The 112547-nt window shown below is 68.7% G+C and carries 109 protein-coding genes, 1 tRNA gene and 1 pseudogene (2 of these 111 only partly in view); 60 read left to right on the top strand and 51 right to left on the bottom strand.

All coding sequences use genetic code 11. The features are described from left to right. Positions 1 to 508: the 3' portion of a DUF1850 domain-containing protein gene (locus ACIBO2_RS26615; protein WP_358555702.1), read on the top strand. It extends 5 nt beyond the left edge of the window; only the last 508 of its 513 coding nucleotides appear in the window; the start codon falls outside the window, past its left edge; it ends in the stop codon at positions 506 to 508. Here ACIBO2_RS26615 and ACIBO2_RS26610 read toward each other — a convergent pair. The 4 genes from ACIBO2_RS26610 to ACIBO2_RS26595 form a co-directional block, all read right to left on the bottom strand. Continuing rightward, on the bottom strand, positions 418 to 1401 hold the full coding sequence (locus tag ACIBO2_RS26610) for a magnesium transporter CorA family protein (protein ID WP_358555699.1): 984 nt from the start codon (positions 1399 to 1401) through the stop codon (positions 418 to 420). The genes ACIBO2_RS26615 and ACIBO2_RS26610 overlap by 91 nt on opposite strands. Next, complete coding sequence (locus ACIBO2_RS26605; protein ID WP_358555696.1) at positions 1401 to 2114, bottom strand: DUF72 domain-containing protein; 714 nt, start codon at positions 2112 to 2114, stop codon at positions 1401 to 1403. The genes ACIBO2_RS26610 and ACIBO2_RS26605 overlap by 1 nt, the downstream gene beginning before the upstream one ends. Before the next feature lie 107 nt (positions 2115 to 2221). Continuing rightward, positions 2222 to 3082: an NAD(+)/NADH kinase gene (locus ACIBO2_RS26600; protein WP_358555693.1), complete on the bottom strand. Its 861-nt coding sequence runs from the start codon at positions 3080 to 3082 to the stop codon at positions 2222 to 2224. Between the two features lie 66 nt (positions 3083 to 3148). Further along, positions 3149 to 4312: an FAD-binding oxidoreductase gene (locus ACIBO2_RS26595; protein ID WP_358555690.1), complete on the bottom strand. Its 1164-nt coding sequence runs from the start codon at positions 4310 to 4312 to the stop codon at positions 3149 to 3151. A 193-nt stretch (positions 4313 to 4505) separates the two neighbouring features. Between ACIBO2_RS26595 and ACIBO2_RS26590 the strand changes: the two genes are divergently transcribed. Both ACIBO2_RS26590 and ACIBO2_RS26585 read left to right on the top strand, forming a co-directional pair. Then, positions 4506 to 5414: an NAD(P)-dependent oxidoreductase gene (locus ACIBO2_RS26590; protein WP_358555687.1), complete on the top strand. Its 909-nt coding sequence runs from the start codon at positions 4506 to 4508 to the stop codon at positions 5412 to 5414. Between the two features lie 67 nt (positions 5415 to 5481). Next, entirely contained in the window at positions 5482 to 6345 is an 864-nt protein-coding gene (locus ACIBO2_RS26585; protein ID WP_358555684.1) for an SDR family oxidoreductase, read from the top strand. A 57-nt stretch (positions 6346 to 6402) separates the two neighbouring features. Here the strand turns inward: ACIBO2_RS26585 and ACIBO2_RS26580 are convergent, their stop codons facing one another. Then, positions 6403 to 6897, bottom strand: coding sequence for a hypothetical protein (locus tag ACIBO2_RS26580; RefSeq protein ID WP_358555681.1), 495 nt, complete (start codon positions 6895 to 6897; stop codon positions 6403 to 6405). A gap of 291 nt (positions 6898 to 7188) precedes the next feature. After that, complete coding sequence (gene tnpA, locus ACIBO2_RS26575) at positions 7189 to 7605, bottom strand: IS200/IS605 family transposase (RefSeq protein ID WP_397300154.1); 417 nt, start codon at positions 7603 to 7605, stop codon at positions 7189 to 7191. 23 nt (positions 7606 to 7628) lie between these two features. Here tnpA and ACIBO2_RS26570 point away from each other — a divergent pair, with 23 nt between their 5' ends. The 3 genes from ACIBO2_RS26570 (at position 7629) to ACIBO2_RS26560 (ending at position 11535) form a co-directional block, all read left to right on the top strand. Then, complete coding sequence (locus ACIBO2_RS26570) at positions 7629 to 8888, top strand: RNA-guided endonuclease InsQ/TnpB family protein (protein WP_397300151.1); 1260 nt, start codon at positions 7629 to 7631, stop codon at positions 8886 to 8888. A gap of 179 nt (positions 8889 to 9067) precedes the next feature. Beyond that, positions 9068 to 10228: a YncE family protein gene (locus ACIBO2_RS26565; protein ID WP_358556637.1), complete on the top strand. Its 1161-nt coding sequence runs from the start codon at positions 9068 to 9070 to the stop codon at positions 10226 to 10228. Positions 10229 to 10308: 80 nt separating this feature from the next. Further along, positions 10309 to 11535, top strand: a complete 1227-nt coding sequence (locus tag ACIBO2_RS26560; protein WP_358556640.1) for an MFS transporter — start codon at positions 10309 to 10311, stop codon at positions 11533 to 11535. A gap of 4 nt (positions 11536 to 11539) precedes the next feature. Here ACIBO2_RS26560 and ACIBO2_RS26555 read toward each other — a convergent pair whose 3' ends face one another. Then, positions 11540 to 12787 carry an MFS transporter gene (locus ACIBO2_RS26555; protein WP_358556643.1) on the bottom strand — a complete coding sequence of 416 codons (1248 nt, stop codon included), beginning with the start codon at positions 12785 to 12787 and terminating at the stop codon, positions 11540 to 11542. Positions 12788 to 12902: 115 nt separating this feature from the next. Further along, positions 12903 to 13727 (bottom strand): SAM-dependent methyltransferase, encoded by an 825-nt coding sequence (locus ACIBO2_RS26550; protein ID WP_358556645.1) that lies wholly within the window; start codon positions 13725 to 13727, stop codon positions 12903 to 12905. Positions 13728 to 14014: 287 nt separating this feature from the next. Here ACIBO2_RS26550 and ACIBO2_RS26545 point away from each other — a divergent pair, with 287 nt between their 5' ends. Continuing rightward, positions 14015 to 14920: a helix-turn-helix transcriptional regulator gene (locus ACIBO2_RS26545; RefSeq protein ID WP_358556648.1), complete on the top strand. Its 906-nt coding sequence runs from the start codon at positions 14015 to 14017 to the stop codon at positions 14918 to 14920. Between the two features lie 292 nt (positions 14921 to 15212). Next, positions 15213 to 16232, top strand: a complete 1020-nt coding sequence (locus ACIBO2_RS26540) for a LacI family DNA-binding transcriptional regulator (protein ID WP_397300146.1) — start codon at positions 15213 to 15215, stop codon at positions 16230 to 16232. Here ACIBO2_RS26540 and ACIBO2_RS26535 read toward each other — a convergent pair whose 3' ends face one another. Further along, positions 16233 to 17876 carry a glycoside hydrolase family 43 protein gene (locus ACIBO2_RS26535; RefSeq protein WP_358556654.1) on the bottom strand — a complete coding sequence of 548 codons (1644 nt, stop codon included), beginning with the start codon at positions 17874 to 17876 and terminating at the stop codon, positions 16233 to 16235. A gap of 136 nt (positions 17877 to 18012) precedes the next feature. On the opposite strand from ACIBO2_RS26535, the gene ACIBO2_RS26530 reads away from it, so the two are divergent. The 6 genes from ACIBO2_RS26530 to ACIBO2_RS26505 all read left to right on the top strand — a co-directional run bounded on the left by ACIBO2_RS26530 (position 18013) and on the right by ACIBO2_RS26505 (position 26157). Then, complete coding sequence (locus tag ACIBO2_RS26530; RefSeq protein ID WP_358556657.1) at positions 18013 to 19362, top strand: extracellular solute-binding protein; 1350 nt, start codon at positions 18013 to 18015, stop codon at positions 19360 to 19362. 51 nt (positions 19363 to 19413) lie between these two features. Continuing rightward, positions 19414 to 20346: a sugar ABC transporter permease gene (locus ACIBO2_RS26525; RefSeq protein ID WP_358556660.1), complete on the top strand. Its 933-nt coding sequence runs from the start codon at positions 19414 to 19416 to the stop codon at positions 20344 to 20346. Then, positions 20343 to 21236 (top strand): carbohydrate ABC transporter permease, encoded by an 894-nt coding sequence (locus tag ACIBO2_RS26520; RefSeq protein ID WP_358556667.1) that lies wholly within the window; start codon positions 20343 to 20345, stop codon positions 21234 to 21236. The genes ACIBO2_RS26525 and ACIBO2_RS26520 overlap by 4 nt, the downstream gene beginning before the upstream one ends. Positions 21237 to 21243: 7 nt before the next feature. Then, entirely contained in the window at positions 21244 to 23475 is a 2232-nt protein-coding gene (gene yicI, locus ACIBO2_RS26515; RefSeq protein ID WP_358556670.1) for an alpha-xylosidase, read from the top strand. A gap of 25 nt (positions 23476 to 23500) precedes the next feature. After that, positions 23501 to 24943: a GH1 family beta-glucosidase gene (locus ACIBO2_RS26510; protein WP_397300139.1), complete on the top strand. Its 1443-nt coding sequence runs from the start codon at positions 23501 to 23503 to the stop codon at positions 24941 to 24943. A gap of 191 nt (positions 24944 to 25134) precedes the next feature. Then, positions 25135 to 26157, top strand: coding sequence for a zinc-dependent alcohol dehydrogenase family protein (locus ACIBO2_RS26505; RefSeq protein WP_358556675.1), 1023 nt, complete (start codon positions 25135 to 25137; stop codon positions 26155 to 26157). 62 nt (positions 26158 to 26219) lie between these two features. On the opposite strand, the gene ACIBO2_RS26500 is transcribed toward ACIBO2_RS26505, so the two are convergent. Further along, the gene (locus tag ACIBO2_RS26500; RefSeq protein WP_358556678.1) at positions 26220 to 27017 is read right to left on the bottom strand and encodes an alpha/beta fold hydrolase; all 798 of its coding nucleotides are present in this window, start codon (positions 27015 to 27017) and stop codon (positions 26220 to 26222) included. 293 nt (positions 27018 to 27310) lie between these two features. Then, positions 27311 to 27544: a cation transporter gene (locus ACIBO2_RS26495; protein WP_358556681.1), complete on the bottom strand. Its 234-nt coding sequence runs from the start codon at positions 27542 to 27544 to the stop codon at positions 27311 to 27313. A gap of 239 nt (positions 27545 to 27783) precedes the next feature. On the opposite strand from ACIBO2_RS26495, the gene ACIBO2_RS26490 reads away from it, so the two are divergent. Continuing rightward, positions 27784 to 28710, top strand: a complete 927-nt coding sequence (locus ACIBO2_RS26490) for a helix-turn-helix transcriptional regulator (RefSeq protein WP_358556684.1) — start codon at positions 27784 to 27786, stop codon at positions 28708 to 28710. Between the two features lie 67 nt (positions 28711 to 28777). On the opposite strand, the gene ACIBO2_RS26485 is transcribed toward ACIBO2_RS26490, so the two are convergent. Both ACIBO2_RS26485 and ACIBO2_RS26480 read right to left on the bottom strand, forming a co-directional pair. Next, positions 28778 to 29554: a hypothetical protein gene (locus tag ACIBO2_RS26485; protein ID WP_358556687.1), complete on the bottom strand. Its 777-nt coding sequence runs from the start codon at positions 29552 to 29554 to the stop codon at positions 28778 to 28780. A gap of 518 nt (positions 29555 to 30072) precedes the next feature. Next, a complete protein-coding gene (locus ACIBO2_RS26480) occupies positions 30073 to 30675 on the bottom strand; it encodes a CGNR zinc finger domain-containing protein (protein ID WP_358556690.1) in 603 nt (200 codons plus the stop codon). 110 nt (positions 30676 to 30785) lie between these two features. Between ACIBO2_RS26480 and ACIBO2_RS26475 the strand changes: the two genes are divergently transcribed. From ACIBO2_RS26475 to ACIBO2_RS26465, 3 genes are all read left to right on the top strand, one after another. After that, the gene (locus ACIBO2_RS26475; protein WP_358556693.1) at positions 30786 to 31238 is read left to right on the top strand and encodes a VOC family protein; all 453 of its coding nucleotides are present in this window, start codon (positions 30786 to 30788) and stop codon (positions 31236 to 31238) included. Between the two features lie 103 nt (positions 31239 to 31341). Next, the gene (locus ACIBO2_RS26470) at positions 31342 to 32154 is read left to right on the top strand and encodes a pyridoxamine 5'-phosphate oxidase family protein (protein ID WP_397300134.1); all 813 of its coding nucleotides are present in this window, start codon (positions 31342 to 31344) and stop codon (positions 32152 to 32154) included. 135 nt (positions 32155 to 32289) lie between these two features. Then, on the top strand, positions 32290 to 32745 hold the full coding sequence (locus ACIBO2_RS26465; RefSeq protein WP_358556699.1) for a nuclear transport factor 2 family protein: 456 nt from the start codon (positions 32290 to 32292) through the stop codon (positions 32743 to 32745). 32 nt (positions 32746 to 32777) lie between these two features. Here the strand turns inward: ACIBO2_RS26465 and ACIBO2_RS26460 are convergent, their stop codons facing one another. Together ACIBO2_RS26460 and ACIBO2_RS26455 are read right to left on the bottom strand one after the other, a co-directional pair. Further along, complete coding sequence (locus ACIBO2_RS26460; RefSeq protein ID WP_397300131.1) at positions 32778 to 35489, bottom strand: LuxR C-terminal-related transcriptional regulator; 2712 nt, start codon at positions 35487 to 35489, stop codon at positions 32778 to 32780. A gap of 81 nt (positions 35490 to 35570) precedes the next feature. Continuing rightward, positions 35571 to 36098: a carboxymuconolactone decarboxylase family protein gene (locus ACIBO2_RS26455; RefSeq protein WP_397300128.1), complete on the bottom strand. Its 528-nt coding sequence runs from the start codon at positions 36096 to 36098 to the stop codon at positions 35571 to 35573. 58 nt (positions 36099 to 36156) lie between these two features. Here ACIBO2_RS26455 and ACIBO2_RS26450 point away from each other — a divergent pair, with 58 nt between their 5' ends. The 3 genes from ACIBO2_RS26450 to ACIBO2_RS26440 are packed head-to-tail and all read left to right on the top strand — an operon-like array spanning position 36157 to position 38196. Continuing rightward, on the top strand, positions 36157 to 36831 hold the full coding sequence (locus ACIBO2_RS26450) for a GNAT family N-acetyltransferase (RefSeq protein ID WP_397300125.1): 675 nt from the start codon (positions 36157 to 36159) through the stop codon (positions 36829 to 36831). A gap of 43 nt (positions 36832 to 36874) precedes the next feature. Then, a complete protein-coding gene (locus ACIBO2_RS26445; protein WP_357945898.1) occupies positions 36875 to 37249 on the top strand; it encodes a BlaI/MecI/CopY family transcriptional regulator in 375 nt (124 codons plus the stop codon). Next, complete coding sequence (locus tag ACIBO2_RS26440) at positions 37246 to 38196, top strand: M56 family metallopeptidase (protein ID WP_397300121.1); 951 nt, start codon at positions 37246 to 37248, stop codon at positions 38194 to 38196. Before ACIBO2_RS26445 ends, ACIBO2_RS26440 begins: the two co-directional genes overlap by 4 nt. Before the next feature lie 160 nt (positions 38197 to 38356). Here ACIBO2_RS26440 and ACIBO2_RS26435 read toward each other — a convergent pair whose 3' ends face one another. Continuing rightward, positions 38357 to 39751 carry an MFS transporter gene (locus ACIBO2_RS26435; RefSeq protein ID WP_397300118.1) on the bottom strand — a complete coding sequence of 465 codons (1395 nt, stop codon included), beginning with the start codon at positions 39749 to 39751 and terminating at the stop codon, positions 38357 to 38359. Between the two features lie 78 nt (positions 39752 to 39829). On the opposite strand from ACIBO2_RS26435, the gene ACIBO2_RS26430 reads away from it, so the two are divergent. After that, entirely contained in the window at positions 39830 to 40411 is a 582-nt protein-coding gene (locus tag ACIBO2_RS26430; RefSeq protein ID WP_358556720.1) for a TetR/AcrR family transcriptional regulator, read from the top strand. Positions 40412 to 40517: 106 nt separating this feature from the next. Here the strand turns inward: ACIBO2_RS26430 and ACIBO2_RS26425 are convergent, their stop codons facing one another. The 3 genes from ACIBO2_RS26425 to ACIBO2_RS26415 all read right to left on the bottom strand — a co-directional run bounded on the left by ACIBO2_RS26425 (position 40518) and on the right by ACIBO2_RS26415 (position 42462). Further along, entirely contained in the window at positions 40518 to 41105 is a 588-nt protein-coding gene (locus ACIBO2_RS26425) for a DUF305 domain-containing protein (RefSeq protein ID WP_397300114.1), read from the bottom strand. A gap of 182 nt (positions 41106 to 41287) precedes the next feature. After that, positions 41288 to 41938, bottom strand: coding sequence for a DUF305 domain-containing protein (locus ACIBO2_RS26420; protein WP_358556726.1), 651 nt, complete (start codon positions 41936 to 41938; stop codon positions 41288 to 41290). An 83-nt stretch (positions 41939 to 42021) separates the two neighbouring features. Further along, positions 42022 to 42462 carry a hypothetical protein gene (locus tag ACIBO2_RS26415; protein ID WP_358556729.1) on the bottom strand — a complete coding sequence of 147 codons (441 nt, stop codon included), beginning with the start codon at positions 42460 to 42462 and terminating at the stop codon, positions 42022 to 42024. 176 nt (positions 42463 to 42638) lie between these two features. On the opposite strand from ACIBO2_RS26415, the gene ACIBO2_RS26410 reads away from it, so the two are divergent. Together ACIBO2_RS26410 and ACIBO2_RS26405 are read left to right on the top strand one after the other, a co-directional pair. Continuing rightward, complete coding sequence (locus tag ACIBO2_RS26410) at positions 42639 to 43277, top strand: MFS transporter (protein WP_397300110.1); 639 nt, start codon at positions 42639 to 42641, stop codon at positions 43275 to 43277. Between the two features lie 239 nt (positions 43278 to 43516). Next, complete coding sequence (locus tag ACIBO2_RS26405) at positions 43517 to 44491, top strand: NlpC/P60 family protein (RefSeq protein ID WP_358556734.1); 975 nt, start codon at positions 43517 to 43519, stop codon at positions 44489 to 44491. Positions 44492 to 44520: 29 nt separating this feature from the next. Here ACIBO2_RS26405 and ACIBO2_RS26400 read toward each other — a convergent pair whose 3' ends face one another. Next, positions 44521 to 45147: a TetR/AcrR family transcriptional regulator gene (locus tag ACIBO2_RS26400; RefSeq protein ID WP_397300107.1), complete on the bottom strand. Its 627-nt coding sequence runs from the start codon at positions 45145 to 45147 to the stop codon at positions 44521 to 44523. Between the two features lie 101 nt (positions 45148 to 45248). Here ACIBO2_RS26400 and ACIBO2_RS26395 point away from each other — a divergent pair, with 101 nt between their 5' ends. Together ACIBO2_RS26395 and mca are read left to right on the top strand one after the other, a co-directional pair. After that, positions 45249 to 46118 (top strand): alpha/beta hydrolase fold domain-containing protein, encoded by an 870-nt coding sequence (locus ACIBO2_RS26395; RefSeq protein WP_358556740.1) that lies wholly within the window; start codon positions 45249 to 45251, stop codon positions 46116 to 46118. After that, positions 46115 to 47011, top strand: coding sequence for a mycothiol conjugate amidase Mca (gene mca / locus ACIBO2_RS26390; RefSeq protein ID WP_397300103.1), 897 nt, complete (start codon positions 46115 to 46117; stop codon positions 47009 to 47011). The genes ACIBO2_RS26395 and mca overlap by 4 nt, the downstream gene beginning before the upstream one ends. A 104-nt stretch (positions 47012 to 47115) precedes the next feature. Here the strand turns inward: mca and ACIBO2_RS26385 are convergent, their stop codons facing one another. Beyond that, entirely contained in the window at positions 47116 to 47820 is a 705-nt protein-coding gene (locus ACIBO2_RS26385; protein WP_358556745.1) for a universal stress protein, read from the bottom strand. Positions 47821 to 47927: 107 nt separating this feature from the next. On the opposite strand from ACIBO2_RS26385, the gene ACIBO2_RS26380 reads away from it, so the two are divergent. The 3 genes from ACIBO2_RS26380 (at position 47928) to ACIBO2_RS26370 (ending at position 52175) form a co-directional block, all read left to right on the top strand. Then, positions 47928 to 50519: a GNAT family N-acetyltransferase gene (locus tag ACIBO2_RS26380; protein WP_397300099.1), complete on the top strand. Its 2592-nt coding sequence runs from the start codon at positions 47928 to 47930 to the stop codon at positions 50517 to 50519. Between the two features lie 201 nt (positions 50520 to 50720). After that, positions 50721 to 50999: a DUF4342 domain-containing protein gene (locus tag ACIBO2_RS26375; RefSeq protein WP_358556751.1), complete on the top strand. Its 279-nt coding sequence runs from the start codon at positions 50721 to 50723 to the stop codon at positions 50997 to 50999. Positions 51000 to 51215: 216 nt separating this feature from the next. Next, positions 51216 to 52175, top strand: coding sequence for a sodium:calcium antiporter (locus ACIBO2_RS26370; RefSeq protein WP_397300096.1), 960 nt, complete (start codon positions 51216 to 51218; stop codon positions 52173 to 52175). 341 nt (positions 52176 to 52516) lie between these two features. On the opposite strand, the gene ACIBO2_RS26365 is transcribed toward ACIBO2_RS26370, so the two are convergent. Beyond that, a complete protein-coding gene (locus tag ACIBO2_RS26365) occupies positions 52517 to 52666 on the bottom strand; it encodes a hypothetical protein (RefSeq protein WP_397300093.1) in 150 nt (49 codons plus the stop codon). Between the two features lie 346 nt (positions 52667 to 53012). Here ACIBO2_RS26365 and ACIBO2_RS26360 point away from each other — a divergent pair, with 346 nt between their 5' ends. Further along, complete coding sequence (locus ACIBO2_RS26360) at positions 53013 to 54683, top strand: hypothetical protein (protein ID WP_358556759.1); 1671 nt, start codon at positions 53013 to 53015, stop codon at positions 54681 to 54683. Positions 54684 to 55193: 510 nt separating this feature from the next. Further along, positions 55194 to 56417 (top strand): FAD-dependent oxidoreductase, encoded by a 1224-nt coding sequence (locus ACIBO2_RS26355; RefSeq protein WP_397300090.1) that lies wholly within the window; start codon positions 55194 to 55196, stop codon positions 56415 to 56417. 212 nt (positions 56418 to 56629) lie between these two features. On the opposite strand, the gene ACIBO2_RS26350 is transcribed toward ACIBO2_RS26355, so the two are convergent. Beyond that, positions 56630 to 57463, bottom strand: coding sequence for a lysostaphin resistance A-like protein (locus ACIBO2_RS26350; RefSeq protein ID WP_397300087.1), 834 nt, complete (start codon positions 57461 to 57463; stop codon positions 56630 to 56632). A 168-nt stretch (positions 57464 to 57631) separates the two neighbouring features. Here ACIBO2_RS26350 and ACIBO2_RS26345 point away from each other — a divergent pair, with 168 nt between their 5' ends. Then, positions 57632 to 57862: a hypothetical protein gene (locus ACIBO2_RS26345; RefSeq protein ID WP_358556768.1), complete on the top strand. Its 231-nt coding sequence runs from the start codon at positions 57632 to 57634 to the stop codon at positions 57860 to 57862. Between the two features lie 126 nt (positions 57863 to 57988). After that, positions 57989 to 58168 (top strand): pentapeptide repeat-containing protein, encoded by a 180-nt coding sequence (locus tag ACIBO2_RS26340; RefSeq protein WP_358556771.1) that lies wholly within the window; start codon positions 57989 to 57991, stop codon positions 58166 to 58168. Between the two features lie 226 nt (positions 58169 to 58394). On the opposite strand, the gene ACIBO2_RS26335 is transcribed toward ACIBO2_RS26340, so the two are convergent. The 3 genes and pseudogenes from ACIBO2_RS26335 to ACIBO2_RS26325 form a co-directional block, all read right to left on the bottom strand. Next, positions 58395 to 59285 carry a TIGR03619 family F420-dependent LLM class oxidoreductase gene (locus tag ACIBO2_RS26335; protein WP_358556774.1) on the bottom strand — a complete coding sequence of 297 codons (891 nt, stop codon included), beginning with the start codon at positions 59283 to 59285 and terminating at the stop codon, positions 58395 to 58397. Between the two features lie 38 nt (positions 59286 to 59323). Continuing rightward, positions 59324 to 59947: an NAD(P)-binding domain-containing protein gene (locus ACIBO2_RS26330; RefSeq protein ID WP_358556777.1), complete on the bottom strand. Its 624-nt coding sequence runs from the start codon at positions 59945 to 59947 to the stop codon at positions 59324 to 59326. A gap of 33 nt (positions 59948 to 59980) precedes the next feature. Further along, positions 59981 to 60663 (bottom strand): annotated as a pseudogene (locus tag ACIBO2_RS26325) (SDR family oxidoreductase). A gap of 194 nt (positions 60664 to 60857) precedes the next feature. On the opposite strand from ACIBO2_RS26325, the gene ACIBO2_RS26320 reads away from it, so the two are divergent. Continuing rightward, positions 60858 to 61469: a TetR family transcriptional regulator gene (locus tag ACIBO2_RS26320; RefSeq protein WP_358556783.1), complete on the top strand. Its 612-nt coding sequence runs from the start codon at positions 60858 to 60860 to the stop codon at positions 61467 to 61469. A gap of 388 nt (positions 61470 to 61857) precedes the next feature. Here the strand turns inward: ACIBO2_RS26320 and ACIBO2_RS26315 are convergent, their stop codons facing one another. From ACIBO2_RS26315 to ACIBO2_RS26305, 3 genes are all read right to left on the bottom strand, one after another. Continuing rightward, entirely contained in the window at positions 61858 to 62064 is a 207-nt protein-coding gene (locus tag ACIBO2_RS26315; RefSeq protein WP_358556786.1) for a hypothetical protein, read from the bottom strand. A gap of 818 nt (positions 62065 to 62882) precedes the next feature. Next, complete coding sequence (locus tag ACIBO2_RS26310; RefSeq protein WP_358556789.1) at positions 62883 to 63425, bottom strand: hypothetical protein; 543 nt, start codon at positions 63423 to 63425, stop codon at positions 62883 to 62885. A gap of 101 nt (positions 63426 to 63526) precedes the next feature. Further along, a complete protein-coding gene (locus ACIBO2_RS26305; protein WP_397300082.1) occupies positions 63527 to 64009 on the bottom strand; it encodes a transposase in 483 nt (160 codons plus the stop codon). On the opposite strand from ACIBO2_RS26305, the gene ACIBO2_RS26300 reads away from it, so the two are divergent. Next, positions 63942 to 64574, top strand: a complete 633-nt coding sequence (locus tag ACIBO2_RS26300; RefSeq protein WP_397300079.1) for a Mu transposase domain-containing protein — start codon at positions 63942 to 63944, stop codon at positions 64572 to 64574. The two genes, ACIBO2_RS26305 and ACIBO2_RS26300, sit on opposite strands and share 68 nt — an antisense overlap. Continuing rightward, entirely contained in the window at positions 64571 to 65347 is a 777-nt protein-coding gene (istB, locus tag ACIBO2_RS26295) for an IS21-like element helper ATPase IstB (RefSeq protein ID WP_358556794.1), read from the top strand. Before ACIBO2_RS26300 ends, istB begins: the two co-directional genes overlap by 4 nt. Before the next feature lie 103 nt (positions 65348 to 65450). Here the strand turns inward: istB and ACIBO2_RS26290 are convergent, their stop codons facing one another. Continuing rightward, entirely contained in the window at positions 65451 to 67109 is a 1659-nt protein-coding gene (locus ACIBO2_RS26290) for an ISL3 family transposase (RefSeq protein WP_397300075.1), read from the bottom strand. A gap of 348 nt (positions 67110 to 67457) precedes the next feature. After that, positions 67458 to 67895 carry a UTRA domain-containing protein gene (locus ACIBO2_RS26285; RefSeq protein WP_397300072.1) on the bottom strand — a complete coding sequence of 146 codons (438 nt, stop codon included), beginning with the start codon at positions 67893 to 67895 and terminating at the stop codon, positions 67458 to 67460. Between the two features lie 52 nt (positions 67896 to 67947). Between ACIBO2_RS26285 and ACIBO2_RS26280 the strand changes: the two genes are divergently transcribed. From ACIBO2_RS26280 to ACIBO2_RS26260, 5 genes are all read left to right on the top strand, one after another. Continuing rightward, positions 67948 to 68121 carry a hypothetical protein gene (locus ACIBO2_RS26280; protein ID WP_358556809.1) on the top strand — a complete coding sequence of 58 codons (174 nt, stop codon included), beginning with the start codon at positions 67948 to 67950 and terminating at the stop codon, positions 68119 to 68121. 100 nt (positions 68122 to 68221) lie between these two features. After that, entirely contained in the window at positions 68222 to 68983 is a 762-nt protein-coding gene (locus tag ACIBO2_RS26275; protein WP_358556800.1) for a hypothetical protein, read from the top strand. Positions 68984 to 69479: 496 nt separating this feature from the next. Beyond that, a complete protein-coding gene (locus ACIBO2_RS26270; protein ID WP_358556803.1) occupies positions 69480 to 69698 on the top strand; it encodes a hypothetical protein in 219 nt (72 codons plus the stop codon). A 296-nt stretch (positions 69699 to 69994) separates the two neighbouring features. Continuing rightward, on the top strand, positions 69995 to 70891 hold the full coding sequence (locus tag ACIBO2_RS26265) for a DUF1963 domain-containing protein (RefSeq protein WP_397300068.1): 897 nt from the start codon (positions 69995 to 69997) through the stop codon (positions 70889 to 70891). 348 nt (positions 70892 to 71239) lie between these two features. Beyond that, positions 71240 to 71389, top strand: coding sequence for a hypothetical protein (locus ACIBO2_RS26260; RefSeq protein WP_397300065.1), 150 nt, complete (start codon positions 71240 to 71242; stop codon positions 71387 to 71389). 165 nt (positions 71390 to 71554) lie between these two features. Here the strand turns inward: ACIBO2_RS26260 and ACIBO2_RS26255 are convergent, their stop codons facing one another. Next, positions 71555 to 71821 (bottom strand): hypothetical protein, encoded by a 267-nt coding sequence (locus ACIBO2_RS26255; RefSeq protein ID WP_397300062.1) that lies wholly within the window; start codon positions 71819 to 71821, stop codon positions 71555 to 71557. Between the two features lie 167 nt (positions 71822 to 71988). Here ACIBO2_RS26255 and ACIBO2_RS26250 point away from each other — a divergent pair, with 167 nt between their 5' ends. The 4 genes from ACIBO2_RS26250 to ACIBO2_RS26235 are packed head-to-tail and all read left to right on the top strand — an operon-like array spanning position 71989 to position 73605. After that, entirely contained in the window at positions 71989 to 72585 is a 597-nt protein-coding gene (locus ACIBO2_RS26250; protein ID WP_397300060.1) for a DUF6907 domain-containing protein, read from the top strand. Continuing rightward, entirely contained in the window at positions 72582 to 72941 is a 360-nt protein-coding gene (locus tag ACIBO2_RS26245; RefSeq protein WP_397300057.1) for a hypothetical protein, read from the top strand. Before ACIBO2_RS26250 ends, ACIBO2_RS26245 begins: the two co-directional genes overlap by 4 nt. After that, positions 72938 to 73294, top strand: a complete 357-nt coding sequence (locus ACIBO2_RS26240; protein WP_397300054.1) for a hypothetical protein — start codon at positions 72938 to 72940, stop codon at positions 73292 to 73294. Before ACIBO2_RS26245 ends, ACIBO2_RS26240 begins: the two co-directional genes overlap by 4 nt. Continuing rightward, complete coding sequence (locus ACIBO2_RS26235) at positions 73291 to 73605, top strand: hypothetical protein (protein WP_397300051.1); 315 nt, start codon at positions 73291 to 73293, stop codon at positions 73603 to 73605. The genes ACIBO2_RS26240 and ACIBO2_RS26235 overlap by 4 nt, the downstream gene beginning before the upstream one ends. Before the next feature lie 1703 nt (positions 73606 to 75308). Here the strand turns inward: ACIBO2_RS26235 and ACIBO2_RS26230 are convergent. Then, positions 75309 to 75539 (bottom strand): winged helix-turn-helix domain-containing protein, encoded by a 231-nt coding sequence (locus ACIBO2_RS26230; protein WP_397300049.1) that lies wholly within the window; start codon positions 75537 to 75539, stop codon positions 75309 to 75311. 223 nt (positions 75540 to 75762) lie between these two features. Here ACIBO2_RS26230 and ACIBO2_RS26225 point away from each other — a divergent pair, with 223 nt between their 5' ends. Further along, positions 75763 to 76020 carry a hypothetical protein gene (locus ACIBO2_RS26225; RefSeq protein WP_397300046.1) on the top strand — a complete coding sequence of 86 codons (258 nt, stop codon included), beginning with the start codon at positions 75763 to 75765 and terminating at the stop codon, positions 76018 to 76020. Continuing rightward, positions 76017 to 76241: a hypothetical protein gene (locus ACIBO2_RS26220; RefSeq protein ID WP_397300043.1), complete on the top strand. Its 225-nt coding sequence runs from the start codon at positions 76017 to 76019 to the stop codon at positions 76239 to 76241. Before ACIBO2_RS26225 ends, ACIBO2_RS26220 begins: the two co-directional genes overlap by 4 nt. Before the next feature lie 127 nt (positions 76242 to 76368). On the opposite strand, the gene ACIBO2_RS26215 is transcribed toward ACIBO2_RS26220, so the two are convergent. The 11 genes from ACIBO2_RS26215 to ACIBO2_RS26165 form a co-directional block, all read right to left on the bottom strand. Next, entirely contained in the window at positions 76369 to 79248 is a 2880-nt protein-coding gene (locus tag ACIBO2_RS26215; RefSeq protein WP_397300041.1) for a hypothetical protein, read from the bottom strand. 664 nt (positions 79249 to 79912) lie between these two features. Next, a complete protein-coding gene (locus ACIBO2_RS26210) occupies positions 79913 to 80188 on the bottom strand; it encodes a hypothetical protein (RefSeq protein ID WP_397300038.1) in 276 nt (91 codons plus the stop codon). Positions 80189 to 80347: 159 nt separating this feature from the next. Next, complete coding sequence (locus ACIBO2_RS26205) at positions 80348 to 80974, bottom strand: hypothetical protein (protein ID WP_397300036.1); 627 nt, start codon at positions 80972 to 80974, stop codon at positions 80348 to 80350. Beyond that, entirely contained in the window at positions 80971 to 81450 is a 480-nt protein-coding gene (locus ACIBO2_RS26200; protein WP_397300033.1) for a hypothetical protein, read from the bottom strand. The genes ACIBO2_RS26205 and ACIBO2_RS26200 overlap by 4 nt, the downstream gene beginning before the upstream one ends. Then, on the bottom strand, positions 81395 to 81826 hold the full coding sequence (locus ACIBO2_RS26195; protein WP_397300030.1) for a hypothetical protein: 432 nt from the start codon (positions 81824 to 81826) through the stop codon (positions 81395 to 81397). Before ACIBO2_RS26195 ends, ACIBO2_RS26200 begins: the two co-directional genes overlap by 56 nt. Further along, complete coding sequence (locus ACIBO2_RS26190; protein WP_397300027.1) at positions 81823 to 82116, bottom strand: hypothetical protein; 294 nt, start codon at positions 82114 to 82116, stop codon at positions 81823 to 81825. The genes ACIBO2_RS26195 and ACIBO2_RS26190 overlap by 4 nt, the downstream gene beginning before the upstream one ends. Further along, a complete protein-coding gene (locus ACIBO2_RS26185) occupies positions 82113 to 82607 on the bottom strand; it encodes a hypothetical protein (RefSeq protein WP_397300024.1) in 495 nt (164 codons plus the stop codon). Before ACIBO2_RS26185 ends, ACIBO2_RS26190 begins: the two co-directional genes overlap by 4 nt. Before the next feature lie 431 nt (positions 82608 to 83038). After that, positions 83039 to 84658 carry a phage/plasmid primase, P4 family gene (locus ACIBO2_RS26180; protein ID WP_397300021.1) on the bottom strand — a complete coding sequence of 540 codons (1620 nt, stop codon included), beginning with the start codon at positions 84656 to 84658 and terminating at the stop codon, positions 83039 to 83041. Then, positions 84655 to 84858: a hypothetical protein gene (locus ACIBO2_RS26175; protein WP_397300018.1), complete on the bottom strand. Its 204-nt coding sequence runs from the start codon at positions 84856 to 84858 to the stop codon at positions 84655 to 84657. The genes ACIBO2_RS26180 and ACIBO2_RS26175 overlap by 4 nt, the downstream gene beginning before the upstream one ends. Continuing rightward, positions 84858 to 85202, bottom strand: a complete 345-nt coding sequence (locus ACIBO2_RS26170) for a hypothetical protein (RefSeq protein ID WP_397300015.1) — start codon at positions 85200 to 85202, stop codon at positions 84858 to 84860. Before ACIBO2_RS26170 ends, ACIBO2_RS26175 begins: the two co-directional genes overlap by 1 nt. Next, positions 85189 to 85422: a DNA-binding protein gene (locus ACIBO2_RS26165; RefSeq protein WP_397300012.1), complete on the bottom strand. Its 234-nt coding sequence runs from the start codon at positions 85420 to 85422 to the stop codon at positions 85189 to 85191. The genes ACIBO2_RS26170 and ACIBO2_RS26165 overlap by 14 nt, the downstream gene beginning before the upstream one ends. A 141-nt stretch (positions 85423 to 85563) precedes the next feature. On the opposite strand from ACIBO2_RS26165, the gene ACIBO2_RS26160 reads away from it, so the two are divergent. Both ACIBO2_RS26160 and ACIBO2_RS26155 read left to right on the top strand, forming a co-directional pair. After that, entirely contained in the window at positions 85564 to 86109 is a 546-nt protein-coding gene (locus tag ACIBO2_RS26160; RefSeq protein WP_397300009.1) for a hypothetical protein, read from the top strand. After that, positions 86109 to 87296 (top strand): tyrosine-type recombinase/integrase, encoded by a 1188-nt coding sequence (locus tag ACIBO2_RS26155; protein ID WP_397300006.1) that lies wholly within the window; start codon positions 86109 to 86111, stop codon positions 87294 to 87296. The genes ACIBO2_RS26160 and ACIBO2_RS26155 overlap by 1 nt, the downstream gene beginning before the upstream one ends. Positions 87297 to 87413: 117 nt before the next feature. Here the strand turns inward: ACIBO2_RS26155 and ACIBO2_RS26150 are convergent. Next, positions 87414 to 87487, bottom strand: a tRNA-Pro gene (locus ACIBO2_RS26150). An 85-nt stretch (positions 87488 to 87572) separates the two neighbouring features. Here ACIBO2_RS26150 and ACIBO2_RS26145 point away from each other — a divergent pair. The 4 genes from ACIBO2_RS26145 (at position 87573) to ACIBO2_RS26130 (ending at position 89644) form a co-directional block, all read left to right on the top strand. Further along, positions 87573 to 87998, top strand: coding sequence for a hypothetical protein (locus tag ACIBO2_RS26145; RefSeq protein ID WP_358555510.1), 426 nt, complete (start codon positions 87573 to 87575; stop codon positions 87996 to 87998). Between the two features lie 69 nt (positions 87999 to 88067). Then, entirely contained in the window at positions 88068 to 88613 is a 546-nt protein-coding gene (locus ACIBO2_RS26140) for a hypothetical protein (RefSeq protein ID WP_358555513.1), read from the top strand. 5 nt (positions 88614 to 88618) lie between these two features. Further along, positions 88619 to 89443, top strand: coding sequence for a hypothetical protein (locus tag ACIBO2_RS26135; protein ID WP_358555516.1), 825 nt, complete (start codon positions 88619 to 88621; stop codon positions 89441 to 89443). Between the two features lie 6 nt (positions 89444 to 89449). Then, positions 89450 to 89644, top strand: coding sequence for a hypothetical protein (locus ACIBO2_RS26130; protein WP_397300001.1), 195 nt, complete (start codon positions 89450 to 89452; stop codon positions 89642 to 89644). Between the two features lie 105 nt (positions 89645 to 89749). On the opposite strand, the gene ACIBO2_RS26125 is transcribed toward ACIBO2_RS26130, so the two are convergent. Further along, the gene (locus ACIBO2_RS26125) at positions 89750 to 90163 is read right to left on the bottom strand and encodes an ATP-binding protein (RefSeq protein ID WP_357945833.1); all 414 of its coding nucleotides are present in this window, start codon (positions 90161 to 90163) and stop codon (positions 89750 to 89752) included. A 16-nt stretch (positions 90164 to 90179) separates the two neighbouring features. Then, positions 90180 to 90950, bottom strand: a complete 771-nt coding sequence (locus ACIBO2_RS26120) for a SigB/SigF/SigG family RNA polymerase sigma factor (RefSeq protein ID WP_358555519.1) — start codon at positions 90948 to 90950, stop codon at positions 90180 to 90182. Between the two features lie 176 nt (positions 90951 to 91126). Here ACIBO2_RS26120 and ACIBO2_RS26115 point away from each other — a divergent pair, with 176 nt between their 5' ends. Then, positions 91127 to 91483, top strand: a complete 357-nt coding sequence (locus ACIBO2_RS26115; RefSeq protein ID WP_357946367.1) for an STAS domain-containing protein — start codon at positions 91127 to 91129, stop codon at positions 91481 to 91483. Positions 91484 to 91502: 19 nt separating this feature from the next. On the opposite strand, the gene ACIBO2_RS26110 is transcribed toward ACIBO2_RS26115, so the two are convergent. Continuing rightward, positions 91503 to 92159 (bottom strand): GAF and ANTAR domain-containing protein, encoded by a 657-nt coding sequence (locus tag ACIBO2_RS26110; protein ID WP_358555522.1) that lies wholly within the window; start codon positions 92157 to 92159, stop codon positions 91503 to 91505. 118 nt (positions 92160 to 92277) lie between these two features. On the opposite strand from ACIBO2_RS26110, the gene ACIBO2_RS26105 reads away from it, so the two are divergent. The 3 genes from ACIBO2_RS26105 to ACIBO2_RS26095 all read left to right on the top strand — a co-directional run bounded on the left by ACIBO2_RS26105 (position 92278) and on the right by ACIBO2_RS26095 (position 95946). Then, complete coding sequence (locus tag ACIBO2_RS26105; RefSeq protein WP_358555525.1) at positions 92278 to 94110, top strand: SpoIIE family protein phosphatase; 1833 nt, start codon at positions 92278 to 92280, stop codon at positions 94108 to 94110. 131 nt (positions 94111 to 94241) lie between these two features. Next, positions 94242 to 95345 (top strand): glycosyltransferase, encoded by a 1104-nt coding sequence (locus ACIBO2_RS26100; RefSeq protein WP_358555528.1) that lies wholly within the window; start codon positions 94242 to 94244, stop codon positions 95343 to 95345. Positions 95346 to 95355: 10 nt separating this feature from the next. Beyond that, positions 95356 to 95946 carry an FMN-binding negative transcriptional regulator gene (locus tag ACIBO2_RS26095; RefSeq protein ID WP_358555531.1) on the top strand — a complete coding sequence of 197 codons (591 nt, stop codon included), beginning with the start codon at positions 95356 to 95358 and terminating at the stop codon, positions 95944 to 95946. A 37-nt stretch (positions 95947 to 95983) separates the two neighbouring features. On the opposite strand, the gene ACIBO2_RS26090 is transcribed toward ACIBO2_RS26095, so the two are convergent. Beyond that, positions 95984 to 97042 (bottom strand): helix-turn-helix domain-containing protein, encoded by a 1059-nt coding sequence (locus tag ACIBO2_RS26090; RefSeq protein WP_358555534.1) that lies wholly within the window; start codon positions 97040 to 97042, stop codon positions 95984 to 95986. A gap of 76 nt (positions 97043 to 97118) precedes the next feature. Here ACIBO2_RS26090 and ACIBO2_RS26085 point away from each other — a divergent pair, with 76 nt between their 5' ends. The 3 genes from ACIBO2_RS26085 (at position 97119) to ACIBO2_RS26075 (ending at position 101943) form a co-directional block, all read left to right on the top strand. Further along, the gene (locus ACIBO2_RS26085) at positions 97119 to 98036 is read left to right on the top strand and encodes a proline dehydrogenase family protein (RefSeq protein WP_358555536.1); all 918 of its coding nucleotides are present in this window, start codon (positions 97119 to 97121) and stop codon (positions 98034 to 98036) included. Continuing rightward, positions 98037 to 99710 carry an L-glutamate gamma-semialdehyde dehydrogenase gene (gene pruA / locus ACIBO2_RS26080; protein WP_358555539.1) on the top strand — a complete coding sequence of 558 codons (1674 nt, stop codon included), beginning with the start codon at positions 98037 to 98039 and terminating at the stop codon, positions 99708 to 99710. 262 nt (positions 99711 to 99972) lie between these two features. Further along, positions 99973 to 101943 (top strand): BTAD domain-containing putative transcriptional regulator, encoded by a 1971-nt coding sequence (locus ACIBO2_RS26075; protein WP_397299993.1) that lies wholly within the window; start codon positions 99973 to 99975, stop codon positions 101941 to 101943. 215 nt (positions 101944 to 102158) lie between these two features. On the opposite strand, the gene ACIBO2_RS26070 is transcribed toward ACIBO2_RS26075, so the two are convergent. Together ACIBO2_RS26070 and ACIBO2_RS26065 are read right to left on the bottom strand one after the other, a co-directional pair. Beyond that, a complete protein-coding gene (locus ACIBO2_RS26070; RefSeq protein WP_397299990.1) occupies positions 102159 to 109112 on the bottom strand; it encodes a polymorphic toxin-type HINT domain-containing protein in 6954 nt (2317 codons plus the stop codon). Between the two features lie 14 nt (positions 109113 to 109126). Next, positions 109127 to 112547, bottom strand: the 3' portion of a protein-coding gene (locus ACIBO2_RS26065) for a LamG-like jellyroll fold domain-containing protein (protein ID WP_397299987.1). 779 nt of this gene lie beyond the right edge of the window; the window shows 3421 of its 4200 coding nt (coding positions 780-4200); its start codon lies beyond the right edge, outside the window — the gene reads right to left on this strand; its stop codon occupies positions 109127 to 109129.

Genomic DNA, 112547 nt, shown 5'->3' with positions numbered 1-112547 from the left:
CTTGCTGGCGGCCGGCGCCTCCGGCGCGGGGCGCCCGGCCGTGGACGGGCTGCTCCTGCCGCCGTCCGGCGTGTTCGCGATCGGCTACATCCATTCGATCTACCATGCCCCGTCGGCGGAGGTGTTCACCGTCCAAGGGCGCCGTTTCACCATGCGGGCCGTGGTCTCGACCAGCGGCGGCGTGCTCGACTACTACGCGCTGGACGGCGAACGCGGCCATGCGGCGGGCCTCTGGACGCTCCGCCTGGCCGTCCCCGCGACCTACGACGAGCTGCCGCTGATCGCCACCCCGATCGGGCGCCGGACGCTGATCGCGGGCGGCCGCTGCCTGCCCCTCTACCCCGCCTCGGGAGCCGCGCAGGTACGGCTGACGGTGCGGCTCGCGCTCGACGGCCGGGGCGGCCCCTGCCCCCGCGCCTACAGCCAGTCCTTCTTCTTGAAGATCGCGTACAGCGTTACCGAGGCCACGGCCACCATCGCCGACGCCACCCAGACGCCCCAAGGGTGACCCGCGCCCGGGTAGGGCACGTTCATGCCGTAGAAGCCGGTGATCGCGGTCGGCACCGCGATGATCGCCGCCCAGCTGGTGACCCGCTTCATGATCTCGTTCAGCCGGAAACCCTGCTGGGCCAGGCGCGTCTCACGCATGTTGGCCAGCAGATCGCGCAGCGACTCGGTCCACTCCGCCACGCGCACCACGTGGTCGTAGACGTCCTCGTAGTAGGGGGCCATGACGGGGTCGGCGACCACTTCCTGGTCGCGGCGGAGCAGGGTGCCGACGACCTCGCGCATCGGCATGGTGATCTTGCGGAAGCGGGCCATGTTCTTCCGCAGGTCGTACATGGTCCGCTGCAGTTGCCTGCCGTCGATCGGCTCCTCCTCGAACAGCAGTTCCTCCAGGTTCTCCACCCTGGCGTCGAACTCCTGGACGAGGTCGAAGTGCCCGTCGACCACGTAGTCGAGCAGGCCGTGCAGCAGGAACGCCACCCCGTGGTCGGCCAGCCGCTTGGCGGCGTCCCAGCGCTTGACCACCTCGCCGATGTCGAAGTGGTCACTCTGGCGGACGGTGACCAGCGCGTTCTTCGTCACGAAGGCGTTGACCTCGACCGGATCGAGACGCCCGTCGTCGAAGTGCACCCCGTAGACGGTGATGAACAGGTGATTTTGGTAAATGTCCACCTTGGGGCGTTGATGGTCGGACAACACGTCCTCGACGGCGAGCTCGTGCAGCCCGAGCTCCTCGCCGACCACGGCAAGGTCCTCCGCTGTCGGCGAGCACAGGTCGAACCAGACGGTATTGGCCTCATTTTCGTTGACCTCGTCGGCCACATAGTCCGAGACTTCCTCGACCGGGAAGCCCTCTTTCTCCAGGACACCGTTTCGATAAAGGCGGGTATGCACTAGACGAGTCTGGCAAAGCGGGTCGCGTTCCGCACGGCCGCTCCCCCCGGATCGTTGTTGAAGTAGACGTAGGCGTCGGGCCAGCCGGCTTCCTCGACCCGCCCGGCCCAGGTCTTCAGCGCCGTGTCCCCGTACAACGGCCAGGGGTTGGCCCGCCCTTCGTGCAGCCGCACGTATCCCCAGCCGGCGGTGCGCCACAACGGGCTCACCGGCCTGCCGAGCCGGTCGGCCCAGCACAGGGCGGCGTCGCGGGCCGCGAGGATCTCGCGGACCTCGTCCGTCCACCACGACGGGTGCCTGGGCTCGACCGCGACGCGCACGTGCTTCGGGAAGCAGTTCAGGCAGCGGGCGAGCCGGTCCGGATCGGCCTTCAGGGTCGGCGGGAGCTGCAGGAGGATCGGGCCGAGCTTGTCCTTGAGCTCCGAGGCGGCGTTCATCAGCCGCTCCACCGGCTCCTCCGGATCGGCCAGCCGCTTGATGTGGGTGAGGAACCTGCTGGCCTTGACGGCCATCACGAACCCGTCGGGTGTGCGGTCCCGCCAGCCGGCGAAGGACTCGGGTGAGGGCAGGCGGTAGAAGGCGTTGTTGCTCTCGACTGTGGGGAACGTCTCGGCGTAGGTCTCCAGCCAGAGACGCTGCGGGACCTCCTGTGGATAGAGGATGCCGCGCCAGTCTTTGTACTGCCACCCGGACGTGCCCACCAGCGTCGCCATACCTCGCCGCCTACCCGGCGGAAGGCACCCTATCCACGCTGAGTCGACCTCGGGCCAGGCGCCGTGTCCATGCTCAGTCGACCTCGGGCCAGGCGCCGTGTCCATGCTCAGTCGACCTCGGCGCTGCCGTCCACCCGCAGCTTGCGCCGGGCCCGCTCGTAGAAGGTCGTCCCCATCCGCACCACGTTGGCCGCGGCCGGCATGGCGGCCACCGTGACACGGTCACCGGGGCACAGATGCCCCAGCACCGCCCCGTCCACCTCCACCGCCAGCCGCCCGCTCGTGGGCAGCAGCTCCAGCGTCACCTCCTCGTCGGCGGGCAGGACCAGCGCCCGGTTGAACGACGAGTGGGCGGCGGCGGGCACGACCAGCAGCGCCGCCACCCGAGGCGACACGATCGGCCCGCCGGCGGCGAAGCTGTAAGCGGTGGACCCGGTGGTCGTGGCCACGATCACGGCGTCGGCGGCGTAGCGGACGAACGGATCGTCACCCGGCATGACCGAGACGGCGGCCATGCCGTCGCCAGGGATGCGCACCAGGGCGATGTCGTTGAACGCGATCAGCTCCTCGGCCCCGTCGAGCTTGGTCCGCACGGCCATGCGCGGCTCGATCGTGTAGCGGTGCCCGTCGATGGCCGACAGCGTGGCGGGCAACTCCGCGATGTCGATCTCGGCCAGGAACCCCAGCCGCCCCAGGTTCACCCCCAGCACCGGCGTCTTCCGCCCGGCGATGAGCCGCATGGTGCGCAGCATCGTCCCGTCACCGCCGAGGCTCACCAGCAGGTCGGCCCGCTCGATCAGCAGGTCGACGTCGACCGGCACGGCGCTGCAGTCGATGCGGCCGACCTCCTCCGGGAGCCCCATGACGGTGACGCCTCTGGTGGCGGCCCAGCTCAGGATGGTGTCGATCGCCTCTTTGGAGTCGCGCCGTGGATGCAGCACCAGCCCGACCGTCCCGACCATACCCATGTGGCCAGCTTAGGGCCCGGTCACAGGGCCCGACGTCCGCCGCCCGCCCGTACGGTGTGCCGGCGTTCAGACGATGTTGAGCTCCGGTCTGGCCCCGGCCAGGGCGAAGCGACTCGCGTCGAAGCCGCTGACGTCGACGAACGGCGTCCGGTCCAGGTAGAGGTCGCGGACCACCTCGCCGACGGCCGGGCTCATCAGGAAGCCGTGGCCGGAGAAACCGGTGGCGTAGATGAACCTGTCGACGTCCGGGGCGGTCCCGATGAGCGCGTTGTGGTCCGGCGTCACCTCGTACAGGCCGGCCCATCCGGTGGCGATGCCGGTCTCCAGCAGGGCCGGGGCGCGGCGGCCCATGGCCTCGCCCAGCCTCGGCAGCCAGGCGTCGGACCGGTCGAACTTGAACCCCGGCGTCTCGTCCGGATCGGACATGCCCAGCAGCAGGCCGGGACCTTCGCGGTGGAAGTAGAACGTGGTGCCGAAGTCGATGGTGAACGTCGTGGGCGGCAGATCGGGGATCGGCTCGGTGATCAGGATCTGCCTGCGCAGCGGGCTCACCGGCAGGTCGACGCCCACCCAGTCGCCTATGGGACGTGACCAGGCGCCGGCCGCGCAGATCACGGTGTCGGTCTCGATGCGGCCGCCCTCGGTCTGGACGGCGACGATGCGCCCGTCCACGGTCTCGATGCCGGTCGCGGCGCAGTTGGGCAGCAGCCGCGCGCCGAGCCGGCGGGCCGCGCCCGCATAGCCGAGCACCACGGACTCGGGCGTGCAGTGGCCGTCGGTGGGCGAGTAGGCGGCGGCGAGCAGGCCGTCGGTGTCGATCAGCGGCGACAGCCGCGCGGCCTCGCGCACCGAGATCATCCTGCTGGGCACGCCGAGGTCGTTCTGGATCGCGACGTTCTTCTCGAACTCCGCCACGGACTCGGGCGAGTCGAGCAGGAACAGGTAGCCCACCTTGTGCAGGTCGATCTCCTGCCCGAAGCGGGCGGCGAAGGTGTCGAAGGTCTCCAGGCTGCGTACGGCGAGCTGAACGTTGACCCGGTCGGAGAACTGCGCCCGCACTCCCCCGGCGGCCTTCGAGGTCGAACCGGAGCCCAGCGGCCCCTTGTCGATCAGGACCACGTCGGTGACTCCGGCCGCGGCCAGCGCGTAGGCCGAGCTGACGCCCATGGCGCCACCCCCGATGACGACCGCTGAGGCCCGCGCGGGCAGCCGGCGTCCGGTTTCGCTCACGGCCACCTCCTTCCCTGCTCACTCATGTTCGCGCAGACATCATCGCTCACGCCTCTCGGCGGTCGCCGTCCACGGGTCCAGGATCGCCGAACGCCCGGATCCGGAGGAAGCGGTCGAGCACGGTCATCTGTGGGCGTAGCCGAAGAGGTTCTTACGCATGTTGATTCGTGAGCGAGGCGGACAGGAATTCCGCATGCGCGATTCGCGACTGCCGAAGATCGGATTCATCGGTGTGGGCCGGATGGGTCTGCCCATGTGCGCCAATCTGGCCCGCGCGGGACACCGCGTACACGCGAGTGATCTGCGGCCAGAACGCGCGCGAGACGTGATCGAGTCCGGAGCGCTCTGGGCGGCGTCGCCGTCCGAGGCCGCCGCGGAGGCGGAGGTGCTCGTCACGATGCTGCCCGGTCCGGCAGAGGTACGCGCGGCGATGCTGCAGCCCGGAGACGCCCTGGAGGCGCTGGCGGCCGGGGCGACCTGGATCGACATGTCCAGCAACTCCCCGGCCCTGGTGGCGCCGGTTCGCGAGCAGGCTCATCGGCGTGGAGTGCGGGTGCTGGAGGCACCGGTCGGCGGTGGCGTCCCGGCCGCGCGGGCGGGGACGCTGCACCTGTTCGTGGGCGGGCCCGCGGAGCTGCTGGAGCGGCACCGGCCGCTGCTGAGTGTTCTGGGCGATCCTGAACGGATCATCCACCTCGGCGGGCACGGCACCGGATACACCGCCAAGCTGCTGGCCAACCTGCTGTGGTTCGGGCAGGCGATCGCCACCGCCGAAGCCCTCCTGCTCGGCCGGCGGGCCGGCATCGACCTGGCCGTACTCCGCGAGGCGCTCGGTTCCAGCGCGGCTTCCAGCGCCTTCGTCCGTCGCGACCTGGACGCCCTGTTCGCCGGCGACTACCTGAAGTCCTTCGGCCTCGACCGGTGCTGCGAGGAGCTCGAGACGGTGACCGCCATGGCGGATGAGCGCGGGGTGCCCTTCGAGCTCTCTCACCTCGTCGAACGCACCTACCAGCGCGCACTGGACCGCTTTGGGGCGGTCGACGGCGAACTCCTCGCCGTCGCCCTCCTGGAGGAGCAGGCCGGCCTGCGGCTGCGCCCATGAGGGAGGTAGGGCGGAAATATACGACCCACAGACGTTATCCGTACCCGAGCTCGGGCATTCGGGGGCCATGCCCGAGCAACCAGACAGCACGCCACCTGCCCAGAACCAGCCCTATCCCGGACGTACCGGGGAGATGGCCCCCGAGCCGCGTGATGAGATGCGCGACTACACCGGCACTGAACTGCTGAAAGGCAAGCGCGCGCTGATCACCGGTGGCGACTCGGGCATCGGCCGCGCGGTGGCCGTCGCCTTCGCGAAGGAGGGGGCCGACGTCGCCATCGCCTACCTGAGTGAGCACGAGGACGCCGCCCACACCAGGAAGCTGGTCGAGGAGACGGGGCAGCGCTGCGTCCTGATCCCCGGCAACCTGGCCGAGCGGGAACACTGCGCGTCCGTCGTCGCGCAGACGGTGACCGAGCTGGGCGGGCTGGACATCGTGGTCAACAACGTGGCCTACCAGGCGCCGGTCGACTCGCTGGAGGAGCTGACCGAGGAGCAGTGGGAACACACCTTCGCGGTCAACATCCACAGCTACTACCACGTCACCAAGGCGGCGCTGCCCCACCTCCGCAGCGGCTCCGCGATCATCAACACCTCGTCGATCAACGGTCTGCGCGGCAACAAGTCGCTCATCGACTACGCCACGACCAAGGGCGCGATCAACGCCTTCACCTACTCGATGGCGCAGAGCCTCGTCGATCGGGGCATCCGGATCAATGCCGTGGCGCCGGGCCCCGTCTGGACTCCACTGATCCCCGCGACGATGCCGAAGGAGAAGGTCGAGCAGTTCGGCAAGCAGGTGCCGATGAAGCGGGCCGCCGATCCGGACGAGATCGCGCCCTCGTACGTTTTCTTCGCGGCCGAACGGCTGTCGTCGTACTACACCGGCGAGATCCTGGCCCCGATCGGCGGCGAGACGCTACCCGGTTGAGACAGGCGACCCTCGGTCAGGTGGCCGCCTCCTTGATGCCTCAGGCGCCGCGCCCGGTCAGGCCCGGTCGAGCCGCTGGAACAGGCCGTACACGAAGCGGGCCCGGTAGTCCGTGCCCTCGTGGGCGAAGTCGACCACCCAATGCTGCGGCGCCGAGCCCTCGCCCTGGACGGCCCCCGGGAAACTCGTCACGACATCACCGACGACGCACCCCCACGGGACCAGGTCCACGAAGGCGAGCGCCTTGTCGCCGTGGGGACGGATGAACCACTGGTTCCATATCGCCCCGTCAGGCCCGATCAGCGCCTCGAACTCCAGGTCCGGCCAGGACGGCAGCGCCCACCGAGCCACCCGGCAGGTCAGGCTCCCGACCGGGGTCGTGCCCTCGTACGACGGCGGACCGAGCATCGTCCGCAACGCGCCCAGGCCCTTCCGGCTACGGACGGAGTGGGCCATCCTCGTCCATTGCGTGTGCGCGGCGCGAAGCTCGGCCCGGGACGCGCCCATGTCCATGAGCGCGTCCTCCACCCGTTCGGCGTTGAGATCACGCATCCGATGCAGCAAAGTCAGCTCGAACTGACGAACCCCGAATCCCATGGCCGCCAGCCTGCCAGGCTCGGCGGCCGAGGGCGGGGCTCATTTCCCGATGTCCTCATCCCACCTCCACACCGTGCCGGACGAGCCATTCGTGCTGGCCCATGAAGGTCCGGCACTCCCCTACGACGAGCCGCGGGATGCTGCACTGGCGGATCAGCTCCTTCATGCCGGGCGTGAAGCCGACTGGCCCGTGTAGCGGGGCAGGAACAGCCGTTTCGCCGGCAGGCGGACCGGTGTCCCTTCGGTTCAGATTGGTCGGTTCTGCTGCTCGATGTACTGGCGCATGATCGACAAGGGTGCACCGTCGGCGGAGCCGGCGAAGTAGGAGCCCGACCACAGCTTGGTGGCCCGGTAGTAGTGGGCGGACAGGTCGGGGAACTCTTGCCGCATCCGCCGGGAGGAGACGCCCTTGAGGCTGTTGACCAGCTTGGACAGGGCGATCTTGGGTGGGAAGGTGACCAGGAGATGGACGTGGTCGTGGCCGCCGTTGAACTCTCGGAGTTCGGTTGCGAAGTCGGCGCACACGTCCCTCATGATCTCTTCCATGCGGGTCAGGTGGGTGTCGGTGAACACCTTATGCCGCAATTTCGTGACGAAAACCAAATGGGCGTGGAGCAGGAAAACACAATGCCTGCCTGCCCGGATATCACTGTGCTCGGCCATAACCCAACCGTAGAATCAAGGCCGTGCAGCTGCGTTACTCCTTCCGCCTGGACCCCACCCCCGGCCAGTGCATCGCGCTGGCGCGGGCGTTCGGGTGTGCGCGGGTGGTGTACAACGACGCGATCGCACTGCGCCGCCACACCCACGCCGAAGGGCTGCCGTTCATCACCGATGGCGAGCTGTCCAAGCAGGTCATCACCCAGGCCAAACAACATCCCGATCGGGCATGGCTGGGCGAGGTGTCGGCGGTGGTGCTCCAGCAGGCCCTGGCCGACGCCTGCGTGGCCTACCGCAACTTCTTCGCCAGTGTGAGCGACACGCGCAAGGGGCCGAAGATGGCGCCGCCTCGGTTCCGCTCTCGACGGGACAGCCGGCAGGCGATCCGGTTCACCAGGAACGCCCGGTTCACGATCACGGCAGACGGGAAACTGTCCCTGCCGAAAATCGGCGACCTCACGGTGCGCTGGTCACGCCGTCTGCCGTCCGATCCGTCCAGCGTGACGGTGATCAAGGATGCGGCGGGCCGGTACTTCGCCTCGTTCGTGGTCGTCGTCGCCGAACGGCCATTGCCCCGCATCGAGGCTGAGACCGGTATCGATCTGGGCTTGTCGCATTTCGCGGTGCTGGCCGATGGCCGGAAGATCGACTCGCCCCGGTTTCTGCGCCGGGCGGAGAAGAAACTCAAGCGCCTTCAAAAGGTGCTGTCGCGTAAGGAGAACGGGTCGGCGAACCGGGTCAAGGCCCGGATCAAGGTCGCCAAGCAGCATGCGAAGGTCGCCGATGCGCGCCGGGAGTTCCACCATCAGACCTCTATGCGGATAGTTCGCGAGAACCAAGCGATCTATGTGGAGGACCTGGCGGTCAACGGGCTGGCTCGCACGCGGCTGGCCAAGAGCGTGCACAATGCGGGCTGGTCGGCGTTCGTGGGCATGCTGGAGTACAAGGCGAAACTCTACGGTCGTACCTTCGCCCGGATTGACCGGTTCCATCCTTCCTCCAAGCTCTGCTCGGCGTGCGGAACCCTGGCGCAGGTGATGCCGCTGAGCGTGCGGGAGTGGGTGTGCGCCTGTGGCGTGATGCATGACCGGGATGTGAATGCCGCGATCAACATTCTGGCCGCCGGGAGGCGGCAGGTCGCCGCTGGACGGAAACCCGAACCTGAGATGGGCGGGAAGCGGAGACCCCAAACGCCTGTGGAGGCAGGTAAGACCCCACACTCAGCGCGCGAGCGCCGGGCACGGGGCACGGCCGAAGAAGCAGGAAGCCACCGAAATGCCGCATGACGTCATGCGGCACAGACGGAATCCCTGGGACGCATCCCGAGGAGCGCGTCAATTCCAGCATGTTCCGACTACTACTACTATCCGTCCCCGCAGGCGGTTAATGGTCACCGTAATTTCCTGACGCAACCCTGACCCGGACGTCGACAGGCGCTGCCGAACGCGTTCCTAGGCTGTGGCGCATGCGACTGCCGAGGATGACGATCATGCTGGGAGCGGTCGCCGTCGCCGCCGCTTCCTGCGGTTCGCCCCCCGCTCCCATGGTTGCGGACCACGCCGCCGCGCCACCGCCGAAGCCGCCATCGCTGAAGCGGCGGCCGCACCGGCACACGCCGGTAGCCGCACGCGTGACCGACGTCTACGCCCACGACCGGCCGGGGATGCTGAGCCCGCGGGTGGAGAAGATGACCCCGCGCGTGTATGTCCCCAACAGCGAGTCGGACACGGTGGACGTCATCGATCCGCGGACCTACCGGGTCGTGCGCCGCTTCCGGGTCGGCGCCCTGCCACAGCACGTCGTGCCCTCCTGGGACCTGAAGACGTTGTGGATCAACGAGAACCAGGGCAACCGGCTCGTCCCCATCAACCCGGTCACGGGCCGCCCCGGTAAGCCGGTGCCCGTGGACGATCCGTACAACCTGTACTTCACCCCCGACGGCTCGTACGCGCTGGTCATGGCCGAACGCAACAACCGCCTCGACTTCCGCGACCCGCACACGATGCGCCTGATCCGTTCCCTCGACATGCCCTGCAGGGGGATCAACCACGGCGACTTCACCGCCGACGGATCGGTCTTCCTGGCCAGCTGCGAGTTCTCCGGCCAGATCGTGGCCATCGACTGGGAGCGTCCCCGCGTGAAGAAGGTGATCGGTGTGGGGTCGGGGAACATGCCGCAGGACGTCAAGCTCTCCTCCGACGGCCGGCTCTTCTACGTCGCCGACATGATGGCGGGCGGCGTGTGGATCATCAACGCCACCACGTTCCGGCGGGTGGGCTTCCTGCGCACCGGCGCGGGGGCGCACGGCCTGTACGTCAGCAGGGACTCGCGGCGGCTCTACGTCTCCAACAGGGGCGAGGGAACGGTCTCCGTCATCTCGTTCGCCACCCGCGAGGTGGTCGAACGGTGGCGGATCCCAGGCGGCGGCTCGCCCGACATGGGCGGGGTGTCGGCGGACGGCAAGCAGCTCTGGCTGTCTGGAAGGTACGACGGCGTCGTCTACGTCCTGTCCACCAGGACCGGAAAGCTGCTCCACAAGATCAAGGTCGGCCGGGGCCCGCACGGGCTGTGCGTCTACCCCCAGCCCGGACGCCACTCCCTCGGCCACACCGGCGTGTTCCGATGATCGGCCCCCAGAGACACGGCGCAGGAAGATCTATAGGGCGTTGCCGCGCGTCCGCACAGCCGCCCGCGCGATGATGCCGCATGACGAACAAGCAGGTCAGGACCTCTTTTCTGGTCGAAGTAGGGCGCAACGGGCGGCTCGTCATGGCCGCCCGAGCGCTGCGGACCTTCGGGTACGGATGCACCAGTGTGCTCCTGGCCGAACTGCTCGCCCAGGACGGCGCCGAACCCTGGCAGACCGGCCTGCTCCTGGCCGTGGCCGCCGCCGGCTCGGTGCTCGCCAGCCTGGTGCTCGGCCTGTTCGCCGACCGCTGGGGGCGTCGGCGCACGCTGATCGCCTGCGGCTGCCTGATGGCCGTCGCCGGCCTGGCGTTCGCGGTCAGTGAGTCGTATCCCGTCCTGCTCGCCGCCGCCTTCATCGGCACGATCTCGCCGTCCACCAACGACAACACCCCGTTCTCCGGGGTGGAGCAGTCCATCCTCGCCCAGACCTGCGCCCCGGTCCGGCACACGCTCGTCTTCACCTGCTACAACGTCACCGCCATGGCGGCCGGCGCCCTGGGCGGGCTGGCCGCCGCCGCGCTGTCGTTCCAGCCGTGGGTGTCGGCCGCCGACGCCGCCTTCGCGGTGTACGCGCTGCTCGCGGCCGGCACCGTACTGCTGTTCTGGCACCTCACACCGGACGCCGAGGCCGCGTCCATCGAGAAGTGCCAGACCGGGCCCCGGGTACGGGTGCCCGGACCGGTTCGCCGCCTGGCCGCGCTGTTCGCCCTCGACGCCTTCTCCGGCGGGATGGCCGTCCAGGCCGTCCTGGCCTGGTGGTTCGCCCACCGCTACGGGGCCACCACCGCCCAGCTCGGCCTGGTGTGCTTCGCCGCCAACCTGCTCCCGGCACTCGCCCAGCTCACCGCGCCCCTGCTGGCCGCCCGGCGCGGGCTGCTGGCCGCCATGCTGCTCCCCCACCTGGCCGCCAACCTGCTGCTGGCCGGCATCCCGTTCGCCCCGACCCTGGGTGGCGCGGTCGCGCTGCTGCTGCTCCGGCAGACGGTCTCCAAGATCGACGTACCGGCCAGGCAGGCATTCACCGCCGCCGTCGTACCCCCTGCCTACCGGACGACCGCGGCCAGCATGACCAGCCTGGCACGGAGCATCGCCGTGTCCGTCAGCCCGCTCGCCGCCACGGCCCTGCTCACGGGCACCCTGGTGGCGCTGGGCGCGCCCCTCATCGTCGGCGCCGTGCTGGGCATCGGCTATGACATCACGCTCTGGTGCGCGTACCGGACCGATCCCGCGACGGAGGCCCTCTGAGCGCTCATCCGTCCTTCGTCGGCGTACGGGTGCCGCGCAGTTCGGGCATCCCCCGGACGAGGAGCAGGCAGGGCGGTATCACCAGCACCAGCGCCGCGGCGCCCAAGAGGACGACGTGCTCGCCCATGAGGTTCGTCAGTGGCCCGGTCAGCGCCTGGCCGAAGGGCATGAGGCCGAACGTGCTGAGCCAGGCCAGCGAGGTGATCCGCCCGATCAGATGGTCGGGCACCTCCCGGTACATCGCGACGTCCCAGGCGAGGGCGTACGTCTCGACACCGAAGCCGGCCACGAGGTAGCAGCAGAAGAGCACCCAGACAGAGGGGGCGAACAGGAGCGCCAGCGGGACCAGCGCGTACAGGGACATCGACCACATGGCCACCACGCCCGGCCGCCGCGGCTGCCAGGCCATCATCGTGATGCTGCTAATCAGACCGCCGGCGCCGTAGAACGCGAGCGCCGTGCCGTACGCCGCGTACGACCCGAACGTCTCCCGGCTCATCAGCGGCAGAAGCACCTGGCTCGGGGCGATCACGAACATCAGGCTGACGGGCGAGAACAGCAGCAGGGCCGACAACCACGGCCGGCGCCCCGCCTCGGCGAACCCCAGCAGCGCCTCACCCAGCAGCGAGCGGCGTGGCACCGGCGACCACGGTGGTTCCGGCACCCGGCGGAACACGGCCGCGCCGCCCGCGAAGACGATCCCGGCCAGCACGAACGGGAGCACCTCGCCACCGCTCGCCAGTTGGGTGCCGACCACGGGCCCGGCGATGACGCCCAGGCGCGTACAGATGTTGACGAGGGCCCGGCCGGACACGCGCTGGTCTTCCGTCAGCGTGCCCGCGAGCATCGCGTTGAAGGCGGGCCGGATGAACGACTCCGCCGCGCCGACGGCGAAGAGAACGGCGGCCAATAGCCAGGCGGAAGGACGCTGTCCGAGGACGAAGACCGGGACGAGCGCCGCGACGGCGTCCACGGCGAGCATGATCATCAGGATCCGCCGCCGGGGAAGGCGATCGGACCAGACGCCGCCCACCAGGAGCAGGCACAATGACGCGATGCCCTTGGCGGCGAGCACGGAACCGACCGCGGACGCGTCGCCCCCGGCATTGAGCACCGAGACGGTGACGGCGATCGCCAGAACCTGCTCGCCCAGCACGAAGCCGAGCTGCGCCGAGGCGAGCAGCCGGAAGGCGGGATTCCGAAGGACCGCCAGGTTGATGTTCGGCCGACGGGGGGCTTGAGCGGGCGTCATAGGTGGGCTTGACGAGGGTCTGGTGCGGGCGTCATCGGCGGGCTCAGGCGAGGGTCTCGTGCGGGCGTCATCAGCGGGCTCAGGCGAGGGTCTCGTGCGGGCGTCATCGGCGGGCCTATCGCTTGCGCGCCACCCCGCACAACGCGTCCACCCGCTCCGTGGAGTCCTGGAACGGGTCGGGGTCGGGACGCCACTGCGGCAACGACACCACGCCGGGCGCCACGAGGTCCATACCGTCGAAGAAGGCGGTGATCTGTCCCTCGTCGCGCAGGTTGTAGGGCACGCCGCCGCCCTCGTTGTAGTTCTCCTGGGCCTGGTCCAACGCCTGGCCGGTGACGAGATTGACGCCGTCCCACAACGCCAGGTAGCTGCCGGGGGCCAGGCGCTCCATCAGCCTCGTCACGATCTCCGTCGGTCCTTCGTCGTCACGCACATAACCCATGATGCCCATCAACATGAGCGCTACCGGCCGGCTGAAGTCCAGGGTCTTGGAGGCACCAGCCAAGATCGCGTCCGGGTCGCGTAAGTCCGCTTCGATGTAGTCGGTGGCGCCTTCGCGGGTGCCCACGAGCAGGGCCTGGGCGTGCACCAGCACGAGCGGATCGTTGTCCACATAAACCACTCGGCTGGTCGGGTCGGCCTGCTGCGCGAGTTCGTGGGTGTTATCCACGGTGGGCAGCCCGGTGCCGATATCGAGAAACTGACGTATCCCCTGCTCCCGGACCAGATAGCGGACGATGCGGGCCAGCAGATGCCGAGACAGTTGAGCGATCCTCACGATTTCCGGGAACTCTCTGCTGAACTCGTCACCGGCCTGGCGGTCGACCGGATAGTGGTCCTTGCCACCGAGCCAATAGTTCCACATCCGCGCAGCGTGCGGGACAGATGTGTCGATATGCCGGTGAATCGGCGAGCCCTCTACAGGCGATTCGTCCGCCACGAAACCCTCCTCTAATGTCGCCTCCGTGGTTACTGAAACCTAGTGGCCGCGCTTTACCCGCGCCATACCGCGAAGGACGATAAAGTTGGATATTTCCGCATGAAGTGGCGGGGCAGTTCCCCAAGTCCGGGCGAGATCGGCCGCCCTCAGCGATGATGAAACCGAACAAGTGCACGGTGAAGAAGGAGCGGCCGGATGGGACTGACAGGAAATATGGTGTCTCAGCTGCCTCATGTGACAAGATGGTGACGATCGCGGCGTGGCGATTTGCCGAATTGGGAGCATAAATGCCGACTCCTCGGGGCAGTGGCGACTCGACGGAAATCTCCGGCGCCGCAGGGCATCGTTCCGGGCCGACGGCCTTGCGGATGCTGGTCGGCGTACGTCTGCGTCGGCTGCGCGAGTCCCACGGAATCACCCGCGGTGAGGCGGCGGCCGCCATCGGCTGCTCAGCGTCCAAGATCACCAACTTGGAAGGCGGCCGGATCGGCCTCCCGCTCGGCGATGTGGCCGACCTGCTCAGCCTGTACGGCGTCGACGAGGACGAACGTCAGATCGTGCTGGCGCTGGCCGTCCAGGCCAATGCTCCTGGCCGGTGGCAGGACTACCGAGACGTGATCCCCGACGAGTTCGAGGCGTTTCTCGGGCTGGAGCAGGACGCCACGGTCATCCGCACCTACGAGGATCAGCACGTCCCGGCCCTGCTCCAGACCAAGGACTATGCCCGAGCCGTCATCGCGCAGAGCCACGAAGGCGGCGACGCCGAGCTGATCGAACGCCGGGTCGCCCTGCGGATGCACCGCCAGCGACTTCTGCTGCCACCCACGCCCCGTACGTTATGGGTGGTCATGGATGAGTCGGTGCTGCGCCGTCAGGTGGGCGACAGCGCGACGATGCGCGCCCAGATGGAGCATCTCCACGAGATGGTCAAGCTGCCGCACGTCACCCTCCAGGTGCTGCCCTTCGTGCACGGCAAGGGCGTGGACCCCTTCACCGTCCTGCGCTTCGCCGAGGCGGACCTGCCTGACGTGGTCCATCTGGAACAGACCGCCGACGCCCAGTACCTCACCAGGGACGCCGACGTCCGGCCGTACCGCCATCTGCTGAACCAGCTGAGCGTCTACGCGCAGCCGGCCGGGGCGACTCAGGAGATCCTCCAGCAGATCATCGGCACGCTGTGGTCGGCGCCGTAGCCCCGGGGAGCTTCAGCAGGCTGTGGTCGGCGCCGTAGCCGCGCGCGGCGGTCAGGACTGACGCGGTCTACGCGCCTTGATACGGCGGGCCGGGGACGAAGCGTAGAGCCCGGCTTCGCGTGGCCGCCGTTCCTTCTCCGGCCGGAGCACGCGGCGGGTGTGACACCATCGACCTTCGCGTGCGCGTTCGCCCGGCCGGAGTACGCGGCGGGTGTGACACGATCGACCTGACACCGGGCAGGCCAGGGCGTCGTGGTGGAAGTTATCGCGGTAGAAGCTGTCAGTGAGGGACATGAACCGGGCACCAGGCATGGTGGATGTGGCACGCGAAGCCGGCGTGTCGCACGTCACCGTGTCCCGCGTCCTGAACGATCACCCCTCGGTCCGGCCGGAGACCCGGGCCCGGGTCGAGGCCGCCATCGAGAAGCTCGGCTATCGCCGTAACAGCGTGGCCCGCGCGCTCAAGAGTCGCCGGTCCTCGACGATCGGCGTGGTCCTCGCCGGGGCCGAGCTGTACGAGCTGCCCCGCGTCCTGCGCGGCGTACAGAGCGCGGCGCAGCGGGCCGGATACTGGCTCAACCTGGCAGCCTGGCAGGGCGGCACCACCAAGGACCTGACCGAGACGCTGCAGCGGCTCACCGACCAGGCGGTGGAGGCCATCGCGGTCATCGCCGACCGGCCCATGGTGATGGACGCCCTGGCCGACATCGTCACCGGCGTGCCCATGTCGGTGATCATGTCCGGCAACGTGCCCAATCCGGATGTCGGCTTCGTCGAGCTCGACCAGGAGCTCGGCGCGCGGCTCGCCGTGCGGCACCTGCTGGAGCTCGGGCATCGCCACATCGTTCACCTGACCGGCGCGCTGCGCACCTTCGACGCCCGCGAACGCGTCGAGGGCTGGCGGGCCGCGCTGGCCGAGACGCCGGACGCCCACGGCGAGCTGTTCGAGGGCGACTTCACCGGCAACAGCGGCTACCGGCTGGCCCACTACCTCGTCACCCGCCGGACGGGCGAGCTACCGACGGCGATCTTCGCCGGCAACGACCAGGTGGCCATGGGGGTGCTGGCCGCCTTCGCCGAACTCGGCGTCAAGGTGCCCGACGACATCTCGCTCGTCGGGTTCGACGACATCGCCGGAGCGGCCTACCTGGTGCCCGCGCTCACCACGGTCCGTCAGGACTTCGTGGGTCTCGGCGAGCGGTCCATCCAGCAGGTCCTGCGCATGATGAAGGGCGAGCCGGCCTCCTCCGAGCGGATCCCCCCCGAGCTGGTGGTCCGGCGCAGCACAGCGGCGCCCCGACCGCCGCGCTGACTAACCCGCTGTCCGGGGCATGCTGGTCTGCTCGGCGTGGGGCCGGTAGTCGAACCAGTGGGCGTACGCCCGCCCGTCGGTGGAGCGGCCGTTGCTGGTCGCGTACAGGCCGAGGTAGACCCCCACGAACCCGCCCGCCCGCTCGGTGCTCAAGCAGGACCGCTCGACGTCACCCAGGCTGACCCATTGGCCGCTGTCAGGCTCCTTGAGGCGAAAGGCGTAGCGGGCCTCGTCTCCCTCGACCGCCAGCACCACCTCGCCCGTCGCCACCGGTACGGAGGCCAGGCGGGTGCTCGTACCGGCCTGGCGTACGGTCAGCACCACCTGAGACCGCCCGTCGTCGTCCACGGTGAGGGCGAGGGTGGCGTGGTGGTCCTGGTTCTGGAAGACGGCGAGCCCGGCCTCTTCCGCCGGATGCGCCGCGGAGAAGCTGATGTGCGTCCGCGCGTCGAAGCGGACATGCTGCTGGCGCCGCCCGAGGAAGGTGGGCACGCCGGTGGAGCCGAGCGACTCGGCGGCAAGAACGAGGCCGAGGCCGCCCCCGTCGGCCGAGGGGCTGACGCGGTCGTCGACGGGGCCTCGGAGGCTGTTCCACTCCAGGCCCGGCACCGGCGCATCGAAACGCACCCGACCCGCCAGCCCGGCGGCCCCATCGCCCAGCCCGACAGAGGCATCATCGCCCGACCCCGCGAACGTGCCATCCCCCCGCCCTGCGGTGGCGATCGACGGCAGCCGTTCCGACAACCGCACGCCGCCCGCCTCCGGGGCGAAGACCGGCCCATGAGCACCCCAGGCGACGGGCACCAGGAACACCTCGCGACCCAGCGTGTGCGTCCCCTCGATCGGCCGGACCCCGAGCGCCACGGCCCAGGTCTCGCCGTCGGGGGTGTCCACCAGGTCGACGTGGCCGACGTTCTGGACGGGCTCGGCCGAGCCGCGGTGCCGGTGGGTCAGCAGCGGGCTGCGCGGATCGGTGACGTACGGGCCGGCGACGGCACTTGAACGGGCCGCGGTGACGCTGTGGTTGCTCTCGGTCCCGCCTTCGGCGGCGATCAGGTAGTACACGCCGTCACGCTTGTACAGATGGGGCGCCTCCACCCACGCCCCGCGTACGGCGCCGTGCCACAGCACGTGGGTCGGGCCGACGAGCTTGAGCCGGTCGAGGTCGAGCTCGCGCATCCACAGCTCGCCGGGGCCGCCGCCGGTCGGCTGACGGGCGTCCCGGCAGGCGGTGAACCAGCATCGGCCGTCGTCGTCGAAGAACAGCGACGGATCGATGCCCTCGGCCTCCAGCGGCACCGGGTCCGACCACGGCCCGGCCGGGTCGTCGGCGGTGACGACGAAGGTGACGCTGCCCTGCCGGTTTCTGGCCAGGGTGGAGACCACGTAGAACCTGCCGTCGTGGTGGCGGATGGTCGGCGCCCAGATCCCGTCGGAGACGTCCAGTCCCTCCAGCGACAGCGGGCTCGGCCGGTCGAGTACGTGCGTGAGCTGCCGCCAGCTCACCAGGTCCCGGCTGTGAAACAGGGGGATGCCCGGGAAGTAGGCGAACGATGAGGTGACCAGATAGAAGTCCTCACCGGCCCGGCAGATCGACGGGTCCGGATAGCAGCCGGGCAGAACCGGGTTGCGGAAGGTGGGCACGGGGGTGGACTCCGAAGCTGTGTCGGCTCTGTTACGAGCAGGGGGCTTGACAGGATGACAACGTTAACATCAGGTTAGTTCCCAACGCACGACCCGGCATTCCGCCGTGGTGCACCACCCGTCCGAGGAGCCCGTGATGACCCCACCGACCCCCCGACCGCGCCGTCGCTGGACGATGGCCGCCGCGCTCGCGGTCGCCCTGACCGCGACCGTGGCCGCCTGCTCGTCCGCCGACACGCCCTCCTCGGGCGCCTCGGGCACCGAGGCCGCCAAGGGCCCGGTCACGCTCCAGGTCTGGACGTGGAACCTCAAGGGCAACGATCCGCGGGCCAAGGCGATCATCGACAAGTACCACCAGGAGAACCCGAACGTCACCGTCAAGCTGTCGGAGGTCGGTGGAACCGCCGACACCGCCTCCAAGCTGCTGGCCGCCGACCAGGCCGGCGACACCCCCGACGTGGTGCAGGTGGAGTATCGCGGCCTGCCCGCCCTGGTGGTGGCCGGAGCCGTCAAGGACGTCACCGCCGACGTGGCCGGCGTCAAGTCCGGCATCGAGCCCAACATCTGGGCCCTGACCACCTTCAACAACCAGGTCTACGGCGTGCCCCAGGACATCGGGCCGATGATGTTCACCTACCGCAAGGACCTGTTCGACAAGTACGGCGCCAAGGTCCCCACCACCTGGGCCGAGTACGCCAAGGCTGCCGAGCAGATCCACAAGAAGAACCCCGAGGCCTACATCGCCAGCTTCTCCGCCGCCCAGCTCGAGTTCTTCGCCGCGCAGGCCGCCCAGGCCGGCGCCCAATGGTGGAGCAACGACGGCAAGGCCTGGAAGGTCGGCATCGACAGCGAGCCGTCGCTGAAGACCGCCGACTTCTGGGAGGACCTCGTGAAGCGGGACCTGGTCAAGGTCGAGCCGCTGCTCACGCCGGAATGGAACGCTCAGGTCAACGACGGCAAGCTCCTGAGCTGGGCCGCCGCCGCCTGGGCCCCCAACGTGATCCACTCGGTGGCGCCCGACACCGCCGGCAAGTGGGAGTCGGCGCCGCTGCCGCAGTGGACGGCCGGCGACCCCGCCGTCCCGTTCCTGGGCGGCTCCGCCTTCCTGGTGCCGGCCAAGTCCAAGCACGCCAAGGAGGCCGCGGCCTTCGCCGCCTGGCTCGGCGCCTCCGACGAGGGCTCCAAGCTGCAGCTCTCCCTCGACATCTACCCCGGCGGCAACGCCGGCCGCCAGGCGACCCTGAGCCACGAGCCGCCCAAGCTGATGCCGCAGCAGAAGGACTTCTACCAGGTCGCCGACCAGGTGATCAAGAACACCACCATCCCGGTGACCTGGGGACCCAACGTGAACGTGTCGCAGACCGCCTTCGGAGACGCGCTCAACAAGGCCGCGCTCAACAAGAGCTCCTTCCGCGAGGTATACAAGGCCACGCAGCAGGCAGTCGTCGCTGACCTGGAGAAGTCCGGCTACACCGTCACCAAGTAAGACGCCGAGGGCCCGTCGGGGCCCTCGGTCCGACCCCATCCTGGATGTCTCATGCCCGCCAACCCCGCTGGCCGGCGCTCGCGCCTCCGCTTCCGCGGCGCCGCCACCCCGTGGCTGTTCGCCACGCCCGCGATCGTGTTGTTCACCCTGTTTCTGATCATCCCGATCGGTTACGCGATCTACCTGAGCTTCCGCGGCTTCCGCATCGACGGCGGCGGCGCGTTCGGGCGGCGGGTGCAGACTTTCGTCGGCTTCGACAACTATCTCGCCGCGCTCACCGATCCCGAATACGTCGCCGGGCTCGGCCGGGTGCTGCTCTACGGCCTCATCTCGATTCCCAGCGTGCTGGGCCTGGCGCTGCTGTTCGCGTTGCTGCTGGACACTCCCAGGGTGCGGGCGCGCGGCTTCACGCGTACTGCGATCTTCCTGCCGTACGCGGTGCCCGGCGTCATCGCCAGTCTCCTGTGGGGGTTCCTCTACCTGCCCAGCACCAGCCCGCTCAACTACCTCGCCAAGCAGTTGCACGCCGGGCCGCTGGACTTCTTCAGCTTTCCCACCCTGTACTTCTCGCTGGCCAACATCGCGCTGTGGTCCGGCGTCGGCTTCAACATGATCATCATCTTCACGTCGCTGCGCGCCATCCCCACCTCCATCTACGAGGCGGCCCGCATCGACGGGGCCGGCGAGCTGCAGATCGCCTGGCGCATCAAGATCCCCTTGGTGGCGCCCGCGCTCGTGCTCACCGGCCTGTTCTCCGTGATCGGCACCCTGCAGCTGTACAGCGAGCCGGCCACACTGCGGCCGATGTCGACCACCATCAGCTTCACCTGGGTGCCGCTGATGAAGATCTATCAAGAGGCGTTCATGAACGACAATCTCGGCGGGGCTGCCGCCGCCTCCGTCGTCCTGGCCCTGGGCATCCTGGTCCTGTCCATGTTGCTGCTGCGCTTCTTCCAGCGCCGTACCTTCGGGGACAACGCATGACCGCCGCCCTCCAGAGCCGCACCGGCGATCGCCAGTTCCGCAGCCGTCGCCGCGCGGGCGCGGCGCGGCGGCCGCGGCTGGCGCTGATCGTGCTGCTGCTCGGCGCGCTCTACTGTCTGGCCCCCGTGGTCTGGGTGGTCGCCGCCGCCTCGAAGACCTCGCGCGAGTTGTTCACCACCTTCTCCTTCGTGCCCGGCAGCGGGTTCTTCGACAACCTCGCCAACCTGAGCGCGTACGGCGACGGCCAGTTCTGGCAGTGGGGGCTCAACTCCCTGCTGTACGCCGGGCTCGGCGCGGTCCTGTCCACGCTGGTGTCGGCCATGGCCGGTTATGCCCTGGCCAAGTTCCGCTTCCGGGGCAGCCAGGTCCTGTTCTCGGTGATCCTCGCCGGTGTGCTGGTGCCCGGCATCGTGCTGGCTGTCCCGCAGTATCTGCTCATGGCCGCCGTCGGCCTGGCCGGGACCTACTGGTCCGTACTCCTGCCGGTGATCATCAACCCGTTCGGCATCTTCCTGTGCCGGGTCTTCGCCAACGCCGCGGTCCCCCAGAGCACCCTGGAAGCGGCCCGCCTGGACGGCGCCGGTGAATTCCGCATCTTCGGCGGCATCGTGCTGCCCATGATGACGCAGGGGCTGGTGACGGTGTTCCTGCTGCAGTTCGTCGGCATCTGGAACAACTTCCTGCTGCCCTTCATCATGCTCTCCGACCAGGACAAATACCCCATCACCCTCGGCCTGTACACGTTCATGGGCAAGGGCGCGGGCGACGGCGACCTGTACTCGCTGGTCATCATGGGCTCGGCCGTGTCCGTCATCCCGCTGATCATTCTGGTCCTGGTCCTGCAGCGCTTCTGGCGCGCCGACCTGCTGGCCGGCGGATTGAAGGGATGATCCACCAATGAAGTTCACCGACGGTCTCTGGCAGTTGCGTCCCGGCGTCACCGCGCTGTACGCCGCCGAGGCCCACGACATCTGGGCGGAGGACGGGACGGTCACCGTGACCGCGCCCACCACCGTCATCCACCGCCGGGGCGACACGCTCAACCGGCCGGTGCTCTCGCTGACCCTGTCGTCACCGCTGCCGGACGTGATCCGCGTACGCGTCGACCACCACGTGGGAGGCGGCGAGGAACGCGGCTTCGACCTGCCCGGCGCCGAGGACGGCCACGGCGTCGTCAAAGCGGACGACACGAACGGGACGACGCTCACCAGCGGCGCGCTGAGCGCGACCATCGCGCCCGGAGCCCCGTGGAACCTGTCCTTCCACGGCGACGGACGCCCGCTGACCGCCAGCGGGCACAAGTCCATCGGCTACTTCCGGCTCACCGAGGACGCGCACGTCGATTCGGCGCCGGTCGGCGCCGCCCGCTCGTCCGTCCACCTCGCCCAGCAGCTCTCGCTCGGCGTGGGCGAGGTGGTCTACGGGCTTGGCGAACGCTTCGGGCCGCTGGTCAAGAACGGCCAGACCGTGGAGATCTGGAACGCCGACGGCGGGACCTCCTCCGAGCAGGCGTACAAGAACGTGCCGTTCTACCTGACCAGCCGCGGATACGGCGTCTTCGTCAACCATCCGGGGCATGTCTCGTACGAGATCGGGTCGGAGGCGGTGCAGCGCGCGCAGTTCTCGGTCGCGGGAGAGAGCCTCGAGTACTTCGTGATCTACGGGCCGACGCCCAAGCGGATCCTCGAACGCTACACCGCGCTCACCGGCCGTCCCGCCCGCCTGCCCGCGTGGTCCTACGGCCTGTGGCTGTCGACCTCGTTCACCACCGACTACGACGAGCGGACGGTGACGTCCTTCATCGACGGCATGGCCGAGCGCGACCTGCCGCTGTCGGTCTTCCACTTCGACTGCTTCTGGATGCGCGAGTTCAACTGGTGCGACTTCGCGTGGGACCCGCGCGTCTTCCCCGACCCCGAGGGCATGCTCGCCCGCCTGCGCGCGAAGGACCTGCGCGTCTGCGTGTGGATCAACCCCTACATCGCCCAGCGCTCGCCGCTGTTCGCCGAGGCGGCCGAGCGGGGCTTCCTGCTGAAGCGTCCCGACGGATCGGTCTGGCAGTGGGATCTGTGGCAGCCCGGCATGGGGCTGGTCGACTTCACCAACCCCGAGGCGACCCGGTGGTTCCAGTCCAAGCTGCGCGCGCTTCAGAATCAGGGAGTCGACGCTTTCAAAACCGACTTCGGGGAGCGCATCCCGCTCGACGTCGCCTATTTCGACGGGTCCACGCCCGAGCGGATGCACAACCTCTACACCCACCTCTACAACACGGCCGTGTTCGAGGTGCTGGAGGAACAGCGCGGCCGGGGCGAGGCGGTGCTGTTCGCGCGGTCGGCGACCGCGGGCGGCCAGCGGCTGCCGGTTCACTGGGGCGGCGACACGGGGTCGAGTTATGAGTCCATGGCGGAGACCCTGCGCGGCGGCCTGTCGCTCGCCTTCTCCGGCTTCTCCTTCTGGAGCCACGACATCGGCGGCTTCGAGGGCACCCCGGATCCCGGCGTCTTCAAGCGCTGGGTAGCCTTCGGACTCATGTCCTCCCACTCGCGGCTCCACGGCTCCTCGTCCTACCGTGTGCCCTGGGCCTTCGACGAGGAGGCGGTCGAGGTGACCCGGCTGTTCACGAAACTCAAGCTCCGCCTGATGCCGTACCTGTTCCAGGTGGGCCTCCAGGCCCACGAGAGCGGGACGCCCGTCATGCGGCCGATGGCGATGGAGTTTCCCGAGGATCGCAACGTCGCCCACCTCGACACCCAGTACATGCTGGGCCCCGACCTGCTCATCGCGCCGGTCTTCAGCCCAGACGGTACGGTCGAGGTCTACCTACCGGACGGCACGTGGACGAACCATCTGACAGGCGAGCGCGTCGAGGGCGGACGCTGGCGCACCGAGACGCACGGCTTCACCTCGATGCCGATCTACGTACGCGAGGGCGCCGTCCTGCCCATCGGGGCCAGGGCCGACCGGCCGGACTACGACTACCTCGACGGCCTGACCCTCCGCGTCTACCCGGGCCCGGACGGCGAGACCACTCTCACGGTCACCGACCAGGTGTTCACCATCACCCGCTCCGGTGGCCAGGCTTCCATCTCTTCTTCCCTCGCCTCCGGCTGGACCTACGAACTCGCCTGACGGCGCCACGAAACGAGGACCCTTCATGACGCCCAACGGCGACGACTACCGCGAATCCGGCCTGACCTTCCCCGCCGGTTTCCTCTTCGGCTCCGCCACCGCCGCGTACCAGATCGAAGGCGCGGCCACCGAGGACGGGCGCGGGCCGTCCATCTGGGACACCTTCTCGCGCACACCCGGCAAGGTGTGGAACGGCGACACGGGAGACGTGGCCGACGACCACTACCACCGTCTCGAAGAGGATCTCGACCTCATGAGCGAGCTCGGGCTGGAGGCCTACCGCTTCTCGATCGCCTGGCCGCGCATCCAGCCCACCGGTCGCGGCCCGGCCAACCCGAAGGGGCTGGACTTCTACAGCCGCCTCGTCGACGGCCTCCTCGCCCGCGGGATCACCCCTGTCGCCACCCTCTACCACTGGGACCTGCCCCAGGCGCTCGAGGACGAGGGCGGCTGGACCGACCGCCGGACGGCGTACGCCTTCGCCGACTACGCCCGCATCGTCGGCGAGGCGCTGGGCGACCGCGTCGCCGTGTGGACGACCCTCAACGAGCCCTGGTGCTCGGCCTACCTCGGCTACGGCTCGGGCGCGCACGCCCCCGGCCGTACCGACGGCGCCGCGGCTCTCGCGGCCGTGCACCACCTCAACCTGGCGCACGGCCTGGCCGTCCAGGAGCTGCGGCAGGTGGTCACCAACGCGCCCCAATACGCGATCACCCTCAATTTCCACGTCCTGCGGGGCGAGGGTGACGGCGGCGAGGAGGCCGTGCGCCGCATCGACGCCCTGGCAAACCGCGCCTTCACCGGGCCGCTGCTGCGCGGTGAATACCCGGCCGACCTGCTCAAGGACACCGCCGGCGTCACCGACTGGTCCTTCGTCCACGAGGGTGACCTCGCGGTCATCCACCAGCCGCTCGACCTGCTCGGCGTCAACTACTACTCGACCACGACCGTACGTCTCTGGGACGGCGCGAGCCCGCGGCAGAGCAACGACGGCCACAAGGACATGGGCGGCTCGCCCTGGCCGGGGGCCGACCAGGTGGAGTTCGTCGCGCAAGCCGGACCGTACACCGACATGGGCTGGAACATCGATCCGGGCGGCCTGGAGGAGCTTCTTCTCCACCTGCACGCCGAATTCCCCGGCCAGCCCCTCATCATCACGGAGAACGGCGCCGCCTTCCCGGACGAGCTCACCGTCGAGGCCGACGGGACGCGGGCCGTGCACGACGCTCTGCGTACCGACTACCTCCGGCGCCACTTCGTGGCCGCCCACCGCGCGCTCCAGGGCGGCGTCGACCTGCGCGGGTACTTCGTGTGGTCCCTCATGGACAACTTCGAGTGGGGGTACGGCTACTCCAAGCGGTTCGGCATCGTGCACGTCGACTACGACACGCTGCGGCGTACCCCGAAGGACAGCGCGCACTGGTACCGCGCTCTCATCACCGACCGCACCATCCCGGCGCTGCCCTGACATCGCGGCCGTCCCCCCCTCTCGACCGGTTCAATCGGTCGAGAGGGCTCGTGGGCGGGAATCCGTACGCTGCCTCCCCGCAACGACATCGCCATCTTCTATGCCGATGACGGTCAAACGGCCCCGTGACCCGGCTTGATCCGCCTGGACCGCATCGACACTGGTCTCCAGATCATCAGCAAGGAGACCCGATGCGTGGCGCCGTACTGCACGCTCCCCGTGACGTCCGGGTGGAAGAGCGCGAGGACCCGAAGATCCTCACCCCCACCGACGCGATCATCCGCCTGCCCGCGACCTGTGTCTGCGGGTCGGACCTGTGGCCGTATCGCGGGATCGACGCCGTCCAGGAACCGTCCCCGATGGGTCACGAGTACGTCGGCATCGTCGAGGAGGTCGGCAGCCAGGTCACGACGATCCGGCCGGGCCAGTTCGTGATCGGGTCCTTCTTCGCCTCCGACAACACCTGCGAGATCTGCCGGGCCGGCTATCAGAGCTCCTGCGTTCACCGGGAGCTGATGGGCGCGCTCGGCGCCCAGGCGGAGCTGCTGCGTGTACCGCTCGCCGACGGCACGCTCGTCGCCACCCCGGAGATCCCCTCACCGGATCTCATTCCCAGCTTCCTGGCCGCGTCCGACGTGCTGGGCACCGGCTGGTTCGGCGCGATCGCCGCGCAGGCCGCCCCCGGCAAGACGGTCGTGGTCGTCGGGGACGGCGCGGTCGGCCTGCTCGCGGTGCTGGCCGCCAAGCAGCTCGGCGCGGAGCGGATCATCGCGATGAGCCGCCACGAGTCCCGGCAGCGGCTCGCCCGCGACTTCGGCGCGACGGACATCGTCACCGAACGCGGCGACGAGGGGGTAGCGATGATCAAGGAACTCACCGGCGGCCTCGGCGCCCACTCGGTCATCGAGGCCGTCGGCACCCAGGAGTCGATGATGCAGGCCATCCGCTCCACCCGCCCCGGCGGCTACGTCGGCTACGTGGGCGTCGCCCACGACGTCGCGCTGCCCGGAGAGGAGCTGTTCTTCTCCCATGTGCACCTGCACGGCGGGCCGGCCCCGGTCCGTCAGTATCTGCCCCAGTTCGTCGACCTGATCTTGGATCGCCAGATCGACCCCGGCAAGGTCTTCGACCTCGAACTACCGCTGGAGCAGGCCGCCGAGGGCTACCGGGCCATGGACGAACGCCGCGCCATCAAGGTCCTCCTGCGCCCATAGAATCCCGCCCACGCGGCGGCGGCCCCCGATGACATGGGGACCCTTTTGAGCCGCCGCTTGCTTTACTGCGCGACGTGGGCGAGGGTACGCATGAGCTCCGTGGCGAAGGCGGGGACGTCGGTGACGAATCCGATGTGCCCACCGGGTAGCTCGACCACGTCTCTGCCCAGGTGCCGGCCCAGCTCCACGGTCGCCTCGTAGCACGGGCGTCCCTGTGATCGGCGGCCGGCCGCGGGGATGACGCGGTCGGCGTGCGGGGCGAGCGCGGCGAGATTCACGGGGGCGGGCGGGTACTGGCGCAGCTCGTGCTCGAACCAGTAGGCGGCGTTGGCGTCGTTCCTGGGAGCTCGGGCCATGTGCTGCTGATCCGATGGCGCGAACGTCCGTTCTCTGAACGCCCGCATCGCGGGCTCGATCCCTTCTCGCAGGTACAGGGCGTACACCTCGGAGAAGACCTCCGCCCACTTGTCGCCGTCAGGGAGCAGCCGCAGGGCGGGCGGCTCGTACGGGATGAGCGCGCGCACCACGGACGGGCGGCGGGCCAGGAGTTCCAGGGCGACGGTCGCCCCGGAGCTGGCGCCGAAGACGATCGCCGGGTCGGCACTCAGATGCTCGATCAGGCGCCGTACGTCGTCGGCGTCGGTTTCCAGGCGGCGGTCGTAGTCCTGCGGACCGTCGAGATGACTCCGGGAGAAGCCGCGGCGGTCGTAGACGACGACGGTGTGCCGCGCGGCCAGCTGCGGGATGAGCGCCCGGTAGACGTCGGCCACTCCGGGCGCTCCCGTGATCAGGACCATCACGGAGCCGCTGCCATGGGTCTCGTAGTAGAGGCGGGCCCCTGGGACTTCGAGAGTGCTCATGCGATGTGGACTCCTCGTGGGCTCTGCGGTTTTGCGATACAAAGTGTATATACCAGATTCACCTTGTCCACTTGGAGAGACAGAGCAGTCGCCCACCAGGATCCGATCTCGAAAGGACGGCCATCCAAAGCGCCGAAGCTCACCTCACGCTCGGCCTCACCCTGGCCGCCGTCCTGGCCGTGGCGCCGCACGCGAGCCTGGCGGCCGGCGTGTTCGTACCGTCGGGCAAGAGACACACCGTCGTAGGGCGGCGATCCGCCACACGTCTGCGTGGTGACGATCCACGCGGCACATCACGTCTCCACGACGTCGCAACCGGCCGCTTCCATGGCGGCCCGCACCTCCAGCTCGTTCACGGGGCCGTCGGTCAGGATGCTCACCCGAGATTGCGCCGGATCGACGTCCACCCCCACAACTCCCGGCACCTGGATGAGCTCCGCCTTCACGGCGCCAAGGCAGTGGGCGCACGTCTCCGGCGACAGGGCGGCGACACGATAGGCGACAAGGCTGTACGCAACGGTGATCACTGGGATTCCTCCTCGTTCGCGGCGATGATGTTTCGCCTCACTCCCCGATCGTGCTGCAGGCCAGGGTGCTTGTGGAGGGTGCGAGAGATTCCGAAGTAGGACATGGCGGAAATCAGAACTCTTTGCCGACAAAGGGGCTTATATGCCAATGTGCAGGGTTGATCCAACATGAAGGGAGTCGGGTGGACAGCGGGGCATTTTCCGGGGACGACGGTGTTGCGCGCTCTCTGTACGTCCGCATGCGCCAGGGAGGCGAGTCGCTTTCCGAAGCCGCGGCGAAGCTGAGCCTGACAGCGGCGGACATCGACCGGGCCCGCGACGAGCTCACCCGGCTCCACCTGCTGAACCCGGAGACACAGGCCGCCGCCGACCTGACCGCCGCGCTCAATCGCAGCCTGCAAGGCAGCCATCGCATGCTCGACGACCTCGTCGAGCAGCACGTCAAGATCGCCAAACTGGCCAAGCACTACCTCGGCCTGCCCGAGCGGACGGACAACCACGCCGACATTGAGTATTTCCCCTGGCCCGGCCACCGCCGGCAACTCCACGATCGGCTCAGCGAGCTGTCCGAACTGGCCGAACACGAGGTGCTCGGCATGCACCCGATCGCGGTCTGGACGCGTGAATCTCTCGACGCGGGCTTGGCGCGCAGCGAGGCGAACATCCGCAACGGCGTACGGTTGCGGAGTCTGCACGCCCAGATCGCCATGTCGAACCCGCTGATCCGCGAGTACATGGTGCGGTGGCGGGAGCTGGGCATGGAGGTACGGGTCACCCCGGTGATCCCCGCACGCATGGTCATCTACGACCGTACGACCGCCGTCGTCCAGACCGACCCTGACAACCTGGAGGCCGGCACTGTCCTGATCCGAGGCGCCGGCGTGGTGAAATCCCTCGCGGCGATCTACGACTACTGCTGGACGACCGCCTCCGAGCCCGAGGACGTGCCCCGCTCCGCCGACGGCTCCTCACTCACCGAACAGCAGCGCGCGGTGCTGCGCATGCTGGCCGCCGGCATGAAGGACTCCGCCATCGCCCGCGGCATGGGCGTCTCCACCCGTACCGTCACCCGCGTGGTGGGCGAGCTGACGGTGCTGCTGGGAGCGGGCAGCCGCTTCCAAGCAGGCGTCCGGGCGGCCCGGCTCGGCTGGCTCGACACCGACTGACCGCGCGCCGACGACCTGCGCCACGTACGGGAGCGGCGAGGCACCGTCCTGGCCGCTCCTCACTCCGTCAGTCGCCCAGAATCTGGGCCGTGGGCTGGGGCTGCTGCCACATGTCACGGCCGTTGCTCCACAGCTCGGTGGCATGGTAGGCGAACCGGTCGAACAGGCCGTCGTCCTGGCACCGCCTCAGGTGCAACATGGGCGAGTCGTGCCCGACCAGCTTGGCCAGATGAGGCGTGACAAGCATGTCCGAGTCGAACTGGAACACACTCATGGCGATGTGCGCGTCCCCGTACCGCGCCTCGATCCCGGGAACGTCGCGCAGCTGCTTGATCTCCGACAGCGTGATCCGGATACGCGTGGAGACGGTCAACGGGACGTTCTCCACTGCCTCACGGCTGCGCGTGACATCGCTCTCCGGGTCGCCGACGAGAAACCGGATCTTGCAGCCCTGCTGAGCCTTCCGTTTGAGGACCTTTGCCAGGTTCGGGTGTTCCAGCCATAGGAAGTAGTTCGTGTAACCGGCGAACACGATCTCATTTCGCGCGGAGTTGATGAGGTTGCGCCAAATTGATGTCGGGCATGCCGAACGATACGGATAAGTGGTCAAGACTTCCTTGTCCGGCCCCATTTTCACCGCATTGCGAATTGCGTCTGGCCATAGCACGGCTGTCTCAACTCCTAGTGCCTCTGCGGCGGCCCACTGGTGCCGCAGGTGCGGGACACGAGTCTCGTCCTGCAGCCAGCGTTCCACCGTCTTGACGTCCACGCCACACCGGTCGGCCAAATCCTGGTTCGTGACCTGGGCGTTCAGCATGGCACTGCGTAGGGCGACGTTAGCCACGGGACACCTTGGGGTGGAGGACGCCAGGGACGTTTTGAGCGTAACGCCATAACGTCCTGGACGTCTAAATAACGCGGTTGGTTCGTCGCTCTTCAGTAAGCAGGCTGACCACATGTTCACGCCGGTAATTCTCGAAGACCTCCAGGAGACTTTTCCTGGTTGGCGCATTTGGCGCAGTTCCGCAGGACGCCTGTGGGCAACTCGAAACGGCCGACACCTATCGCCGCACGAGGTGGATCACGGTCTCTGCCAGACGGTCGACGCCGATGACATCGCCCAGCTCGCCGAGCAGTTGAGACAGCAGGACGCCGTAGAACGAGCACTGTGAACACTCTCTACGTCGAACACTCTCTACGTCGAACACTCTCTACGTCGAACACCCTCTACGTCGAACACCCTCTACGTCACGAGCGCCTCAACGGCGCGGCCCAGCGGCGTCCGCGACCGTACCCGCCAGGAATCGGACGAGTAGTCCCCGATGAGGCCCACCACTCCGTCCGCCCCCAGGGCCATGACCATCAACCCTCGGCCCCCTGCCGCACCTTGGCGTAGTGACGGGCAGCTCGCGCCCGGTTGCCGCAACCGGGTGAGCACCACTCGCGCCGTGCGGTGTCGCGGACGAAGTACAGCACGCAGCCCGGGCCATGGCAGGCGGACAACTGCTCACGTAGTGGCCCGGCGAACAGGTCGATGGCGTCTTCGGCCAGTGCGGCGAGGGCGGCGGCTACCGGGCGGCCCGCGGCGCGCACCGTCGTGTGCGGCTCAGGGGTGGTGCGCAACTCGCGCCAGCGCGGGGTCTGCCCCGCGTGACGATTGAGGGTCGCGACCACGTCCGCATCGGGTTCGCGGTCGTTGACGGCCGCGGCGGCGAGGGCTCGGACAGCGTCTCGGAGCTCCCTGGCCAGGCGCAGGTCACCGTCGGTCACGCCCTCGATGTCGGCATCGGTGAGTGCGACCGCGAGGCGTGGGCGCATGTCGCGCAGCCAGGCCGCCAGGTACTCGACGCTCCGCAAGCCATCCCTGCGGCGGCCCCTTACCGCGTACGTGGTGTTGCCGAGTTCGATGGACGGCGGTCCACCGAGGAACGGAGCGCCGCCATCCGCGAGGTGTGCCACTTCCACTCTTCTAACGCTATCTCCAGCTTGACACCGTTACAAACCACACGACATATTCTAATGGTCCACCGAGCGGTGAACCGTGAGAAATGACGCCTTCACACTGGAGATCCCGTATGAGCACACCGGCCCTGCAGACCGGGCACGTCGGCCTGAACGTGACCGATTTGCCGCGTTCCATTGCCTTCTACCGCCAGGTCTTCGACTTCGAGGTCATGAGCGAGCGGACCGACGGCGACCGCAGATACGCCTTGCTCGGCCGCGACGGCACCCTGCTGGTCACGTTGTGGCAGCAGAGCGGCGGTACGTTCGCCACCGACCAGCCCGGCCTGCACCACCTGTCGTTCCAGGCGCCCGACATCGAGGCGGTTCGTCGCGCCGAGGCCACCTTGCGGGAGCTCGGCGTACAGCCGGCCTATGACGGGATCGTCCCGCACGGCGAGGGCTCGTCGTCCGGAGGTGTCTTCTTCGCCGACCCGGACGGCATCCGCCTGGAGATCTATGCGCTGAGCGGCGCCGACACCGCGCCCGCGCCCACGCCGGGCGCACCGACCTGCGGCTTCTTCTAACAGAGGCGCCCGCGCCGGAAAGGGATCCCTCATGCTTCACCAAGGCGAACACGCAGTACAGCGCCGCGCCGGTCTGAGCACCGACGGCTTGGGATCAGCCGGCGTGCGGGCGACCATCCCGCCAGTGGCGGCGGAGTTCCTCAGCCGGCAGCGCCTGATGGTGCTCGCGGCCGCCGACGACACCGGCGCGGCCTGGGCCGGCGTGCTCACCGGCCCGCCCGGCTTCGCCACCGCCCCCGACGACCGTACCGTCATCGCCGACCGGCTTCCCGGCACCGGTGATCCGCTCGCGGACCTCTTCGACACCGAGCGGCCGGTGGGCATGCTCATGATCGAGCCGGCCACCCGGAGACGGATGCGGGTCAACGGCCGCGCCCGCCGTCACGGAGATCAGCTCCTGGTACGCACCGAACAGGTGTACTCCAACTGCCCGAAATACCTTCAAACTCGCGCCTACATCGACGACTCGCCCGCTGCGCGCAGGACCGCACTCGTCACCGGCGAACTCACCACCGGTCAACAGCAGTGGATCGCCGCGGCCGACACGTTCTTCATCGGCACCTATGCGGCTGGGCTCGGGGCCGACGCCTCACACCGCGGCGGCAACCCCGGCTTCGTCACAGTGCCCGGCAGCCGCCGGCTGACCTGGCCCGACTACGTGGGCAACTCGATGTACATGACGCTGGGCAACCTTGAGCTCGAGCCGCGCTGCGGGCTGCTGTTCCTGGACTGGGAGAACGGTCACACCCTGCACCTGACCGGCCGCGCCCGCGTCGACTGGGACCAGGACCGGGCGGCCGCGGTGCCCGGCGCGCAACGGCTGATCGACTTCGACGTCGAAAGAGTCATCCAGATCGCCGGTGGCCTCCCCCAGCGATGGTCCTTCGACAAGTACTCCAGGTTCAACCCCGCCTGAACACCCCGCAGCTGGGAGGCGGCCCGCGCCTGCCCCGTACAGGCCATCTACCTGGACGGGGACTGACCCAGGTGGCTGATCCGGGTAGAGCACTGGTACACCCACCTACCGTCACCTGCTGACCAAGGAGCACAAATGACCCGTCCACCTGTCCCGCCCTTCACCGCCGAGACCGCGCACGCCAAGGTGCAGGCCGCTGAGGACGCCTGGAACACCCGCGATCCGGAGCGCGTGGCACTCGCCTACACGCCGGACTCGATCTGGCGCAATCGCGACGAGTTCGTCACCGGCCGAGCGGAGATCATCGCGTTCCTGACCCGCAAGTGGGCCAAGGAACTCGATTACGCGCTCCGCAAGGACCTCTGGGCGTTCACCGGCGACCGGATCGCCGTCCGTTTCCAGTACGAATGCCACGACGCCGACGGACGATGGTGGCGCAGCTACGGCAACGAGCTCTGGGAGTTCGACGCCGATGGGCTGATGCGACGGCGCGAGGCGAGCATCAACGACCTCCAGATCACCGCCGAGGAGCGCCGCATCTTCGGCCCACGCCAGGCCGGCGATCAAGGCATGTCCATTCCGCTGGCATAGGCCCAGAACTGCCACAACGAGCCGACCCGGCGTCACTCGGCCGTGTGCAGAACTACCAGTCGCGCCAGATCCGTACGGGAGCCGATGCCCAGCTTCGGATAGATCTTGTACAGGTGATATTCGACCGTGCGCGGGCTCAGGAAGAGCTGGGCGGCGATCTGCTTGCTCGACAACCCGTCGGCGACCAGGCCCGCGATACGCAGCTCCTGCGGGGTCAGCGCGTCGAGCACGGCCGCGGGCGGGGCCTGCCCGCTCTCCCCCGCCGCCCGCAACTCCTCCTGCGCGCGCCGCGCCCACGGCCGGGCGCCCGCCCGTTCGAAGGTCTCCCACGCCGTCCGCAGACGCGTCCGTGCCTCACCCGGCCGCTGTGCCCTGCGCAGGCGCTCACCCAGCAGCAGGGCCGTCCTGGCCGCCTCGAACGGGTTGGTGTGCAGCCGCAGCGCCTCGCCGAAGGCGTCCTCGGACGACTCGACCAGGCCCCGGCAACGGGCCAACAGGGCGTGCGACTCGGCCGTAGCGGCGTGCGTCGACCACTGCTCGTACGCGGCCAGCACCGCCCGGGCGCCCGCCTCGTCGCCCGCGCCCACGGCGGCCTCGACGCGGTCCGGGGCCGTACGCCACACCACGGTCGGATGCCCGGCGCCCGGCCCTGCCGCGGTGATGGCCGTGAAACGGTCGTGCGCCGCCGCGAACCGGCCCAGGCACAGGTCGAGCAGCGCCAGCGCGTACGACGCGACGCCCGCGCGCAACCCGACCCGGTGCGGGACAGCGATGGCCAGCGCCTCGCGGGCCTGCCGCTCGCAGGGCTCCTCCTCGCCCCGCAGCGCCGCCACCACCGCCAGGTTGGCCAGGTGCGCGGCCACCGTGTTCTCATACCCGGCCTCACGAGCCAGCTCCAGGCCCTCCTCGGAGACGGCCTGGCTGCGCGCCAGCCGCCCCGCGATGCGCTCGGCCGTCGCCACGAACTCCAGCACGACCGGCAACTGGCCGCTCATCCCCGACACCCTGGCCACCTGCCCGGCCCGATCGGCCATCTCGGCGGCCAGGTCTCCCTCGCCCAAGTAACTGGCCGCGGCCGCCGCCCACAGGTACTCCGCCGCGTCCTCCAGCTCACCGACCCGGGCCAGCGCCCGCCGCAGCAGGCCCGGCCCGGCGGCGTCGCCGTCCAGCGTCAGCCCGATCCCGGCCACCGTGTCCCGCAGGAAGCCCTCAGGATGCGCTGCGGCCCGCCGGCCGAGCTCGGCGATGGCCGCCGTGTCGCCGACGTACGAGGCCGCCTCCACGGCATCGGCCAGCATGTCCAGGCTCTCACCCGCCGCCAGGATCCGTACGGCTTCGGCGGCGTTGCCCGAGTTCAGCTCGAATCGGCCCCGGAGCTGGGCGATCTCCATGGCCAGCATGGCGTCCCCGCCGGCCCGTTCGCGCGCCTCGGCCAGCAGCGACTCCGCCTGTCCCGGGCGGCCGCCGAGCCAGGCCGCGACGGCGGCGTCCTTCAGGCGGACGGCACGGGCGCGCGGCTCGGGGGTCAACTCGGCGGCCCTGGCCAGGGCGGTGGCGGCGGCGCCGTACCCGCCACGGTCTCGCGCCCGCTCGGCGGCGGCCACCAGCGCGGCGGCGACCTGCTCGTCCTGGCCCAGGGCCGCTTCGGCCAGGTGCCAGGCGCGGCGGTCATCCGAGGCCAGCTCCGCGAGGACGGCGTGCACGCGGCGGACGTCGGCGGGGGCGGCCGCCTCGTGCACCGCGGATCGGATGAGCGGATGACGGAAACGCACGCTCGTGCCCGACACCCCGGCCAACCCGGACTCCTCCAGCTCAGCCAGCGCCACCCGCGTGCTCGTACCGGGCCGAACCGCTTGCTCGGCCAAGGCCGTCCGCGTGCTCGTACCGGGCTGAACCGTTTGCTCGGCGAACAGCCGGTCGGTGGCGCGCAGGATCAGGTCGAGGTCGGCCTCGACGGCGGCGGCCAGGGCGACCAGCCGAGCAGGGGCGGACAGCGCGGCCACCTGATCACCGAAGAGCCGGGCACCACCGGGCAGCGGGTCGGGCAGCGGTTCGCGCCCGGCGAGCTGCGCGCGCGTCAGGCGAGCGGCGACCTCGCCCAGGGCGAGCGGGTTCGCGCGGGTCAACGTGACAAGCTCGCGTGCCACCTGGGCGGGCAGCACACCGCAGCGGGACTCCAGCAACTCGGCCGCGGCGGACTCGGACAGGCCGCGCACGTCCATCGTCAGCGGCACACCCTTGACAGCGGCGTCCCCGCGCACGGCGAACAACATCGCGATCCGTTCCGTCCCCAACCGCCTGGCGGCGAACAGCAGCGCGTCGGCCGAAGCCCGGTCCACCCACTGGAAGTCGTCGACCACGCAGATCAGCCCGTCCGGCGCGGCGGCCTCGGCCAGCAGCGAGAGCACGCCGGCCCCCACCAGGAACCGATCGCCCACACTGCCCGCGGCAAGCCCCAAGGCCGCGCTCACAGCCACGCGCTGCGGCTCGGGCAGCGCGTCGAGCGAGCCGGTCACCGGCCACAGCACCTGGTGCAGCGCCGCGAACGCGAGGTCGGACTCCGACTCGACGCCCGTGGTCCGCAACACCCGCATCCCGCCACCGCGCGCGGCCGCCGCGTCAAGCAGGGCGGTCTTGCCCGTCCCCGCCTTGCCCCGCAACACCACCGCACTCCCGAGGCCATCACGGGCCCGCGTGATCACCTCGTCGAGTGCGCTGATCTCCACAGATCTTCCATAAAGCACAAACACCCACTGTAGGAGGCCTCGGATGATCGCCCCGCCGACCGCAGGCCCGGCCTCACCCGTTAGGCCGGTATCTGCGACCTACACGGTCTCTTCTGCCGGCTCCAAGCCCACCAGTAGGTTGAAAGCGCCGGTCAGGAGATTGAGGGCGACGACGCCCACGATCTCCGCCACGATCCGGTCGCTCCAGCCATGCGCCCGCACCTCCGCGACGTCCTCATCCGTGATCGCCGACGGCTCGGCCAGCACGCGTACGGCCAGGGCGATGAGCGCCGCCTCCCTGGCGTCGGTGGACGTGCCCTGCCGGGCCAGCGCGATGTCACTCTCGCTGAGCCCCGCCGCGCGCCCGCCCTCGGCATGCGCCTGAAGGCAGTGGCCGCAGCCGATCCATTCCTGCACGGCGAGCGAGATCTTCTCGCTGAGCGCGCGGGGCAGCTTGACGCGCTTCATGGCGCGCGAGAGGTCCAGGTATCCCTGGAGCAGCGCGGGTGAGTGGGCCATGGTGGCGACCATGTCGCCCACGCCACCCCTCCTGCCGATGATGTCGTTCAGCAGCTCTCTGGATTTCTCCGGCGCCGCAGCGGGATCGAGGGGGGCCAACCGTCGCATATGTCCTCCTAAGGTTTCTCGGATACCCTACCCCCCTAATGTATGAAGGAGGAAGGCGATGGAGCGACGGCTCATGGAGCACCTGTCCTGCTGGCTTGGCGGCCGGCCTGCCACGAGCGGGCTGGACATCATCGGCACCCCCAAGCGCACCAGCCCAGGATGGGACGGCAAGATCCACCCGGCCCTGGGAGTCGCAAGCCCGGAGGGCGGCGTGTTGTCGGTCCCTGCCGAGCACGCCGCGACCGTGGCGGAGCAGTACGCCAAGGACGGCAAGGACCTCACCGCGTTGGGACCACGGATTCCCGGCCTGGTCGGCTTTCCCGAGCGCGGCTGGTTCACCGCCGTCTATCGGTGGACCACACACCCACCGCCTTTCCCTGACGCAGGCGTCTGGGTACCCGCCGATTCCCCGGAGACCCCCGAGTGGCTGCGACCTTTCGGCGGGGACGTCCTGATCGCCACGGATCCGGCGACTGGCGAACACCTGGCGGGAGTGGGGATCAAACGACACGACGCCCACGGGCACGAACTCGCCGTCGTGACCGCCCCCCAAGCACGCGGCCGTGGCCTGGCACGGAGGCTCGTCGCCCAGGCGGCCCGGCGGGTGCTGGACGAGGGCGCGATCCCCATCTACATGCACGATCCCGCGAACCTCGCCTCCGCCGCGGTCGCCGAAGCGGCGGGCTTCAGCGACCTGGGGTGGCTCGCCTTCGGCGCGACCGAGGCTCGCTAGCGCCAGCGAGCGGTATGACTACGATCGCCGGTAGGATCAGTGCATGATACGAGGCCTGGGTGAGCTCGAATCCACGATCATGGATTGGTTGTGGGCGCGGCGCCGACCGGCTTCCGTACGCGACGTGCTGGAGGGTCTGCGTCAGGAGCGGGTGATCGCGTACACCACGGTGATGACCGTGATGGACAACCTGCACACCAAGGGCCTGCTCAAGCGCCGGCCCGTCGGCCGGGCCTACGTCTACGAGACGGTCGCGTCGAAGGAGGCCTATACCGCCGGCCTGATGCGCAGCGCGCTGGCGGGCAGCGGCAACCAGGCCGCCACGCTCGTGCACTTCCTGGAGCAGCTCACTCCAGAAGAGGCCGCGGCGCTGGAGGCGGCGTTGCAGGTGTTCCCGCCCCGCGGAAGGCCGGCATGATCGCCGCCATCGTCCTGGCGCTCTACACGATCGTCGCCGCCATCTGGCTGCCCGAGCTGGGCCGGCGGGCGGCGCGCTGGGCCGAGCGGGCGCCGCGGCTGGCGATCGTGTTGTGGCAGGCGGCCGGCGTGTCGGTGGTCGCCTCGGCGGTGCTGGCCGCGCTGGCCTTCGCCGTGCCCGCGGACGTCGTTGGGCACGGCTTGGCCGAACTGTTCGCGATCTGCGCCGACATGCTGAGCGACGGTTCCGGCCTGACGTGGACGAGTGCCGTGGCACTGTCGGCGGCTGCCCTGCTCCTGGCCAGGGCCGCCTACTGTGGCGCGGCGGTGCTGCTCAGAGCCCATGTCGAACGTCGCGAGCACGCGGCCATGCTCGACCTCCTGGGCCGGCATGACAACGACCTGGGCGCGGTCGTGATCGACTACGCCGAACGACTGGCCTACTGCGTGCCCGGCAGGCGCGCCAAGATGGTCATCACCACGGGTGCGCTGCACACCCTGGCGCCCGAGCAGGTCACCGCGGTCCTGGAGCACGAGCGTGCGCACCTCCGCGGCCGCCATCACCTCGCGCTGGCCGCCGCCGAAGCCCTGGCCAGGGCGTTTCCCGGCGTCCCGCTGTTCGAGCGGGCCAGGACGGAGATCACCCGGCTGATCGAACTGTTGGCCGACGACGTCGCCGCCCGCCGCCACCCCCGCGCGCAGATCGCCGCCGCGCTGGTCCGCCTGGCCACCGGCCGAGCGCCCGCCTTCACCCTCGGCGCGGGCGGCGAGACGGCGCTCACCCGGGTACGCCGCATGCTCAACCCTGAGGCGCCGCTCCGCCGCCGAGAACGCCTGGCCGGGCTGGCGGCGGTCGCCGTACTACTGGGCGGGCCCGCGATGGTCGCGCTGGTGCCCGGCGTCAGCTCCTTCCTCGCCCATCACTGCCATTCGCTCTTCATGCTTTGATCTACCATCTGCCCTAGTAGACCAACCTCCCCACAGTGGTGCTGGCCGTGGCGTTGGCCTTCGTGTTGACGACGCCGGTGAACAAATGGCTGATCGGCCGGGGCAAGGGCCATGCGGTGATGCACCAGTACCACCACGGCCACTGAACGCTTGGCCCCTTTCATGCCGCTGGACCCTTTCTGCCGGGGATGAAGGTGATCGCGAGGGCGGCACACAGCGCCATCAGGACGGCGGACAAGACGAAGGCGAGGCCGTACCCGTCGGTGAGCGCCGCGCTCAGCGGCGTCCCCGCCTGGAGCCGATCATCGGTACGGGCGGCGGCCGAGGTCGCCAGGACCGCCAGCCCGAGCGCGCCACCGAGCTGGGCACTGACGTTGAGCACCGCGGCGGCCACACCGCTCTCGGACGACGGCACGCGGGACAGCGCGGCATCGGTGAGCGGCACGACCATGATCCCGTGTCCGACACCCACGACCACCATGGGCACGATCAGGCTCACGAGCAGCCCGGCGTCCGGCGAGATCCAGGCCAGCGGCAGCAGGCCGGCGGCGGCGACCAGCGCGCCGAACGCCAGGACCGGCCGCGCGCCCAGGCGGCCGACCAGCAACGGGCCGAGCCACGAGGCGCCGACCATGACGACGGTCATCGGCACGTACGCCAGACCCGTCACCAGCGCCGAAAAGCCGAGTACCTCCTGCATGAACAAGGTGGCCAGGTAGAACAGGCCGAACAACGCACTGGCCCGTACCACTTGGATCAGGTTGGCCCCCGCCACGGAGCGGATGCGGAACAGCCTGAAATCGACGACCGGCCGCCGCGCGACGGCGTTCTCGTGGACGGCGAAGTAGCCCAGCAACGCCGCCCCGACGAGCAGGAGCCCCCATTCCGCGCGCAGTACCGCGTAGATCAGTAGCCCGACCCCCAGCGTGACGGTCGCCGCCCCCACGACATCGAACCCCCGGCCCGATCGGGGCTCGCCACGCGCGGGCAGAACACGGCCGGCGGCCACCAGCAGCACGCCGATCGGCACGTTGATGAAGAAGATCCACCGCCAGCCCGGCCCGTCGGCGAGCAGCCCGCCCGCGACCAGTCCCAGCGCGCTGCTCACCGCCGTAGCCGTCCCCCACACGGCCAGCGCGCGGCTGCGCGGCCGCCCCTCGGGGAAGATCAAGGTGATCATGGCCAGGGTCATCGGCGCGACCAGCGCGGCCGCCAGCCCCTGCACGCCCCGAGCGCCGACCAGCGCACCGGCGCTCGGCGCCAGCCCCGCCACCAGCGACGCCCCGGTGAACAGCGCGATGCCGCCCATCAGGACCCGCCGATGGCCGAGCAGATCGCCCAGCCTCCCGCCGAGCAGCAGAAAACCCCCAAAAGGCACCATGTACGCGTTCACCACCCAGGACAGATCAGCCGCCGAGAAGGCCAGCTCGTCCTTGATCGCGGGTAACGCCACGTTCACCACCGTGCTGTCGACGGCGTCCAGCACTTGCGCCAGGCACAACGCGACCAAGGCCACCACATGCCCCCGCGTCCACACGAACTCCCGTGTCTTCATATCCCTCCTCGGAATGAACGCTCGCTCATACAGTATGAGCGAGCGTTCATTCTGGCAAGGCCGGTAAACTCCGGAGCCATGTCACCGCGCGGCGTCACCATCCCCGAAGTACGGCAGCAGCTCTTCGACGCCGCTGAGCAGGTCCTGCTGCGCGAGGGACCCTCCGGGCTGACCAGCCGGGCGATCACCCTGGAGGCCGGGGTCGCCGCCGGACTGCTCCACAACCACTTCGGCGACCTGGACAGCTTCCTGGCCGCGCTCTTCGTCGACCGGGCGCGGGCGGCGAACGGACGCCTCCGAGAGCTGGCCGCCCACGCCGGATCGGGGACCGTGGTGGACAACGTGATGGCGACCGTCGAGCCGCTGCTCGCCGGCAACCTGCTCGCGCTGGGCGGGCTCGCCCTGGCCAGGCCGTCCATGGTGAGCAAGCTGGGCACGCACGGCGAGGGGGCGCTGGAGCTGGATGCGAACGAGTGCGTGATCGCCGACTACCTGGAGGCCGAGCAACGGCTCGGCCGCATCCCCGCCGACGCCGACACCGCCTCAATCGCGCTCGCCCTGGTCGGGGCGGCGCATCAACTCCTGCTGACGCGCGGCCCGGACGCGCCGGACCTACGCGAGCGCATACGCCGCGTGGCGGACGCACTCCTCACCCGCTGACGCCCACGCGTGACAGACGCACTCCTCACCCGACGAAGCCCAGCGGCCCGTCGCGCTATCGGAGTCTCACGCTCCTCGCCCTGCTGCGACCCAGTGGCCCGTGGCGCTATTGGAGCCGCGCGAGGATCTTCTGCATCTGTTCCACTTCGGCCTGCTGCCCGGTCTCGATCGTGTCGGCGAGCCGCTTCGCCTCGTGGTTCTTCCCGCGTTCCCGCTCGGTGCGGGCCATGGTGATCGCGCCCTTGTGGTGAGCGATCATCATCTGGAGGAATGCCTTGTCGAAGGCGGAGCCCTTGGCGTCTTCCAGCTTCTTCATGTCCTCCGCGGACATCATCCCGGGCATGCCATGCCCCATACCCTGGTCCATGCCGCCGGACGGCAGCGGCTTGCCCCAGTCGGTGAGCCAGCCCTTCATGGTCTGGATCTCCGGGTCCTGAGCCGCCTTGATCTTCGCCGACAGCTCCTTGACCTCCTTGTCGGAGGCCCGCGTCTCGGCCAGCTCGGCCATCTCCACCGCCTGCTGGTGGTGCGGGATCATCATCTGCGCGAACAGCACGTCCGCGTCGTTGAATCCGGCTCCCGGCTGTGCGCTCGTCGTCGGTGTCGCGGCCGCCGGCACGACGTTGGGAAGGGCGGACGTGCTCCGGCCCGCCGTCATGCCGCCGCAGGCAGCGAGCAGGAGCGCTCCCGTCACCAAGGAAACGCCATTCGTGACCGCTGGTTTGGTGATCATCCCCGCTGAACCCCCCGATCGCAGGACATCAACCTGTGAGGAGGGGCTCCTACCCTGCCTAGAGGGGGCTCTCACCAGCGCGTTTCGCCCCGGCGACGAGCCTGGCCGGCTGCCCGGCGACCGGGCAGCCGGCACTGGCCGCCCTAGAGCCGGTCGAGGATCTTCTTCATCTGTTCCACTTCGGCCTGCTGGCCGGTCTCGATGGCCTTGGCCAGCTCCTTCGCCTGAGGGTTGGAACCCTGGGACTGCTCGGTGCGGGCCATGTCGATCGCGCCGTTGTGGTGGGCGATCATCAGCTCGGCGAACCGCTTGTCGAAGGCGGAGCCCTTGGCGTCTTCCAGCTTCTTCATGTCCTCCGCGGACATCATCCCGGGCATGCCATGCCCCATACCCTGGTCCATGCCGCCGGACGGCAGCGGCTTGCCCCAGTCGGTGAGCCAGCCCTTCATGGTCTGGATCTCCGGGTCCTGAGCCGCCTTGATCTTCGCCGACAGCTCCTTGACCTCCTTGTCGGAGGCCCGCGTCTCGGCCAGCTCGGCCATCTCGACCGCCTGCTGGTGGTGCGGGATCATCATCTGCGCGAACATCACGTCCGCGTCGTTGAACGTCGCCGCCGCCTGAGCAGTCTCCTGAGCACTCGCTTGAGCGCTCGCCGACGTGGCGGCCGGAGCGCTGGACATGGTGGACATGTCCTTTCCGTCCATCGAGGCGCTGTCCGTACCACCGCACGCGGCCAGCAGGATCAGCGCGGCACCCGAGGTGGCGACGACGGCGGAGAATTTCCCGATATTCATGAATATGGTGGTCTCTCTGAAGATTGACGTACATGGCTGATACCTCCCGGACGACCCTGGGGATCGTCCGCAGATGGATCGGCCTATGTACGCATCACCGAGAGCCCGGCGAGGGTAGGGGCCAGGCGACGTGGCGGCGACCTGGCCACTCCGCCCACCCATGGCTTCCTGGCGGCCATCGCTCCTGACCACGGCCGCATGCCGGCCCAGATCGCCGCGATCAACAACGCGACGATCAAGGGCAGCACGGCCAGGCACACATCGGTCGGATCCAGCCAGACCGAGCTCCCGGAGCCCAGCAAGGGCCCGCTGAGCACACCGACGAGCTCGGTCCCGCTCTCCGGCATCGCCTTCTCAGAAGTCTCCGTATGAGCCGGAGCGTACGAGCTGAAGGGCGAGGAGGTCTCACCGTGATGCGAGGCCAGATGCCCGATCGTGTGCATGCCCCAGACGCCCAGTACGAGCATCACCGGCAACAGCCATCGCGGGCAGAGAAGCAACGACCAGCGGGCCGATCCGCCCATGCGCCCCTCCTCCCCCGCACGCTGCTCAGTACTTGAGACCCGAGCGTGCGATCACACGCCGACTCGCTTCAACTATCACTCATAGTACTGCGCTCCCGGGCAGCGGAAGGCATATGCCTTGTTGTTCAGGCCGACAGCGCACCGCTCTTCACGTCGCCACCGCGGCTATGCGGGCTATGCGGCTATGGCAGCACTCTTTCCAGGAAAGCCTCGGCTTCTCCCAGGAGAGCCTGTCCTGGGTCTTCAACGCCTACGTCGTCGCCGGCATCGCCCCGGAGGAGTGGGTCGAGCTGACCGGCCGCCCCGTCCAGGGAATCGGCGCGGCATTGATCGCCCCCTCCGCGCTCACCCTGCTCATGATGCTCTTCGGCCACGACCCCAAGGAGCTCACCAAGGCCCTGGCTCTGTACAGCGCCGCGGCCCCGGCGGGCGGCACCGCGGGAGTGTTCCTCGGCGGCCTCATCACCGAATATCTGAGCTGGCCCTGGGTCTTCTACATCAACATCCCCATCGCGCTCGTCGCACTGCTGGCCGCCGGCCCACTGATGCCCGCCGCCCAAGCCCAGCGCGGCTCCATCGACGTGACCGGCGCGCTCACCGTCACCGCCGGTCTCGGCGCCGCGGTCTACGCCATCGTCCGGGCGCCCGAGATCGGCTGGGGTTCCGCGCAGACCTGGCTCGTGCCGGCCGGCGCCGTGGCTCTGCTGGCCGCCTCCGTCGCCATCCAGGCCCGCCGCCGCGAACCGCTCATGCGGCTGTCGATCTTCCGCACCCCTACCGCCGTACACGCCGAGCCCGCCACCACCCGCCGGTGACCTACCGCGGGCAAAGGAGAGTGACACCCAACACCGCGCCCGCCTCCTATGCTCTGGGAGCCGGGCGCGCCTTCTTGTCCCTGGACGGCACGCTTATCTCCCTATGAGATGACATCCGCTAGGCCAGATAGTATGTTCCGCCGACGAGAGCAATCACTGCGAACAGGCCAACCGGCCCTCCACCTTCTGTACTATTGCGCCCCAGGTTTGGAGTTTTACGAGGAGGCATCGTAGTGGCCGTGCCGACAAGGCTTGGGCAGACAGCTATGGCGGCGGCACTGGCCTCGGCCGTATTGCTCTCCAACCCCGGCGGTGCCGCCGCCGCGCCTCCGTCGCCCGCCAAGGCCAGGGCCAAGCTGGTGAAGCTGAACGAGCGGGCGGACGACCTGGTCGAGCGGCACAACCAGGCCACGGAGGCGTACAAGTCGGCCAAGAAGAAGTACGACGCTCTCAACGCCGAGATCGGCCGCAAGGATGATCGAGTCGCCACACTGCGCAGAGACCTCGTCACGGCGGCCGTCGGCGACTACCAGACCGGCCCGTTGACCTGGCAACGATTCGCTTTCCAGAACAGCCCGGAAACGACTCTGAGCAGCATGGCCTCTCTGGACCAGATCGCGCAGGACAGGGCCGCGAAGGTCCTCGCCTTCGAGGCGACCACCAAGGACCTGCGCGACAGCCGCGCCGCGGCCAAACGCGTCCTGGCGGATGCCGACACGGCGCGCGACAAAGTACGCGGCGAGAAGGAGCAGGTGGAAAAGCTCGTCAAGGAGCAGACCAAGCTGCTGCGCCGACTGGGCGCCTTCAAGACCGGCGACCCCAACAGCACGGGCATCCCGTACACCGGACCAGCCTCCGGCAACGCCCGCCTGGCGCTCCAGTTCGCCTTCGCCCAGATCGGCAAGCCCTACCAGTACGGCGCCGTAGGGCCGGGCTCCTACGACTGCTCCAGCCTCACCCAGGCCGCCTGGCGTAGCGCGGGAGTCGAGATCCCGCGCACCACGTACACCCAATGGAGCTGGGGCGCCAGCCGCCACGTCCCCCTCGACGCGTTGCAGCCCGGCGACTTGCTCTTCAGCAAGGGACTGGGGCACATGGGCATGTACGCGGGTAACGGGAAGATGGTCCACGCACCTCAGACGGGCGACGTCGTCAAGGTGGTCGATCTCGACGACTACTGGCGCAACCGCCTGCTCGGCGCCGTTCGCCCCTGACGGAGCTCAGCCCACGGGCTTGCGTGGCCTCAGCGCGTCGCGTAGTCGGCCAGGGAGGTTTCCAGCAGTCCGAACACCTGGTGGGCTGAGCGGGTCACTGTGGAGGCGACCTGGCGGTTGCTCCGCCCCTGCCTCGTGAGATCCATGATGTGCTCGAACAGGGTCCGGTGGGCGGCACCGAGCAGGGCTGCCGCCGCGCGGGCCGTGAGGTCGCCGGGGGCGGACGCGGTATCGGTGGCGAGGACTTGGGCAAGGGCGTCTTCGCGCTGGTCGTGCAGGTCACGCAGCCGGGCGGTAAGGGTGGGGCTGTCGCTGATCATGCGGGCGAAGCCCTGACTGGAGAAGCCGATGACGGCATCGTGCCGCTCCACCCCGGCAAGGAACTCGCGACGCAGGGCGGCCAGCGCGGACTCGCCCGCCGACCGGTCGGCGACGGTGCGGGCCAGACCGGCGGCGAACGTCTCGTGATAGTCGAGGGCCAGGTCTTCCTTGCGGGGGAAGTAGTTGGTGACGGTCATCTTGGCCACCTGGGCGGCGGCCGCGATCTCGGTGATGGTCACCGCCTCGAAGCCGCGCTCGATGAACAGTCTCGTCGCGGCATTGGAGATCACCTGCCGCGTCTGCTGCTTCTTGAGCTCGCGAAGTCCCGTGGCCATGACACCACATCCTCTCATAGGCCGATCATAAATCGATGCTTGACACATTTTTATGTCGATCCTAAGTTTATGTCTCACCCAAGCAACACGGGAGAGAATCCTTGAACATCCCCGCAGGTTCCGACGAGACCGCAGCGGTCATGGCGCAGATGCGCGCGCTGGCAGCAGGGACGCCGGAGCCGCCCATGGACGCCGATTTCACTGCGGCGCTTCCGCGCATGCAGGAGGCCGCCGGGCAGTGGGTGAACACCTCTGGGCGTTCGGCGGCGGAGGCCGGTATCACGCTGTACATCCACGGCGGCGGCTTCGCGCACACCGAACCCCTGATGGAACGGCTCATGGCCGGCCACCTGTCCAAGGCGACAGGCCGGCCGGTCTTCGCGGTGGACTACCGGCTCGCCCCTGCCCACCCCTACCCGGCGGCGCTCGACGACGTGACGGCCGTCTACAGCAGGCTGCTCGATCAGGGCGTACCGGAGTCCCGGATCGTCCTGTTCGGTGAGTCGGCAGGCGGCACCCTCGCCCTGTCGGCGCTGCTGGCACTCAAGGAGAGCGCAGCCCCGATGCCGGCCGCGGTGATCGCGGTGTCCCCCTTGACCGATCTGACCCTGTCCAGCCCGTCGCTGGACACCAACGACGAACGAGACATGATCAATCGGGCGGTACTGAAGGGCGTCACCACCCAATACCTGGCAGGAGCGCGACCGGATCTGGCGCCTCAATCCCCCCTGTACGGCTACCTTCGTGGCCTGCCGGCCCTTCTGCTGATAGCCGGTTCCGCGGAGGTGCTGCTCGACGATGCCCGGCGCTTCGCGGCAGCCGCCTCGGCAGCGGGAACAGCGGTCACCCTCGATGTCTACGAGGGCATGCCCCATGTCTTCCACCTGGCGATGTTGCCGGGCGTACCCCTTCCCACCACGACCACGTTCCTCCGCCGCCTGGCGGAGTGGACCGAAGAAAGGCAGCGATGAGCCCAGAAGAGCCTCTTCGCCTGATGAGCGTGCACGCCCACCCTGACGACGAGTCGAGCAAGGGCGCGGCGACACTCGCCAAGTACGCCGCGGAGGGTGTGGACGTCCTGGTGGTCACCTGTACGGGCGGGGAGCGCGGCGACGTGCTGAACCCCGCGATGGACCGACCCGGCGTACGGGAGAACCTGACCGAGATCCGGCGGGCCGAGATGGCGGCGGCCAGGGAGATCCTGGGCGTCCGGCAGCACTTCCTGGGCTTCATCGATTCGGGCCTGCCCGCGGCCGGTGAGCCGCTGCCGGACGGCTGCTTCGCCCTCCAGCCGCTGGAGGAGGCGGCCGGGCGGCTGGTGGCGTTGATCCGCGAATTCCGCCCGCACGTGATCGTGACCTACGACGAGACCGGCGGATACCCACACCCCGACCACATCAAGACGCACCAGGTGACCGTGGCGGCCTTCGACGCTGGTCGCCACTCGGGAACGGGCGAACACTGGCAGCCGCTCAAGCTCTACTATCTGGGCACCCTGTCGCGAGCCTGGTTCCAAGCCATGCACGATGCCCTGACAGCGCGCGGGATCGACTCGGGAATGGAGGCCGTGCTGGCAGAGCTCCCGGACGACGCCCCCGCCCTGGAGATCACTACCCGCATTGCCTGCGCGGAGTACTTCGAGGCCCGGGACCGGGCGTTGCTCGCCCACGCCACGCAGATCGACCCCGCTGGCGGATTCATGCTCCACGATCGAGATGTGGAGCGGGAGGTATGGCCTGTCGAGGACTATCACCTCGCTCGGTCCCACGTCGACGGCACGCTTCCCGAAGACGACCTGTTCGCCGGCCTGCGGCCGGTCACGAGTGACACTCTGCTCGACCACATTCGATCCGGCCCGCGGTGACGACCACGTCCCGAACGCGGGCCCCTCCGGGCCGCGGCGTCTTCAGGCCCGAGACGAATTCCTCCAGCCTGGCCGGTCTGCCAGGCCCGCTTCAACAGGACGGTTCAGGCTTGGCCCACCACCGCCACCGGGCAAGGCGCGTGCTGGAGGAGGTAGCCGGCGGCTCCGTGACGCATGGCTCCTGTGCGTCCGATGACCACCAGCGTGGCGTGGCCGGCGGCGTCGTACGGCTGAACGCGCACGCCGGGATGGCGCGCCGCCCACTGGGAGAGGTCGCCCGGGGAGGCGATCGGGAGCCGGCGCAGCGCGGCTTCGCCGAAGGCGAAGTCCAGCACGGCCGCCTCCGGATCCTTGCTGGTCACGACGACCGGGCCGGGCCGGGCCGACGCGGGCAGCGGACCCGGGCCGCGTACGACGATGACCGGACAGTCGGCGTGGGCGGCGACGTACCCGGCGACCGAACCGACCACCGCCCGGGGCAACGCGCTCAGGCCGCGGGAGCCGACCACGATGAGGGCGGCGGCGTCGGAGAGCTCGACGAGGCGCTGCGCGGCGGCCCCTTCGTGCAGATCGGTGTCGACGCGCACGCCCGAGCTGGTGGAGCGGGCGCACTCGGCACCGTGCCACAGAACGTGCTCGGCGGCCTTGCGCAGGTGGGCCTTGGCGTCCTCGTCCGCCTCACCGTAGGGCCACTGCCAGGCATGGGCGACGGTCAGCGGCAGCCGCCTGAGCTCTGCCTCGTCCAGCGCCCAGTCCAGGGCCTGCATGGAGAAGTCCGAGCCGTCGTAGCCGAGCACGATCTCGTTCATACCGCCAGCCTGACGCGTGCGCGGGCCGGCGGGTAGGGACCTTGGTCCCGCGGGCGGAGGCCGTACGGCACTGCCTGCCGCGCCGATCGCCCGACAGCCTCGAAGGTATGACCGACGGATATGACGTCTTGCTGCGCGACGGCGGGATCGCCCACGTGCGACCGCTGCGGACCGACGATCGCCAGGCGCTGCACGAGCTGGTGGACCGCTCGTCCGAACGCTCGGCCTACCTGCGCTTCTTCACCGGCGGCCGGAACACCGCGCACTCCTACATGGAGCGCCTCACCAGCGACAAGTACGACGGCCACGCCCTGGTGGCCGCCTTCCGGGGCCGGCTCGTGGCGGTCGCCGAGTACATCCCCATCCGCGACGGCAGCGCCGACCTGGCCATCCTCATCGACGACGCCGTGCACGGCCATGGGCTCGGCACGCTGCTGCTGGAGCACGTGGCCCTGGACGCCGCCACGCACGGCGTGCGCGAGCTGATCGCGGACGTCTTGGCCGAGAACCAGCCGATGATCAAGGTGTTGCGGGACCTCGGCCTGGACCTGACACAGCGCTTCGACGGCGGCATGCTGCACCTGGCCATCGCCGCCGAGCCGACCGCGCGGCTGCGCGCGGGCATCGAGGCCCGCGACCACGAGGCGGAACGCGCCTCCCTGGCCCGGGTGCTGGCCCCCCGCTCCGTGGCGGTGATCGGCGCCGGCCGAGATGAGCGGGCCGTCGGTCACAAGGTGCTGCGCAACCTCATCGACGCGGGCTTCGAGGGCCCGATCCACCCGGTCAATCCGAACGCGACCGAGGTGGCCGGGCTGACCTGCCACGCCACGGTGCCCGACGGTGTGGACCTGGCGGTCGTGGCGGTGCCCGCCCGGCACGTGCTTCAGGTGGCCCGCGACTGCGCGAACGCCGGTGTGGCCGGACTGGTGGTGCTCACGTCGGGGTTCGCCGAGGCCGGGCAGCGCGAACTGGAGTCGCAGCTGGTGCGCGTCTGCCGTACAGCCGGGATGCGGCTGATCGGCCCGAACTGCCTGGGCGTGATCAACACCGCGGCCCACCTGAACGCCAGCTTCCTGCCGCACCATCCGACCCCGGGCCGGGTCGCGCTGGTCTCGCAATCCGGCGCGGTCGGGGCCGCGCTGCTGGAACGGCTGAACGTCTCCTCGTTCGTCTCGGTCGGCAACAAGGCCGACGTCAGCGGCAACGACCTGCTCGAATCCTGGGAGGACGACGACGGCACCGACGTGATCGCGCTGTATCTGGAGTCGTTCGGCAACCCGCGCAAGTTCGCCCGCATCGCCCGCCGAGTAGGCGCGCGCAAGCCGGTGTTGCTGGTCAAGAGCGGTCGCGGCGGCGCGGGAGATCGGGCGGTGCGCTCGCACACCGCCGCCGCGGCCACCCCCGACGTCGCCGTGGACGCCCTGGTCCGCGCCTCGGGGGTGATCCGGCTCGACAGCGTCCATGAGCTGATCGACACCGCCAAACTGCTGTCCGCCCAGCCCCTCCCCCAAGGCCGCCGGGTGGCGATCGTCGGCAACTCGGGCGGTCCTCAGGCGATGGCCGCCGACGCCTGCGAGCAGCAGGGTCTGGTCGTTCCCGAACTGCCGCCCGGCCTGCTGCGGGCCCGTGCCGCCGCCGCGCTGGGCAACCCGGTGGACCTGACCGCGGACGCAAGCGCCGAGGAGATCGGCGCCGCCGTCGCGGCGCTGGCCGCCTCGCCGGAGGTGGACGTGGTCTTGGCCGTGTACACCCCACCGTTCGGCTCAGGGCTCGAGCAGACTCGGCAGGCTCTCTCCATCGCCGCGAAGGGGGCGGGCAAGACCGTGCTGGCCTGCGTCGTCGGCCATGACACTCTGATCGACGGCCACCTGCCCAGCTACGCCTTCCCCGAGCAGGCCGTGCAAGCGCTCGCGCACGCCGTACGCTACGCCGAGTGGCGCGAGCGTCCCGCCGAGCCGGCACCCGCTTCCTTCCGCGTGCACGAGCGGACGGCGCGGCAGCTCGTACAACAGGAGCTGTCAGCCCATCCGGACGGCAGGTGGCTGTCCCCCGTGACCACCGCCCGGCTGCTCGACTGCTACGGCATCACGATGGTGGAATCGATCGAGGTGGACGGCCCCGAGGCCGCCGCGGCGGCGAGCGAGCGCGTCGGGCCGCCCGTCGTCCTCAAGGCCGTCGGCCCGGTGCACAAGAGCGACATCGGCGGCGTCCGCCTCGGCCTCCGAACCGCGGAGGAGGTGCGGCAGGCGTACCACGAAATGTCCGCGCACATCGGCCCGCAGATGACCGGCGCGACCGTCCAGCGCATGCTGCCGGGCGGTGTCGAAATCATCATCGGCGGCGTCAACTACCCGGCCTTCGGCCCGCTGGCCATGGTCGGCATGGGCGGCGTCATGGCCGACCTGCTGGCCGATCGCGCGTTCCGGGTGCCGCCGGTCACCGACCCCCTCGGCATGATCGCCGAGCTGAGCTGCGCCCCGCTGCTGCACGGCTACCGTGGCTCGCCTCCGGTGGACGTGGACGCCCTGGCCGACCAGCTCGTACGAGTGGGCAGGCTGCTGGAAGACCTGCCCCAGATCGCCGAGCTCGACCTCAACCCCGTCATCGTCGGCTCCGACGGCGCCACCACGGTCGACGCCCGCATCAGGGTGGCACCCTGCGAGCCACCGCCATCACTGCTCCTGCGGCGCCTGCGCTGACCGAACGACCGCCCTCAGCCGGGACTTCCGGCCCTACCCGCCGCGACCGCTACCACCCCCGTTTCCGTCACCCCGAAGGCCGGCCGGAAGGCCGAAGGCGGCACCCCCGCCGAGGCGCATACCGGCGGGCATGACGGGCCCTTCGCCTCCTGCCCGCACACATCCTGAAAGCGAAGCCGATCAGAAGGGAGAACAGCAGAGATGACCGTCACAAAGGAAGAGGTCAAGGTCCGCAGCACGGAGCTCGCCGACAAGATCAAGACGGTGATCCACGAAGGCAACGTCCGCCGGATCATCCTCAAGGACTCTTACGGCCACACCGTGATGGAGATCCCCGTGACCGTCGGCGTCGCGGCGCTCATCGTCGCCCCCGTCGTCTCGGCCGTCGCCGCGCTGACCGCCTTAGCTGCCGAATGGACCATCCAGATCCACCGCGATCCCGACCACGTACAGGACGAGCCGCCGCTTCCACCGGTGTGAACGCTGACAGGGAGGGCCGGGAAAGCGCGACGAGATCGCCCAGCATGGGCGAGTCCGGCCGGCTCGGCCACGGACTCCATGACTACCGGGACAGCACACCGTCACCCTGGCTGGGATGGTTCTGGCGGGGCGCGCACAACGCTGTTACCGTCGAAGACGGAGCGCCGGGAAGTCTGGTCGGCAACGTCATAACGGACCGGCTTCATGGAGGCGCCCATGCTCGGCATACCTGCCGTTCTGATCGTCGGGATTCTCAGCGTGACCGGGCTCGTGATGCTCGCCATCGCCGCCGATCACCTGGTGCTGGGCTCAGGGCGGCTGGCCGAGCGGCTCGGCATCCCCCCGGTCATCGTCGGCGTCGTCGTCATCGGATTCGGCACCAGCGCGCCTGAACTGGTGGTGGCCGGTACGGCGACCGCACAAGGGCATGCCGAGCTGGCGGCGGCGAGCCTGGTCGGCTCCAACATCATCAACCTTACGGTGATCCTCGGCGCGGGGGCGCTCACCGCAGGTCTTGCCGTACGTTCCTCGGTGCTGCGGCGCGAGGCGCCACTGTCGCTGGCCGCGGTCACGGTGTTCGCCATCGCCCTGCTGTACGGGCTGGGCCCGCCGGCAGGTCTCGCCTTGACCGTGGCACTGATCGGCGCGGCAATCTTGCTGGTTCGGTTCGGCCGCTCCGCCTCCCGCGACATCCTGGCCGCCGAAACCGACAACTACCTCGAAGCAACCGTGCGCCCCCGCCTCTTACCGGAGACGGTCCGGACGATACTCGGACTGGGCGGAACGCTCCTGGGCGCGCAGTTACTTGTGGCCAACGCCTCGGAGCTGGCCATCCGGATGGGCCTCTCGGCGCAGATCGTGGGATTCACCCTGGTCGCGCTCGGCACCTCGCTGCCGGAGTTGGTCACCTCCATCCAAGCCCAGCGCCGGGGCGACAGCGACCTGCTGGTGGGGAATCTGCTCGGCAGCAATCTGATCAACAGCCTCGCCGGCGGGGCGATCATCGGCCTTACCATGGGCGGCCAGGCATTGACGATGGCAGCGCCCCTTGTCGCCGCGATGGTGGGCGTCAGCGGCATCGCCTGGGCACTGCTGGCCCGCGGCAAACGGCTTGATCGAGCCGAGGCGTACCTGTTGCTGGTCGTGTATCTCGCGCTGCTCCCGCTGATCTCATAGCGGAGGGGTACGTCGGCCTCGGTGCGCCGGCAGGTCGTGCAATCGCACCGGCGGCAGCCCGCTCGCACACACCAGCTTGTGGAAGCCACCTCCCCACGCCGCAGCCCGCGCAGGGCCACCAGCCACCACAGCACGAACAGCGAATCCTCCCGCGCGAAGCGCAGAAAGGCAGCCATCAGCAGCGCAGGCGGGCGATGTAGCCGGGGCCTGCCGGGTCGCGTTCCAGAGCTTCCAGGGTCCACGCCGACTCGGCGACGGCGGCTGCGAGTTCGTCCGGCGTCGCGAGCCAGTACTCGAACCACGGCGTCGTCGTCGCGCCGTCTCATACCCAGGATACGCAACTATCCGCGAGCCCGCCCGCAGCGAAGGTTCCAGGTGTGGTAGTCGGCCTGGTCGGCGCCGCCGTCGCCGGGGTCCATGTCCCAGCCGATCAGCTGTGGCCCGGGCAGGCCACCGCAGCACGGCGCCGCCAGGACCTCCGGCGCCGGCACCAAGCCGCCCAGCAGGCCAAAGTAGGCACGTAAGGAATGTTGGCTGGCCTGCAGACATATGCTCCGGAGGCGACATCGCGCCGACGATAACGATGGACCTCGGATGGCACCCGATCCCTGCCGAGAGGGGCAACTCGTTAGATGGGTGGCCGAGAAGACGATGGATGCACCTCTCACGGCGCACCCACACCGTGCCCATCGCGGTCAGGACCTTGTCGGCGACGCCCCGTACGAGGTCCGCCTGAGGCGGCGGGCGATGGGACCACCTTCTCCGAGGCCGCTCTGGACGACGATGATCCAATATGCGAACATACGTTCGACAAGCATCCTTAAGAATGGAGTGCATGTGCGCCTCTCAAGCTCTGGCCGTGCTCCTCTTTCCCACCGATTAGTCGCCCTGGCTGGGTCCCTGTTCCTGGCAGCGGTCCTGCTCGTCGCTCAGACACCCGCCGCCTCGGCCGCCGACACCGTCACCGACCTCGGCGTCGCCGCCGACAGGGGCGGCGACGTGGTGGCGCAGAGCGGCAAAATCTTCGTCGCCGCCGACGATCGGATCGTGGTCACCAAAAGCGACGGCGCGCTCATCGACACGATCAGCGGCCTGTCCGGTGCCGTGGCCCTGTCCGTGGCGGACAACGGCAGGAAGGTGTACGCGGCTCTGCGCGATTCGCATGAAGTGATCGAGATCGACATCGCAACGCTCGCCATCACCAAGCGGATCGACCTCACCGCCTACCCGTGCCCGTCCACGCTGGCCCAGTCGTACGAGCGGCTGTGGGTCGGATATGGGTGCGGCCAAGCGGGGGAAGGAGGCGTCGTCGCCCTCGAGCTGTGGAGGCCGACACCCACCCTCGTCCCGGTCGGGCCAGGCACGACGCAGCCTCCGCTGGTCGCCGTCGCCGGAAGCACTCTGGTGGCGGGAGAGCCGGGAGCCGACCCCGCCTCGATCAGGGTGTATGACGTCAGCATCACCCCGGCCACCCCGCGCGGCGAGATCCGCGCTGACACGTCCCTGCGGGACCTCGCCCTCGCCGACTACGGGTCAGCGGCGCTGTCGGCGCTGGCCGACACCCACCGGTTCGACGCCTGGGACACGACAACCAACGCCAAGGCACGCGCCTACGACAGCGGCGAGCTGAGCGAGCACGGCCTCCCCACCGCCGTCGCGGCCAGCCCGAACGGCGCCTACGTCGTGGGCGGCTGGAACTCCTCCGCAGGCGACGCGGCGGAGCTCGTGGTGTACGACCCGGCCACGGCGGAGGTGATCTACTCAGCCGACCACCAGGGCAAGGCGCTGGTGGCGGGCAGCATCGCCTTCTACGGCGTACTCACCTATGCGGTGCTGAAGGAGCCTGACACCGGGCGGATGCACCTCTGGCGGCTGCCGCATTCGCCTTACCACGCCTCCACCCTGACCATGACGGCTCCCTCCGAGGCGACCGCGCTCAAGCAGCTGACCTTCAGCGGGCGGCTCACGCTGAGTACCGGCGCGCTGCCCGGCGTGCAGACGCTTGAGCTGTACCGCTGGCTCCCCGACGGCACCTCCCGGCCCTTCCAGGAAGTCACCACGGAGGCGGACGGCACGTACCAGTTCACCGATACCGCACCGAAGTGGGGGTCGTACGAATATCGGTTGTACTGGCCGGGCAACTCATGGTTCAGGGGCAGCGGCGCCTCGGCCATCGTCGAGGTGGGCCTGTACCAGCCGGTGCTCACGGTGACCGGCCCGGCCACCGGCGTCGTCGGCGAGCGACTCGAATTCAACGGAACGTTCGCCGCCGACGGCATCACCTTCCCGCTCACCATTGTCACGGTCGTACGCAACGTCTCCAACCCCGATGGCACTACCTCGAAAGCCCTGGCCAAGATGACTGCCGCTGCCGACGGATCGTTCAGCTTCGCTGACACGCCGACGACGGCCGGCAAGCACACGTACGTCATCCAGCTGGTGGGGAACTCGACAATCGAGCCGGCGAAGACCACCCACGTGGTCGTCGTCTCCCAGCCCCCCGCGTAACCTTCCGGCGAGGTGACGGCGATCCGAATCGCCGTCACCCATGTCGTTGGGCACGCCGAACCACGGAACTCAGCCCGCTTGCCTGGGTCTTCCTGCCACGACGTGCACTTCGTAGTAGTCGCCGGGCGCGCGCTCCGGTCGGATGGTCAGTTCCCGGGGCTCGGACACCGGGGCGGATTCGGTGTGTTCGCGGGGTTGCGGGGCCTCGGCCTTGCCCCAGATGTTCTCACAAACATTTCCCAGAATCCTTCACCCCCCCGTGCTGACGCTGATCGTCGCTCTGGCCTGGCGCCGACGGCAGGGCGTGCTCGCAGCGCCGGTTCGTGGTGGCAGGTCAGGTGCCGGTGACGATCAGGCCGACCATAGGGAAGCCGCCGCCGCCCATCGTGGTGAGTCGCAGCGGGAGCGGCTCCGACTGCCGCGAGGCGGATGCCGAGCTATAATCACCAGGTCGCGAAAAACGATGTTCCGCGGGTCCTTCCGCAGGATATCGCTCGTACATCGATGCAGATGGTTCTGATCGGTGAGCGTCTCCTTGCCGATGCCGGGCATCCCGCCCGCTCCCGGCACTGCACATCGCCGGCGCGTGTCGGCGCAACAGAGGAGCGCAGCATGCAGAAGACCATCGCCATTGTCGGAGCAGGCATGGGCGGGCTGACGCTCGCCCGGGTGCTTCAGGCTCACGGCGTCGCCACGACGATCTACGAGGGTGAGGCTTCGGCGACGACCCGCGCGCAGGGCGGTCTGCTCGACATTCAGGTAGAGACCGGACAGGTCGCGCTTCGCGCAGCCGGTCTCTACGACGAGTTCCTCACTCTGGTCCGCCCGGGTGAGGACGCCAAGTGTGTGGTCGACTGCCACGGCACGATCCTGTTCGACATGCCTGCGGACCCCGGTTCTGCCCGCCCTGAGGTGGATCGTGGCGAACTCAGGCGCCTGCTCATCGACTCGCTGGCTCCCGGGACGATCAGGTGGGGTCACAAGCTCGCCTCGATCCGGCACCGCGTGGAGGGTGGCTACGACCTCGCTTTCGCGGAAGGTTCCGACACGCGCGCCGACATCGTCATCGGCGCGGACGGTGCCTGGTCGAAGGTGCGTCCGCTGCTCACCCCCGCCAAGCCTCTCTACAGCGGAACCTGCTTCATCGAGATCGCCCTCGCCTCGGGCGGCCAGGACTGTCGGACGAGCGTGGCCGCGATCGGCAGCGGCACGCTGATGGCGGTCGCGCCGGGCAAAGGCATCATCGCCCATCGCTACGCCGACGGGCACGTGCGCGGATACGTGGCGCTGAACAAGCCCGAGGAGTGGATGAGGTCGATCGACTTCGGCGACCCGTCCGCTGGCCTCCGTCAACTTGCCGACGAGTTCGATGGCTGGTCGCCGCTGCTCACCGCCTTCGTGACACAGAGCGACGCGGAACCGTGGCTCCGAGCCATCTATGCCCTGCCCGTCGGGCTTAGGTGGGACAGGGTGCCCGGCGTGACGCTCGTCGGCGACGCCGCGCATCTGATGTCGCCCTTCGCCGGCGAGGGTGCGAACCTCGCCATGTACGACGGCGCTGACCTGGCGAGCAAGCTGGTCGAGCAACCCGACATCGAGGTCGCGCTCACCGGCTACGAAGAGCGGCTGTTCCTACGTGGTAGCGACGCCGCCGGCCGCTCGGCGAAGAATCTGGAGATCTTCTTCGGCCCGGAAGCACCGCAGAGCGTAGTCACTCTGTTCGATCACTCCTGATACCTCAGTCCGGTTTCGCGATCTTGTCGCGGACCCGGCGGGGGCCGGGTACGGCCATCGCTGATCATCGGGGGTTGCGCGGACTCCTGAAGATCGTGCGGTGGCCGCAGGGCATAGCCCAGACCCTGCCCGTTGGTGGGCGGTGCGCGAGCGGCACTCCCGGACCGTGACGTCGATCTGCCGTCACCGGTCCAGGACCCGCCGGAATTCGATCACCTGGCGAGCCTAGCGGCCACGCCCGCCCGGGCCGAGCGACGGACGGGGACCACGTGACCACGCCGGTGTGCCAGCCACATGAACACGACGGTGGCCACCACGCCGAACACCACGGCGTACACACTGCCCTCCGGTCCGAAGTCGCCGCCCGTGACCAGCGCTGGACCCGACATCGTCGCGTCCAGCAGGCCCTGCGGGGTGTTGCTGCCGGACACCTTGGTGCTGAAGATGGCGCTCGCGGCAATGTTCCAGCCGAAGTGCAGACCGATCGGCACCCACAGCTTGCGGGTGGCGATGTACGCGGCGGTCAGCATCCCGCCTGCCTCGATGGCGATAGCGATGGCGCCCCACAGGGTGGCGTTCGCGTTGAGCAGGTGGATCAGGCCGAACAGCGAGCCGGTCAGCACGAGCGCGATCCAGGTTCCGGTCCAGTGCTCGACGTTCCGGAACAGGACACCGCGGAAGACCAGCTCCTCGGTCACGGCGGCACCCGCCATGATGCCGAGCAGGCCGACGGCACTCGCCGGCGTGCCCAGGCCGTTGATCGTGTAGTCGCCTAAGAAGGCGATGTTCGCGATGACTGCCCCGAACAGCGCGATGCCGAGCAGCGTGCCCCAGCTGATCCCCGCGCCTGCTCCCTTCAGCGACACCTCGACGGGGGCCCGGTGCTCGGTGCGCCGCACCACCCAGCCGTAGACCAGGACCGCGACGACGGCCGTCAGCAGGCCGGCGACGAGCGCCAGCCAGGGGTTGTCCTTCACCGCCGCGGTGCCCAGATTGCCGAGGATCCAGACCGCCACAACCGCCAAGAGCTGCCATATCAGACGCACGATGACTCCTTCGTGAGAATCCGCGGCGGGAGCGCCGCGGGCTACTAGCAGGGTGCGCTCAGCCGGGGAGGTCGACGCCGAGGGCGACGTCGAAGGTCCCCGCGCCGTTGCGGGCCAGGCCCATCAACAGCGGCCCGACCCCTTCCAGCCAGCGGGCACCTGGGCCGGATGCAAAATCGCGGCCTGGTGTCCCGCGAGCGGTGCCTCGCCGACCAACGGGGGGCGGTAGTCGCCATCACTCCCCGGGGCAGCGACCTGATCAAGATCGCGGCTCCGCAGCACGTGGCCGACGTCCGCGATGTGCTCATCGAGCATCTCACCGCGACAGAAACGGCGATGCTCATCACCATCGGCGACAAAGTAGCCGAACGGCTGGCGGCGCTGGAACACAAGCACTGATACCCGATCCCGGACCTCATCGCTCACGAACTGCGTGCGTGTCAGAATCCCGCTGGCGCCAGCACAACTGTTTGCTATGCACGACCCACAGCTACGACCCGCTCAACGCCTGACTTGATCAGCGACATGCCCTTGGAAGGCGCGGCTCACGGGTGCGGGGCGGCGCTGAAGGATGCTGACTTGCGGGGTGCGAACCTGAGCGGGGCGCAGCTGTATCACGACAGCGCCCGGGCCACCGCCCGGCTGGTCCTCAAAGCGGCTCGCAAGACCGCACGCAAGGTCAACAACGCCTGCCCCGGCGTGTGACTCACATGTGTCTCACCGTGACTCACGATGAGACGACTTGACTACAGAATCGGGAAAACCGCAGGTGGAGGTTGTAGGGCGCCCGGGGCTCGAACCCGGAACCACGGATCCTGAAAGGTGAATCTTTCCTTAGCCAAGCCGCCTCGGCCCGCACTGCGGTGTACCAGCTGGGATCATCCCCGCGCGGGGATGGTCCCTATTTGAAGGTTGTCCGGCTCTTGGGTGGTCACAACCGGCCGGTGCGCGCGATCACCTGGCTGGCGAAGTCAAGCATCTGGTCAAGGCTGGGGAACAGTGCGAAGGCGTCCACGAACGCCTCGTCCGCACCGGATTCGGCCAAGCGCTTGAGCTTGTCGGCCAGCGAATCAACGGACGTGCCCGGTTCGAGGTTGATACGTATGGCCTTCTTCAGCGCGTCGGGATCGCGGCCGGCCTCCTGCGCCGCCTGGCGCGCGAGCGACCACAATCGGTCGGCGACCTCGTCCGGCAGAAACTCGATCCCGAGCCAGCCGGTGGCGCTGCGGCCGACCCGGCGCATCGCGGCCTCGCTCGCGCCGCCGATCCAGATGGGCGGCCCGCCCGCTTGCACCGGGCGCAGGTCGGCGTGTACTGGCGGCAGCGAGAAGAACTCGCTGTCCCAGGACACCGGGTTGGTCGTCCACCACTCGTGCAGGAACGCCAGCAAGTCATCGAGCATCCGCCCGCGCCGGTGCCAGTCCGCGCTGCGGGAGATATCGTGCTCGTCCTTCATCCACCCGAGTCCCACGCCGACCTCGAGACGGCCGTCGCTGAGCACGTCGAGCGTGGTCAGCATCCGGGCCAGGTGCGGCGGCTCGTAGTAGAAGGTGCTGAGCGTGCTGGCATTCAGCCGCACCCGGCTGGTCGCCGTCGCGGCGACGGTCCACAGCAGCACCGGGTCGAGGTAACGCTTCATCTGCGGCGGGTACGGCTGCTCTTTGCCCGGATAGATGCTATGCATGTCGACCGGCTGGACCAGGCGATCGCCGACCCACAGCGTGTCGTAGCCAAGGTCCTCGATCCCGCGGCAGAACGCGCTCAGGCCGGCGGCGCTGCTGATAGCGGGCCCGATTATGGGAAGTGTGAAACCAAGCTTCATTGGGGGGGTCCTTTCGGTGATCCGCCTCCCGGAGCGGCTCAGACGGGAAGTTCGGTGATGCTGAGGGCGAAGTCCAGGTTTCCCACCCCGTGGTTGGCGAGGCCCACGGTGATCACGCCTGCTCCTTCCAGCCAGTGCGCCATTTTCAGGCCGCCGACGTCCAACGGGCGCAGCCCGAGGCTCTGGATGAAGGTCTCCACGCTTGCCTTGGCCTGCGCGCTGTCGCCGGCGATGAAGACGTCGGGTCGACCCTTCTCCAGGACATGACGGAAGATGGTGTTGAACGCCTTGACCACGCTGGCGCTCGCCGGAGCCGCCTTGGCGACTTCCTGCGCGATCGAGGTCTCCTCGCGGTGGGCCAGCCCGTCGAACGTGGAATTAAAGGGATTGCTGATGTCGACGACAACCTTGCCCGCGAGAGCGTCTCCGTACTGGGCGACGACCGGCACGACACCGTCGTACAACAGGGCCACGATGACGATGTCCCCGGCCGGGGCGGTGCCCCATTCTCCCGTCGTGGCGCCGCCGCCGAGAGCCTTGGCCAGGTCAGCGGCCTTGGACTGATCGCGGCCCATGACCTCGACGGTGTTGCCGCCCGCTACCGCCCGCGCGCCGATGGTGCGGGCCATGTTCCCGGTGCCGATGATGCTGATGCTGCTCATGAGATGTCCTGCCCTGGTTGTGTGTTGTTCGGTTCAGATGGCGGTGGTGCCGCCGTCGGCGACGAGCTCCATGCCGTTGACGTAGCTGGAGTCGTCGGAGGCGAGGAAGAGGGCGGCCGTGGCGATTTCGTCAGGGCCGCCCATCTGGCCGCGGGGGATGAGGGACTCGAACTGGCGCTTGGTGGCCTCGTCGAAGAGTTCTTCCTGCTTGCGGTGGCGACCTGGCCGGGGGTCAGGACGTTGACGCGGATGCGGCGGTCCTTGAGCTCGTTGAGCCGGACGCGGGCCCAGGCCTGCTGGACGGCCTTGCTGCCGGCGTAGACGCTCCAGCCGGGGAAGGCGCCGAGGGAGGCGTTGGAGCCGGTCATGAGGATGGAGCCGCCGTCGTTGAAGAGCGGAAGGGCTTTCTGAACGGTGAACAGGGTGCCGCGGGCGTTGAGGCAGAACGCGGCGTGGAAGTGGGCCTCGGTGATCTCGCCGAGCGGGGCGGGCTCGCCCCCGCCTGCGCTGGCCCACAGCACGTCGAGGCTTCCCTTCTCCCGCTTGACGGTGTCGTACAGGCGGTCCAGGTCGTCCAGGTCGGCGGCATCGCCCTGGACACCGGTGACGTTGCGGCCGATCTGCTTCACGGCCTCGTCCAGGACGTCCTGGCGGCGGCCCGTGATGAAGACGTGCGCTCCTTCGTCGACGAACAGCTTCGCGCCGGCCAGCGCCATGCCGGTGGTGCCGCCCGTGATGACCGCTACCTTGCCGTCAAGCTTTCCCATGGTCGCCCCCTGGGGGTCGGTGGTGCCGTGTGCACCTCGGTGACGGCGTTATGTACACCGATCTGTTTGCTTACAGTACGGGTCGGACGGCCGGGGCGCAACTATGTACACCGGTCGTTACCCGGCTGGGGTACCATGGACCCATGTCGGAGTTGGAGAAGGGCCCCACCGGCCGCCGCCGCGGCCGGGGCGCCCGCGAGCGCATCCTCACCGCGTCCCAGCAGCTGTTCCGCGAGCAGGGCATCAACCGCACCGGCATGGACCAGCTCTGCGCGGCGGCCGAGGTGTCCAAGCGCACGGCCTACCAACACTTCACCAGCAAGGACGAACTCGTCGCCGAGTACCTGCGCCGGTTCGACCCCTCCGTTCTGTCCGGCGTGTTCGACCGCACCGACCTCACACCCCGCCAACGGCTCCTCGCCGCCTTCGACATCCCCCCCACCACCCCCCTGTGCCCCTACATCGCCGCCGCCGTCGAACTCCACGACCCCCAGCACCCCGCATCCCAGTACGCACGCGACTACAAGAAAGCCGTCGCCGCGCGGCTCGCCGACACCGCCCGCGAAGCCGGCGCCGCCGACCCTGAACAGCTCGGCGAGCAACTCGCGCTGCTCATCGACGGCGCCGCGGCCCGCACCCGGGTCCTCAACGCTGACGCCTTCCCCGCCGCCGCCGCCATCGCCGCCATCCTCATCGACAACGCCATCCCCGCCACAGCCAGCGACGACCGGCGACGGGAGGAAGTGTCAAGTTGACCTGGCACTCCGCGGCCGGGCTGGACGCGCGGCTGCACCTACTGGTACGCGACACCAGCCGCCCGGCACCTGCCGGCTTTCACGGAACTGGCCGCCCTCCTGCTGAAGGCCGCGGCAGAAGCCGCCGGGGAGACCGGCGACCCGCCGACGTGGTCGGCCTGGCAGCTGCTGGGGCCGCACGCTGCCGTAGTGCTGAACAGCCTCAGCGCTCTGCCGAGGCTGGCGAAAGTCCTCAGTGTCCCGGTCCCGCGGCTCCGCAAGCCAGGATCAGCCTGGACCGAACTATCCCGGTCTCTGGCCGCCAGGACCGAGACGGCAGGGCACGTCCGGATCGGGTACGCCCGCGCGTCAACCGTCCGTCAGTCGCTCGACGCCCAGACCGACGCGCTCAAAAGAGCTCACCGAAAAGGCCAACGTCGCCCCGTACAAGTTCGAGGACCTGAAAGGTCTTCTTCAGGGCGCGGTCCAGGCGTGGGGCGCGTGCGGCGAGCAGGTCGATGACCTCCAGCAGCCAGCGGCGGATGGTGGAGGCTGAGACGTTGTTGCCGCCGGCCATGTCGGCCAGGCGCTGGTCATGGCGCAGCACGGCGAGCACAATGAGGGCGATCTTGGCGGGCGGTAGCTTCCGTCACCGTGAGCCGATCACTTTTTGAGCGCTCTGGCTCACCCTCGATGATCGGTAACTCAGAGTGACTCGGCGGTGGTGTCTGACCATCCGGTTGATGCCGGAGATGCCGATAAGTTCTTGTCCTGATCAGGACGGTTCTCTGACCAATGGCGATATCTTCCAGCGATGAGCGAAGGGGAATCGAACCGGAAAGCCGTCATCATTCCGGGCGGGACGTACGGACCGCTGGCCGGACTGCTCGCCTACGCCGGGGTACTGGGACCATCCTGCCGGAATTGAACGTTAGCGAGCGTTTCCGCAGCTCAAAGCCTTAATCTCGTGACGCCCCCACCCCATATCCTGCTCGTCGGCCCGTGACCGCCTGGCCGACGACCACGCTCACGGTCGACGAGGTCGAGCAGCAACATTGACCTCGTCGCCGTTGGTCACCGCGCCGCGGAAGGTGAGGCTGGTCCTCTCCACCGGGACTGGGGCCAGACGGTTGCCGCTAGCGTCATAGCGTTCTATGCGGAAGTGCCCGGCTTCCAGTTCGGCGTCGGTGTTGCCGATCGACGGCTCGCGGCGCTGCTGAAAGTCACGGATAATGCCCCTGAACTGAGCGGTTCCGGTGGGCGCGGGGGCGAAGGGCCGCCGGGGAAGCCACCTCACCCAGAGGACGTGATCTGCCGGCTGCCGCCGGGGTCGCCGGCCAGAGCCCGCAGATCAGCGGCGACCTCATGCGTGCTGTCCGCATCCCACTGGCCCCGGACACTTCTGCTGTACGCGTGGGTTCTCCCGTCGAGGCGTCACGGGCGGTCGGCGCAGAGCGTGCGCGCTGGGTGGCGGTACACGATGGCGCGCGGCAGCACGTCAGGGGTCCTGGTCCAGCTGGGCACACCTTTGCCGCAGACCGAGGCGTCGGTGGTCCCGTCTGACACTTTGGTGATCCGGTAGGTGGCCGAGGAGCCGCAGGTCATCTTGGACGCCTTGCCGGTGGGGAAGCCGACCTCCTGGTAGAAGCAGTCGCCCTGCTTCGCGTTCAGCGTCAGGCACAGCCGAGTGCGCGACCGGCGGGTTCCGATCAGGACGTATCCGTTGGTGATGTCGTCGCAGCGGTCCGCCTTCTTGATCATCTTGTACGCGGCCTGCGGGGCGCTGCACGCGACGATACGGAAGTCGTCGGTCTTGCCGCCCTTCCCGCGTGCTTCGAGGCATGAGCCGATCCGCGCGTTGATCGGATCGTCCTCGGCGGCGCAGCCTGCGGCCATCGCGATCAGGAAGGCGCAGGCCAGTCCCATGGCGAGGCGGCGGGCGACAGGACGGTGGCGATCACTCGGGGTGCCGGTCATGACCCGGCAGCCTAACCGGAGAACCCATCACCTCGGCCGGGCGCGCGGCAGCGAACCCTGGCCGATGATCGCCGGTCAGGGTCTGCTGGAACCGATAGGGGTCAGGCCACCTGATCGGCTGGGGTGAGGGTGACCTTGTGGCCGAGTGCTTCGAGTTGGCGGATGAGTGGGTCGGTGCGGCGGCGGGTGTCGATCTGGCGGGTGTAGAAGTCGGTTCCCAGATCTTGGTAGCGGGCGGTGGGGTCGGACAGCAGCTCGAAGACGATGGTGAGGATGGTGAGGATGGTGCGGGCGAGCGCGGTCTTGGCCTTGCTCTTGGGCATGCGCTTGACCAGGCGGCAGTAGCGTTCACCGAGCCGGGTGTCGGTCTTGGCAGCGCTGGTGGCTGCCTGGCCGAGTGCGGATTTCAGGTAGGGGTTGCCCTTGCCGGTCTTGCCCCGGCCGCGTCGCTTGCCGTACTGCTTGGTCAAGGGTGCGACCTTGGCCCAGGCCGCGAGCCGTCGGGTGGTGCCGAACATGCTCATGTCCAGCCCAAGCTCGGCGATGAGGGTGTGCGCGACGCCGATCACCCGCAAGGTGGACAAGCTGTCGTGCGTGCGGTTCGGCTCGGCCCGCTACTCGGTCCCCAATCGGCTCATCGGCGCGACGGTGGCCATCGTGGAGGCCGACGGCAGGCTGCTGATCACCGACCTGGCCACCGGCGAGATCATCGCCGACCACGCCCCGGTCGCCCCCCGGCGAGGCCGCGATCAGCGACGAGCATTACGGCGGCCCGCGGCCCGCGCCACGGCGCGCCGCCCGGCCCCGCACCCCGATCGAGAAGGCGTTCCTGGCACTCGGCCCGGCCGCCGAAACCTGGCTGACCGGCTCGGCCGCCTCCGGCAACACCCGCCTGGCCGCCGATCTGGTCGAGCTGACCGCGCTCGCCGCTGCCCACGGACAGCAGGCGCTGGCGGCCGCGTTGCAGCGCGCGGCACAGTTCCGCCGATGGCGAGCCGAGGACGTCCGCTCCATCCTCGCGGCCGGAGCCGGCACACCACAGCCGACCGCCGCCGGGGACGCGCTGGTGATGGCCCTGCCCACCGTCCCGACCCGGTCGCTGACCGACTACGCCCTCGACCGGATCGACAAATCAGAGAGACCGGATGACCGCGCCCACAACGCCCGCGCTGCCCGCCGGTCTGGACGCCGCCTTGCGCCTGAAGCTGGCCACCATGCGCCGCCTGGCGCCCGAGCTGCTAGTAACGGCCCGCACACAGCGCTGGAACCCCGAAGAGTTCCTGCGCACCCTGCTGGAGGCCGAGCTGACCGCGCGCGATGAGTCCAACGTCCGCACCCGGATGAAGGCCGCCGCCTTCCCGGTCATCAAGACCATCGAGGAATTCGACGTCGCAGCGTCGTCGATCCCACGGGCGACCTTCGACTACCTCGCCTCGCTGGAGTGGATCCGCGCCACCGAGAACTACTGCGCGGTCGGCCCGGCGGGCACGGGCAAGAGCCACAGCCTCATCGCCCTCGGCGTCGCCGCCGTCCACGCCAGCTACAAAGTGCGCTACTTCACCGCGGCCGAACTGGCCGAAACGCTCTACCGGGGAATGGCCGACAACTCCGTCGGCCGCGTGATCGACAACCTGCTCCGCAACGACCTGATCATCATCGACGAAGTCGGGTTCGCCCCGCTGGACGACACCGGCGCCCAACTGCTGTTCCGCCTCGTGGCCGCCGCCTACGAACGCCGCGCGCTCGGCATCGGCTCACACCGGCCCTTCGACCAATGGGGACGCTTCCTACCCGAGCACACCACCGCCGTCAGCCTGCTGGACCGGCTCCTGCACCACAGCGTCGTCGTGGTCACCGAGGGCGAGTCCTTCCGCATGAAACAGGCACGAACCCGGACAAGCGGCCGCCTCGCCAAGAAATAATCAACTACGAAGAAGTGGGGACCTCTACTTGGCCACCAGCGGCGACACGCACGGCTCTGGCGCAAAGTGTGTGCCGTTGTGACTGAGCGTGATCTCGCTCCTGTCAGTAACTGCAGAGGATGATCTTCCGTAAAAGGTCGAAGTTGGCGCGGCCGTATCGGCTGCGTTTGATGGCCTTGACTCTCGTCACGTTGCCTTCGACTGCTCCGGAGGAGTGGGGCAGGGTGAGACCGTTGATGACCGCGTCCAGGTCACGGTCGATCCCCTTGGCGAAGGAGTGCAGCTGGGGGATGTCGTCGGCTTCGACGGCGGCAAGCCAGCTCTTCAGGTCGTTGTTTCCTGTGCGGTCGGTCATCATCTGCGCGAACGCGGTGACGTGGCCGGACAGCGCGGCAAGGCGTGGGCTGCGCTCCAGGATCTGGTCGAGCTTGGTCTTGTCGTCGGCGGTGAGGTGGTCGGGGTGGCTGGTGATCCAGCGGGTGACCTCGCGGACGGTCGGAGCGGGCGGCGGGAGCGGCAGGACGGTGTGACCGGCGCGTAAGGGCTCGACATAGCGCCGGACGGTGCGGCGGCTGCCGCGATATCCCAGGGCGCGCAGTTCGGCATAGAGCTGGGCGGCGTTGACGACCTGGTCGTCAGCGACGCGTTGCCGCAGGTAGGGAATGAACTCTTCGAACGATCGGGGCCGACTGGAGCGGGGGCCGTTGATGAGTTCCTCGGCTGTGGTGGCATTGCGGAACTTGCGGACGGTCGTGCGGTTCAGACCAAGGTGCTGGGAGATCGCCGCGATGGTCCAGCCCTGCTCGACGAGTTCATGGACGGCGGCGTGCCGTTCGCGGGTCCGGACCGCAGTGCGTGGCTCGGGCAGCGATGTAGGTTCCTGCCCCGTGGGCGCGGTCGACATCGGGCCGGGCTCAGGCTGTGGTTCGGGCGCGGATTTTCGCAGGTCAGCTCGGTTCGTCCGGACCGTGATCTCGACCGCTTGGCAGAGGTTGTTCCACAGATGCCACCTGTCGGCTATTTGCGTCGCTTCCGGCGCGCCAGTTCGGGCGCCCTCGGCGTAAGCTCCTGCCCTGTCGCGGCAGATGATATGGACTCCGGGGTGCTCGCGAAGCCAGGTGGCCAGGGTGTCGGCCTGGCGGTCGTCGAGCACATCGATGGCCCGGCCGGTCTCCATGTCGATCAGGATGGTGGCGTAGGAGTGGCCGCGCCGTTTCGCCCAATCATCCACTCCCAGCACGGTGACCTGTGCGAACTCAGGGTCCGGCAGGGCTCGGATCAGCCGGATCAGGGTGTCGCGGGACACCATGACGCCGAGCATGTTCAACAGCCGGGAAGCGGCCCGGCCGGCCAGCGCCAACGCCAGCCGCTCCAGCATGCGCCGCAGAAGCCGGGTGTTTCGTGCGTGCCGGCCTGCCAAGCCGTTGATGGGCTCGGCGAACGTCCGGATTCTGCACGCCACGTTCCGGCATTTCAACCGCCGTACGGTGAGATCGATCAGGACCTGGCGCCCGCCGACGGGCAGGTCCTGCAGCAGCCGCCGGTAGTGTCCGTGCAGCCGGGTCGAGGGCTGCCCGCATCCCGGACAGCTGATGGGTCTGCCACGGGTGCGTGCTTTGACCAGCACATAACCGCCGCGATCAATCAGTTCCTCGACGACCAGCTCGGACAGGTGGGGAAAGAAGATCTGCAGGCAGGCTTGGCCTGCCGGGGACCCGGCATGCTGCACAATGAACTCCGCGGCCGCTCTGTTGACGATCAAGTTCTTGGTCGAACCCGATCATCACGGAGCGGCCGCACTCATGTGCGGTCCGTTACCCCATCGCGATCAATGCCGAGCGAGAGCCACGCCACTGTCCGTGATCGCAGCACACACTTTGCACCAGAGCCACACGCACCCGACCATTGACACTACCTGGGCTTTCACCCAGGCCGACCGGCCTTGTATCACCGTCAGGACGACAGGATTTGAACCTGCGACCCCTTGACCCCCAGGCACGTCACCATGGGGCGGGATCACAGCCGATACCCGTCCCCACCTGGGGTTACAGTCCTTGCCGGTCCTTCAGCGTCCAAGGTCGTCCGACGCGATTGTCACTCAGTTCGTCACTCAGAATTCGTCGTACCCGGAGACCTGTCCGATGGAGAAGATGTGCCGGTTTGCGGCGCAGATCGTCTCAAGAACGTGGATGGGCGTGTCCTCGGTGGAATAGCTCGCGCGGAGCACCTGCACGATCCACTCTCCAGGCTCGAGTTCCAGCGTCTCGCGCTCGAAGGTGGTCGGCGACCGCGCCGTCAGGTTCTCCTCCGCGTGGCCGAAGGAATAGCCGAGGGCAATCAACGCGGACTGCAGCGACGGCTTCACGAACTCCGGCTCGGTGAGCCTGGTATCGCCGAACAGGTCAGCGCGGAAGTAGCTTGTCGCGATGCGCACCGGCACGTCGTTCGCGGTCATCATCTTGCGCCGGGCGACGATGTCCGTACCGGAATCGACGCGCAGGCAGGCCGCAACATGATCACTGACGGGTTCGAGCCCGACATAGAGCATCCGGCGATCAGCTTTGAGCCCTTGCCGTTCCGCTTCCGCCAGGAACAGGGACTTGGAACCCCTGATGGCGGGTTCGGTCGGCAAGGCCCCGCTGCAGCAATCGCCACGGCCCTCGACTACGGGAACCGAGGCCGGCGATCGTCAGGGCCTCACCGGTGACTGGTCGACCGACAGGTCATCCGTCGCCGATAACCTCTTCATGAACCTGGGCCAGGTGCTGGATTGAAACGTCCGTTGCCAGGCATCAGAGTGCGCCGGCGGCTGAATCATGGGGAGTTTGTGGCATGGACTCGGTAACGCTGCACACGGCGGCACGACGGTACCTGATGGAGCGGTACGACGAGCTGACCGATAAGTACGCCGCGCTGCCCAACGAGGGACGGTCCGCATTCGGGTACAACTACCGTCCCGAAGCCTGGCGCATCTTCCCCCACTACAACGTGATCGCAGCGATCCTGGAACACGTGGAGCGGCTCGATCCAGACCGGCTGCCCGAGTTCTCCGACCTCGTCGACGCCCTATCCGAGGCTGCCGACACGGCCCAGTCGCCGTTCACACAACCGGCATCGAACAAGACCGCGGCAAAGGCGATGGCTGAGGAACGCCGGCTGTTTCAGTCGACCTTGCAAGCCTGGGTAGCGCGGGCCGACTTTCCGGTGGAACCGCTGCCCTACCGGCGCGTGTTGATGCCCGCCGAGTCGTTCGAACGACAGAAACAGTTGGAGCAGCGGTGGGGGCTGGTGGGCAGGTCGTGGTACCCCATGCTCGCCGAGCCAACTCCACCCGACGTCCTCGTGCTGACGGAGGCATCGATGTGGGACGAGCAGGGACTCGCCCAGGTGCGCGCCGCAGTACGCGACATGAGCGGCGGCCGCGTGACAGAACTGCGCGAGTACGGCGCGGACTACCTCGTAGATGTAGAGATGTTCGAACCCCAGTACACCGGCGCTGAGGGCGTGTGGAGCGATGACACGCTTACCTGGATCGCGTTCGCCTCCCACGAGCGAACGGTCGCCTTCGGTGGCCAACTCGCCACCGCCCTCGAAGCAAAGTGGACCGAGCTCGACCGGTGGCGCTGGTCAGCCTAATTGAGTCATCGCACGATGGCCGAGGCCTCGATTGTGGTGCGCTTCTCGGTACGAGCCGTGCACGGCAGCCCAAACTGCAACCCCCGAAACACGCTCCTGAGAGCCGACGGTTTTACAGCGGGCCGGTGATTGAGACCTCGGGGCAGGTCTGAACTGGTGCTACAGCCTCAGCGCACTCACTGGCGCAAGGGATCATCCCGCGCATATCCCGGATCTTCTTCGAGTCGTGGCGGCGCTACAAGTGAGACCAAACCGCATTAGCAGCTCGGCTCATGGGCCGTCCCGATCAGTTTCACCTGGACCAACATGCGCGGCCGGGTCCATCTGGGACGGCCTTGGATAGCGCTGGATCGCAACTAGAACTGCAGCTAGGGAGCAGCCACCACGGTCTGGCATAACCTCGATGACGCATGTCGTCCCGCAGGGTGACCGCCGCGGGGTCATCCTCTCCTTGATCGCACATGGCCGAGAAACGCGCTTGTCGTATGATCGCCCAATGTCTGATGGAAAGTGCACCTACTGCGGCCACCAGGACCTGGAGCCGGGCTTCCTAGCCGACCATCAACAGCCCGGCTTCGGCGTCTGGGTGGAAGGTGAACTGGAACGGGGAATATTCGGCGGAGCCAAACTGGTGGGCCGTCCCAAATGGCTGGTGGACGCCCGTCGCTGCCCGCAGTGCTCCCACTTGGAACTCTTCGCCAGCCGCCAACTGTAAGCCGTAGCGGACACGGAAAATCGACTAGAAGCCTGGAAAGATCAAGCCAGGCAGGGAAGCGCTCCCGGCCTGGCCTTTCTTCGCTGGAGCAGGTGACGAAAGAACCTGCACTGTCAGCTTGGGAATTGCAGGGAACTTGCCTCGTAGAGGCACTGACCTGCGATTGAGACCGGTCGTGAGTGACCGTGGTTACCCCTCGTCACCCCGGTTAATGGCACGCTAATGGCACGACGATCACGACCGCGAACAGGGATTCGTTCTGTCGGTCCTCTGCCCTACGGTGTGCCATTACGACGTTGTCTGTGGTGATCGGAGTGGTGAGCATGGGGTTGACGACGCCCTCGACGCCGTTCGATGTAGCAGCTGTCTTCCCTGAACTGGCAAGTCAACGCAAGACCACAGTTCGGCTGCATCCGCGTCGAGGAAGGCCGGCCACCACAGACAGCTCCATCGGTGGGCCGTTGCTGTGGCCTGCCGACGAACCGTGGCCAGTCTGCCCTGAGCCGCTGACTCATGATCCCTCGGAAGGGTGGGATCCGCTTCCGCTGGTCCCGGTCATGCAGCTCTTCGCTGGAGATGTTCCTGAACTGCCGTTCCCTGATGACACCGACACCCTCCAAGTGCTGTGGTGCCCGCTTGACCACGAGCCGTACTTCCAGCCTCACACGATCGTGCGCTGGCGGAAGACGGAAGCGGTCGGCAGTCTCCTCATCGAGGCCCCCGTGCCAGATCCTGACAGCGACGACTCGTATCTCCCTACGGCGTGCGTGTTGTCGCCGGAGCGGGTGGAGGAGTATCCGGCGGGCTGGGGACTTCCTGCTGAGCTCAGAGAGAGAATCTGGGCCTGGGAAGAGGATTTCCCGAACCCTGACGACTGGAGTTATTTCGACCACCCCTCAAGTGCTCCAGGCAGCAAGGTCAGCGGCTGGGTGCGCTGGATTCAGGATCCCGTGCAAGTCGAATGCGGTAAAGGCCACGAGATGGCGCATCTGTTGACGATTGCTAGCCGGGAATTCGACATCGAGACGGGAAAGCGTTGGGCTCCTATCGAAGAGCGTCCGCTGCCCCCTCATGCCCCTTCCGAGATTCTGTATCCAGCCGACCTCGTGATCCAAGATGCTGGATCGCTCTACCTGTTCGTTTGCCTGGAATGCCCCGAGCGCCCGGTGGACTCTCTCAGCCAAGGGTCATGAACATGGCGCCGCATCGCGCATGCCTCCGCACGCCTGCGCCTGCCTTGATCGGAGGGCCAGCCACGTTGCTCAGTGAGCCAGGGTGAGGAACGAACCCTGGATCGCCGATCGCCCCCAGCCATGCACGGCGGCCAGCCACACCGTGGCGATCGTAAGGGCCGCATCTGTGCGGCGGCTCGGCAATCCCGGTCGGAGCGTTCGGTTCGTACGGCGGTACTGGCGTGCGGTGGCCGACCCGGTGTCCCGCCGCCGTCCGGGACCGGCCCCCAGGCCGCACGCCCGGACGGCGGGCGGGCGGAGGGCCGGAGGTGCGGCGGCGCGCCGCCCCGCCGCCTTGATCTCCTATGAGTGCTCTCTGACTCCGGCGTCCCCCTGGAGGACATCGCCCGGCTCGTCGGCCACAGCGGCACGGCGGTCACCGAAGCCGTCTACCGCAAGCAGATCCGCCCGGTACTCCTGCAAGGAGCTGCGGCGATGGACACCCTCTTCGCCTGGTAGTCACTCAGTTAGTCGCTCACCAACGCGAAAGGGTGCCACCCAGAAGAGTGACACCCTGCTCGACCAGAAAAACCTGGTCGGGACGACAGGATTTGAACCTGCGACCCCTTGACCCCCAGTGGAATGGAAGCCCTCTATAGGGTCCTGTGGGGTCCGATGTCCGGGTTAGGGCCCGCTCCCCTCTTCTGGTTCCATCCCAGTCCGTTCAGTCTGTGAGACGCGTGTGAGACGGCCCGTCCTTGCGGCCCACGCCTCGATCTCATCAGCCCACCAGTAGTCCGCGCCGGCCACCTTGCCCACAGGCGGCGGCAGCGGTTCGACCTGCTTCACCCCTGCGGCGCGCTTCCGCCACGCGTGCACGGTGTTGATGCTCACGTTGAGCAGTGTGGCGATGTCGCTCACGGCGACAGGGCGTGGACGGGGCTCGTTCATGCGGCAAGTGTAGAGGTGTGCGGTGCGCGCAGAAAGTAGGTGCACCGCATCTATTTACAGGCGCACAGCATCTCTGTACTGTCGGAGACGCAAAGCGGAGCCGCCCCGGTGGTGAGACACCGGAACGGCCCCTGAGTCCCATCGCCTGTTCAAGCAGGGAGAGACCTGTGAGCAATCACATCACAACCACGTACGACCCGGCCACGCTCAACGCCGCCCAGCTCGACGGCCTGGCCTGCGTCACCTGCGGCAGCGACGACCAGCCGATGAAGCCGGTCGACGTCCGCGACGGCGTCCAGGTGTTCGAGTGCGCCGAGCACAGCATGCCGTACTGGCAGACCGAGCCGTGCCCGGCCTGGTGCAGGGACGTCCACAAGGGCAGCGACGAGGAGTCCGACCGGCTCCACACCAGCCCGTGGCAGATCACCCCCGTCACCACCATGGACATGGAGAACTTCGGGCACGGTAGCGGCCTCCCGTCGTGGGTGGCGCACACGGCCGAAGTGTCGCTGCAGCAGGGCTACCGCGAGGTGGAGCCGCGCGTGCTCATGCACGACGCCGCCAACGACCGCTACCACCTGTACCTGACCCTCGACGAGACCAAGCAGCTCGCCAACGCGATGCTCGCCCACGTGGCCGCCGCCCGCGGACGGGCGCACCGGACCGGCCTGACGCAGGTCTACGACGACGACGGCCGGTGCCCCGACCTGGCCTGCCTGGCCTGCTACCCGATCCCCGCGCAGCGTGTGGCGGAGACGGCGTGAGCACCTCCCCCAAGGTGCCGGCCTGCCCGTCCTGGTGCCGTCTCGGCGCCGGGGCGGCCATGCCGCACATCCGCAACATCGACCTGGTCACGGGACCGCCGTTCGCGAGCGTCTCCATCGAGGTCAACCTGCTGCACGAGGTCGCCGGCGAGACGATCGTCCGCATCGGCTTCATGGACGACGACGCGCACATTGTCAGCGACGACCCCACCGACTCGGAGAGCTTCCACCGGATCGACGTGTCCACCGCCGCGGCGCTCGGGTTCGCCATCACGCACCTGGACCCGCGCGGCGCCCACGAAGTCGGCCTGCTGCTCATGCAGGCCGCCGAGATCGCCAGGGAGGAGCAGCCGTGACCATGACCACTCAGCGGTATAGCTGGATGCCGGAGACGCCGACCGAGCAGGCGATCCGGGAGGGCCTGGTCATACCGCGTACGCCGCAGTGCGTGCCCTGGTGTGTCCGTCACTGCGTGCTGGACGACGGGCTCTCCACGTTCTGCATGGGGCCGGACATGCGGACGCCGCTCACATCGAACGGGTACGTCGGCATCGTGTTCGAGCCGGAACCGCAAGGCTCGGACGTGTGCGTGCCGATGATCGACCTGGGCAACGGGCTCGACACGGTCAAGGTCGAGGCGGCCGAGGAGTTCGCCCGCGCGATTCTCGCGCAGGTGGCCAGGGCGCGCGGGCAGGAGGAGGCCAAGTGAACCAGCTCATCACGAACCGCAATTACGGCTGCTCCGTGTGGTGGTGCAACAACCTCCACGACCTGCCGGACGATCCGCACTTCGGCAACGGGTCGGAGTTCAATGTCCTCCTGGACGCGTTCCTCGTTGGCCGGGAGATCGAGGGGACGATCGATGTCAGCCTCGACCAGATCCAGCACGGCGGCGAGGTCATGGTGTCGATCTGCAGCACGATGGGTGCCCTCTGGATGACGCGGACTGAGGCGAAGAGGCTGGCGCTCCGCATCCTGCAGATGGACCTTGAGGCCGATGATGCCGGAGCCGCCTCGTAGGTCGGCCGCATCCTCGCCCGAACCGCCGTCGCTCAACCTCCGTTCGAACCTACTGGAGGTGGGGCGGCGGCGGTTCTTCGTACGCCATGGCGCACATCCGGTACAGGTGCGCGTCCGGTCGCGAAACTGGTCGCGTCCGCGTCGGTGGTCGCGTCCATTCCGGCGACCGGTCGCGGTCTATTTCGTGGTCACGAACCTGGTCACATTGTTGGTCACATAGTTTTCGCGTCCATGCAGGTCAAGGCCGTGTTTTCGGTGGCGTTTGTGGTGGCGGTTCCGGTACCGGTCGCGACCGAAGTCGCGACCGGTTCGAGACTGCCTATGTGACCGAGTTCGTGACCACATCGACGACACCCGACCGACGCCGGCGCTGACACTTTCCCGGTCGCCAAACGGTCGCGACCACCAGCGAAAAAACCATGAGAATCTAATGGTTTTCCTGACACCTCGCCGTGCTCCTGGCGCTGTCTTTCGCAGGCCGTGAGGAGCAAGATCGGATCACCCTGGAACGGGTGCGCGCGGGTGCCCCCGTGGTTGCCTCAGAAGCGGAACACTTCCGTTGAGGCCGAACGGAAGTTGCGCAGGTGGACCGCCCGTTCTGGTGTGATCCGATCTTGCTCCTGAGCATGCTCCAACACCTGCTTTTCAGGTGGCGGTCCCGTGCGTGTCCGTTGATCTTGTTCGGGCACGGAGTGTGTGTGTTCGGTTGCAAAGGGTGGATGTCCGGTGACTGTTCGGGCGTTCGTTGATCTTGTCCGGCGTGTCCGGCAGCATGTTCGGTCACGCTGTGTCGATGTCCGGCGTGTCCGATGATCTCGTCCGGTCCGTGTTCGTAAGGTGTCCGGCACGTGTTCGCTCCTTACGAACACGGTCGAATCCCTTAAGGAAAAAAGAGGCGACCGCGCCGCATGTCCGGCGAACACGGAGCCCGACTACTCCCCGTGAAGCGGGCCGGTGCCGTCGCGGCCGGATTAACTCGGGTCCTCGCGGGACCTCACTCGGGTTAGATATCTAACCTCCGGGTTAACAGCGCCGGCAAGCGAGGCGACCTGCGGAAAGTTAGCTGGGTTAGGTGGGTTAGGCGGGTTAGGGAGGAAGGCAAATCACTCCCGCGAGAGTGATTTCGAGGGGTGGGAGCTGCCGCCTAACCCTGCCTCCCTGCCTCCCTGAGAGGGAGGTTGCCTGCTCACCGCGAGGGAGTCGGGCAGGGAGCCGCTGAGGGAGTTCTCCCTGCCTCCCTGCCGCCTCCCCGAGTCGCTCCCTGTCCTCTGGAGGGCTCCCAACGTGCAGGCGTGTCGCCCGTTGCGCGTTGCGCGCGTGACAACCTTCATTGTCGGCGCCCGATCTTCATGTTCATCTTCACCTGCCGAGCATGTGAACTTCGGGGCCTCCAACGCGCGCCGCGCGGACGCGGACGCGCGGACGCGCGCGTGTGACAACTTCAGTCGTCGGCTGCGCCGGGTCAACAGGCGCAGGGCGTACACTCGCGCGCGTTACGGGGGCGGACGCGTTACGTAACGCGTCCGCGCGTTGAGAGTCTCGCGCGCGTACGTGCACGGGCACATGTGCACGTGCCCGCCCACGCGTTGAGAGCCGCTAGGACGGCGCTAGGCCTAGCACGGCCGCCGCTAGGTCTAGCGCCACGGCTAGCGCCCCGTTCGCCGCCCCACGTGGCACCTAGCGGCCTAGCGCGGGCGACACGGTCAGTCCTGCTCGGCCACGAACACGCCTTTTTGCGGCAACACCCGCACGATGCCCTCTTCCTTGAGCGCCTTCACGGCCCTGCGGATCGTGCCCACCGACACGCCGAGCTCGTCGGCCAGGCGCCGCTCCGCTGGGATCGGCATGCCCGGCTGGTATTGGCCTGCCTCGATCCTGCGTTTAATCTCGTCCGCAACCTGCGCCCAGGCGTAGGCGTCGGGCCTTATCTCCATGCTCTGCACGCTACTGAGCTGCGGTGATGCATCATCCAGCGGGTTGCAGTGCACTGCAGTAGTAAGCAGAGGTAGCAGTGTGTAGCAGACAGGTGCAGACTTGAGGCATGACCCCCCCGCAGTACAGGCCATGGCAGCGGGCAACGCTCGAGACATGCCCTCCGGGCCGCCACATCGGTCCGATCGACGTCTACCCGGCGACGGCCACAAAGAAATGCCGGAGATGCGGCATGACGTGGACGTGGCCCCGGCCATGACCCCTCTTGAAGCCGTCATCTACTACGACGACCCGGCCAACGCCCAGTTCATGTGCGACATGCTGATGAGCGCCCGCCCCGGCTGGACGGTTTGGCGCGGAGAGGACCGGATCTGGCGGGCTCGACGGAACGACTGGCCGGAGGAGTACCCGCCCCTCGCTACCGCGACCGCTGGACTGCTCAACCTGGTCATGCGGTTCATAGACGAGGGCGAGGCGGCATGACTCCCGAGCCCCCGCGCGCCTACACCCTCGTGCAGGGTAAGGACGGCCTGACCTACGTCTACAACGGAGGCGAGCAGGAGTCCCGGCGCGGAATCCGGGCCGCGCATCCCACTATACGGGCGGGCCTCGAAGCGCTGGTGACCAGCCTGAACGACCCACGCGCGCCCATCGACCGGCGTCTCAACCTGCTTGCCTTCGAGATCATGCTGAAGATCTGGTGAACCCCCAAGACGGCCCGGCTCTCGTACTCCGGGTAGATGCGAGAGCCGGCGCCCCAATCCCGGTGGTCCGTCAAACCGCCGGCCTGGTGGCCCGCTCAATGCTGGAGGGCTTGCGCGGGCCACCCACTCAGCGCCCGCGACCTCGGACACGGAGCGCCGCCTGGGCAGCGAACCGGTCGGCGTCGGCGTCCTGGTTGATCACCTGGTTCTGGATGACCACGGCCGGGCCGCTCGACCACCCGGCCGGCGTGCCGTCGCTCGGCGACGAGCTGGACATGCCGCCCGAGGATGCCAGCCGGGGCGCGGGCACGGCCGCCACCTGCTGCGGCGCCGACACCCTGCTGTAGTTCGTCAGGCTCGACGAGGTAGACGAGTTCGTCACCTGCTGCTGGGAGCCCGGATTGACGACCGCCAGGCCGAAGTCGCTCGCCACCTGGCCGAGAATCTCGGTCGCCCGCTCCCGGTACTGCGGGGCGTAGGGCACGAACGCCTCCTTGCCCGCCTCCGCGTAGATGGACGAGGTTCCCGGCGCGTACGTGGCCTTACTGGCGATGTTCGGCGCCTTCACCCCACCCGCCGCCATCAGGTCGACGCCGCCCGCTGCTCGGATGGCTCCCTCGGCGGTCACCTTCGACTTGATCGCCACCGCAAGGGACACGTTGCCGTACCGCTTGATGAACGTCTCCATGCCCTTCTCAGCGGCCTGAGTGTCGAGGGTGAGACCGATGCGGATCTCTTTGCTCTTCAGCTCGGCGAGGACCTTCTTCAACCCTTCCGCACTGGACATGGCCTTGATCGCGTCGCCTGCCGAGATGCCATACGCCTTGGCCAGCAAGAGAACCTGTTCCTTGGCCTCGGCGTTCTTGCCCGCCAGAGACGCGAGATGCGGCAGCTGCTCGAGCACGGCCCGCGTGGACTCGGTGGTGCGGCCCGTCAGGGCCAACGCGCCATCGGCCGCCGTCTTGACGCTGTCCACGTAGGCGGCGAACTTCTCCCGAGCCATGATGACCGCGTCACGCTGCTTGTCCGTCATCTGCGCGTTGACCTGCAACTTGCCGTTCGCGGCGTCGATCGCCCGCTCGGCTTCGTGGTAGGCGGTCTTCATGTTCCCCAGCGCGGTCAGCGCGTCGGTCCGGCCAGAGAACTCCGACAAGCTCTTGTTGAAGCCGTCGAGCTTCGTCTTGGCCGTATCAACGCCGCCCGCCGCCGCGGCGGTCGCACCGCCCGCCGCCTCAACCGCCGAACTGTAGCCGGGCAGCAGATCGCGGAGCTTGCCGACGTCCTCGCCGGCCAGGCCGGACTCCTTCCCCAGCTGGGTGAACATGCTCGCCGCCTGGGCGCCGTGACCAGAGGCCACCAGCTGCGACAAGGTCGCGTCGAAATCGGCGAGCCGCTGCTTACCGGTGTCCATCGAGTACAGGTCACCCGTGATGCCGGACACCATGTCAGCGAACCCGGTAGCGAACCCCTCAAGCACGCCGTCGCTATTCAGCCGCGACACCGTGTCATGCAAACTCTCGAACTGGCCCACGGTGGGCGCGAACCACACCCCGGAACGGCCCATGTCAGCGGCGAAGGTGTTCAGCGTCGAGCCGAACTCGGCGAGCTGGTCAGAGGCAGGCTTGCCCTTCTGCTGCAGCTCCACCAGGCGCTTGGACAGGGCTGCGATGTCCGGGTTGATGCCCGACAGGGAGTCCGACAGCTTGTCGACGCCCACCGCGGCGATACCGAGGATCGCCGCCGCCCCGCCGCCCGCGGCCAGGCTGCTGGTCAGCCCGCCGAGCTTGCCCTTGGTCCGGTCCGCCGCCCCGCCGAGCCCGTCGAGCTTGCCTATCAGGTCACCCCAGAACTGGGCGACCTGCAACCCGGCCTGCGCCGTCTTGACTGCCAGGATGGCCAGGGCGACGGCGCGGATCTGCTCGGGCGACATGCCGGCGATGATTTTCGCGAGCAGGCCGAGCCCGGAGAACGCGCCCACGCCGAGCGGCGCGACCGCCTCGCCCACGTGGACGAGCGCGGCTGCAATGTCCTTGATCGTCTGCCAGACGTCGGGGGCGTTGGCCTTGGTCCACTCGATGAAATCTTTGAACTCGTTGCTACTGCCCAGTTCGCCGCCCCACTTGGCGAACGCCGCACTGGCCTTCTCGATCCCGCCCACCACAACCGGCGTAAACGGCAAGAACGCGTCGATCACCCCGGCCACGCCGGTCGTGACGTTGATGAAGCTGTGGCCGAGCCCCACCAGCGCGCCCGGAATCTGGGTGTTCACATCGAACAAGAAGTCTTTCCAGACCGGACCGCGCAGCGCCGTCTCGGCGTCCTTGCCCAGCGTCAGCAGGGCAGAGGAAGCGGACCTGGCCAACGGCGAGGCCTCTTTCAGCCCAAGCCGCATCAGGTCGAGGCCTTGGGCGACCACCTTGAACGTGTCCGGCTCCAACGCCCGCTGCCAGGCGACGTACTCGTCTTTGAACGCCTTGATGTCCTTGGCAAGGATCTTCTCCTGCGCCGACAAGTCAGCGAACGCGTCCTTGACCTTGGCGACGCCGCCGCCACCGCTGGACATGGCCGCCTGCTGCTGCAGATGCGCCATCTTGAGTTGGTCGCTCGCCTGCTTGACCTTCGCCTCGGCCTCCCGGAGATGGTCCAGGCCGCGCTGATACTCCTCGGTGCCCTTCACGCCGGCCTTGTTCGCCTCGGCCGTGTCCTTCTTCGTCCGCTGAGTCTTGACCTCCTGCTCGCGCGCCCGCTCGTGCGCCTGCTCAACCGACAGCATCGCCCGCTCAAGCTCCAGCTCGGACGCGTCGCCCTTCGACTGCAGCTCGGCAAGGCGCGCCTCAGCCTCACGCACGGCCAACGCGGCGTCCTTCTGGCTGAGCACCGAACGCTCAAGCTCGAAATTCTGGTCCTGCAACGCCCTACGGCCATCCTCGACAGCCCGCGTCAGGTCCTCTTGGGCCTGCTTGCGGTCCATCTGCGCCTGCTTCAACCGCTGCTCGGCCTGCTCCAACTGCATCGCCTGCTGAGCCGCCTGAGCCGCGCTCTGACCCGCTCCGCCCGTGGCCGACCCCGCACCCTTGGCCGCCGACTCCTGAGCTGTCAGCGCCGTACTGATCCGCCCCAACGCCGGTACGGCCGCCGCCGAGAACGCCGCCGCCCCCACACCCGCAGCAGTGAACGCGCCGCCCAGCGCCCCCACCCCGACAGCGATCGACGCCACGGCCGGCAGCGACGCGACCGCCGCAGCCACCATAGCCAGCGACGACAGGGCGCCCCCGACGTCGGCATCCACGCTCACCCTGGCGTTACGCCCATCAAGGCGGTTGATCTCGGACTCCGTCATACGCAGCTCGGCGAGAGCTTCGGCCGAGTCCAGCCGCACCTGTGGGTCTGCACTGGCGGCGTTCAGCCGCTCCAGTTCGCTGCGGATACTCGACAGTTCAGACCGGGCCGCGCCCGCGTCCAGGTCCACGCCGATCGTGCGGGACGACAGCTCCCGCATGCGGGCCTGCAGTTCGGCCACGCTCGCCTGAGCGCTCGAAGTGTCGGCATCGATGCCGATGGTGGTCTTACGTTGGAGGGAGTCGCGGAGCTTCGCTGTGGCGGCCTCGGCCTGCGCCAGGGCCACGATGTACGGGCGGACGTCGGCCGTCAGTTTGACAGTTACGCTGCGGTCAGCCGTTGTCCTCACCGCCCCCGGCCAGAGCATCGGCGACTAGCGCCGTGATCTCGTCAACGGTCACGCCCTTGCGGTCGGCCATGATGGCGAACACCAGGTGACGTAGCGAGTCGAGCGTGTCGACAGTGACGGCCGCCTCGGCCGGCAGGTTGGACCGCCAGTGCCGCAGCATCCCGTACAGGGCGCCCATGCCGTCGTCGTCGAGCTGGTCGAGGGCCACGGCGAGCCGCACCCAAGCCGCGGCTGTCGCCTCGAAGGTCTGTTCAGTCATGAGTCCCCCTGGACTCGGGGTGCGCGCGAGGCGAGACGCAGGCCGTTCAACGGTCCGGAGGTAAGTCATTTGAGACCTCCCGGCCTTAGATCCGCGTACCGTGCCCTACAACCTTCACGGCCGCGGCGACGTTGACGCCTGCCTGCGCGCACCCTGGTCTCAGCCCGCCACCGTCGCCGGCGCGGGAGTGTGAAGGCGGCCTGCCAGCCGCTCTACCTGCTCGGCCACCTGCTCGGCGGGGGCGTCAGCGTACCCCTCGTACTGGCGGGCCTTGGCTTCGAGGCCGGTCATCTGGTTCCTGAGAGCAACCGTCAACGGGATCTTGTAGGAGACGCCTGACTGGCCGGCGCCCTGCACTTCAAGGGACGACGGGGTGACGGGGGTGTAGGAGACGCCGCCCTCCCATTCGCTGACCGCTTTCAGCATCGCGTCGGTCTTGGCCTGCCTCTGCTCGACCTGGGAGCGGAGACGATCGGCGTTGGCCTGCTGTTCGCCCGCGTACGCGCGCAGGACGGCTCTACCGGCGTCGGTGACCCGATCGGTGGCGGCGCGCTCTGTTCGCGCGGCTACGTCGATCTGAGCGCGTAGCTTCACGGCTTGGTCGGCGAGGCGTTCGGCGGCGGACTCGTCGTCGAGCACCTCGGCCCCGATGCGGGATTCGAGGTCTGACAGTTCGGCGCGCTTGGCTGCCTGCTCGGCCTGCCAGCGCGCTACGGTCTCGCGCGCCTTGTCGAGGTCGGCGAACGCCCGCTCGACCGGTGTGCCCCTGGTCAGGATCCCCATCACGCTGCCCCCTTCGGGTTGCTGCCGTACATCTCGCGGTAGGCGCGGCGGCGGGCCTCAAGCAGGGGTACTCCCTGGCGCGTAAGGGCGTCGGTGCGCTCCACAATCTCCGGCACAGACGGCGGCGGAGCTGCTTGTGGGGTGGGCTTTGGTTCGGGGGTGAACGCTCGGCGGGCTTCGCTCTCCGTGCCGTACCTGCCGATCGCGGCCTTGCGGGCCTGCTCAGGCGAGAGGCCCATGGTCTTGAACACTTCGGCCATCTGGTCGAACGGGTCACCGACGGGTCCGCGTCGGCCGCGGGCCGCAGTCCGGGCCACGTCGCCGGGTAGGCCCATGTTCTCGAACAGCTCTGCCATCTCCTGCTCGGCCGTGACACCCGAGCGCGCTACCTCTTCGAGGGCCTGAGCCTCGGTGTAGCCGCAGCTAAGCCACGCCTCGTAGATCCGGAGGGGTTCCCCCCTCAGGTCGTCTGCTCGCACCTGTCCGCCTTTCCCTGACCGCCTCTGGGTCCAGCAGCCACGCGCCGTGGACCTTCACGCCGAGTCCGCCGGCGGCGAGTTGCCGAGCGCGGCGGGATGTCACGCCGAGCTGGGTTGCGGCCTGCTCGGTGGTGACCCACTCCGAGAGTGGCGCGGTTTCCGGTCGGGGCGTTTCCTCGGAAATGTCTGCGGAAATAGTGGAAGCTTCCCAGCGCCGGGCAGCTTCGCGGGTGTCAGCTTTGACACTCTCCAGCGCGGCACGCTGCTCGGGCGTCAGCCGCGGATCGGCGAGCAGCGGGGCGAGGTGGCGGGCGAGCAGCCTGTCGACGACGTGCGCGGCGAACCCGGAGACGAGGGCCCCGTCCACGTACGTCACTCCTCCTCCCGGTACTGCTTGGCGCCAGCCATGCGCAGGATCCGCAGCAGGAGGTAGTCCTGGCGCACTTCGCCGAACTGCCGCTCATGCTGGACAGCGACGACGGACAGGCCGTGCATGACCGACCACGGGTTGAACGCCGTGCGCAGGTTGTCCGTCTGCAAGAGCAGGACGGCCCGCAGCTCGTCGGCGTCGAGCTGGTCGACCAGGAGCCGTACAGCTTCGGCATCGTCGAGTTCGGCGAGGCGCAGCAGGGCTAGCGCGGTCTGGTGGGCCAGGTCCTCGTTCACTGCCCGCCCCCAACCGTTGGGCTCTGACCAACAACTGTGGGCGTTACGCCCATGGTTGGCGTAACTTGCGAGAGCGTTGGTTCCCGCAACTTACCGGCTGGTAGAGCACTGCTCGACGGCATCTCGATCGGCCCTCCGCGCGATACGGTCCGCATCTTCAGCAACAGGTCCGCGTGGCCCGTTCGACCGTTCTGGATGCGCCGCCACGCGGTCATCCTGGTGAGCTTCAGCACCTCGGCAACCTGGCGCACGGACATGCGCTCGGCCAGGGCAGCGGCAGCAAAGTCCGTCTTGTCCGGTTTGCGCTTTTTCCCGGCGCCGGGAATTAGGCGTGACCTGCGTGGACGCGAAGAGGCGGCGCGTGCACGCGGCCGGTAGTCGTCGAGGTCTGGCCGCTCCTGCTCGGGCACCAGGTCGCGGAAGAGGCGGGCCGCGCCGTCGAGGTCAGCGGCGATGGCAGCGATGACGCTGGCCTTCCATTCGAAGTACACGCGGTCATACCAGTCCTGTCGCCACTCCGCGCGCTCAGCATGCGTGAGCCCAGCAGGGGCGCGGGGAGGTAGCGGTGCCCAGCGCCGGCCGGGCGGGTAGGCGCTGAGGTTGCCGAAGCGGACGACCCACAGGGTTACGACGTTGGGTTGGTCGGGGTTCGCTGTGGCGTATGTCCCGTCGGGGATGGCGTCTGCCACGAGGTGAGGCATCTGGGGGCACTTCCTTGGGGTGCGGTCGGCAAGTGGGACAGGCGGGATTTCTCCGGTAGCGGAGCATTTTTGTGGCCATCCGCAAAAATGCAGGTCAGGGGTTCGGGGGGAGGGTTGGGGAGGGCCTGTGCGTTAACGCCCTAGCAAAAGTTCTACCGGCCGGTAACTTACGTGCTAGGCCGTTAATGTGTAGACCCTCCCCAACCCTCCCCCGATTCGCGTTAGTGCAGGTCAGGGGTCTCGGACTCGACAAGTAACCCGATGCCCTTGAAGGTCATTGAGCCATGCGACTTCACCTTGTCGAACCCGCGTTGCACGAGCGCGTTGCTGAACGCCGTCTGGCTGCCCGACTCGATCCCTTCGGAGGTGCACCACCGTGTCCAAGCCGTGTAGAGCTGAGTGGCGTTGACGGACACGAACCCCGCGGTCGTGCACCGGCTGGCGAGGAACCGCGCGAGCGCGTCGGAGTCATCGCGGTACTCCTTCGTGGCTTTGGTCACCGCGTCCGGCTCGTCGAGGCCGTTCACCTGCCAGAAGGCGTATCCCTCGACCAGCCACGTGAGAATGCCGTCAGCCTCCAGGCGCAACCGCTGGGGTAGCTCTCCGTCGCGCTCGGCCGCGGGGATCACCACGTCGAACGGGACGAGCCGCAGGCGACGCCAGATGCCCTCATCGGCGCCGCGGACGACTGGCCGGTAGTTCGACGCCATGATGAAGGTGTGGGAGGGGTCGAACTCCCAGAAGTCCTCACGCATACGGCGGGCTGCGATGGGGTCGCCACCGGTCAGCCGCTTAACGGTGCCCTCGGCAAGGCGGCGGCCCTCGTCGAACTCCTGGATGACGGCGAGTCGGGCACCGAACAGGCTGGCACTGGATGTCGGGTGGAAGTTGCCCGACCGTTCGGCCAGCAGCTCCGGGTCAGGGGTGACCGCGTAGTCGCCGAGCACGTAATCGACCGACCCGAGGAGCGTTCCCTTGCCGTTCGCGCCGACGCCGTAGAACACGGCGAGGATGTGTTCCTGCACCAAGCCGAGCAAGCTGTAGCCGAGCAGGCGTTGCACGAACGCCCTCACAGGCTCGTCGGGCAGGATGCGCTCTAGGAACTTGCGGAACTCGGGCGCTTCGGCGTCGGCCCTGAACGCGGCCTTGGTCACCTTGGTCAGGTGCAGCATCGGGTCAGGGGGGAGCAGTTCACCCGTGCGCAGGTCGAGCACGCCGTTTGCGCAGTTCAACAGATAAGAGTCTGCGTCCAGCGCGGACGGGTCGAGGGCGATCAGCTTCTCTGTGCCCGCGAGGGACAGGATGCCGGCGACGCCCCGTGAGCTTTCCAGCCGCTTGGCTGCGCTCACGATGGCCTTGCCGCCGTCGTCTTCGTCTACCTCTTGTGCCCACTCCAGCGCTCCGCGGGCGACAGCTTTGGCGCGGCGCTGGGTACGGCCCGTGGTGTCGAGCTCCCACCGTGCGCCGTCCCACACCATCCACTTCTTCCACACGGGGATGTAGCGCAGCTCGTCCCCGTAGGCGGCCACCAGGCGGCGAGCGTGCCCCAGCTCCGTGTAGGGCTCGCTGGGGGCGGGGTCCTCTTCAAGGACGAGCGGCTTGCGGGCCTCGCGCAGCTCCCGATTGGCAAGGACGGCAGCCTCCGCCTTGTCGTACCCGAGATCTATCAGCTTGGCCTTGTCGGGCTCGCCCCCTAGCGCGGCATCGAACGCTGCCGCAAAGGACGTGGCGGGCTGTACCACCCCGCTGCAGTGAGTGTGCTCGGTTGAACCGCAGTTGCCGCACGTGAGGAGCGCCAACACCTCCTCGTCGGACAGCCCCAAGAACTTGTGGTCGGTCACGCGCGCCCCTTCCCGATGGCGCGCACCTTGGCTGCGAGCGCCTTCCATGCCTGCTCGATCTCGTGTTCGGCCATGCCGCGCCCGACATCGAGACCGTGTTCCCAGCCGAGCCGGAACCCGTCCTCGAATGCGCTGCTCTCCCGCTGCCGCTGCCCCTCGTAGTCCGCGAGCAGCTGCAGCATCTTGTCGACGTCGCTCATCACGCGGCCCGCCTTCCACGCCTGGTGACGCGCGGCGCGTGCAGGGCGAGCTCGTACTTGGTTCCGCACCGCGCCTTACGGGCGAGCAGCGCGGGCGTGACGCCCTTGACCTTGTGGTTGTGCCAGTCCCCGCAGTCGCACGGCTGGTCGAGCACGATCAGCGTGGTCACGGTGCCCCATGCGGGCGGGTACGCGGTTGCGCTCCTCACGATGGGGAGTTGCCGCGGGAAGTAGTTCCGCTTGTCGGCCCGAGCCTGTACGGTGGGGCTGTCTTCTGTGGCCTGCTGGCCGCTTTCGAGAGCCGCCCCTGGCCGGGCGGCTTTCGTGTTTTCAGGCGGCGACATCGGCACCACCACCGAGCTTGGCCAGGATGTCGGCGGTAATGACTCGCGTGACGCCCCCAGCCTGAATCAGCCTTGCCGGGAACTCGTTGCGCTTCACCAGCTCGTACGAGTAGGCACGTGAGATGCCGAACGCCGTACCGCCCGTGGGCACGTCCACGCTGGCAGGCCACCGCTTGATCTCGTCCAGCGTCGGCACCGTGAAATCAGCGCGCTTCCGCATATCCCCCCCAATGAGAGTGAACAGACTTACGAGTGGCAGTGAACCGCACCGACAAAGATTTCGTCAACTCAGCCTGTACAGACTCATGGGTCACATCGACCAAAGTTGTGGACGAGAGTGGACTCCCGTACGGTTCTGGCCATGACGCACCGTTGGCTTGTTGACCCCGACCTGCACCCTGACGTCCCGAAGGGCGACGCATACGGCTCGCAAGAGCTTGAAAAGAAGCTCAAAGAGGACTTCGGCGGCGACATGTGGCGGGTTTTCCACCAAGGGACGATCTTCCCCAGCGTCGGCGTTGGCGCCGGCTATACGAGAGACGAGAACGGCAGGTTGGTCCTATCTGCGGTGATCCTGGTCGGCGATGCCGTGACCACTGACATCGTGCGTCGCGTGCCGGTCGTGGAGCTGGAGAACAGCGTCAACATCGGCCCGACAGGCGTACGGGAAGAGGTCGACAAGCTTCCTCCCCTGCGCCGGAGTCCCGAGATGTCCCCCGAGGAATTCAGCCGCCTGGTAGCTCAGCACTACCTGACGTGGGCGCGCGGCGTACCTCACCCCGTAGCAGCGATGGCGGCAGACGCGGGAGCAAAGCTGCCTACGGTGCACACCTGGGTTAGAGAGGCGAGGCTGCGTGGCTTCCTGCCACCGGCCAAGCGAGGCAAGGCGAGCAGGAAGGAGAGTTAGTGCCCAAGATCAAGATGATCACGCTCAAGGACGGCACCACACGTTATCGGTTCGTCGTGGACATCGGGCGTGACGAGAACGGCAAGCGCCAGCAGCTCACAGTCACAACGGATACGAAGACACAAGCCAAGAACGAGCTCGCGCGGATCACGCACCAGCGGAACACGGGCACGCTGGTTGCGCCGAGCGGCATGACCGTGAACGAGCTGCTCGACACCTGGGTTAAGGCGGCGACCAGGGATGTGGAGGAGGGGACGGCCAGCAACTACGAGAACGCCATCCGCCCCGTACGAGTCCGCCTCGGGCATAAGCCGCTGCAAGGGCTAACCGAGGACGACATCGAGGACCTGATCAGCTACATGCTCACTGAGGGGCGGCGCCGCGGCGGCAAGCCGGGAACGCCGCTCGGCCTCCGCTCTGTTCGGCTCACACTCGGGCGGTTACGAGCCGCACTGAATCTGGCCGTACGCCGGCAGCTGGTCGGGCGGAACGTGGCCGAGCACGTCACCATCTCACGTGAGCAGAAGAACAACGCGGCCACGCCGAAGGTCCGCCCCTGGACCGAGACGGAGGTCAAGGCGTTCATCACTGCGATCAGCGGACACCGACTGTTCGCGGTGATGCTGCTCGCGCTGATCGCCAACCGGCCTGCGGAGGTGTGCGGGCTGCGCTGGGAGGAGGACATCGACCTCGACACGGGCACGATCGCCATCGCAAACACGAGGACGATCGTCTACGACCGCTCCCTCGAGAAGGGGGAACGTAACAAGGTGGTCGAGAAGGGCGCCAAGTCCGACGCCGGGGAGCGAACCTTGCCAGCGCCGGCGCCAGTCCATCGGGCGTTACGCACGTTCAAGGCGCTCCAGGCTGCGGAGAAGCTCGCGGCGGGCGAGGCGTACGAGGACAGCGGTTATGTGCTCGTCGATGAGCTGGGGCGGCCGTGGAAGACGGACAAGCTACGCCGTGCGGCGTACCGGCTCATGGAGGAGGCCGGAGTCCGAAAGGTGCGGCTATACGACGCTCGCCACGCGTGCCTGTCGTGGATGGCCAACAACGGCGTGCCGGACACCGTGGTGTCGGCGTGGGCGGGTCACTCGGATCTGTCGTTCACCAAAAGGACGTACGTACACCCGGACCCGGAGAGTCTGAGGGCCGGTTCGGACAAGCTCTCTGAGCTACTCGGCTGAGCAAGATCAAGAGCGGTTGTGAGAAATTGTGAGACGCCCGGTCCTAGAAACGAGCAAGGGCCTTGTCTCACCGAAGTGATTCAAGGCCCTAACCTGGACTTTCGTCCTTCTCAACCGTCGGGACGACAGGATTTGAACCTGCGACCCCTTGACCCCCAGTCAAGTGCGCTACCAAGCTGCGCTACGTCCCGGTTTGTGTCGATCACCCCCTGCGGGGCGAGACGTCATAACCTTAGCGCACATCAGAACCGCACGTGTACTCAGCGGGAGGGGCTCGTGGGGCGTAGGCCGACCGTCGATCGGAGTGAGCTGGCCAGGCTCGTCGCCGAGGGGATGAGTGTGCAGGAGTTGGCCGCGCACTTCGGGGTCAGTGAGTCCGGGGTGCTGCAGGCCAAGCGGGCCGCGGGCCTGGCCAAGCCGATGCTCGATCACAGCCGGGCCGTACCGTGGAAGCTGGAGCGGAAGCACGCGCAGTCCGGGCCCGCCACGAACCTGCGGAACCTGTCCGCCGCCGCGCAGGGGAAGCCGCCGGCGGCCGAGCGGTTGAACACTGCCTTGCGGTGGGCGCAGCGGCTGGTCGATGCCGGGCTCGACGTCGGCTACGACAGCGTGAGCGGGTTCAGGGAGGTCGCCGCCGCCCCTGGTGACTCACACGTCGCTACAGTGCTGGAAGCGGCCAGGAAAGCGCTGGAAGGCCGCTGACACCGGCGTTTCGGGCGCTCGTACGGGGGCAGTCGCTGGTCTCGACATTAGAGACCGGAGGCGAACATCATGTCCACCTTGATCTGGGTGGTCGTCGTCGTGGTCGCGGTGGTGGCCCTCGCCGCAGTCGGCTACGTGGTGTTGCAGCAGCAGCGCCGCAGCCGCCTCCGCGCACGTTTCGGCCCCGAGTACGAACGCCTGATGGCGGAGCACGACAGCAGGCACGACGCGGAGCAGGAGTTGCTCGCCCGTGAGCAGCGCCACTCCGAGCTGGACATCCGGCCCCTGCCGGAGGAGTCACGTGACAGCTACGCCGCCCGGTGGAACGAGGTGCAGGAGCGCTTCGTCGACGCCCCCGGGTTCGCGGTATCCGAGGCCGACCAGCTGGTGGCGGCGGTCATGGCGGAGCGAGGCTACCCCACGGAGGACTTCGAGCAGCGGGTGTCCGACCTGTCCGTCGGGCACGGTGCCACCCTGGACCACTACCGGGCGGCCCACGAGATCAGCGGGCGCGCCGCCAGGAAGGAGGCCTCTACCGAGGACCTCCGTCAGGCGATGGTGCACTACCGCGCGCTCTTCGAAGAGCTCCTACAAGAGACCACGCGAGGACGGTGACCGATATGACGAGCGACGAGCTGAAAGTGCCGTCGCAACGGGCGGACCAAGTCGACGATGATGCCCGGGGGCACGACGACGCCCCCAGGGACGGTCTCCGCACGGACGATGACCGCGCACACGACTTCCGTACGGACGATGACCGCGTGGGCGGCTTCCGTGCCGATGCCGTTCCAGACGATGATGCCAGGGACGACGGCTCCCCCAAGGACGACTTCCGCGCGAACGACACCCCCACCGCCGACCTCAGCAGGGAAGACAGCGTCCGTGACGAGCGGTCGCAGGTCGACGCGGAGAACGACGAGAACGACGAGAACGACGAGGGGAATGGCGCCCGCCACCACAAGCCGTACGCCCCGACGGGCGGCGACATGCTGGCGGATTCCGAGCCCGAGTACGGCGGCGGCACCGACGACGTGGCCGGCGAGCCCATGGTGGTGGAGAGCGCGCCGGCCCACGCCGCCCCTCAGTCCGTCGTCCTGTTCGACCAGGACCCGGCCGAAGTGCAGGGCCGCTGGCGCGAGCTGCAGACCTCGTTCGTGGACGACCCCAGTGACGCCGTCCAGCGGGCCGAAGGACTGGTCGAAGAGGTCGTCGAGGCGATCACCAGCGGTCTGACGGCTCGTACGGGCGAGCTGCGCGACCGCTGGAAGGGCGCTGGCGACACCGAGCAGCTACGGCTGGCCCTGCGCGACTACCGGGTCGTGCTGGAGCGGCTGCTCACCCTCTCAGGCCACGAGACAGGGCACGAGACATCAGGGCACGAGACAGGTCTCGCAACAGGCCATGAGACGAGCCACGCAACCGATACGGCCTACGGAACGAGGTAACGGGACATGCTGGCGATAGTCGCGGCGATCATTTTCGGCCTGGGCTTCCTGCTCGACCTGCTGAACGTGCGCATCGGGTCAGGGATCTCCGGCACGACGTTCATGCTGCTCGGCCTCACCCTGCTGGCGCTGCACCAGGCGGGCATCGGCACGGCCAGCGTCAAGAGCTACGGCGGCTGGCGAGGCCGTACCCGCCGATAACGAACGCCGATAGCGGACACAGCACGACAGCGCGCGGCGCACTCGATGATCACGAGATGATCACGGGGCGTCGCGCGCGCACATGTCGATTCATGTCTGGTGAGATCAGGTCTTGCTGGGGAAGCGCATGGTGACCGTGCTGCCCTCGCCGCCCACCCGCAGCGACAGGTCGGAGGAGAGCAGGCGGGCCACCCAGAGTCCCATCCCGCCCACCGAGCCGGGCATCGGGCCGGGCTTCCAGGTGCCCTCGTCGTGTACCTCGACCACCAGTTCGCCGTCGTGGACCCAGGTGCGGAGCTGTGCGTCGACCGTGCCGTGGGTGACGGCGTTGGTGGCCACCTCGTTGACGGCGATGACGAAATCGCCCACCGCCTCTTCCGCCATGCCCACCTCGCGGGCCTCGGACGCGGCGAACTGGCGAACCCGCGGGAGGTCCGGCAACCGGAAGCTCAGCTTTTTCACCGGCGCGCCCGGTGGCGGGCTGATGGAGCCCGCCTGAGGATCGACATCCTCGTTCACCCGGTAACCGCCTTAATCAGCTGACTAGCTCACTACGTAGCTGGTCCAGCACTTTACGGAGGATTCGCGATACATGCATCTGCGAGATGCCGAACTCTGCCGCTATTTCGGCTTGTGTCATGTTCCCAAAGAAGCGAAGCAGCAGGATGTGCTTCTCACGCGACGGCAGCGCGTCGATCAGCGGCTTGACGGCCTGCCGGTCGACCATCTTGCTCAGCGTATCGTCGTCCTCCGGGATGATGTCGCCGAGAGAGGCGGCGTCGTCCTCGGTTCCGAGCGGCGCGTCGAGCGACAGCGTGCTGTAGGCGGCCGAGGCGTCGAGCGTGAGCAGGACGTCCTCCTCGCTGATGTTCATCTTCGCGGCCAGTTCGGCCACGGTCGGGGAGCGTCCCAGGTCCTGGCTGAGATCGGCGACGAGCCGGTTCAGCTCGGAGCGGCGCTCCTGATAGAGGCGCGGCACCCGGATGGCCCAGGTACGGTCGCGGAAGTGGCGCTTGACCTCGCCGGTCATCGTGACGACGGCGTAGCCCCTGAAGGCGTGGCCGAGAGTGGGGTCGAAGCCGTTGACGGCCTTCATGAGGCCGACGTACGCGGCCTGCAGAAGATCCTCCAGAGGCTCACCGCGGTAGCGGTAGCGTCTGGCGATCTCCATGGCGAGCGAGCGGTGCATCTCGACGATGCGCTCCCTCAGGCGTTCGCGGTGACTGTCGGTAGTGGCTTCGCCGGCCATTTCGGCCAGCAATTCTTCGGCGGTCAACTCCTCGAGGACGAATTCCCGCACAGCCATGGCTGCTCCTCATATGGGTCGCAGGGCCGCCTCCACCTGCAGGAAAAGCCCATGCAGAGGCCGGCCTCGCTCTACATCCGAGACGGAAGCCCTCTGCTGGACTTCGGATCCAGTGTCCCCCCTCACGGCAGAAGTATTCCTCCTTCGTGCGGTGACAGTAGGGTTGCCCCGTGACAATGCCGGAGAACGGCGAAGGGGCGGTGACGGCCCTGAGCCTTACGTCGTCGACCGTGGACGAGATCACGGTGATCAAGGTCGATGGCGTGCTCGACGCCACGACGCGCGAGCAGTTCGCCGACTACCTCTCTCTGGCGGGTTCCGAGCTGATCCTGGACCTGGCCGGAGTGACGTTCATGGACTCGCGCGCGCTCGGCCTGATCGTCCACCATTGGCAGACCAGCCTGGCATCGGGTGCCAGGTTTGCCCTGGTCGGCGTGGAATATTCAAAGTCAAAGGTCATGTGGATCACCGGGCTCGCGCAGCGGCTGCCGCTGTACGACACGCTCGACGACGCCTTGGCCGCCATTGGCTGAGCACATTCCACCAAGGCCGCTAGCGGCGGGACTTTTTCTGGTGCTCGTCGACCAGGAGCCTGGCCAGGTCCGCCACCTTGACCTGGTGGTGCTGTGAGATTCGGCGCAGTTCCTCGAAGGCCGCCTCGGACGAGCACCCGCTGGTCTTCATGATGATGCCCTTGGCCTGGTCGATCACCGAGCGACCGGCCAGGGCCTCCTGAAGCTGGGCGGCGTCCGTACGCGCTTCCTCGAAGTCCCACAGGTTGGCCATGGCCACGCCCACCTGCTCGGCCAGCATGTCGGCCAGCGCCTGGGCGGCCTGCGGGGAGAAGGCGGCCGGCCGTACCGAATAGAGGCCGATGACCAGCAGGACGGGGTCGAGCCGGATCGGCACGGTGAGCACCGAGCGCACGCCCCAGCGGGCGGCGAGCGGGGCGTAGCGCGGCCAGCGCGAGTCGCTGAGCACGTCCGTCACGACCACCCGGCCGCCGGTCAGCCTGGCGTCAGTCGACGGGCCCTCGCCGATGTCGCGTTCGCCTTCGACCAGCATGATGAGCTCGCTGTGCGAGCCCGACACCAGCACCCGCTGGTCCCGCCAGTGCTCGGCGGAACCGCCCGAGCAGCCGGGGACTCCGTCGGCCAGCGCGGTGGTCAGACCGCGCAGCACGCTTTCCGTTGAGTTGTCTTCGCCCAACCGCCCGAGAGTCGCCAGGTTACGGGCAAGTCCGGGGGTGATCATCGCCGTTGATTTCATAGCAAGCAAGCCCTACCCCTTATAGCTAGCATTATCCAGCGTGGCGTAGCGTCAGAGAATGACCATGCCCGGCCTCGAACACGCCCTGGACGCTCTGTCCGGACGTGTTTCCTCCCTGCGCGAGGCGCGGGCGGCCTACCCCTCCGACCTTGCGCCGACTCTAGACGCGGCACTCGCGGAGCTCGACACCGCCGCCGAGTTGCTGGCCGAGGCGCGTGAAGCGCTGCGCAACGCGCCCAAGCGGCAGGGGGGCAAGAAGGACGGAGGCCAGCGGGAGCTGAAGCTGCTGCGCCAGGTCTACCGGGCCTTCCCCGTGCCGGTGATCGTGCTGGACGGCGGCGGGGTGGTCCGGCGGATCAACCCCGAGACCTCGCGGATGCTGGGCAGCCCTGACGGCTACCTGGTCGGGCGGTCGTTCCCGCTGCTGGTGGACGTGTCGCGGCGAGCGGCGTTCCGTTCGCACCTGATGTCGGTGCTGCAGACCGGGCAGCCGGCGGCGTTCGAGTCGCGGCTGGCGCACCAGGGCCGGACCCATACCGTCCAGGTGGCCCTGACCAGGCTGACGATGCCCGGCGAGCCGCAGCAGATGGTGGCGGCCGTGGCGCTGCCGACCGAGGTGCAACTGCCCGAGCCGGGCGCGCGGCGGCCCGAGCAGTCCGACGGCGCGCTGCTGCTGGCGGCGGCCAAGCGCCAGGACCTGCTGGCCACGATGACCACGTTGCTGCTGGATGAGGAGGCGCTGCGGCAGCCTGTGGCGCTGCCCAGGGCGACGCGGCTGCTGGCGGCCGGCTGGGCCGACTGGGTGATCGCGGACGTGGTACGCGACGGTCTGGCCCGCCGCGCGGCCGTCGTGGCGCCCAAGGACCACCCGCTGGGCGACCTGGTACGCCAGATCGAGTCCGCCCAGCCGGCCGCGAGCCACGTGGTGACCCAGGTGCTGGAGCGCGGTTCCGGCGTGGTGCACGAGATGGTCGACGACGAGACGCTGCTGGGCTTCGGCGCCGACGGGCCGCTGCTGACGGCGATGGGCGCCGGCTCGATGCTGTGCGTGCCCATCGGCCCGGCCGACGGCGTGCTCACGCTGGTCAGGTCGCACGACCGGCCGCCGTTCACGCTGGCCGACCTGGGGGTCATGCAGGAGGTCGGGCTCCAGCTCGGGCTGGCGGTGCGTGCGCAGAGCAGCTTCCAGAGCCGTTCGCGGGCCGCCGACGCGCTGTCGGCCACCGTCGCGCCGCGCAACCTGCCGGACGTGCCCGGATACGAGGCCGCCGCGATCTACAATCCCGGCGCTTCGGTCGGCGCCGAGTTCTACGACGTCTTCCCCGTCGCGGACGGCTGGGCGTTCGCCCTCGGCGGCGCCGCGGGCAAGGGCGAGGAGGCGGCGTCGGTCAGCGCGATGGTCAGGGGCGGGGTCCGGGTGCTCAGCGTCTGGGAGTCCGATCCCGACGTGGTGCTGCGCAAGGTGAACGAGGCCCTGGTGACGCAGGGGACCGGCATGTTCGTGATGGTCGTGGCCGGGTTCGTACGGGGGCGCAGGATCCGCCTGTCGTCCGCGGGGCATCATCCGGCCGCGCTGCTGCTGCCCGACGGGAGCGTCCGGTTCGCCTCGGGTGGTGGCGTGCCGCTGGGCATCTCGCCGGAGGCCGAGACCGAGGCCGAGGAGCTGACCGTCGCGGTGGGTGAGACGCTGCTGCTGTACTCCGAGGGGCTGATCTCCTCCAGGAACGAGGTCGGCGAGCCGTACGGCGAGGAGCGGCTGGCCGACGTACTGGGCAGATGCGCCGGTCAGGCGCCTACGACCATCGTGAAGGCGGTCGAGGCGGACCGGCACGCGTTCTCCGGCGGGCAGGTGTGGGACGAGATCGTGGTGCTGGCGCTGCGTGGCGTCTGAGTGGTGCCGGCTCTGCGGCGTCTGATCTGCGGGGGTTTGCGGTTGAGCCATCTTTGGGTAAGGTCGGGGGAAGAACGACGTGCCTAAGACGCAGGCACACCTTGAAAGCTGTTTTAACGCTGAGGTGTGCCATGAATATCGCGATCGTCGCTTCCGCTACCGGTAACAAGCGTCACCACATTCTCTCCGTAGCGCGTGAACTGGGACGCGAGCACCACGTCACCATCTACTCCCGTCGTGACAGTGCCGAGGGCAAGGCCAGGACGCGGGTGGCCCCGGGTGTGATGATGGAGCACATCGAGGTGGGCCCGGCCCGCGATCTCGCCCCCGCCGACGTCATGCCGTACCTCAAGGACGTCGGCCAATATCTGAGCCGGCGCTGGAGCCAGGAACGCCCCGATGTGATCCACGCCCACTCCTGGACCGGCGGCCTCGCCGCCGTCACGGGCGCCAGCGGCCTGGGGGTGCCGGTCACCCAGACCTTCCACACTGTCGACGCGGCCCACGTGAAGCTGGAGCGCGCGCTCGGCCGCAGCGCCAGAGCGGTCATCGCCGGCTCCGGTGACGAGGAGTCGGCGCTGATCCGGCTCGGCGTGCCGCGCCACAACATCGCCATCGTGCCGTACGGCGTCGACACCGAGCGCTTCCACCGCCAGGGCCCGGTCGCCACGCGCGGCAGCCGCAAGCGCCTGCTCCACCTGGGCCCGCTCACCCCCGAACGCGGCGCCCCCACGATCATCCGCGCGCTGCAGGGCCTCCAGGACGTCGAGCTGGTGCTCGCGGGCGGCCCCGAGCCGGACCTGCTCGACGGCGACCGGGAGGTACGCCGCCTGCGCGCTCTGGCCCAGCAGCTCGGCGTGGCCGACCGGGTGACCCTGCTCGGGCAGGTCAAGCGGACCGCGGTGCCCAAGCTCATGCGCAGCGCCGACGCCGTGGTGTCGGTGCCGCGCGAGGCCACGACGGGGATCGTCGCGCTGGAGGCCATGGCCTGCGGTGTACCCGTGATCGCCTCGGCCGTGGGCGCGCACCTCGACTCGATCATCGATGGCGTCACCGGCCTGCTGGTGCCGCCGGACCGCCCCGCGCGGACCGCGCGCCTGGCCCGCGAACTGCTGACGGACCCGACGCTGCGCACCGCGCTCGGCTACGCGGGCGCTGACCGCGCCCGTTCGCGCTACTCGTGGGAGCGGGTCAGCCAGGAGCTGGTGCGGGTGTACGAACTCGCCTGCGCTTAAAGTTCCTTTTATGCTGATTCACCCTTGGGACGCGGGCACCGACGAGCAGTCCCTGGCGTACGTGAAAGACCACCAGTTCGGGCACCTGATAGCCGCGGGCCACGGCCGTGAGGTGCCCGTCGTGGTGCCGACGCAGTTCCTGCTGGTGGATGAGCGGACGATCGTGCTCCACCTGGCCCGGCCGAACCCGATCTGGGCGGCGATCGACGAGAACCCCAAGGTGGTCATGTCGGTGGCGGGCCCCTGGGCCTACATCCCCGGCCGGTGGCGGGCCGAGCCCGGTGCCGAGCCGGAGCTGGGCGTGCCGACCACGTTCTACTCCTCCGTCCAGCTCATCTGCCGGGCCGAGATCGTCAAGGAGGCCGAGGGCAAGCTGGAGATCCTGCGCGAGCAGCTCGCCGACCTCGAACCCGGGCAGGGCGATCCGGCCCGGATGCCGCGGCTGATGTCGGGCATCCAAGGGATCCGGCTGGCGATCGAGGAGATCCGCGGCAAGTTCAAGTACGACGGGCACAAGGACGACGCTCACCGGCAGCGGGTCGCCAAGGGGCTGACCGAACGCGGCGGGCCCGGCGACGCCTCAGCCCTCAGCCACCTGTAAGACGCGTCAGCCCTCAGCCATCCGTAAGACCCGCCGGCTAGGGCGCCAGGAGGCGGGCCGCCTTGAGGCCCAGGTGGATGGTCAGCCGGTCGTCGCCCTCCGACAGGTCCCGGTGCAGCGTCCGCTCGGCCTTGCCCAGCCGGTAGTAGAGCGTCTGGCGGTGGATGCCCAGCTCGGCGGCCGTCTTCTGGGCGTGGCCGCCATGGTCCAGGTAGACCTCCACGGTGTGCGCCAGCTCGGCGTCCAGCGCCCCCGTCTCGGCCGCCAGCTCGCGCAGGTCGCTCTGGCCGAGCCGGGCCAGCAGCCGGTGCACGCCCAGGTCCTCCCACCGGGCGACGGGCGCGAAGCGGGGGAAGTGCTCGGCGACGCGCAGCGCCTGCCGCGCCTCGCGCCAGCTCTGCCAGGCCTCCGCCGGGTCCGCCCGGGGGGCGCCGGTGCCGGCCGCCGTGCCGTACGCGCTCTGCAGGGTGTGGGCGACCTCGGCGGCCAGGTGCGCGGGGGCGAGCAGCGCGACGGGCGAGCCGGCGCGGGCCAGCACGCCGCGCGGCAGCGTCCAGAGGGCGGCGACGCGCTCCTCCGACTCGCGGACGGCGATCGCGGTGACGGGCCCGAACACCTCGATGGAGGCGCCGGCCCGCTCCTCCGGGTCGGCCGAGAGCAGGGCGCGCAGGCCGTGGCCGAGGTCGTGGCGGCTCCTGGCCTCCTGGGCGAGCGCGGCGGCGGCCCTGGCGACGAGCGGGGCCGCCCGGCTCAGCGCCTTCTCGGTGAGGCTGCCCGAGTCGAGCAGCCACAGGTAGCCGTAGGTGACCTCGCCATGGCGCAGCGGCCAGCAGACCCTGGCCAAGACCTTGAGGTCGGCGTCCGCGGGGATCCTGACCGGGCCGTGGGCGCGGGCGATGCCGTAGCGTTCGAAGTAGTCGCGGACCTCGCCGGTGGCGCGCCTGCGCAGGATCGACTCCTGGCGGACGGTGTCGATGTCGCCGTGCTGCGCGCCATACGCCAGCAGGCGGAACGAGCGGTCCTCCAGCGTCGCGGACGCCCCCAGCAGGCGGGCGAGCTCGTCGACGGTCTCCTGTAGATCTGCCGAGTTGTGCATTTGTATGACAGCCTGCCACACGTGGCGTTACGCGCGTCGATGGCCCGGTTGTGAGCTGCGGTTTTAGGCTGAGAACATGCTGGGTCAACTGCTACTCGCCACCTCCCGGAGCGCGCTGGTACGCCGCTCGGTATCCGGCTTCCCCCTCACTCGCAAGGTCGTCGACAGGTTCGTCGCCGGTGAGAGCGTTCAGGAGGCCCGGACCGCCATCGAACGGCTGCGCGACGCCAAACTCGCCGTCACCGTCGACCATCTCGGCGAGGAGACCCGCGACGCCGGCGCGGCGGCGGCCACCGCGAAGGCGTACATCACGCTGCTCGACGCGCTGCGCCCGCTCGATCTCGGCCGCCGGGGCGAGGTGTCGGTGAAGCTGTCGGCCGTCGGGCAGCGGCTCGACGACGCGATGGCCCTGGAGCACGCCCGCGAGATCTGCGCCGCCGCCGACGCGGGCGGCTCGACCGTGACGCTCGACATGGAGGATCACACCACCGTCGACTCGACGCTGGCGATCCTGCGCAAGCTGCGCGCGGACTTCCCGTCGACCGGCGTGGCGATCCAGGCCTACCTGTTCCGCAGCGCGGACGACTGCCGCGCGCTGGCGGTCGAGGGCTCGCGGGTGCGCCTGGTCAAGGGCGCCTACCGGGAGCCCGCCTCGGTCGCCTACCAGGGCAAAAGCGAGGTCGACAAGGCGTACGTGCGATGCCTGCGGACCCTCATGGCGGGGCAGGGGTACCCCATGGTGGCGACGCACGACGACCGGATCATCTCGATCACCGAGCTGCTCGCCGACCGCTTCGGCCGCCGGCTCGGGTCCTATGAGTATCAGATGCTGTACGGAATCCGCACCGACCGGCAGGAGGACCTCGCCGGGGCCGGTCACACCGTGCGCGTCTACGTTCCCTACGGCGACGACTGGTACGGCTACTTCATGCGCCGCCTGGCCGAGCGGCCCGCCAACGTCGCCTTCTTCCTTCGTGCCCTTGGGGGTAAGTAAATGGACGCCATCAGCAACGTGCCGGTTCCCGCCAACGAGCGGGTCTACGGCTACGCGCCGGGCAGCCCGGAGCGTACGACGCTGGAGAACCGGATCAAGGAGCTGTCCGGGTCCTCGATCGATCTGACCATGACGATCGACGGCGAGCGGCGGCTGGGCGGCGGCGCGCCGATCGACGTGGTGCAGCCGCACAACAAGGCCTCCGTCCTCGGCCGCATTCAGGACGCCACGGCCCAGGACGTACAGGACGCCGTCGACAGCGCGCTGCGCGCGGCTCCGGCCTGGCGGGCGCTGTCGTTCGACGAGCGGGCGGCGGTCTTCCTCAAGGCGGCCGACCTGCTGGCCGGGCCGTGGCGGGCGACGCTGAACGCCGCGACCGTGCTCGGGCAGTCGAAGTCGGCGCAGCAGGCGGAGATCGACTCGGCCTGTGAGCTGATCGACTTCCTGCGGTTCAACGTGGCCTACGCGCGGCAGCTGTACGCCGACCAGCCGGCGTCGTCGCCCGGGGTGTGGAACCGGATGGAGTACCGGGCGCTCGAGGGCTTCGTGCTGGCGATCACCCCCTTCAACTTCACCGCCATTGCCGGAAATTTGCCGACGTCGGCGGCTTTGATGGGAAATGTCGTCGTCTGGAAGCCTTCGCCCACTCAGCAGTTCGCGGCGCACTTCACGATGCGCCTGCTGGAGGAGGCGGGCCTGCCGCCGGGTGTGATCAACATGGTCACCGGCAACGGCCAGGCGGTCTCCGAGGTGGCGCTCACGCACCCGCAGCTGGCGGGCATCCACTTCACCGGCTCGACGGCGACCTTCCAGCACCTGTGGGGCACCGTCGGCGCGAACATCGCCTCCTACCGCGGCTACCCGCGCCTCGTCGGCGAGACCGGCGGCAAGGACTTCGTCCTGGCCCACCCGTCGGCCGACCCGGCCGTGCTCGCCACCGCGCTGGTCAGGGGCGCCTTCGAGTACCAGGGCCAGAAGTGCTCGGCGGCGTCGCGGGCGTACGTGCCGCGCTCGGTCTGGTCGCGCATGCGCGACGACTTCGTCTCCGCGGCCGAGTCGCTGACCGTGGGCGACGTGGCGGGCGACCTGTCGACGTTCATGGGCGCGGTCATCGACGACCGGGCCTTCGCCAAGCACAAGGCGGCCATCGACCGGGCGCGCGCCGCCTCGAACATCGACCTGCTCACCGGCTCGTACGACGACTCCACCGGCTATTTCGTGAAGCCGACGATCCTGGAGTGCGCCGACCCCACGGACGAGATCTTCGTCAAGGAGTACTTCGGGCCGATCCTGGGCGTACACGTCTATGAGGACGGCGACTTCGACGCGGTGCTCGACCAGATGGAGAGCGTCTCGCCGTACGCGCTGACCGGGTCGATCATCGCCCAGGACCGCTACGCGATCGCCTCGGCCTCGGAGCGGCTGCGCTTCGCGGCGGGCAACTTCTACATCAACGACAAGCCGACGGGCGCGGTCGTGGGCCAGCAGCCGTTCGGCGGCGCCCGCGCCTCGGGCACCAACGACAAGGCGGGCTCGATCTTCAACCTGATCCGCTGGGTGAACGCCCGTACGATCAAGGAGACCTTCGTCCCGCCGGTCATCACGGGTCCTTACCGGGGTGACATTCCGCAGACGGCGTTCGAGCAGCCGGACCTGAAGAAGCTGGGTTACTGAGGTCCAGCGGCTGAACAGGTGAGGCACCCCGGGCCCGGGGTGCCTCTTACCTATGGCCGGCGGCACGAACCAGCCGACGGGCCGTCCCGTCACCCGCCCGCACGTGGGACGTCCGGTCGCTCGGCCCCTTGAGCTGGAGTTTTGCGCTCAGACGGAAACCTCTGGATGGTGCCGACATGTTGCGGCACCCTGGCCAGGCACCGGGGAAAGCGTTCGTCCTTCACGAACTCGACGAAGGTGTGGGGCACGTTCTGCTCCGCAGGTGGAGATCGTCCTGGTGCCGGCGGGGGCCCGCATCGGGGAGGCGACGGGGGTCCATATGCGATTACAGGTGCTCGGGCCGATGCGGTTCTGGACCGGTTGCGACTGGGCTCCGATCCCCAGCCCGCGCCCCCGAACCCTGCTGGCCCTGCTGACGATCGGCGCGGGGCGGCCGATCACTACGGGACACATGATCGCCGAGCTGTGGCCGGTCAAGCCGCCGCCGACGGCGGCCACTCTGCTCCGGGGCTACATCCTGCAACTGCGGCGCGCACTCGGCGACGACGGCGGCGAGACGATCATCACCCGGGCGTCCGGCTACGAGATCCGCCGCGCCGCCGACGAGACCGACGTCGCCCGCTTCGACGCCCTGACCGCGCAGGGGCGCACCGCGCTGGTCAAGGGTGCCGCAGGGGAGGCCCACCGGCTGCTCTCCCAGGCGCTCGCCCTGTGGCGCGGCGAGCCGTACTCCGACACCCTGCCCACCACGACGGTGACCGCCGAGGTGAGCAGGCTGGGCGAACGCCGGCTCACCGCCACCGAGGCCCGCATCGAGGCGGGCCTGCTGCAGGGGCGGGGGCCCGAGCTCATCCACGAGCTCCAGGGCTTGACCAGGGAGCATCCTCTGCGGGAGGGCCTGTGGGCGCAGCTCATGCGCGCGCAGCACGCGGCCGACCGCCGCGCCGACGCCCTGGAGTCCTACCGGCGGGCGCGGCAGACGCTGGTGGAGGAGCTCGGCCTCGAGCCTGGACCTGACTTACGAGAGCTGCACCATGCCATTCTCGAGGGCCGGTCCTTACCTGGTCCGGGCATATCCACTCGCCCCACAGCCATCCTCGGCGCCGCCCAGGAGGGCCCCGCCTCGGCATCGCCGCCTCTGGAACTGCCCCGGGACGTTCCGGCGTTCACCGGCCGGCAGGAGGATTTGGCCTTCTTACAACGTTTCATGACCAGCTCCGGCGGGCCGGGAGCGGTCGTGATCACGGGGGGCGGCGGTATGGGCAAGTCGGCACTGGCCATTCATCTGGCCCACCGCTTACGTGACCACTTCCCTGGCGGACATCTGTACGTCGACCTGCAGGGATCCCGGGAAGAACTGAAGCCGCTCCAGAGCACCGAAGCGCTGGGACGCATGCTGCGGGCCCTTGGTGTGGCAACACGAGATCTGCCAACGGAGACCGTCGAGGCCGCCGCCCGTTTCCGGTCCCTCACGACAGGCCGCGGCATGCTGGTGCTCCTGGACAACGCGGTGGACACAGCCCAGGTCGAGCCGCTGCTCCCAGGTGAGCAATGTGGCGTCCTGGTGACCAGCCGGCGTGCCCTGACGACCATAGGCTGCACCGTCCACCATCTGAACGCCCTGTCCGACCAGGAATCCCTGACTATGCTCGGCAGGCTGGCGGGCGAGGAACGCGTCACCGCCGCCCCCGAGGCGGCCCGGCGAATCGCCCGCTGCTGCGAAGGCCTCCCCCTGGCCGTCCGCATCGCCGCTGCCCGCCTGATGTCCCGCCCGCACTGGTCTCTACACTGGCTGGCGGACAAGCTGAAGAGTGAACAACACCATCTAGACGAGCTGGAAATAGACGACTTATCGGTTCGTTCCGCCCTCGCCGTTAGTTTCCGCGACATCGAAGGCGACGCCAGCGGACCAGACATGGCACGGTTGCTATGTCTCCTGGCCATCTCTCGTCAATCCCACATCATCGTCGCCCTCGCGGCGGAACTCGACGACGGGAACTTCAACCAGGCCGAGAAGCTACTCGAGAAGCTTCTCGATGCCCGCCTCCTGAACTCTCCTGAACCGGGCCGCTACCAAATGTCAGAACTTGTACGACTGTCGGCTCTGGAGCGGGCCTGCCGCCACATTCCGCCGCACGAACCGAACGCGCCGGGAAGGTCGATCCACCACACGTCCGAGGCCGTACCACTTCCTCGCCTACTCAACTCATCCCGGGCCGTGCCGGCGAACTAGTCAAGGCCGCTCACATGACGACACATCTCTTGCCGGCTTAGCGCGGTCGCCTAACGCCTCCATCTCGTGGAATCGAGTTGTCGATGCGAGTCGAAACGTGTGCGGGGAACCCGTTCGATCGGTTCCCCGCACTGCGCTCGCCGGTCAACGCTCCACAACATCGCCGGCAGCGAATCGATTGCCGATCGGCACGACTTGGTGACGTTGCGACAGCGCTAGCACTGTGTATTGAGAGTCACGATGCAGCTGATCTTGGCGAAATCATCTTCCGTCCGCACGCCAGGCATTCCCGAATACCACCTGAGGTCCGGTCCATTGAAAGCATATGGCCGCACCGTCGTATAGAACTCTATACCTGTCGCGCCTTCAGGGAGAGGTCCGTGGTACGCCTGAACCGTTGGAACCATGCCGTTTCGCGGCGTCTTCCCCCACATTTCCTGACTCTCCACCTGCATTCTTGCCACTTCGGGAGGCTGCGAGGGTGTCTCAATTCTATGAAATGGTCCATAAACCCTCTGCGTAGGAGCCGCGCCACCCGCCGGACTTCCACCGCCTACTGGAGGGCAATTGTGGGTGAGGAGGGCTGTGGCGCCTGCTTGTGCGTAGTACGTGTGCAGGTCATCGACGGTCAGATTGTGGACGCGTTGGGTCGTCGTCCACTTCTGGACGGCGGTGATCTGGACGTGGGTGCCGGCACTGGTGCGGAGCCACATGCCCGGCCGCAGCTGGTCCGCGTCACGCCACTCGCGCAGGTCGTCCAGCCAGAACGGATGGCCTTCGGTCGCGGTGACGCTACCGGTGCGATCGCCTCGGTCGCCGTCGATGTCCACGGTGATCTTGACGAGGTGCTTGGTGCCCTCGCCCACGATCAAAGCGGTGACCTGTTTCGCTTGTGTACTGCCGGTGCCCGGGTCGGTGGCGAGGACCCGATCGCCCACCTTGACGCGCTCGATGGGCTTGGCGGATCCGTCCGCCATCAACACCTTCGTGCCGGGGACGAAGCTGTTGCCTTTACAGCCTCGGCCGATCGCCCTGGCGGCGGCTTTTATGCCCGATCGGATCCTGCCCGCGCCGCGAGCGGCGGAGGTCGCCCCTTTCCGGAGGACCTCCCCGGCGATCTCGCGGCCCGCCATGCCCGCTGCCCTCGCCGCGGCGTACCTGGTCAGCCCAGCAAGCCCGAGCTTTATCGCGGATTTGGCCAGGCTTGCGACGCTGATCACGGCAAGGGCGATGTCTGGCGCAAGTTTGCCAGCCTTGTACCAGTTGGAGTGAGTGTCCGCTCCTACCCAGCCCGCGATTTTGTCTTCGGCTCCGGGCAGATTGAAGAGACCGGAAAGGGGGTTCATCACAGGGTTCTGCAAGCCCCACATCTCAGCGCCTACATAGCCGTTCCAGGCCGGCTTGAGGACATACTTGACGAACCAGTTGCCGCCACCGCCACCACCACCACCGCTATGGCCACCACCGCTGCTGCCGCCAGAGGTGTTGTTGCCCCCTCCGGGGTTCGAGTGCGGGCATCCCTTGTTGGCGTAGTAGCAGTTCGGATTGCCGCGGAGCGGGCCGTCGAGGCCGTCGGGGTCGCTCTGGGTGACGGGGGTCTGGTTGGCGTAGGAGTAGCCGTCCCAGCTCTGCGGGTAGCCGACGTTGAACAGCGGGTCGACGGAGATGAAGCGGCCGATGTCCGCGTCGTACTCACGAGCGCCGAGGTGGGTGAGGGATGTGCTGGAGTCGACGGTGCCGCCGACGAAGCCCCTCTCCCCCGGCCAGACGCCGGCGGCGATGCCGCGTGGCTGGCCGAACGGGGTGTAGCGCCGCTTGCTCAACCCGCCGGTCGTCGCGTCGATCGCCACCTCCCCGGTGCCCTGGTGGTCGGGTGACAGGAAGGTGACCCCCGCGGTGGTGCGCATGGCGATGGTCACGTCGTCGTGGCTGTAGTAGCGGGTGGCCTGGGTGGTCGTGACTCCCTTGTTGAGGCGCACCTCGAGCCCTGGGAGGTAGACCGTGGTCCCGGTCGGGTCGCGGCGGATCAGCCGGTCGCCGTCCGAGTCGTAGCCGAAGCCGGTCTCACCGGCGCCCGCGTCGGCGACCTTGGTGAGATGGCCTTCGACGTCCCAGGAGAGCGTCTGGTCGCCGGCGCCGGTGGTCCGCCTGGTGGTGTTGCCGGTGGCGTCGTAGGCGTAGCTGTCGGTACGCCCACCTGTCCCGGTCTGGGTGGTGACGGTGGCGAGTTGGTGCCCCTTGTACGAGGTACCGACGCCGGTGCCACCCGCGTAGGCATAGGTCCGCGTGGTGCCGAGCTTGTTGGAGGTGTCGTACTGCGTCTCGGTGGCGCGGTTGCCGGAGGCGTCGAAGGTGTACGCGGTCCGGTACGGCGCGGGGCCGCCCAGGGTCGCCGAGCCGGGATCGGTCGCACAGCCGTCGCTCGCCTGGGTCCAGGCGTCGGTGAGCCGCCTCAGGTAGTCGTAGCGGAAGCACTGGTTGTCGGTGCCGTCGCGGGAGACGTCGGTGATCTGCCTGATGTCGCCCGCGTCGTCGTAGTCGTAGGTGGCGTCGCGGTCGACGCCCGGCATGCCGGCGTGGACCGTGGTGCTGGTCTTCAGCCGCTGGGTGCCGAACTCGTACCCGTAGGTCTGATCGACCTGCTTGCCTCCGGTGGACAGCCGTCTGCCCAGCAGCTTGCTGGTCTTGCTGTAGTCGCTCCCGATGACGTACGTCGCCAGGTTGCTCGTCAGCTTCACCGCACGGCTGAGCTCGTCATACGTGGTGGCGACCACCTCGGCCGGCAGCCCGCCGACCGCCGGGCTGCTGACCGACTGCACGCTGCCGTCGAGGTTGTAGACGGTGTTGAACTGGTAGCCGGCGGACGGCGCGAGCGCTGACTCGGCCGCGGGGAGGCCGGACAGGGTCACGGTCGTGCGGGTGGGCCGGTTCTGGTTGTCGTATAAGTTGACCGCCTCGGTGTAGACGGCGCCGTTCTCGTATCGGATGGAGGCGGTCGGCTGTCCCTTGCGTACCGTGTCGTAGGTCCACTCGGCGAGCTTGGCGCCGGGGCTGCCGCTCGTCGTGTCGTACCGGGCGATCTGGCGGCCGATCGGGTCGTAGGTGGTGCCGATCTTCTTGCCGCGCGCGTCCTCGGCCTGGACGGCCTGGTCGAGGTCGTCGTAGGCGTACTTCGTGACACCCTTGTCGGGGTCGGACACCTGGATCTGGCGACCGCGCAGGTCGTAGTCGTAGGTCCAGGTGTGGCCGCCGTACCCCTTGATCGACGCCAGCTGTCCCCTGGGGGTGTAGCTGTAGGAGGTCGAGTCGTAGCCGCCCGGCTTGTGCTGACGGACCTCGACCTTCCTCCCGAGGGCGTCGACCACCGTGGTCGTGGGGATACCGCCGGCGGGCGGGGTGACGGTCGTCCAGTCGCCGCCGTAGGCGTAGGTGGTGCGCCACTTCTCCCCGGCATCGCTGTTGCCCGCGAGCAGCCGTTCGGCGACGACGCGGCCGAGCCCGTCGTAGGTGTAGGCGGTCTGGCTCTCCACCTGGCCCGGGGTGTCCACGCCGAACAGGGACGCGCCGGGAGCGTCGTCGGCGTAGTACGTGGCGTAGGTCCGGTCCACGCTGCCCTGGGCGTTGTAGAAGGTGTCGCTGATCAGGCGGCCGCCGTCCGGGCCGGGCTGCTGGGTCTGGCGGGAGCGCAGCCAGCCGTCCATCAGCTCGTACGCGGTGTCCTGGCCGCCGTCGTTGTTGAGCTCCTTGGTATAGATCGCGGTGATCTGGCCGGCCACCGTCTGGTAGCCGAACTGCCGGTTCGGGAGCTGATCGGTGTCGCGGCCCGGCGCCCACACCCTGCTCACCCGGCCGAGGGCGTCGTAGGAGAAGACCGTCGTCTTGTCGCCCTCGTCGGTGGACTTGAGGGCACTCCCCCAGGCGGGATCGAGCTCGGTGATCGTGGTCATCGCCGAGCCGGCGTCCCCGCTCTTGACCGGCGGGCCCGTGACCGTCGCCCTGGTGGTCAGGCCGCCGCTCTCGGTGTAGACGGTGGTCGTCGTGCGCTCGACGGGGGTGGCCGTGGTGTTGTCGACCACTGTCACGGCCTTCGGCCTGCCGTAGGCGTCGTAGGTGGTCTTGGCGGCCGGCACATAGCGCACGACGGTGCTGGTGGTGCCGGTGGCCGCGACCTTGTCGGTCGCCGTGACCAGCCCTCTGGTCGGCGCCGCTCCGAAGGCCCCGCCGTCGTAGTAGGTGCGCCCGTCGGAGATGAGCTGCTTGCTGAGGTCCACGGACTGACCGCAGGACCCCGCCACCGTCCGCACCTGCGCCGGGAAGCCGACCAGCCAATCGGTGGTGTTCTGCGCCGCCGGCGTCGTGGTGGTGCATCGGTTGTCGGCGTCGGTGGTGACGTCGCCGAAGTCGTCGACCTGCGTCGGCGCGCCCGTCGTGGTGTCGAAGGTGTTGGTGGTGGCCTTGGTCTCCCGCCAGCTCCCGTCGTCGAGCGCGGTCAGGTTCCGGGTGGTCTTGGTGCCGATCAGGTTGGCGGTGACGGTTCCCCACGAGCGGGTGCGGGAGGCGGTCTGGGAGTGCCACGGCGAAGCGACGCTCTTGGACACGACGCTGCCGCCGGCCTTGTCGTAGGTCACGGTACGGACCTCGAATCCCTGCAGGGACTCGTGGTCGGGATAGCTGCCTCCCTCGTCGTCGGAGACCTTGACGTCCTTCTCGCCGCCGGAGGTGTTCAGGCGGTCGCCGTCCATGCCCTGGAAGTACCAGTGGTCGACCTGGCCGGGCGCGCCGCTGGTGGCCGCGCTGATCACCCGTACCTTGTCGTAGCCGTGCCACTGCGACCACGTCTTGTACTTCTCGGGCGTGAGCCCGTCGTCGTCGTCGAAGTGCCAGGCGGGGTGCCCGACGCCGTAGTCGTACCTGGTGACCATGTCCGGCGACCCGCCGGTCAGATCGGTCTGTACTGTCTCGGTCACCACGTACTTGTGGAACCAGTCGAGAGTCGGGTTCTCGCTCTCGCCGTCGGTCTTCGTCCAGTACGTGGGGAAGCAGCGACGGCGGTTGGTCTGCGGGGTCGGCAGGTCGCTCGTGGTGCAGTCCGCGTCGGAGTACTTGATGTCGAGGACCCCGCCGAACTCGTTGTACACCGTGCCGAGCCGGTCCTTCACGAACGGGCCGAGGTCGTCGCCGAGCTTGTCCACCCGGTTCGGCTTCTGTGTGTAGACGAACGACACGGGAGGCAGCTCGACCGGGTCCGGTCCGGCGAGACCGGTGTGGACGATGGACGTCAGCAGCAACTGCCGGTCGACGTCGGCCATCCCCCACGCGTGCTTCAGCTCCCAGTAGTCCACCGGGCGGTAGTCGCTGCCGTCCGCCTTGAGGACCTGGGTCTTGATCATGGTCAGTCGTTTACGGGTCCAGAACGTGGGCGAGAGGTTGCCGTGGTCCTCCTTGCACTCCTGTCCGGAGTCGCAGTGCAGGTCCCAGGGCACGTCCTCCCAGTACTCCGGGTGGTCCTTGATCTTGTCCACCGCGCAGTCGGCGTCCGCGGAGCGCAGGCACCGCTCGGAGGACTCGAAGCTGACCCGTGCCGGAGCCTTGCCCGGGAACAGGTTGTCGGAGCGCAGGCCGTAGTCGATGTGGTCGAGGTAGCCGCCGCGTACGTACGACGTCTCGTCCTCGGCCTTGAGGTTGCGGCCGTAGTGGTTCGTCTCCTGCTTGTAGAAGTAGGTGATGGCGTTGCCGTCTCGGTCGACGACCTTGTCGAGGTTCCACCGCCACGCCTGCCGGCACCAGGAGTCCTTGAACTCGGACTTGTGGCACGGCTCGCCGTCGTCGTCGCCGAACACCGGCACGGTCCAGGCCGACTGCGTCTGCGGGTTCTCCAGGGCCAGCGTGTTCAGCCCGAAGAAGTACTGGGTGCCGTCGGGGGTGGTGACCTTCCAGTACTCCCCGTCGTTGTCGCCGTTGTCGAGGGAGGCGCTGGTCAGCTTCTCGATGCGGGTGCCGTCGTCGTTCTTCATCCGCCACGTGTCGCCGCCCGCGGGGATGAGCTCGCCGCCCTTGCCGTTCAGCGTCATCGTGGCGTTGTCGTAACCCCAGCACAGATCGCCGGGGTAGAGGTCGAGCGTGGTGTTCTTCGGCACGCCGTCGTCCTTGCAGGACTTGTAGCGCCGCTCGATGTAACCGGGCCACAGGTCGAACCCGTCGCCTGCCCAGGACGGCTGGGTGTTGGTGTTGGAGGTCCGGCCGTCGATGGACGAGGAGGAGTACGACAGGCCGACCTCCGGGGCCAGCCCGCCCGGCACCGGCGGCACCCGCATCGGGTACGACCAGGTGAAGTCGCCGGACTGAGGGCCGACACCCCACGTCGCCGACGCCGACAGAGACGTCGCCTTGTAGTCGCCCTTGCCGCTGGCGGGCGCCGCCGCGGCGGCCAGCACCGTCGCCGCGCCGTCCGCCGACGCGGTCGTCACCTCCGCGCTCACGGTCTGGTGCTCGGCGTCGTTGGCCGAGGCCACCGGGGTCGCCGTACGGCAGCCGGCGGCGTCCGGCGTGGTGAGCGCGCAGGCGGGCAGCCGTACCAGCCGCAGGCGGGAGCCGTAGGAGGCGCCGTACGCACGGGCGAACCCGGAGTAGTCCAGGCGCACGGCCATCTTCCCGGGGACCGGCGCGGCGCCGGCCTGCTCGACGGAGAACACCACCCCGTCGACGCCGGCCCGCCGCCCTGTCGCGCGGTCCAGCATCCGCACTCGCACCTTGTCTTGGGCGGCGGACGAGGCGGCGGATGGGGCGGCACCAGTGTGCGAGACGGCACCGACCCAGAGCGGGAGTGTGCCCGCCTTCGCGGCAGCCGTGGAGGCCGACGTACGGAGGCCGGGCGCGGCGGTGGACAGGGAGACCTCGGCGACCCCCGCCTTCGGCCACGTCACGGTGGCGGAGGGCGCCGGGTGGGCCACGGACGCGTCCACCTTGCGCGGTTTGACCTTCAGCTCGTGCCCGGTCACCGTCTTGTCGGGGTCCGCCGGCTTGGGCAGCAGCCGTACGGCGTCCGCCGCCACCGGTGGAGCCTCGACCGGCACCGCAGCCAGCAGCCCCGCACAAACGAGGAGCGCCGTCACGGTCGCGACCAGGCGCGGAGAACGCCGCCGGCGCTTCATGCCATTGCCGCTACGCACAACTTCCTCCACGGCTAGAGCTCGTCGATCTCGGTCGGGTTGGCCAGGTAGGCGACCTCTTCCTCGGTGGCCGCGCCGCGCAGCACCCAGACGTCGTCCAACTGGCCGCGCCAGTTCTGGCCCGGTGGATAGGCGCCGCCGGTTCTGGCCCGCCCGAGTTGCACTGAGGTGATGGGCGCGAAGACCCGGGTGTTCTCGCGGTACGACACCGTCGGGGCCTCGGCGGCGTCCTCCCGCACGCCGTTGACGTACAGCGTGATCCGGCTGTTGAAGCCGTCGTAGACGACCGCCAGGTGGTCCCAGTCGCCGAAGCCGCCCTGGTGGAAGCTGGAGTGCTCCACCGTCGCGGTGGTCGCGCCCGCACCGTCCACGCTGGGTACGTCCAGGACGTAGCGGCCCTTGGCCGCGTCGTAGCGCACCGCCACGGCGCTGTTGGTGGCGCCGGCGAGGCCGAGCACGGTCATGGACCTGGTGGGAGTGCCCGCCGTCTGCACCCACGCCGACACCGTGAAGCTCTCGGCGCTGTCCACCACCGCCCCGTCGGCCGCGGCGTAGTCCCCGTCGCCGCCGGGAAGGTCGAGCGCCCCGGCCACCTGGCCGTCGGGCGGAGTCACGACGGCCAGGGCGGGATCGGTGGTGATCTTCGCGGCGCCGGCCAGCGTCACCGGGTGCTTGACGGCCACCGGCGCGGAGTCGGGGCTGGTCGCCGGGGTGCCGGTCGCGGTGTTGAGCCGCCAGCGGCCGAAAATGTCGGACTTGACGGCGAACAGGTCCTGCGCCTCCTCGACCGAGACGATCCGGTCGTAGACCCGCACGTCGTCGATCGCGCCCGTCACATAGTCGACCGCTGCCCCGTTCCACTTGGACCGGCCGATCTGCAGCCCGCCTGCGGCCTGCCACACCGGTGAAAGGTCGTTGGAGCCGCTCTCGACGCCGTTGACGTAGATCCGGAGTTTCCCGGCCACGACGTCCTGGACCCCGACCAGATGAGTCCACTGGCCGAGCGCCGCCGTGGCGGCCGAATACGCGGTGAGCGTCGTCGGAGCCGTGATGTCGGCGGCCGTCCGCATGAACGCCCACTTCTTGTTGGCGGCCCGGTACTTGAGGTAGAAGCCGCTCTGGTTGGCGCCGTCCTGGCTGACGATCGTCATGTCCGTGGCGGCGGTGGTCGGCAGCTTCACCCAGGCGGCGACGGCGAAGTTCCCGGTCGTGTTCAGCACCGGGCGGGCGGTGGAGGCGTACGCGGCGGGGCCGGTGAGCTGCATGGCCGTGCCGATCTGGCCGGGGACCGCGAGAGTGGCGCTGCCCTGCGCGGTGGCGGGCAGAGGGCCGCCACCCTCGCCGTAGACCCGCTCGTTGCCGGCCGGCTCCTCGAGCCGCCAGTGCGCCGCAAGCTTCCGGCCTTCCGGTGTGGAACCGGCGGCCAGATCCGCCGCGTCGGCGTCGGACAGGGCCTCGGCGAACACCTCGACCTCGTCGACGTCGCCCGGCCAGTTGTTCGCGTACCCGCCGTCGTACAGGCTGCGCCCGATCTGGAACGCGCCCCTGGCATCGAGTACGGAGGTGACCGGGGTCTCGGCCGCCTTGGTGCCGTTGACGTACAGGCGGAGCATCTTGGCGGGCGCGTCGTACACGCCGGTCAGGTGGGTCCAGACGTTCAGCTCCGGCGGCGTGGGCGCGATCGCCCCCGTCCACGGACCGCTTGCGCCCTTCACGTCGTTCGCCGGGGTCTTGAACACCCATGAACCGGGGGCGGGATTCACGCCGAGCTGGAAACCGCTCTGGACGGACGCGTCCTGCGCCAGAACGTTGTAGAAGGCGTCGTTCTTGCGCAGCCGGACCCATGCCGAGACGGTGAAGCTCTGCGCGGTGTCGGCGACGGCGAGGTCGGTGGCGGCGTAGCCACCGGCGTAGCCGTCGAGGCTGAGTCCGTTGCCGGCCTTGCCCTCCGCGCCGAGGGTGGCCCCGGCGCCGGACCGGGCCGCGATCCCCGGGGTCTCACCTGTGAGCGTGGTGGAGCCGGCGGGTTCGTCCAGTTTCCATCGTGTCTTCTCCGGGGCGCCCTCGCTCACCCAGAACCGGTAGTCGCCGACCGAGAAGTTCCCCGCCGCGTCCCACACGGTGATGTACAGGCTGTTGACGCCGGGGTGCGTCGGGACCACCTTGACCGTCTGCGGATTGGCGGCGCGGGTGAGCGCCGAGGCGGGGGCTGGGGTGGTGTTGAGCGCGTAGGCGTACTTGGTCACCTCGGGATCGAAGGTGATCGTGAACGACCCGTAGCGGCCGACGCCGTCGCGCGCGCTCACGTCCGGGTCGTCGGGGTTCAGCTCCGGGTACTCGGGCGAGCCGACCACGGGGGTGCGGGGCGCTGTGGGGTCGTAGCGCAGGTAGCAGCTGGTGGCGGCGCCGCCCGAGCTCCACGGGCTCCACGCCACGCCGTCGTAGGCGCGCACCTGGTAGTTGAAGTCCGTGTTCACCGGGATCAGGCCCGAAGGCACCTGCGCCGAGAACGACGAACGGTGCGAGCCCTTGGCCGACTGCTTCTTGGGGCTGGTGGTGCGCCACTGGTGCTCGGTGCCGGAGGTGTCCTTCCACGACACCAGGAACTCGGCGTTGAGCTTCTCCCCCTCGGCGCCGCTGTTGTCGGGGTCGGTGAGGTTGTCGGCGTACAGCATCGGCAGCCGGTTCACCGGCGTGGTGTGGCCGTAGGCCGGGCAGGGGCCGCCGGGGCTGGAGTGCAGTTGTTTCATCTGCGGCTGTGGCGGGGTGCTGTTGTAGTACACGCGCAGAGTCGCGTCTCCGTCGAACCGCTTCCAGCCGTACTCGTCGTCCTCGTGCCCGGCCCGCAGGCCGAACGTCGTACTCGACCAGCCCTTCTTCGCGGCCTCCTTGACGGCCGACTCCACGTTGAAGACCACGTCGCCCGCCGGGCAGCTGCTCGAATGGCCCTTGGCGACGTCCCGGTAGGTGAGGTAGTCCGCCCAGTTGTCGGAGGTCGAATTCCAGGTCGAGTTCTTGCCGAACGCGGTGGTCCGATAGATGTGCACCGATCGCCCGTCGCACGACGGCGCCCAGGTCTCCTTGACCGAGAACTCCGCGGACAGGATCTGCTTGCCCGCCAAACGGCTGGTCGGCATCCGGTAGAACAGCCGCTTGACGTGCGAGCTGCCGCAGTAGGCGCCGGCCGGGGGCAGGCTGATGGGGCAGCGCCCCATGCCCTCTTCGGTGAAGGTGTAGTCCTCCCAGCCTCCGCTGGAGACCATGAGGTTGGCGGACTGGTCGGGCGCGTACCACATGGGGTCGATGTAGATCGGGAACTTGGCGTCCGGGGAGGTGAGCAACCCCTGGTCCGGCTCGAGCGTCATGCGCCCGGCGTCAGCGCTCGTCTTCATCACCGCGACGCGTGAGGTGTCCCCCGGCGCCGCCGCCGACGGC

This window comes from Nonomuraea sp. NPDC050022 (genome assembly GCF_044460705.1).
In the GTDB taxonomy this organism is placed as follows: domain Bacteria; phylum Actinomycetota; class Actinomycetes; order Streptosporangiales; family Streptosporangiaceae; genus Nonomuraea.
Note: the sequence above shows the minus strand (reverse complement) of the source record. Positions and strands in the feature narration are given on the sequence as shown.

Excerpts from the sequence above, each read along its gene's own strand:
- ACIBO2_RS26465 (WP_358556699.1), top strand. The coding sequence starts at position 32,290 with ATGACCCGTCCACCTGTCCCGCCCTTCACCGCCGAGACCGCGCACGCC.
- ACIBO2_RS26310 (WP_358556789.1), bottom strand. The coding sequence starts at position 63,425 with ATGACCGGCACCCCGAGTGATCGCCACCGTCCTGTCGCCCGCCGCCTC.
- ACIBO2_RS26135 (WP_358555516.1), top strand. The coding sequence starts at position 88,619 with ATGACGAGCGACGAGCTGAAAGTGCCGTCGCAACGGGCGGACCAAGTC.
- ACIBO2_RS26540 (WP_397300146.1), top strand. The coding sequence starts at position 15,213 with ATGAACCGGGCACCAGGCATGGTGGATGTGGCACGCGAAGCCGGCGTG.
- ACIBO2_RS26100 (WP_358555528.1), top strand. The coding sequence starts at position 94,242 with ATGAATATCGCGATCGTCGCTTCCGCTACCGGTAACAAGCGTCACCAC.
- ACIBO2_RS26605 (WP_358555696.1), bottom strand. The coding sequence starts at position 2,114 with ATGGCGACGCTGGTGGGCACGTCCGGGTGGCAGTACAAAGACTGGCGC.
- ACIBO2_RS26580 (WP_358555681.1), bottom strand. The coding sequence starts at position 6,897 with ATGCGTGATCTCAACGCCGAACGGGTGGAGGACGCGCTCATGGACATG.
- tnpA (WP_397300154.1), bottom strand. The coding sequence starts at position 7,605 with ATGGCCGAGCACAGTGATATCCGGGCAGGCAGGCATTGTGTTTTCCTG.
- ACIBO2_RS26270 (WP_358556803.1), top strand. The coding sequence starts at position 69,480 with ATGTCTGATGGAAAGTGCACCTACTGCGGCCACCAGGACCTGGAGCCG.
- ACIBO2_RS26275 (WP_358556800.1), top strand. The coding sequence starts at position 68,222 with ATGGAGCGGTACGACGAGCTGACCGATAAGTACGCCGCGCTGCCCAAC.
- ACIBO2_RS26220 (WP_397300043.1), top strand. The coding sequence starts at position 76,017 with ATGACTCCCGAGCCCCCGCGCGCCTACACCCTCGTGCAGGGTAAGGAC.
- ACIBO2_RS26545 (WP_358556648.1), top strand. The coding sequence starts at position 14,015 with ATGCCGACTCCTCGGGGCAGTGGCGACTCGACGGAAATCTCCGGCGCC.
- ACIBO2_RS26555 (WP_358556643.1), bottom strand. The coding sequence starts at position 12,787 with ATGACGCCCGCTCAAGCCCCCCGTCGGCCGAACATCAACCTGGCGGTC.
- yicI (WP_358556670.1), top strand. The coding sequence starts at position 21,244 with ATGAAGTTCACCGACGGTCTCTGGCAGTTGCGTCCCGGCGTCACCGCG.
- ACIBO2_RS26115 (WP_357946367.1), top strand. The coding sequence starts at position 91,127 with ATGCCGGAGAACGGCGAAGGGGCGGTGACGGCCCTGAGCCTTACGTCG.
- ACIBO2_RS26090 (WP_358555534.1), bottom strand. The coding sequence starts at position 97,042 with ATGCACAACTCGGCAGATCTACAGGAGACCGTCGACGAGCTCGCCCGC.
- ACIBO2_RS26335 (WP_358556774.1), bottom strand. The coding sequence starts at position 59,285 with ATGAAGCTTGGTTTCACACTTCCCATAATCGGGCCCGCTATCAGCAGC.
- ACIBO2_RS26095 (WP_358555531.1), top strand. The coding sequence starts at position 95,356 with ATGCTGATTCACCCTTGGGACGCGGGCACCGACGAGCAGTCCCTGGCG.
- ACIBO2_RS26385 (WP_358556745.1), bottom strand. The coding sequence starts at position 47,820 with ATGAACGAGATCGTGCTCGGCTACGACGGCTCGGACTTCTCCATGCAG.
- ACIBO2_RS26410 (WP_397300110.1), top strand. The coding sequence starts at position 42,639 with ATGCGGCTATGGCAGCACTCTTTCCAGGAAAGCCTCGGCTTCTCCCAG.
- ACIBO2_RS26355 (WP_397300090.1), top strand. The coding sequence starts at position 55,194 with ATGGTTCTGATCGGTGAGCGTCTCCTTGCCGATGCCGGGCATCCCGCC.
- ACIBO2_RS26345 (WP_358556768.1), top strand. The coding sequence starts at position 57,632 with ATGCAAAATCGCGGCCTGGTGTCCCGCGAGCGGTGCCTCGCCGACCAA.
- ACIBO2_RS26370 (WP_397300096.1), top strand. The coding sequence starts at position 51,216 with ATGCTCGGCATACCTGCCGTTCTGATCGTCGGGATTCTCAGCGTGACC.
- ACIBO2_RS26120 (WP_358555519.1), bottom strand. The coding sequence starts at position 90,950 with ATGGCTGTGCGGGAATTCGTCCTCGAGGAGTTGACCGCCGAAGAATTG.
- ACIBO2_RS26225 (WP_397300046.1), top strand. The coding sequence starts at position 75,763 with ATGCGGCATGACGTGGACGTGGCCCCGGCCATGACCCCTCTTGAAGCC.
- ACIBO2_RS26445 (WP_357945898.1), top strand. The coding sequence starts at position 36,875 with ATGATACGAGGCCTGGGTGAGCTCGAATCCACGATCATGGATTGGTTG.
- ACIBO2_RS26300 (WP_397300079.1), top strand. The coding sequence starts at position 63,942 with ATGCTCATGTCCAGCCCAAGCTCGGCGATGAGGGTGTGCGCGACGCCG.
- ACIBO2_RS26435 (WP_397300118.1), bottom strand. The coding sequence starts at position 39,751 with ATGAAGACACGGGAGTTCGTGTGGACGCGGGGGCATGTGGTGGCCTTG.
- ACIBO2_RS26085 (WP_358555536.1), top strand. The coding sequence starts at position 97,119 with ATGCTGGGTCAACTGCTACTCGCCACCTCCCGGAGCGCGCTGGTACGC.
- ACIBO2_RS26490 (WP_358556684.1), top strand. The coding sequence starts at position 27,784 with ATGCGCCAGGGAGGCGAGTCGCTTTCCGAAGCCGCGGCGAAGCTGAGC.
- pruA (WP_358555539.1), top strand. The coding sequence starts at position 98,037 with ATGGACGCCATCAGCAACGTGCCGGTTCCCGCCAACGAGCGGGTCTAC.
- ACIBO2_RS26505 (WP_358556675.1), top strand. The coding sequence starts at position 25,135 with ATGCGTGGCGCCGTACTGCACGCTCCCCGTGACGTCCGGGTGGAAGAG.
- ACIBO2_RS26165 (WP_397300012.1), bottom strand. The coding sequence starts at position 85,422 with ATGCGGAAGCGCGCTGATTTCACGGTGCCGACGCTGGACGAGATCAAG.
- ACIBO2_RS26380 (WP_397300099.1), top strand. The coding sequence starts at position 47,928 with ATGACCGACGGATATGACGTCTTGCTGCGCGACGGCGGGATCGCCCAC.
- ACIBO2_RS26255 (WP_397300062.1), bottom strand. The coding sequence starts at position 71,821 with ATGAACGAGCCCCGTCCACGCCCTGTCGCCGTGAGCGACATCGCCACA.
- ACIBO2_RS26585 (WP_358555684.1), top strand. The coding sequence starts at position 5,482 with ATGCCCGAGCAACCAGACAGCACGCCACCTGCCCAGAACCAGCCCTAT.
- ACIBO2_RS26105 (WP_358555525.1), top strand. The coding sequence starts at position 92,278 with ATGACCATGCCCGGCCTCGAACACGCCCTGGACGCTCTGTCCGGACGT.
- ACIBO2_RS26510 (WP_397300139.1), top strand. The coding sequence starts at position 23,501 with ATGACGCCCAACGGCGACGACTACCGCGAATCCGGCCTGACCTTCCCC.
- ACIBO2_RS26210 (WP_397300038.1), bottom strand. The coding sequence starts at position 80,188 with ATGACTGAACAGACCTTCGAGGCGACAGCCGCGGCTTGGGTGCGGCTC.
- ACIBO2_RS26440 (WP_397300121.1), top strand. The coding sequence starts at position 37,246 with ATGATCGCCGCCATCGTCCTGGCGCTCTACACGATCGTCGCCGCCATC.
- ACIBO2_RS26230 (WP_397300049.1), bottom strand. The coding sequence starts at position 75,539 with ATGGAGATAAGGCCCGACGCCTACGCCTGGGCGCAGGTTGCGGACGAG.
- ACIBO2_RS26500 (WP_358556678.1), bottom strand. The coding sequence starts at position 27,017 with ATGAGCACTCTCGAAGTCCCAGGGGCCCGCCTCTACTACGAGACCCAT.
- ACIBO2_RS26520 (WP_358556667.1), top strand. The coding sequence starts at position 20,343 with ATGACCGCCGCCCTCCAGAGCCGCACCGGCGATCGCCAGTTCCGCAGC.
- ACIBO2_RS26430 (WP_358556720.1), top strand. The coding sequence starts at position 39,830 with ATGTCACCGCGCGGCGTCACCATCCCCGAAGTACGGCAGCAGCTCTTC.
- ACIBO2_RS26560 (WP_358556640.1), top strand. The coding sequence starts at position 10,309 with ATGACGAACAAGCAGGTCAGGACCTCTTTTCTGGTCGAAGTAGGGCGC.
- ACIBO2_RS26420 (WP_358556726.1), bottom strand. The coding sequence starts at position 41,938 with ATGAATATCGGGAAATTCTCCGCCGTCGTCGCCACCTCGGGTGCCGCG.
- ACIBO2_RS26400 (WP_397300107.1), bottom strand. The coding sequence starts at position 45,147 with ATGGCCACGGGACTTCGCGAGCTCAAGAAGCAGCAGACGCGGCAGGTG.
- ACIBO2_RS26140 (WP_358555513.1), top strand. The coding sequence starts at position 88,068 with ATGTCCACCTTGATCTGGGTGGTCGTCGTCGTGGTCGCGGTGGTGGCC.
- ACIBO2_RS26375 (WP_358556751.1), top strand. The coding sequence starts at position 50,721 with ATGACCGTCACAAAGGAAGAGGTCAAGGTCCGCAGCACGGAGCTCGCC.
- ACIBO2_RS26330 (WP_358556777.1), bottom strand. The coding sequence starts at position 59,947 with ATGAGCAGCATCAGCATCATCGGCACCGGGAACATGGCCCGCACCATC.
- ACIBO2_RS26590 (WP_358555687.1), top strand. The coding sequence starts at position 4,506 with ATGCGCGATTCGCGACTGCCGAAGATCGGATTCATCGGTGTGGGCCGG.
- ACIBO2_RS26600 (WP_358555693.1), bottom strand. The coding sequence starts at position 3,082 with ATGGGTATGGTCGGGACGGTCGGGCTGGTGCTGCATCCACGGCGCGAC.
- mca (WP_397300103.1), top strand. The coding sequence starts at position 46,115 with ATGAGCCCAGAAGAGCCTCTTCGCCTGATGAGCGTGCACGCCCACCCT.
- ACIBO2_RS26175 (WP_397300018.1), bottom strand. The coding sequence starts at position 84,858 with ATGAGCGACGTCGACAAGATGCTGCAGCTGCTCGCGGACTACGAGGGG.
- ACIBO2_RS26130 (WP_397300001.1), top strand. The coding sequence starts at position 89,450 with ATGCTGGCGATAGTCGCGGCGATCATTTTCGGCCTGGGCTTCCTGCTC.
- ACIBO2_RS26475 (WP_358556693.1), top strand. The coding sequence starts at position 30,786 with ATGAGCACACCGGCCCTGCAGACCGGGCACGTCGGCCTGAACGTGACC.
- ACIBO2_RS26285 (WP_397300072.1), bottom strand. The coding sequence starts at position 67,895 with ATGCTCTATGTCGGGCTCGAACCCGTCAGTGATCATGTTGCGGCCTGC.
- ACIBO2_RS26170 (WP_397300015.1), bottom strand. The coding sequence starts at position 85,202 with ATGTCGCCGCCTGAAAACACGAAAGCCGCCCGGCCAGGGGCGGCTCTC.
- ACIBO2_RS26340 (WP_358556771.1), top strand. The coding sequence starts at position 57,989 with ATGCCCTTGGAAGGCGCGGCTCACGGGTGCGGGGCGGCGCTGAAGGAT.
- istB (WP_358556794.1), top strand. The coding sequence starts at position 64,571 with ATGACCGCGCCCACAACGCCCGCGCTGCCCGCCGGTCTGGACGCCGCC.
- ACIBO2_RS26160 (WP_397300009.1), top strand. The coding sequence starts at position 85,564 with ATGACGCACCGTTGGCTTGTTGACCCCGACCTGCACCCTGACGTCCCG.
- ACIBO2_RS26530 (WP_358556657.1), top strand. The coding sequence starts at position 18,013 with ATGACCCCACCGACCCCCCGACCGCGCCGTCGCTGGACGATGGCCGCC.
- ACIBO2_RS26565 (WP_358556637.1), top strand. The coding sequence starts at position 9,068 with ATGCGACTGCCGAGGATGACGATCATGCTGGGAGCGGTCGCCGTCGCC.
- ACIBO2_RS26415 (WP_358556729.1), bottom strand. The coding sequence starts at position 42,462 with ATGGGCGGATCGGCCCGCTGGTCGTTGCTTCTCTGCCCGCGATGGCTG.
- ACIBO2_RS26450 (WP_397300125.1), top strand. The coding sequence starts at position 36,157 with ATGGAGCGACGGCTCATGGAGCACCTGTCCTGCTGGCTTGGCGGCCGG.
- ACIBO2_RS26320 (WP_358556783.1), top strand. The coding sequence starts at position 60,858 with ATGTCGGAGTTGGAGAAGGGCCCCACCGGCCGCCGCCGCGGCCGGGGC.
- ACIBO2_RS26455 (WP_397300128.1), bottom strand. The coding sequence starts at position 36,098 with ATGCGACGGTTGGCCCCCCTCGATCCCGCTGCGGCGCCGGAGAAATCC.
- ACIBO2_RS26525 (WP_358556660.1), top strand. The coding sequence starts at position 19,414 with ATGCCCGCCAACCCCGCTGGCCGGCGCTCGCGCCTCCGCTTCCGCGGC.